This window comes from Pseudomonas jilinensis, assembly GCF_003586265.1.
In the GTDB taxonomy this organism is placed as follows: Bacteria; Pseudomonadota; Gammaproteobacteria; order Pseudomonadales; family Pseudomonadaceae; genus Halopseudomonas; species Halopseudomonas phragmitis.
In genome coordinates this window covers 227,728-332,161 of sequence record NZ_QJSA01000003.1, presented here as the reverse complement: position 1 = coordinate 332,161, position 104,434 = coordinate 227,728, and the positions used below count along the sequence as shown (strand labels likewise).

79 protein-coding genes, 2 tRNA genes and 2 pseudogenes (1 of these 83 cut by a window edge) are annotated in these 104,434 nt (G+C 59.0%); 41 read left to right on the top strand and 42 right to left on the bottom strand.

Features of this window, described 5'->3' with window-relative positions:
- Positions 1 to 476: 476 nt before the first annotated feature.
- Positions 477 to 1,814: a tyrosine-type recombinase/integrase gene (locus C2846_RS04990; RefSeq protein WP_119700843.1), complete on the bottom strand. Its 1,338-nt coding sequence runs from the start codon at positions 1,812 to 1,814 to the stop codon at positions 477 to 479.
- A gap of 429 nt (positions 1,815 to 2,243) precedes the next feature.
- Between C2846_RS04990 and hsdR the strand changes: the two genes are divergently transcribed.
- The 9 genes from hsdR to C2846_RS04945 all read left to right on the top strand — a co-directional run bounded on the left by hsdR (position 2,244) and on the right by C2846_RS04945 (position 12,995).
- Positions 2,244 to 5,720, top strand: a complete 3,477-nt coding sequence (hsdR, locus tag C2846_RS04985; RefSeq protein ID WP_119700842.1) for a type I restriction-modification system endonuclease — start codon at positions 2,244 to 2,246, stop codon at positions 5,718 to 5,720.
- Positions 5,721 to 5,797: 77 nt separating this feature from the next.
- On the top strand, positions 5,798 to 6,442 hold the full coding sequence (locus C2846_RS04980) for a hypothetical protein (protein ID WP_119700841.1): 645 nt from the start codon (positions 5,798 to 5,800) through the stop codon (positions 6,440 to 6,442).
- Positions 6,439 to 7,143 (top strand): hypothetical protein, encoded by a 705-nt coding sequence (locus tag C2846_RS04975; protein WP_119700840.1) that lies wholly within the window; start codon positions 6,439 to 6,441, stop codon positions 7,141 to 7,143. Before C2846_RS04980 ends, C2846_RS04975 begins: the two co-directional genes overlap by 4 nt.
- The gene (locus C2846_RS04970) at positions 7,144 to 7,827 is read left to right on the top strand and encodes a protein phosphatase 2C domain-containing protein (RefSeq protein WP_119700839.1); all 684 of its coding nucleotides are present in this window, start codon (positions 7,144 to 7,146) and stop codon (positions 7,825 to 7,827) included.
- 22 nt (positions 7,828 to 7,849) lie between these two features.
- Positions 7,850 to 9,418, top strand: coding sequence for a class I SAM-dependent DNA methyltransferase (locus C2846_RS04965; protein WP_119700838.1), 1,569 nt, complete (start codon positions 7,850 to 7,852; stop codon positions 9,416 to 9,418).
- Positions 9,419 to 9,459: 41 nt separating this feature from the next.
- On the top strand, positions 9,460 to 10,734 hold the full coding sequence (locus C2846_RS04960) for a restriction endonuclease subunit S (protein ID WP_205890100.1): 1,275 nt from the start codon (positions 9,460 to 9,462) through the stop codon (positions 10,732 to 10,734).
- Positions 10,735 to 10,833: 99 nt separating this feature from the next.
- Positions 10,834 to 11,670: an HNH endonuclease gene (locus tag C2846_RS04955; RefSeq protein ID WP_119700836.1), complete on the top strand. Its 837-nt coding sequence runs from the start codon at positions 10,834 to 10,836 to the stop codon at positions 11,668 to 11,670.
- A gap of 12 nt (positions 11,671 to 11,682) precedes the next feature.
- A complete protein-coding gene (locus C2846_RS04950) occupies positions 11,683 to 12,594 on the top strand; it encodes a restriction endonuclease (protein ID WP_119700835.1) in 912 nt (303 codons plus the stop codon).
- 152 nt (positions 12,595 to 12,746) lie between these two features.
- Entirely contained in the window at positions 12,747 to 12,995 is a 249-nt protein-coding gene (locus tag C2846_RS04945) for a DUF3800 domain-containing protein (RefSeq protein WP_165443768.1), read from the top strand.
- A gap of 380 nt (positions 12,996 to 13,375) precedes the next feature.
- Here C2846_RS04945 and C2846_RS04940 read toward each other — a convergent pair whose 3' ends face one another.
- On the bottom strand, positions 13,376 to 15,373 hold the full coding sequence (locus tag C2846_RS04940; RefSeq protein WP_119700834.1) for a peptidase U32 family protein: 1,998 nt from the start codon (positions 15,371 to 15,373) through the stop codon (positions 13,376 to 13,378).
- Between the two features lie 91 nt (positions 15,374 to 15,464).
- Positions 15,465 to 16,265, bottom strand: coding sequence for a histidinol-phosphatase (gene hisN, locus C2846_RS04935; protein WP_119700853.1), 801 nt, complete (start codon positions 16,263 to 16,265; stop codon positions 15,465 to 15,467).
- Positions 16,266 to 16,501: 236 nt separating this feature from the next.
- Between hisN and C2846_RS04930 the strand changes: the two genes are divergently transcribed.
- Positions 16,502 to 17,062, top strand: coding sequence for a lipid-binding SYLF domain-containing protein (locus C2846_RS04930; protein WP_119700833.1), 561 nt, complete (start codon positions 16,502 to 16,504; stop codon positions 17,060 to 17,062).
- 34 nt (positions 17,063 to 17,096) lie between these two features.
- On the opposite strand, the gene C2846_RS04925 is transcribed toward C2846_RS04930, so the two are convergent.
- Entirely contained in the window at positions 17,097 to 17,939 is an 843-nt protein-coding gene (locus tag C2846_RS04925) for an acyl-CoA thioesterase family protein (RefSeq protein WP_119700832.1), read from the bottom strand.
- 143 nt (positions 17,940 to 18,082) lie between these two features.
- Positions 18,083 to 18,961: a carboxylate/amino acid/amine transporter gene (locus C2846_RS04920; RefSeq protein WP_119700831.1), complete on the bottom strand. Its 879-nt coding sequence runs from the start codon at positions 18,959 to 18,961 to the stop codon at positions 18,083 to 18,085.
- Positions 18,962 to 19,091: 130 nt separating this feature from the next.
- Here C2846_RS04920 and C2846_RS04915 point away from each other — a divergent pair.
- Positions 19,092 to 19,167 (top strand) — tRNA-Thr (locus C2846_RS04915).
- Between the two features lie 2 nt (positions 19,168 to 19,169).
- Here C2846_RS04915 and C2846_RS19050 read toward each other — a convergent pair.
- Together C2846_RS19050 and C2846_RS19045 are read right to left on the bottom strand one after the other, a co-directional pair.
- The gene (locus tag C2846_RS19050; protein ID WP_420849003.1) at positions 19,170 to 19,877 is read right to left on the bottom strand and encodes a methyl-accepting chemotaxis protein; all 708 of its coding nucleotides are present in this window, start codon (positions 19,875 to 19,877) and stop codon (positions 19,170 to 19,172) included.
- Positions 19,878 to 20,297: 420 nt separating this feature from the next.
- Positions 20,298 to 20,780, bottom strand: a pseudogene (locus C2846_RS19045) (MCP four helix bundle domain-containing protein); the annotation flags it as partial.
- A gap of 295 nt (positions 20,781 to 21,075) precedes the next feature.
- On the opposite strand from C2846_RS19045, the gene C2846_RS04905 reads away from it, so the two are divergent.
- Positions 21,076 to 22,254, top strand: coding sequence for an acyl-CoA dehydrogenase family protein (locus C2846_RS04905; protein WP_119700830.1), 1,179 nt, complete (start codon positions 21,076 to 21,078; stop codon positions 22,252 to 22,254).
- A 20-nt stretch (positions 22,255 to 22,274) separates the two neighbouring features.
- On the top strand, positions 22,275 to 23,417 hold the full coding sequence (locus C2846_RS04900; protein WP_119700829.1) for an acyl-CoA dehydrogenase family protein: 1,143 nt from the start codon (positions 22,275 to 22,277) through the stop codon (positions 23,415 to 23,417).
- Positions 23,418 to 23,476: 59 nt separating this feature from the next.
- Here the strand turns inward: C2846_RS04900 and C2846_RS04895 are convergent, their stop codons facing one another.
- Positions 23,477 to 24,253: an outer membrane protein OmpK gene (locus C2846_RS04895; RefSeq protein WP_119700828.1), complete on the bottom strand. Its 777-nt coding sequence runs from the start codon at positions 24,251 to 24,253 to the stop codon at positions 23,477 to 23,479.
- Between the two features lie 174 nt (positions 24,254 to 24,427).
- Between C2846_RS04895 and C2846_RS04890 the strand changes: the two genes are divergently transcribed.
- The 3 genes and pseudogenes from C2846_RS04890 to C2846_RS04880 form a co-directional block, all read left to right on the top strand.
- Positions 24,428 to 24,784, top strand: coding sequence for a CidA/LrgA family protein (locus C2846_RS04890; RefSeq protein WP_080049307.1), 357 nt, complete (start codon positions 24,428 to 24,430; stop codon positions 24,782 to 24,784).
- Positions 24,781 to 25,503 carry an LrgB family protein gene (locus tag C2846_RS04885; protein ID WP_080049308.1) on the top strand — a complete coding sequence of 241 codons (723 nt, stop codon included), beginning with the start codon at positions 24,781 to 24,783 and terminating at the stop codon, positions 25,501 to 25,503. The genes C2846_RS04890 and C2846_RS04885 overlap by 4 nt, the downstream gene beginning before the upstream one ends.
- Positions 25,504 to 25,726: 223 nt before the next feature.
- Positions 25,727 to 26,081, top strand: a pseudogene (locus tag C2846_RS04880) (cytochrome ubiquinol oxidase subunit I); the annotation flags it as partial.
- A gap of 6 nt (positions 26,082 to 26,087) precedes the next feature.
- Here C2846_RS04880 and C2846_RS04875 read toward each other — a convergent pair.
- Positions 26,088 to 29,372 (bottom strand): carboxyl transferase domain-containing protein, encoded by a 3,285-nt coding sequence (locus tag C2846_RS04875; RefSeq protein WP_119700827.1) that lies wholly within the window; start codon positions 29,370 to 29,372, stop codon positions 26,088 to 26,090.
- On the bottom strand, positions 29,372 to 31,063 hold the full coding sequence (locus C2846_RS04870) for an AMP-binding protein (RefSeq protein WP_119700826.1): 1,692 nt from the start codon (positions 31,061 to 31,063) through the stop codon (positions 29,372 to 29,374). The genes C2846_RS04875 and C2846_RS04870 overlap by 1 nt, the downstream gene beginning before the upstream one ends.
- A gap of 169 nt (positions 31,064 to 31,232) precedes the next feature.
- On the opposite strand from C2846_RS04870, the gene C2846_RS04865 reads away from it, so the two are divergent.
- On the top strand, positions 31,233 to 32,150 hold the full coding sequence (locus C2846_RS04865; protein WP_119700825.1) for a LysR family transcriptional regulator: 918 nt from the start codon (positions 31,233 to 31,235) through the stop codon (positions 32,148 to 32,150).
- Here the strand turns inward: C2846_RS04865 and C2846_RS04860 are convergent.
- Positions 32,147 to 34,549, bottom strand: a complete 2,403-nt coding sequence (locus C2846_RS04860; protein ID WP_080049312.1) for a penicillin-binding protein 1A — start codon at positions 34,547 to 34,549, stop codon at positions 32,147 to 32,149. The two genes, C2846_RS04865 and C2846_RS04860, sit on opposite strands and share 4 nt — an antisense overlap.
- Positions 34,550 to 34,735: 186 nt before the next feature.
- Between C2846_RS04860 and C2846_RS04855 the strand changes: the two genes are divergently transcribed.
- The 12 genes from C2846_RS04855 (at position 34,736) to C2846_RS04800 (ending at position 51,236) form a co-directional block, all read left to right on the top strand.
- On the top strand, positions 34,736 to 35,800 hold the full coding sequence (locus C2846_RS04855) for a pilus assembly protein PilM (protein WP_080049313.1): 1,065 nt from the start codon (positions 34,736 to 34,738) through the stop codon (positions 35,798 to 35,800).
- Entirely contained in the window at positions 35,800 to 36,378 is a 579-nt protein-coding gene (locus C2846_RS04850; RefSeq protein WP_095624739.1) for a PilN domain-containing protein, read from the top strand. The genes C2846_RS04855 and C2846_RS04850 overlap by 1 nt, the downstream gene beginning before the upstream one ends.
- Positions 36,375 to 37,004 (top strand): type IV pilus inner membrane component PilO, encoded by a 630-nt coding sequence (locus C2846_RS04845; protein ID WP_119700824.1) that lies wholly within the window; start codon positions 36,375 to 36,377, stop codon positions 37,002 to 37,004. Before C2846_RS04850 ends, C2846_RS04845 begins: the two co-directional genes overlap by 4 nt.
- A 2-nt stretch (positions 37,005 to 37,006) precedes the next feature.
- Positions 37,007 to 37,531, top strand: a complete 525-nt coding sequence (locus C2846_RS04840; RefSeq protein ID WP_080051647.1) for a pilus assembly protein PilP — start codon at positions 37,007 to 37,009, stop codon at positions 37,529 to 37,531.
- Between the two features lie 59 nt (positions 37,532 to 37,590).
- Positions 37,591 to 39,717, top strand: a complete 2,127-nt coding sequence (locus C2846_RS04835) for a type IV pilus secretin PilQ (RefSeq protein ID WP_119700851.1) — start codon at positions 37,591 to 37,593, stop codon at positions 39,715 to 39,717.
- Positions 39,718 to 39,722: 5 nt separating this feature from the next.
- The gene (aroK, locus tag C2846_RS04830; RefSeq protein ID WP_119700823.1) at positions 39,723 to 40,241 is read left to right on the top strand and encodes a shikimate kinase AroK; all 519 of its coding nucleotides are present in this window, start codon (positions 39,723 to 39,725) and stop codon (positions 40,239 to 40,241) included.
- Between the two features lie 81 nt (positions 40,242 to 40,322).
- Positions 40,323 to 41,402, top strand: coding sequence for a 3-dehydroquinate synthase (aroB, locus tag C2846_RS04825; protein ID WP_119700822.1), 1,080 nt, complete (start codon positions 40,323 to 40,325; stop codon positions 41,400 to 41,402).
- A 17-nt stretch (positions 41,403 to 41,419) separates the two neighbouring features.
- Positions 41,420 to 42,874, top strand: a complete 1,455-nt coding sequence (locus C2846_RS04820) for an AAA family ATPase (protein ID WP_165443766.1) — start codon at positions 41,420 to 41,422, stop codon at positions 42,872 to 42,874.
- Positions 42,875 to 43,128: 254 nt separating this feature from the next.
- Positions 43,129 to 47,577 carry a glutamate synthase large subunit gene (gene gltB, locus C2846_RS04815; protein ID WP_119700821.1) on the top strand — a complete coding sequence of 1,483 codons (4,449 nt, stop codon included), beginning with the start codon at positions 43,129 to 43,131 and terminating at the stop codon, positions 47,575 to 47,577.
- A gap of 91 nt (positions 47,578 to 47,668) precedes the next feature.
- Entirely contained in the window at positions 47,669 to 49,087 is a 1,419-nt protein-coding gene (locus tag C2846_RS04810; protein WP_080049320.1) for an FAD-dependent oxidoreductase, read from the top strand.
- Positions 49,088 to 49,351: 264 nt separating this feature from the next.
- Positions 49,352 to 50,434, top strand: a complete 1,083-nt coding sequence (hemE, locus tag C2846_RS04805; protein ID WP_119700820.1) for a uroporphyrinogen decarboxylase — start codon at positions 49,352 to 49,354, stop codon at positions 50,432 to 50,434.
- 31 nt (positions 50,435 to 50,465) lie between these two features.
- A complete protein-coding gene (locus C2846_RS04800) occupies positions 50,466 to 51,236 on the top strand; it encodes a ParA family protein (protein ID WP_095624746.1) in 771 nt (256 codons plus the stop codon).
- Positions 51,237 to 51,242: 6 nt separating this feature from the next.
- Here C2846_RS04800 and C2846_RS04795 read toward each other — a convergent pair whose 3' ends face one another.
- Positions 51,243 to 52,076, bottom strand: a complete 834-nt coding sequence (locus C2846_RS04795) for a universal stress protein (RefSeq protein WP_165443765.1) — start codon at positions 52,074 to 52,076, stop codon at positions 51,243 to 51,245.
- A gap of 141 nt (positions 52,077 to 52,217) precedes the next feature.
- Here C2846_RS04795 and C2846_RS04790 point away from each other — a divergent pair, with 141 nt between their 5' ends.
- A complete protein-coding gene (locus tag C2846_RS04790) occupies positions 52,218 to 53,495 on the top strand; it encodes a bifunctional O-acetylhomoserine aminocarboxypropyltransferase/cysteine synthase (RefSeq protein ID WP_080049324.1) in 1,278 nt (425 codons plus the stop codon).
- A 24-nt stretch (positions 53,496 to 53,519) separates the two neighbouring features.
- On the opposite strand, the gene C2846_RS04785 is transcribed toward C2846_RS04790, so the two are convergent.
- Positions 53,520 to 55,316: an SLC13 family permease gene (locus C2846_RS04785; protein ID WP_080049325.1), complete on the bottom strand. Its 1,797-nt coding sequence runs from the start codon at positions 55,314 to 55,316 to the stop codon at positions 53,520 to 53,522.
- Between the two features lie 359 nt (positions 55,317 to 55,675).
- On the opposite strand from C2846_RS04785, the gene C2846_RS04775 reads away from it, so the two are divergent.
- Both C2846_RS04775 and C2846_RS04770 read left to right on the top strand, forming a co-directional pair.
- Entirely contained in the window at positions 55,676 to 57,466 is a 1,791-nt protein-coding gene (locus tag C2846_RS04775) for an acyl-CoA dehydrogenase C-terminal domain-containing protein (protein ID WP_119700819.1), read from the top strand.
- Between the two features lie 253 nt (positions 57,467 to 57,719).
- A complete protein-coding gene (locus C2846_RS04770; protein ID WP_080049328.1) occupies positions 57,720 to 59,507 on the top strand; it encodes an acyl-CoA dehydrogenase C-terminal domain-containing protein in 1,788 nt (595 codons plus the stop codon).
- Positions 59,508 to 59,759: 252 nt separating this feature from the next.
- Here C2846_RS04770 and C2846_RS04765 read toward each other — a convergent pair whose 3' ends face one another.
- Entirely contained in the window at positions 59,760 to 60,548 is a 789-nt protein-coding gene (locus C2846_RS04765; RefSeq protein ID WP_095624748.1) for a 2-keto-4-pentenoate hydratase, read from the bottom strand.
- On the bottom strand, positions 60,545 to 61,453 hold the full coding sequence (locus C2846_RS04760; protein WP_119700818.1) for a TauD/TfdA dioxygenase family protein: 909 nt from the start codon (positions 61,451 to 61,453) through the stop codon (positions 60,545 to 60,547). Before C2846_RS04760 ends, C2846_RS04765 begins: the two co-directional genes overlap by 4 nt.
- A 111-nt stretch (positions 61,454 to 61,564) precedes the next feature.
- Between C2846_RS04760 and C2846_RS04755 the strand changes: the two genes are divergently transcribed.
- From C2846_RS04755 to ilvA, 5 genes are all read left to right on the top strand, one after another.
- Positions 61,565 to 62,614: an AraC family transcriptional regulator gene (locus C2846_RS04755; RefSeq protein WP_119700817.1), complete on the top strand. Its 1,050-nt coding sequence runs from the start codon at positions 61,565 to 61,567 to the stop codon at positions 62,612 to 62,614.
- Entirely contained in the window at positions 62,607 to 63,260 is a 654-nt protein-coding gene (locus tag C2846_RS04750) for an ABC transporter ATP-binding protein (RefSeq protein ID WP_119700816.1), read from the top strand. The genes C2846_RS04755 and C2846_RS04750 overlap by 8 nt, the downstream gene beginning before the upstream one ends.
- Positions 63,260 to 65,731, top strand: a complete 2,472-nt coding sequence (locus tag C2846_RS04745; protein ID WP_119700815.1) for an ABC transporter permease — start codon at positions 63,260 to 63,262, stop codon at positions 65,729 to 65,731. The genes C2846_RS04750 and C2846_RS04745 overlap by 1 nt, the downstream gene beginning before the upstream one ends.
- A complete protein-coding gene (locus C2846_RS04740; RefSeq protein ID WP_080049334.1) occupies positions 65,724 to 66,806 on the top strand; it encodes a lipocalin-like domain-containing protein in 1,083 nt (360 codons plus the stop codon). Before C2846_RS04745 ends, C2846_RS04740 begins: the two co-directional genes overlap by 8 nt.
- A gap of 179 nt (positions 66,807 to 66,985) precedes the next feature.
- Positions 66,986 to 68,071 carry a threonine ammonia-lyase, biosynthetic gene (gene ilvA, locus C2846_RS04735; protein ID WP_095624754.1) on the top strand — a complete coding sequence of 362 codons (1,086 nt, stop codon included), beginning with the start codon at positions 66,986 to 66,988 and terminating at the stop codon, positions 68,069 to 68,071.
- Here the strand turns inward: ilvA and C2846_RS04730 are convergent.
- The 17 genes from C2846_RS04730 to C2846_RS04645 form a co-directional block, all read right to left on the bottom strand.
- The gene (locus C2846_RS04730) at positions 68,058 to 68,903 is read right to left on the bottom strand and encodes a CvfB family protein (RefSeq protein WP_080049336.1); all 846 of its coding nucleotides are present in this window, start codon (positions 68,901 to 68,903) and stop codon (positions 68,058 to 68,060) included. The two genes, ilvA and C2846_RS04730, sit on opposite strands and share 14 nt — an antisense overlap.
- Before the next feature lie 598 nt (positions 68,904 to 69,501).
- Entirely contained in the window at positions 69,502 to 72,609 is a 3,108-nt protein-coding gene (locus tag C2846_RS04715) for a type III restriction-modification system endonuclease (protein WP_119700814.1), read from the bottom strand.
- 72 nt (positions 72,610 to 72,681) lie between these two features.
- Entirely contained in the window at positions 72,682 to 73,734 is a 1,053-nt protein-coding gene (locus tag C2846_RS04710) for a virulence RhuM family protein (protein WP_119700813.1), read from the bottom strand.
- Complete coding sequence (locus C2846_RS04705; RefSeq protein WP_119700812.1) at positions 73,731 to 75,596, bottom strand: site-specific DNA-methyltransferase; 1,866 nt, start codon at positions 75,594 to 75,596, stop codon at positions 73,731 to 73,733. The genes C2846_RS04710 and C2846_RS04705 overlap by 4 nt, the downstream gene beginning before the upstream one ends.
- A 42-nt stretch (positions 75,597 to 75,638) precedes the next feature.
- Complete coding sequence (locus C2846_RS04700) at positions 75,639 to 77,990, bottom strand: S8 family peptidase (RefSeq protein WP_119700811.1); 2,352 nt, start codon at positions 77,988 to 77,990, stop codon at positions 75,639 to 75,641.
- Positions 77,991 to 77,996: 6 nt separating this feature from the next.
- Entirely contained in the window at positions 77,997 to 78,992 is a 996-nt protein-coding gene (locus C2846_RS04695; RefSeq protein ID WP_044629534.1) for an AAA family ATPase, read from the bottom strand.
- Between the two features lie 46 nt (positions 78,993 to 79,038).
- Complete coding sequence (locus C2846_RS04690; protein ID WP_119700810.1) at positions 79,039 to 79,704, bottom strand: DUF4391 domain-containing protein; 666 nt, start codon at positions 79,702 to 79,704, stop codon at positions 79,039 to 79,041.
- Entirely contained in the window at positions 79,701 to 82,973 is a 3,273-nt protein-coding gene (locus C2846_RS04685) for a helicase-related protein (protein ID WP_119700809.1), read from the bottom strand. Before C2846_RS04685 ends, C2846_RS04690 begins: the two co-directional genes overlap by 4 nt.
- Before the next feature lie 54 nt (positions 82,974 to 83,027).
- Entirely contained in the window at positions 83,028 to 83,471 is a 444-nt protein-coding gene (locus C2846_RS04680) for a PIN domain-containing protein (RefSeq protein WP_119700808.1), read from the bottom strand.
- Positions 83,468 to 83,713: a FitA-like ribbon-helix-helix domain-containing protein gene (locus tag C2846_RS04675; protein WP_119700807.1), complete on the bottom strand. Its 246-nt coding sequence runs from the start codon at positions 83,711 to 83,713 to the stop codon at positions 83,468 to 83,470. The genes C2846_RS04680 and C2846_RS04675 overlap by 4 nt, the downstream gene beginning before the upstream one ends.
- Before the next feature lie 111 nt (positions 83,714 to 83,824).
- Entirely contained in the window at positions 83,825 to 83,980 is a 156-nt protein-coding gene (locus C2846_RS18610; protein WP_165443764.1) for a hypothetical protein, read from the bottom strand.
- Positions 83,981 to 83,994: 14 nt separating this feature from the next.
- Positions 83,995 to 85,374 (bottom strand): P-type conjugative transfer protein TrbL, encoded by a 1,380-nt coding sequence (trbL, locus tag C2846_RS04670; RefSeq protein WP_119700806.1) that lies wholly within the window; start codon positions 85,372 to 85,374, stop codon positions 83,995 to 83,997.
- A complete protein-coding gene (gene trbK, locus C2846_RS04665) occupies positions 85,374 to 85,637 on the bottom strand; it encodes an entry exclusion lipoprotein TrbK (RefSeq protein WP_119700805.1) in 264 nt (87 codons plus the stop codon). The genes trbL and trbK overlap by 1 nt, the downstream gene beginning before the upstream one ends.
- Before the next feature lie 15 nt (positions 85,638 to 85,652).
- Positions 85,653 to 86,441 carry a P-type conjugative transfer protein TrbJ gene (trbJ, locus tag C2846_RS04660; protein WP_119700804.1) on the bottom strand — a complete coding sequence of 263 codons (789 nt, stop codon included), beginning with the start codon at positions 86,439 to 86,441 and terminating at the stop codon, positions 85,653 to 85,655.
- A gap of 137 nt (positions 86,442 to 86,578) precedes the next feature.
- Positions 86,579 to 87,073: a conjugal transfer transcriptional regulator TraJ gene (gene traJ, locus C2846_RS04655; protein WP_476748393.1), complete on the bottom strand. Its 495-nt coding sequence runs from the start codon at positions 87,071 to 87,073 to the stop codon at positions 86,579 to 86,581.
- A 405-nt stretch (positions 87,074 to 87,478) separates the two neighbouring features.
- On the bottom strand, positions 87,479 to 87,895 hold the full coding sequence (locus tag C2846_RS04650; RefSeq protein ID WP_119700803.1) for a hypothetical protein: 417 nt from the start codon (positions 87,893 to 87,895) through the stop codon (positions 87,479 to 87,481).
- Between the two features lie 10 nt (positions 87,896 to 87,905).
- The gene (locus tag C2846_RS04645; RefSeq protein WP_106453187.1) at positions 87,906 to 88,118 is read right to left on the bottom strand and encodes a plasmid-related protein; all 213 of its coding nucleotides are present in this window, start codon (positions 88,116 to 88,118) and stop codon (positions 87,906 to 87,908) included.
- A gap of 81 nt (positions 88,119 to 88,199) precedes the next feature.
- Here C2846_RS04645 and C2846_RS04640 point away from each other — a divergent pair, with 81 nt between their 5' ends.
- Entirely contained in the window at positions 88,200 to 89,072 is an 873-nt protein-coding gene (locus tag C2846_RS04640) for a hypothetical protein (RefSeq protein ID WP_131038203.1), read from the top strand.
- 140 nt (positions 89,073 to 89,212) lie between these two features.
- Here C2846_RS04640 and C2846_RS04635 read toward each other — a convergent pair whose 3' ends face one another.
- From C2846_RS04635 to rpsU, 6 genes are all read right to left on the bottom strand, one after another.
- Positions 89,213 to 90,331, bottom strand: coding sequence for a site-specific integrase (locus tag C2846_RS04635; protein WP_165443763.1), 1,119 nt, complete (start codon positions 90,329 to 90,331; stop codon positions 89,213 to 89,215).
- Between the two features lie 71 nt (positions 90,332 to 90,402).
- Positions 90,403 to 90,479, bottom strand: a tRNA-Ile gene (locus C2846_RS04630).
- A gap of 163 nt (positions 90,480 to 90,642) precedes the next feature.
- Positions 90,643 to 93,636: a sensor domain-containing protein gene (locus C2846_RS04620; RefSeq protein WP_165443762.1), complete on the bottom strand. Its 2,994-nt coding sequence runs from the start codon at positions 93,634 to 93,636 to the stop codon at positions 90,643 to 90,645.
- A 103-nt stretch (positions 93,637 to 93,739) separates the two neighbouring features.
- On the bottom strand, positions 93,740 to 95,590 hold the full coding sequence (rpoD, locus tag C2846_RS04615) for an RNA polymerase sigma factor RpoD (RefSeq protein WP_119700799.1): 1,851 nt from the start codon (positions 95,588 to 95,590) through the stop codon (positions 93,740 to 93,742).
- An 87-nt stretch (positions 95,591 to 95,677) separates the two neighbouring features.
- A complete protein-coding gene (gene dnaG / locus C2846_RS04610; RefSeq protein WP_119700798.1) occupies positions 95,678 to 97,567 on the bottom strand; it encodes a DNA primase in 1,890 nt (629 codons plus the stop codon).
- A gap of 378 nt (positions 97,568 to 97,945) precedes the next feature.
- Positions 97,946 to 98,161, bottom strand: coding sequence for a 30S ribosomal protein S21 (gene rpsU / locus C2846_RS04605; protein ID WP_080049340.1), 216 nt, complete (start codon positions 98,159 to 98,161; stop codon positions 97,946 to 97,948).
- A gap of 211 nt (positions 98,162 to 98,372) precedes the next feature.
- On the opposite strand from rpsU, the gene tsaD reads away from it, so the two are divergent.
- Positions 98,373 to 99,404, top strand: a complete 1,032-nt coding sequence (gene tsaD / locus C2846_RS04600; RefSeq protein ID WP_119700849.1) for a tRNA (adenosine(37)-N6)-threonylcarbamoyltransferase complex transferase subunit TsaD — start codon at positions 98,373 to 98,375, stop codon at positions 99,402 to 99,404.
- On the opposite strand, the gene plsY is transcribed toward tsaD, so the two are convergent.
- The gene (gene plsY, locus C2846_RS04595) at positions 99,394 to 99,975 is read right to left on the bottom strand and encodes a glycerol-3-phosphate 1-O-acyltransferase PlsY (protein WP_119700797.1); all 582 of its coding nucleotides are present in this window, start codon (positions 99,973 to 99,975) and stop codon (positions 99,394 to 99,396) included. The genes tsaD and plsY overlap by 11 nt on opposite strands.
- Before the next feature lie 49 nt (positions 99,976 to 100,024).
- On the opposite strand from plsY, the gene folB reads away from it, so the two are divergent.
- On the top strand, positions 100,025 to 100,387 hold the full coding sequence (gene folB, locus C2846_RS04590; RefSeq protein ID WP_119700796.1) for a dihydroneopterin aldolase: 363 nt from the start codon (positions 100,025 to 100,027) through the stop codon (positions 100,385 to 100,387).
- Positions 100,384 to 100,932, top strand: coding sequence for a 2-amino-4-hydroxy-6-hydroxymethyldihydropteridine diphosphokinase (gene folK / locus C2846_RS04585; RefSeq protein ID WP_119700795.1), 549 nt, complete (start codon positions 100,384 to 100,386; stop codon positions 100,930 to 100,932). The genes folB and folK overlap by 4 nt, the downstream gene beginning before the upstream one ends.
- A 4-nt stretch (positions 100,933 to 100,936) precedes the next feature.
- Here the strand turns inward: folK and C2846_RS04580 are convergent, their stop codons facing one another.
- The 3 genes in view from C2846_RS04580 to C2846_RS04570 are tightly spaced (at most 35 nt apart) and all read right to left on the bottom strand, a layout consistent with a single transcriptional unit that may run on beyond the window.
- Positions 100,937 to 102,172: a multifunctional CCA addition/repair protein gene (locus C2846_RS04580; protein WP_095624758.1), complete on the bottom strand. Its 1,236-nt coding sequence runs from the start codon at positions 102,170 to 102,172 to the stop codon at positions 100,937 to 100,939.
- Positions 102,173 to 102,207: 35 nt separating this feature from the next.
- Positions 102,208 to 103,761 (bottom strand): SpoVR family protein, encoded by a 1,554-nt coding sequence (locus C2846_RS04575; protein WP_095624759.1) that lies wholly within the window; start codon positions 103,759 to 103,761, stop codon positions 102,208 to 102,210.
- Positions 103,758 to 104,434, bottom strand: the 3' portion of a protein-coding gene (locus C2846_RS04570; RefSeq protein ID WP_119700794.1) for a YeaH/YhbH family protein. 595 nt of this gene lie beyond the right edge of the window; the window shows 677 of its 1,272 coding nt (coding positions 596-1,272); the start codon falls outside the window, past its right edge; it ends in the stop codon at positions 103,758 to 103,760. Before C2846_RS04570 ends, C2846_RS04575 begins: the two co-directional genes overlap by 4 nt.

Sequence of the window (104,434 nt, the reverse complement as noted above, 5' to 3'; positions counted from 1 at the left end):
CCATGAAACCCGGGGCGATTCAAGTTGGCTATTTCTGCGCCGTAGCAGAAAGTTTGCATTACTCTGATATTTAAGGGTTTTTCCGTTGGGGGCATTGGCGGAAAACGATGGGTTGAATGTTAGGGGAGCTCTTGATGGAAATGGGGTGACGGAAAATTTTGTTTGATGATGAAAAACATAAAATTTTCAATAGGTTGAGGTTTTTCCGTTATGGGCCGTACAGGCAGATTCCTAAGCGTGGCGGAAAAAATTGAAATGTTAACGGAAAAAATGGTGGTGGTGACGGAAAAGCATAAATTAATCAGTAAGTTATGTTTTTCGTTGCCTGTAGGCTGATCATCCGCCAGGGGGTTGGTTTTAGAACCCGCGAGTGAGCGGTCGGCCTGGCTGCAGGGGGATTTTCGAGTGAAAAACACAGTTTTTTTGCCATCAGTTTGGGCGGGGTGTCCACTTTAGCGGGGGAAGTTCAGATAGACTTACTGGGTCTTGTTATCTAAGATTTTTGTGAGAATTTCTTCCCACTGCTGCATGGTTTTTATGCGCCTTGGTAGAGTAACAATGGGGTTGTTTCTGTAGTGGTCCTCTACGATGCCTCCAATGCCATGAGCCTGAATTTCGTCTGATTGCCTGTCATTAACACCGTATTTCGCCATTAATTGGGTGCATGTCCGGCGTAAGTCTCTGGCAGTGAATGGTGTTATTTTATTCCCATCCAGAAATGAATGATCTGAAGTCAGCCAGCGGTTGATCGCATTTTTAATGCTGGAAAGTGCGATGGGTCTGCCGTCGCTCACTGTGGTCCAAGGTCGTGCTTTGTTTCCGTTTAAACGATGGACAAAATTCAATATTTCCAGCGCCCTAGGAGTTAGCGGAACTGGGTGGTCTCTTTTAAAGAAGTGTCCGCCTTTCCCTTTGCTGTGGTGCAGGTGAAGTACCTTGTTTTCTAAGTCGTATGATTTCCATTCGCTTTCTATGATGTTTGAAATTCTCTGGCCGCCTGTCGCAATTACAAATTTCAAGAGCATGCTTATTACGGGTCCTACGCGGTTGGCTAGGTCTAGTGTGTGCCATAGCTGTTTTAGCTCCGGCTCGGAAAGTGCCCTCGTTATTTTTCTTTCAATGCGGTCTACTGTAATTGTTGCGGCAGGGTTGGCTTTTATTTCATAAATTTTTGCGCTAGATCTTCCGATTATATTTTCAGATTTTGCTCCATAGTTGAATGCTGCAGAGATAAATCGCCTGTAGCGCTCGGCCATAATTTTGGCGTTTCGCGCATGAATAGGTATGATGATTTCTTTTATATGCCAGGTTTCCACCTCCGCGGCATGTAAGTTTAAAATGTGCGGGTGGCTCTCTAGCATTAAATTATGTAATCTTCGCATCTCCTTTATTGAGCTTGGTTTTGACTTTGAGCTGCGCTCACTCATGTAGTCTTGAAGCAAGTCGCTCATCGTTCCTCTGGCTGCAAGGGCGTCTTTGATTTTCTTGGCTTCAATTTCGTTGTTTTTTTGCTGTTCTTTAGCTTTCTCGAAGTATACGGATAGGTCCCCGTGTTGTTGTCTTAGTCTAGCTAGATCAAACGCCTTTTCTCGAATTTCGTTGAGTGTGTAACCAAGGTCGCGCTGCTTTTCTCGATAGCTTCCAATGCTGATCCTTTTTCGCGCCCCACCAACACTGTAGCGGTAGAAGGCGAGTATCCTGCCGCTGGGTTTTCTGATGAACTGAATGGCTCCATTACCTTTTCCAGGAATGGAGTCGGTGAGTGCCTCGCCAACGGCAAGAGACTTAAGCTCTTCGGGCTTTGCAACTGCCATGGTTCGCCTCCTGAGTGGGGTACCGTTTGGGGTACCGTTTCCGGCGTAAAAAATGGAAATACACTGAAACCGAATGGAATAAATTGAAACGATAACCTATTGATATTAAATGACAAAATAGCTTTTTTGCTTTGTGATCACAAGCTCTGCAACGTGCTAAATTGTCCCTTGTAATCAGTAGGTCCCGGGTTCGACTCCTGGTGCCGGCACCATATAGATAAAGGCTTGCAGTGATGCAGGCCTTTTTCGTTTCTGGGCAGGGGTTACGTCGGGGGTTACATTACCGCGCGCACCAATGCATTGGCTGCATGTTCCTTCACGGCTAAACGGCCCTTCTGGGTACCCTCATCTCTCTGCGTCTGGCATCATGTGGCTAGTACGACGCCCATAGCGCCGAATCGCTGGAGGAAGGATTTCAAGGGATGAGCCATGACCGAGACCAGTAATTTCGCTTTTCTCAAGGAACATGATCCGGTTTTCCTTCAGTTGGCCACGGCCGCCGAGCGGGTATTTGCCAGCGACCCCAACACCACGCTGATCAAGTTGCGCCAGTTTGGCGAAGCCATGGCGCAGGATCTGGCGGTGCGCACCGGCATCCCGTTCGACGACACCATCTCGCAGTCCGATCTGCTCTATCGTCTGAGTCGGGAGATCCAGCTCGACGCCAATATCCGCAACCTGTTCCACACCCTGCGCATCGAAGGCAACAAGGCTACCCACGGTTTCCATACCCAGCACCGCGAGGCCATCGATGGCTTGCGCGTGGCCCGTGGTCTGGCCATCTGGTACCACCAGTCGTTCGGTGCCAACGTCAGCAACTTCAAGCCGGGCGCCTTCATCACACCTGCCGACCCCAGTGCTCCCTTGCGCGAATTGCAGGAGCAGATTGAGCGGCTGCGCGCCGAGCTGGGTGATAGTCGTCAGCAGTTGGAAACCAACCAGCAATTGGCCGCTCTGCTGAGTCGCGAAAAGGACGAGTACGCCACCCTGGCAGGGCAGATGGATGAAGAGGCGCGCACCTACGAGCAAATAGCCCTCGAACATGAGGCAGAGCTGGCCAGAAACCGCGCCGAGTTCGAGGCCCGCCTGCAAGCCCTGCAGGCGCAACTGCAAAACCAGCCGCAGGCAGCGCAGCAGGTCATGCGCAAGACCCAGCAGGCCACCAGCCAGTTCGATCTTAACGAAGACCTGACGCGCATCCTGATTGACCAGCAGCTGAACGACGCCGGCTGGGAGGCCGACTCGCTTGATCTGGCCTACGCCAAGGGCACCCGGCCGGAAAAGGGCAGGAACAAGGCAATTGCCGAGTGGCCCACCAGCAAAGCGGGGCAGGACGCCGACTATGTGCTGTTCAGTGGCCTGACACCGCTGGCGATTGTTGAAGCCAAGCGCAAGCGGGTGAACATCGCCGGGCGTATTCCCCAGGCCGAGCGTTATGCCCGTCAGCTGATGATCAAGGGTGGCCTGCAGCCCGCCTGGGAGCTCTCCGGGCTGTCGGCAGGCTGGCCGGATGGGCAGGGCGGGACCTTCAATGTGCCGTTCGCCTTTGCCTGTAATGGCCGGCCCTATATCAAGCAGCTGGCCGAACAGTCCGGCATCTGGTTTCGCGACCTGCGCAGCCCGGCCAACCTGCAGCGTCCGCTACAGGATTTCTATACGCCGCAGGGCCTGCTGGATCAGCTGCGGCGTAACCGTGAGGCCGCCGAGAGCCTATTGCAGGAAGAAGGCTTCGGTTACCTGCGGCTGCGTGATTATCAAGTGAATGCCATTCAGGCGGTGGAGCAGGCGCTGGCCGCCAACCGCAGGCAATGCCTGCTGGCCATGGCCACCGGCACCGGCAAGACCCGCACCATCATCGGCCTGATGTACCGCCTGCTGAAGTCGGAACGCTTCAGGCGCATCCTGTTTCTGGTGGATCGCAGCGCCCTCGGGCAACAGGCCATCGAAGCCTTCCACGAAGCCCCCCTGGAACAGAATCAGTCGCTGGCGCAGATCTACGACATCAAGGAGCTGGGCGACATGGCCGCCGAGGCCGAAACCCGCATCCAAGTGGCAACGGTCCAGGCCATGGTAAGGCGCATCTTCCAGTCGGATAGTCCGCCACCGATTGACGCCTTTGACTGCGTGATCGTCGACGAGGCCCACCGCGGCTACACCCTGGATCAGGAGATGACCGAAGGCGAGCTGGCCGTGCGCGATTACAGCCAGTACCTGTCGCAATACCGCCGGGTGCTGGACTACTTCGACGCCTGTCGCATCGGTCTGACCGCCACCCCGGCCAAGCACACCAGCGAAATCTTTGGTGCGCCAGTATTCACCTACAGCTACCGCGAGGCGGTCGCCGACGACTGGCTGATCGATCATGAACCGCCAGTCCGTTACCAGACCCTGCTCAGCCAGAACGGCATTCACTTCGGCAAGGGTGAAAGCGTCAGCGTCATCAATACCGCCACCGGTGAAGTGGATGTCGCCGAGCTGGAGGATGAACTGGACTTCGAGATCGAATCCTTCAATCGCCGGGTCATCACGCCGGGCTTCGACAAGGTGATCTGTGAGCAACTGGCGCAGGAGCTGGACCCCCTTGGCGAAGAAAAGACCATGATCTTCTGCGTCAATCAGGCCCATGCCGAGCGGGTCAAGAACCTGCTCGACGAGGCGTTCAAGGACCTGCATGGCGAGCAGTACAACCAGGCGGCGGTGCAGATCATTACCGGCCAGAGCGACAAGGTCGAACAACTTATCCGCCAGTACAAGAACGAGCGCTTCCCCAGTATCGCCATCACCGTTGACCTGCTGACCACCGGCATCGACGTGCCGCGCATCTGCCATCTGGTATTTATGCGCCGGGTGCGTTCACGCATTCTCTATGAACAGATGAAGGGCCGCGCCACCCGGCGCTGTGACGAGATCGGCAAGACCGTGTTCCGCATCTATGACCCGGTGGATCTGTACGCCAGCCTGGAAGCCGTCGACACCATGAAGCCGCTGGTCAAGGACCCTGATATCAGCATTGAGCAGCTGGTCGACGAACTGAACAATCCGGCCAGTCTGGAGGCCCCCGGCAGCCTGCCTGACAGCAGTCATGCCGACGATGTGCTGGCCCAGCTCAGCCAGCGCATCATGCGCATTCTGCGCAAGGCCAGGCACAAGGCCGAAACCAACGAAAAGCTCCGCCAGCGTCTCGACGAGCTGGAAGATAGTTGGGGTGTAGCGCCTGACAGGCTGCACCAGCATCTGCATCAGCTGGGACCGCAGCAGGCCGCACACTTTGTGCAGCAGCATGCCCAGTTGCTTACCCAACTGGCGGAGGTCAGGTGGATGCTTGGTTCCGAGCTCTATCCGGTGATCTCGAATCACACTGACGAGTTGGTGGTCAGAGAGCAGAGTTATGGGGCCAACCAAAAGCCCGCTGACTACCTGGAGAGCTTCAACGACTTCATCAGAAACCAGCTGAACCAGTCGGTGGCTCTTGGTGTGGTGGTCAACCGGCCGCAGGATCTGACTCGGCAACAGCTGCGCGAGGTCCGCCTGCTGCTTGACCAGCATGGCTTTACCGAAGTCAATCTGCAGAGCGCCTGGCGCGACCAGACCAACCAGGAAATTGCCGCCAGCATTGTCGGCTTTATCCGCCGTGCCGCCCTTGGGGAGGCATTGCTGCCCTTCGAGCAGCGCGTGGCCAACGCCATGCAAGGCATCTACGCGATGCAGCCATGGACACCGGTACAGCGCAAATGGCTGGAGCGGCTGGCCAAGCAGCTGGTGCACGAAGTGGTGATCGATCAGCAGCAGATCGGCGAAGCCTTCAGGAACGACGGCGGCAGCAAGCAGCTGGACAAGCGGCTGGGCGGTAACCTGGCCGTGGTGCTGGAAAGCCTGAATGAAACACTCTGGGGCGCAGCTATTTAAATGATTGACAGAAATTGTATGCATGCGCTTAACTGTCCTCAGTCCTTGGACTGTGGACGGTTGCTGCCTGGATTGAAATGAAGAGTCAAGATGTTCTGCTGTTGGTTAAATTGATTTGTCTGGAGCAGCAAGAGCGCCAGCTGGTGCTGCGTGCGGGCGAAACGGCGGCGCTGAGCAAGCTTAGCGAAGCACCTTTATCCGACGAATGGCAGGGTTGGGAGGATGACGTTGAGCAGGACCCACCAGTGCACCACGAAAGTTACTCGGTTCGTGCTCTGGAGGCGTCGCTGGGCATCAGCAAAAGCGAAATCGCCTCTGCTCTGAAACGCTGCCAGAACGTCGGCCTGTTGCGCATCGATCCAAATACCAGGCTCCCCCGGGTAAACAGTAGCGCGCTGCTGGGCTTTATCGAACATGGCTTGAAATACGTCTTTCCTGCCAGGCCTGCAGAAATAGTCAGAGGTATTCCCACAGGTTTCTCCGCGCCGGTGTTGCAGGGGAAGTTGCTGACCGGCGGCGACTTGATACTGGTGTGGCCGGATGCCTACGGCAAGCGCAAGGGCCAGTCTGTAACCCCGCTATTCAGGACCGTGCCGGGTGCGGTGAAAAAAGATCCGCGGCTTTACGAATACCTGGCGTTAATTGATGCCATTCGTATCGGCAATGCCAGAGAAGCCAGCCTTGCCAGTGAGATGCTGCGCGAAAAGGTGCTGCCGGCATGAGTCAGAGCCACAACATCCAGATGCTCGAAGTGGTCGCAGAGGCGCTCGGGAAAGAGCTTTGCCAGGAGATCGCATTCGTCGGCGGTTGCACCACAGCCCTGCTGCTGACGGATGAATTCAGCCGTGAAGAAGTGCGTTATACCGACGATGTCGATTTGGTTGTTCACCTCGCAGGCTATGCCCAATGGCAAAGGCTGGTCGAACAGCTCAGGCAGAAAGGCTTCAGACAATCGCCGCAGGACGAAGTCATATGCCGCATGCGTCTCGGTGAGTTGAAGGTTGACTTTATGCCCGAGGATACCGAAACCGCCAATCTGCTCGGTTGCAACAATCGCTGGTTCAAGGACGGCCTGGCCACTGCGCAGTGGCACCAGTTGCCCAGTGGTAGCCGTATTCGTCTGTTTACCCCACCTTACTTTCTCGGCAGCAAACTGGAAGCTTACCGGGGTCGCGGCGCGCAGAATCCATTGGGCAGCCAGGATCTTGAGGATATTCTCAACCTGGTTGACGGTCGCGAAGAATTGCTGGAGGAGGTCGACGCGGCAGCCCCTGAGCTACGCGCCTATCTGGCAGAGAAGTTTGCTGAGCTGCTGATCAATAACGACTTCGCGTATTTGGTGCAGGGCGCTGCTCACGGCGTGCGCGAACGTGAACAGATCATCTGGCAGCGTCTGCGCCATATTGCTCAGGTAGCCGCCTGAATGCCTGCCACCCTGCGCTGGCATACCCAGGCCGGCACCCTCACGGAAGACAATCGCGACACCTGCGCCCATATAGAGCTGCCTGATGCCGGTCTTTACCTGATTGCAGACGGCAGCAGTGCTCACCCGGGTAGTGGTGAATTGGCCGCTGCGCTGCTGGCAGCACTTGTTGAGGGGTTCAGTCATTTGCCGGCGACAGACCTGAGCCCGCAACAGCTGGCTGAGGCGCTGCGGCAGCTAATCGGCAACAGCCAACAAGCCCTTCGTCATACCCACCCACAGGCGGCCTGTAGTTACCTGGCCCTGTGCCTGCACGGCGATGCCGCATTCAGTCTTCATGAAGGGGACTGCTGCCTGGGGCTGATTGAAGCGGATAGCACAATCAGCTGGCTGAGTTCTGTGCACTGCAGAGCCAACTGGCAAGGCAATCTCGCGCATTCGCAACTTGCGCAAATGCCATTGCGGCACAGTCTGACCCGTTGCTTTACCCCCAGACGCGAAAGCGACCCTGAAATCCAGCATTGGCGGCCAGGCGCAAACCGGCATTGGTTGCTGGCAACTGACGGCTTTTGGGCCGGTCTCAACGAGTCACAGCAGCAGGGTTTTCTGCGCGATGGCAGCCTGCCCGCTGCACCCACCGATGACGACATCGGCTGCCTGTGCATCACTCCGCCACTTAATTGATGAGCCAATCTAGAGAAACAACATGACCAATTCCGACATCGTTCAAAAACTCTGGGGCCTGTGCGACGTTCTGCGCGATGACGGCATCAATTACAGCGACTACGTCACCGAGCTGGTGCTGCTGCTGTTCATCAAGATGGAATACGAACAGGTACAGAACAACGACGCCTTCGGTCACAAGCTCCCTGCCGGTGCGCGCTGGCCGGATCTGACCGGCAAGTCTGGGCTTGTTCTGCTCAACCACTACCGGCAAATGCTGCTGGATCTGGGCAAGAGCACAGATCCGTTGATCGCCGCGATCTACGCCGATGCCCAGACCCGACTGAAGGAGCCGCGTCACCTTGAGCAGCTGATCAAAAGCCTGGATGGCATCGACTGGTTCAGCGCCCGGCAGGATGGCCTGGGCGATCTCTACGAAGGTCTGCTGGAAAAGAACGCCAGCGAAACCAAATCCGGTGCCGGCCAGTACTTCACCCCGCGCCCGCTGATTGACAGCATTATTCGTGTGATCAAGCCGCAGCCCGGTGAAACCATCCAGGACCCGGCAGCAGGGACAGCCGGCTTTCTGATTGCCGCCGATGCCTATATCAAGAACAACACCGACGACCTGTACGACCTCGACGCCAAGGCCCAGGCCTTCCAGCGCAACCGCGCTTTTGTCGGTATCGAACTGGTGCCCGGCACCCGCCGGCTGGCGCTGATGAACTGCCTGCTGCACGGCATGGAAGGTGACGAGGAGGGCGTGGTGCACATGGGCAACGCCCTCGGCCAGACCGGCGCCAGCCTGCCGAAGGTCGATGTGATCCTTTCCAATCCGCCGTTCGGCACCGCCAAGGGCGGCGGCGGGCCAACCCGTGACGACCTCACCTACAAGACCAGCAACAAGCAGTTGGCCTTTCTGCAGCATATCTACCGTGGCCTCAAACCCGGCGGCCGCGCCGCCGTGGTGCTGCCGGACAACGTGCTGTTCGAGGCCGGCGTCGGTACCGAGGTGCGCCGCGACCTGATGGACAAGTGCAACCTGCACACCATCCTGCGCCTGCCCACCGGCATCTTCTACGCCCAGGGCGTTAAGACCAACGTGCTGTTCTTCCAGAAGGGCAGCCCGGATGACCCGCGTCAGGAACAGGGCTGTACCCGGCGTGTGTGGATCTATGACCTGCGCAGCAATATGCCCAGCTTCGGCAAGCGCACGCCCTTCGGCATGCAACACCTGAAACCCTTCGAGGACGCCTACGGCAACGACCCCAACGGCAACAGCCCGCGTGCCGAGAATGTCGAGGCTATAGGTGAGCTGAGCCGCTTCCGCGTATTTACCCGCGAGCAGATCCGCGAGCGTGGCGACTCGCTGGATATCAGCTGGCTGAAGGACGACAGCAGCCTGGATGCGGCCGACCTGCCCGCCCCGGAAGTGCTCGCCGGCGAAGCCATGGCCGAACTGACCGAAGCCCTGCATGAACTGGAAGAGCTGATGAAGGCGCTGGGCGCTGGCGATGAGGTGGCAGCGCAGAAGCAGCTGATGGCGGAGGTAATGGGGTTAGAGCAGCCGGCAGAGCAGAGTGACGAGCTGCAGGCGGGAGAGCGGGAATGAGTGGGTTGCCGAGTGGGTGGAGTCCAGCACGCCTGGGTGATGTGCTTACACTGATCAACGGGCGTGCCTACAAGAAGCACGAAATGCTTGATGCGGGTGTGCCCATTTTGCGGATCCAGAATCTCAATGGCGGGAACAACTGGTTCTACTCGGATCTTGATCTGCAAGACGACAAGTATGCGAAGAAGGGGGATCTGCTGTATGCGTGGTCGGCCACCTTCGGTCCATACTGGTGTCGATGGGATAAGGTCATCTTCCATTACCACATCTGGAATGTGGAGCCTGCTCCCGGTGTCAGTAAGAAATTTGCGTACTACGAACTTCTGAGGATTACGCAGGATATTCGTGCGGCTGCTCATGGTGTGGCAATGCCGCACATGACCAAAGAGGGTATGGAGGGCTGGGAGATAATCCTCCCCCCACTCGCCGAACAAACCCGGATCGCCGCCAAGCTCGATGAACTGCTGGCCCAGGTCGACACCCTCAAAGCCCGCATCGACGGCATTCCCGCACTGCTCAAACGCTTCCGCCAATCCGTCCTCGCCGCCGCCGTTTCCGGGCGGTTGACGGAGGAGTGGAGGGAGTTCACGACTACTGAAAGCAAAGCCAATACAGCCCAACTTGGTGAGCTGATTACGGAAATGCGGAATGGGCTCTCAGCCAAGCCAAACGAGGACGGCAAAGGGCTTCCAATTCTCCGCATCAGCTCTGTTCGGGCTGGCTCTGTAGATCAGGCCGACATCCGCTTCCTTGAGTGTAATGCGGCCGACAAGGAGCGTTATGCACTGAGAGTTGGAGACCTTCTGTTCACTCGTTACAACGGAAGTCTTGAACTGGTCGGGGTTTGTGGCCTGGTAAGACAGTTAACACATGTTGCTCTTGTATATCCAGACAAGCTCATTCGCGTCCGATGTAAAACGGATGTCGTGTTGCCGGAGTACTTGGAAATTTTTTTCGCGGAAACTTCCGCGCGGCAGAGGGTTATGGACCTTGTGAAGTCAACCTCAGGGCAAAAAGGGATTTCCGGGCAAGATCTAAAGGCGCTCTGTGTCACTTATCCCAGTCTGTCTGAACAAACCGAAATCGTCCGCCGCGTAGAACAACTCTTCGCCTTCGCCGACCAACTGGAAGTCAGGGTTGTTGCCGCCAAAAGCCGTATCGACCACCTGACCCAAAGCATCCTCGCCAAGGCCTTCCGTGGCGAACTGGTGCCCCAGGACCCCAACGACGAACCCGCCAGCGTGCTGCTGGAACGCATCAAGGCCCAACGCGCCGCAGCACCCAAGGCCAGACGCGGGAGAAAGGCGTCTGTATGAGTGATGCCGGGGAAGCAGCAGGCGTTCACAGGACGAGCCAACAGGGAGGGCGCACATGATGATTGGCCGAACACTGCAGTACATGCGCGGTGAATCCAGATGAGCGTCAGACTGCCGCTGGCGCCGGGCAAACGCTACCAGCCGGTCAGACGCTGCATTTATTGCGGCCAGCAGGGCGATGCCCTTACCACGGAACACATCGTGCCCAGAGGCCTTCACGGCAATCTGTTACTGCCTGAGGCCAGCTGCAAGGCCTGCGAGAAAATCACCTCGAGTTTTGAACACCGGGTGCTCCGGGGTTTTATGGAGCAGGGTCGCCGGGCCATGGGCATCAGCTCACGGCACAAACAACATAAAAAGTCCGCAACCCTGCCAGTTACTTTTATCGGTGCGGATGACAGCACCTGGACGAAAGACCTTCCGGTGGCTGACGGTCTGCATGTTCTCCACTTGCCTGTATTTATCCGGCCTCTCTGCCTTGGTGGTATCTCCCGCGACGGTAATCCTGAGTCCTTGGAGGTCAGGCCTGTGTCGGAAACAATTCATATCGGGTTTTTTGAAAAAATTATTCTAGAAAATGGAGCCGTCGGGGTTACGTTTGCGCACCGGATTGACCTGTGGCCCTTTGCCCGGCTGTTGGCAAAAATCGCCCATGCGTATTACATCGCTGAAAAAGGCTGGTTTGCCCCCGAAGAAAGCCCAGTGCTGCCGCTGATCATGGGGCGCAGTCGCCTTGCAAAGCAGTGGCTTGGCTGCCTTGATGGTGCTCACGAGCAGCTAAGGCTTCCAGGAAGCAAGGCGCTTCATCTGCTCGACATCGTGGAGTTAACTGATGGGGATGGCACTATATGCACCATTGTCAGGATCAAGCTGCTATCAACCGATGCCGGGCCAACCTATGCGGTTGCTGTCAGGATCAGACAAGACTCAGCCTAAGAGAGCAAACACATGGCAATTCCGGATTTTCAAAGCCTCATGCGCCCGGTACTGGCGGCGGTGGCTGATGGCATGCCGCTGGCGCTTGCGGTGCTGCGTAAACAGGTCGCCAGCAGCTTCCCGTTAAGCGAGGCCGAGTTGCAGGAACGTCTTGCCTCCGGCAAGCAGACCGTTATCAACAATCGCATTGGCTGGGCGCGTACCTACCTGAACAAGGCCGGCCTGCTGTGCATTCCGGCCAAGGGCATGGTGCAGATCACCGCGCGCGGCCTGGAAACGCTGCGCACCGGGCCGGAGCGCATTACTGTGAGCTGGCTCAAGCGTTATCCGGAATTCGCCGACTTCCATATGTCACGCCCGACAGACACCGCATCGCCGAGCGAACAGATTGAACCTGCCGAAGAATCCACACCCGACGAGCAATTGGCCGCCGCGCATCAGGCCCTGATGCTGTCGCTGGCCGATGAGCTGCTGGCGCAGGTACGGGCGGCTTCACCAAGCTTCTTCGAACAACTGGTGGTCGATCTGATGCTCGCCATGGGCTATGGCGGTTCGCGCAAGGAGGCCGGCCGCGCCACCCAGCAGACCAGTGATGGCGGTATCGATGGCATCATCAAGGAAGATAAGTTGGGGCTGGGCGTGATCTATCTGCAGGCCAAGCGCTGGAGCAACATGGTGCATCGCCCGGAGATCGACAAGTTCATTGGTGCCCTGACCCGCCAGCGTGCGCGTAAGGGCGTGTTCATCACCACCTCGGACTTCTCCGCCGGCGCCCGCGATGCGGCGCTGGGTCTGGACATCAAGGTGGTGCTGATCGACGGCAGCAAGTTGGCCCGGCTGATGGTGGAAAACAACCTGGGTTGCACTGTGAAGCATGTGTACGAGGTGCGTGAGCTTGATAGTGACTACTTCAACGAAGCCTGATTGGCTTTGTTGCCAGACTTGGGAGCAGGGTGTACAGCCGCAGCTTATGAAGGCAAAGCTGATATCGATTCAGTTCGCCTTGTTTTGACCCCCAGTAAGTGCTGTTGCCGGTCAGTAGAGCTGTCAGGCGGATCTGCGACGGCGCAAATCGATTGTCTAGACAGCTGCCATTTGACGTGCTCTTCGCAGACAAACGTGCCATGTCATCAGGGTTGCAACTGGCAGATCTGGTCGCCCGCCCGATAGGTCTTAGCGTGCTGAAACCCGAGCAGACCAACAAGGCGTTTACGGTTTTGAAGAAGAAGTTCAATTGCGATGGCGGGCGGGATTGCGTGGGATCAGGTTATGAAGGCATGGGGCTGAAAATTTACCCTCCCGTAGAAAGCGAAAAGCCCCGATGAAACTCACCGAGGCTATAGCGCCGACCGGGCACCCCCAATCCACTTGTCGAGAAGTATAGGCCAGGGCTGTATACCTTCACAACCACCGCTAGGCCATCACAACTGAAGCCCTGTTTGGTCTCACGCATTATGTAGTGCCTGGTGCCTGGCGGGGAGTACGAGGTACCGCTTACGGTCATGAATGAAAAGTCTCGCCTGGCAGCCGTGGCCGATGGCATGCCGCTGGCATTAGGGGCACTGCGTGAACAGGTCGCCAGCAGGCAAGCAAGAGACCAAGGCACAGCAGGTCGCAAATACGTTGAATGCTTCCGGTCGTTTCACAGCTGGGATCAAACAGATTACAGCCGAGATTGTTAAATTTCCTGGATGATCCGCTTCGCTCAGCGCCCCCGCCGAATCGTCTTCTTCAACTCTTCCGGGGTAATCGATCCGACAATATTCACCCCACTGCCTGGCAACGGCTGGCGCAGGATGTTGCCCTTGATCTTGCCGATCACGTGCATCTCGCAGGGTTTGCAGTCGAACTTCAGAGTCAGTTCTTCGTTGTCGTGCACCAGCTTCATCGGCTTGGCGTTGCTGCGCACGCCGATCACACCCTTGGCCTGTTTCGGGCACAGGTTGAAGGAGAAGCGCAGGCAGTGTTTGGTGATCATCACCGGCACCTCGCCCAGCTCCTCGTGGGCCTCGAAGGCGGCATCGATCAGCTCGACCCCGAAGCGCTGATAGAAGGCCCGGGCTTTATGGTTGTAAACGTTGGCCAGAAAGCTCAGGTGCGATTCCGGGTAGACCGGTGGCGGTTCGCTCACGGCTTTGCGACCACCTCGCGGGTGGGCGCTCAGGCGGGCGGAGTCCAGTTGCTCGATCACCGCGCGACGCTGTGCCTTGAGGCGCGACAGCGGCACGAAGGGCAATTCTGCCAGCGCCAGCTCGATACCCTCACAGTGGTACAGGGTGTTGCCCAGCTGGGTCAGCAAATCCTCGATCTGGCTGCGCGCGCGCTCGGCGTTCTGCGCTGCTTCAAAGGGACCTTCCAGTGTCTGGCTGACCGTCACTCCGTCTTCGCTATGAGCGCTCAGCTGCAGGGCATTGGCATCGCCGCCGAGTACCCAGTGCAGGCCGACACGGCGTTCGGCTGAGGGTTTCAACAGTGCCTGCTGCCAGTTGTGGTCCAAGTTGCGGCTCAGGGTCTGACCCGGGCGGGCACGGCGCAGCGCCTCGGGCAGCTCGTTGGGTTCGATGCGGTAGTGCCAGCGCGGCTGGCCGTCCTCGTCCTGGTGCTGGCTGAGCAGTTCGGCGATATTGGCGCGAAAGCCGACCACCTCGCGCTTGACCAGCACATTGAGACCATCGCCGTTGTTCAGCGGCTCCTGGCTGCTGACCAGCAGATCGGTCTTGCGTACCTGTTGCAGCTCGCCGACCGGCAGACCGGTGAAGGTCGGGGTGTCGAAGGCGCCGATATCGAGTTTGCGCGCATTGACGAAATAATCGGTGCTGCCGCGGTGGAAGGTCTTGTCCGGGTCGGGGATGAAGAAGTGCTGACTGCGGCCACTGGAGGCGCGGGCCAGATGCGGGCGCTCGGCCAACACCGCATCCAGTTGCTGGCGGTACCAGGCGGTGATGTTCTTCACATAGCCGACATCCTTGTAGCGGCCCTCGATCTTGAACGAGCGGATGCCGGCATCCACCAGCGCGCCGAGGTTGGCGGTCTGGTTGTTGTCCTTCATCGACAGCAGGTGCTTTTCATAGGCGATAACGCCGCCGTGTTCGTCGGTCAGGGTGTAGGGCAGGCGGCAGGCCTGCGAGCAGTCGCCGCGGTTGGCGCTGCGCCCGGTTTGCGCGTGGGAAATGTTGCACTGGCCGGAAAAGGCCACGCACAGCGCACCGTGGACGAAGAACTCCAGCGGCGTGTCTACTGCTTCATGAATTGCGCGGATCTGCTGCAGGCTCAGCTCGCGCGCCAGCACCAGCTGGGAAAAGCCGGCCTGACCAAGAAAGCGGGCCTTCTCCAGGCTGCGGATATCGCACTGGGTACTGGCGTGGATCTCGATCGGCGGGATGTCCAGTTCCATCACCCCCATGTCCTGCACGATCAGTGCATCGACCCCGGCATCGTACAACTGGTGAATCAGCTGGCGCGCTGGCTCCAGCTCATCGTCATGCAGGATGGTGTTGAGGGTGACGAACACCCGCGCATGGTACTGATGGGCAAAGGGCACCAGCGCGGCAATGTCGGCAACGCTGTTGGCGGCGTTGTGCCGCGCACCAAAGCCGGGCCCACCGATATATACCGCATCGGCGCCATGCAAAATGGCCTCGCGGGCAATCTCGGCATCACGCGCCGGGCTGAGCAGTTCGATATGGTGGGCAGGCAGGGACATGGCAATAACCGTAGGCTGGCAAAGCGCGCATTGTAGCGCCGCCCGGGCGTCCCTGCACCCGTACGGCGCCAGGCGGCGCGGGGTTGGGTTATTAAATGTTGGGGTTGAATACGCGCAACTGCTCCAGCACCTGCGCATGCAGGGCTGGATCGCCACAGGCAATCACCCGGCCACCGTGTTGGGCATCGCCGCCCTCCCAGGTGGTTATGCGCCCGCCAGCGCCCTCAACGATTGGAATCAGAGCTTGCACATCATAGGGTTGCAGGCTGGCTTCCATGACCACGTCAACCAGGCCGGCAGCCAGCATGCAGTAGGCGTAGCAGTCGCCGCCAAAGCGCAGCAACTGGACCTGATCGGCAATGTGCTGGAAGGCCTGATGCTCGGCGGCGCTGGTGAACATGTCCGGCGTGGTGCACATCAGCCGGGCCTGGGCCAGTGACGGGCAGGTGCGGGTGTGTAGCGGTTGGCCATTGAGCCAGGCGGCCTGGCCATCGCCGCTGAAGCGCTCGCCGGTATGTGGCTGGTTCATGATGCCCAGGCGCGGACGCTGGCCGTCGTTGAGGGCGATCAGGGTGCCCCACAGTGGCAGGCCGGTAATGAATGCGCGGGTGCCGTCGATCGGGTCGAGTACCCAGGTCAGAGGGGAACTGCCCCGGAATGACTCCTCCTCTTCACCCAGGATCCCGTGCTCGGGATAGTGTTGTTGGATCAACTCGCGCATGGCCCGCTCAGCAGCCTGATCGGCGACGGTAACCGGGTCATAGAGACCGGCCCCCTTGTCGGTTACCGCCAGCGGGGCGCGAAAGTGGGGTTTGATCGCCAGAGCTGCAGCGTCGGCCAGTTGGCCGGCAAAGTCGAGATAGGTCTGAAGTTGTGAATTGTTGAGGGCCATGGGCTGGTTCCGCTGCTGACTGTTGGGGCCTGAATGCATGAGTGTGCTCAAGCGTTGTAGGTGAATGGTCGGTGATTCGCGCAGCGCTGACAATCGGTTCGGGTCTTAATCACGGCTGAGCGGTTGTTGAGCAGCGATTGACTATACTCGTCAGGTCGCAAGGGATGGCCCAGGTTTTCGGGCTCGTTGGCCTGGAGCCACCTCGAGTCTTTCATACGGACATAGAGGTAATCACAATGACGCATGTACTTCGTTTTCATCTGCTTACTGCCCTGGCGTTGACGCTCATACTCTCCAGTGCCTTGTTCAATCGGGCGCTTGCCGCTGACGCCGAGACTCTGGCGCGAGACTCACGGCAGGCCCTGCAATCGCTGTATCAGTCCAATCCTGTCGCTGAAACCCTGTCACGTAGCGCCAAGGCGGTGCTGGTATTCCCCAATATCGTCAAGGCGGGCCTGGTGTTCGGCGGCAGTTATGGCGAGGGCACCCTGTTCAAGGGTGGTGAGGTGGCGGGTTACTACAACTCGGTCAGCGGCTCCTGGGGCTGGCAGGCCGGGGCGCAGTCTTATGGCTATGCGGTTTTTCTGATGACCGATAATGCGGTGAACTACCTGAGCGAATCCCGGGGCTGGGAAGTGGGTGTCGGGCCGACGGTAGTGATGGTTGATGAGGGCGTAGCCCGGCAGTTGTCGACTACCACCCTGCAGGATGATGCCTACGCCTTCATCTTCGATCAGCAGGGGCTGATGGCCGGGCTAAGTCTTGAGGGCAGCAAGATTTCGCCTATCCGCCGATGAGCTGGAGCCGGCGCGTGGTCCGCGCCGGCGCTGGCTAGACGCGCAGAGCTTCCAGTTGTTCTCGCACCGCTGGCGGCAGTGCAATGGGGCGGTTGTTGGCCGGATCAATCAGCACCATGACGCTATTGGCGGCAGCCTGGACCTGGTCCTTGTGCAGGGCACAACCGGTAAAGCAGAACGAGCTGTTGCCAATACGGTTGATGCCGGCCGCCAGTTCCACTGCATGCCAACCGGGCTGGTAGTTGTCGAAGCAGATATCGGTGGAGGCGACCAGTACGCCCAGACCCTGCAGGTCGAGGCTGCGAATGGCGCCAAAGCGGGCCTGCTCCATATAGCGGGCCAGAGCCGCTTCGCTGCGCTGACTATCGGCATCGAGATCGGCATAACGTGGGGTGATTTGCTGACGTACCGCGAAGTTGTGCGCGTGCGCCAACTGCTGGCGGAAGCTGTCGTCGGGTAATGCCGCAACCTCGCCGCTGACGGCTGGCAACAGACCGGTGCGAATATAGTCGGGCAGTTCTACCCATTGCCCCTGGGCCAGTGCGCCCATGACACAGTCCTGTACGCCGACCCGCTGACCATTCTGGAACAGTTCACTACGGACCCGGTATTGCTCGGCATCGCAGCTCAGAACACTGACCTCGGCCTGCACGTCACTGCCATACCAGGTCACTTGCTGGTAATTGGTGACGCTACGCAACGGGCGCAGGCGGACCTGGTCGGAGAACCAGGCATCGGGCCCGAACAGTTCCAGATGGGCGCGCAGGCGTGCTTCCTGATGGAAGTGGTAAAGCCGGGTGTTGTTGACGTGGCGCCAGGTGTCCAGGTCGGTGTAACGCGGAGAAAGAGTGCATTGGAACAGAAAATCTTGGGACATGATGGCGGGCAATCCTGGGCTGCTTGTACGTTGTTCTGGCTACAGCATGGCGTTCTGAGCGGCAGGCTGCAACCGCTGCGGCGCAACTATGAACTAGATGGATAGGTTGTCATTTCTAGAGCCAGATAAGGCCGTCAGTATGGTCAGGTTCTTTTGCCGGAGAGTGAGCTCCAGGCCGGCCAGCGGGCGTTGACCCAGAGTGATAAGGCGATTATCGCGCCGCCAATGGCCAGACGCAGCAGGTCGGCGTCACGGTTCCAGATCAGCAGATTGACCAGTAGCCCGGCCGGTACCAGGGCGTTGTTCATGATACCCAGAGTGCCGGCATCGACCTGAGTGGCACCACGGTTCCAGAAGAAGAACCCGAGCCCGGAGGCGACCAGCCCCAACCAGGCCAGCACGCCCCAGTGCAGGCCGCTGCTGGGCAGTTTGTCCGGGTTGCCAAGTAGCAGCCAGGCGGGCAACACCACCAGCAACGCGCCGATGAAGAAAAAGCCGAAACCTTGCCACTGCTGGCGCACATCGATCCGGTAGTGGCGAATCAGATGGGCATAGCCGACCTGCCCGGCAGCAAAGGTCAGGTTGGCCAGTTGCAGAATCACAAAGCCGGTGATGAAACTGTCGCTGATGCCGTCATAGCGGATGATTCCGGCACCGAGCACTGCGATCAGCGTGGCTACCAGCGGGCCGCTGCTGAAGCGGCGGCGCAGGGCATTGTCGACCAGCGCCACATACAGCGGGGTGAAGATAGTGAACAGCAGCACTTCCGGCACGCTGATGTAATTGAATGACAGATACAGGCCGATATAGGTAACCCCGAACTGCAGGGCGCCAACCAGCAGTACACCGGCCATCAGTCCGAGCGGCAGTTGCCGTGGCCGCAGTAATGGTAGAAACAGCAGACTGGCGAGCATGACACGGGTAAGTACGGCAAAGTAGCTGTCGACCTGGCCCGCGAGGTACTCGCCGATCAAGCTGAACGACAGGGCCCATAGCAGGGTAACGGCAATCAGGCTGGGCATGGCAGTTGTCAGTAAAGCAGGGGCGCGCAGTATATCGCTGAGTTTGGTAGGCTCACCAGTTGTGCTTGCATGAGCCCTGTAAGTGCATTACTAAAATATCGTCAGTCCAGTGGCGTTTTTTGTTAGCCTAGCCGGAGTAGCTCAGCTGGTAGAGCACGTCATTCGTAATGATGGGGTCGCAGGTTCAACTCCTGTCTCCGGCACCAACCTAAGCCCAGCGGAAAAACTTCACCTGAGCTCGCAGTCGTTCGGCCAATTCGGCCAGTTCCCGGCTCGAGGCGGTCACCTGATCGGAGCCGGCTGAGGTTTCCACTGTGGCATTGTGGATGCGGGTGATGTTCTGGTTGACCTCTTCAGCCACAACGCTTTGCTGCTCGGCGGCACTGGCGATCTGTGCGTTCATATCATTGATGGCACCGACTTCCTGGCGGATACGTGTCAGCGCGGCTTCGGCTTCATGTACCTGCTGCACAGTATCCTGCGCCAGTTCACGGCTGGTCTGCATCACCTCAACGGCATTTGCAGCGCCATCCTGTAGGGTGGTAATCATCTGCTGGATCTCGCGCGTCGAGGCCTGGGTGCGGTTGGCCAGCGAGCGCACCTCGTCGGCCACTACGGCAAATCCACGGCCATGCTCACCGGCGCGTGCCGCTTCGATGGCGGCATTCAATGCCAGCAGGTTCGTCTGCTCGGCGATAGCGTTGATCACCTCGATAATGGTTTCAATGCTTGCACTGTCGCGCGACAGTTGTTGCACTGTGTCGGCAGCGGTTTCTAGGGTGTTGGCCAGACTCTGCACCGCGCTGGCCGTGCGGCTGACGCGCAGATTTCCGGTTTCAACTTCGGCATCAGCGTTGCGCGTGGCGGCGGCGGCCTGACTGGCATAGCCGGCAACTTCACTGACGGTGGCGGCCATCTGGTTCACCGCCGTGGCCATCTGTTCAGCTTCGCTGGACTGCAGGCGGATCTGACGATTGTTGTTGCTGGCGGTTTCGCGCAACTGAGCCGATGACTCCCGCAGCTCACCAGCCACGTTGCTGACATCGCGCAGAGTCTGTGCTAGTCGCTGCACGGTATCGCCGACCGCGGCCATCACGCTGTCAGGGTGGCGGGTATGAATGGCCTGCTCTAATTCACCTTCGGCCAGGCGCTGGATGACGGCTGCGACTTCGTGCGGCTCCGCGCCCAGGGTTGAGCGCAGGTGGCGGATCAATACTAGTGAGACCACAAGGCTGACCAGCACTGCCAGCGAGCTGATCACTAGCATCAGTGTGGCAAAACCGCCCGCAGTGGCACGCACGCGGGCCACATCCGCGCTTATCAGCGCTTCCTGGTGATCAATAAAGGCATTGATGAGTTGCAGCCAGGTGCTATAGGCCGGTGAGACCTGCTTCAGCAGCATCTGGCGGGCGGCGTCGCCGCGCAGTTTGACGAGCTGGTCCGAGTAGTCCAGTGCCCGTTGCTCGATATGTTCGATGTCGCTTAGTAGACGCCGCTCCTGTTCGCTGCTAGGGGTGTTGGCAAACACAGTTTGCATGCCGTGGCGAGCCTCATCGTAGAACTTTTGCAAGCGCTCGATATCCCGCAGGAAGCCTGCTTGCTGACCTGCATCCTCGCTCAGCACTAAATCGCGCAGGGCAATTGCGCGGTCGTGCACGCTGCCGCGAAAGTTGATCGCCATGCGCTGTTTGATGGTGGCGCCTTCACCAACATCAGTCAGGGTGCGGTCGATCATGCCAACGCGTTGAATGCCGATCAGGGTGGTGAGGATCAGCAGTGAGAGCAGCAGGCCGAAACCCAGGCCCAGGCGCTGGGCCATGGAAAGTTGCGAGAACATGTAGGAATCCTTGCGGTACGGGGTGCGCAGGGGTGTGCGCTAGAATATTATACAAAAGTTGTACGATGTTTGACTCTTGTACAACTTATTGGTCGCAAAGTAAAGCTTGCTATCAAGCTGATGCCTTGGTTGCCGGCCTGTCTCTGTATGGTTTACATGGGGTTTTCATTGGTCAGACTGATGGGCTGCCATTCCGTGAATCAAGTTCGTGCTACGCTGCTTGTACAAGCGTTACCGTCTGTCCAGTATTTTTATTTTCAACGTAGGAGTTCCTGCTGTGACCGATCTGGATGTATTTCGTCAGCAAACCCGCGCCTGGCTGGAGGACAACTGCCCGCAGAGTATGCGTGCCCCGGTAACCAGCGATGCCGACGCCTGTTGGGGCGGGCGCAACTTCCAGTTTCAGAGTGAGGACCAGAAGCTCTGGCTCGAACGCATGGCCGCGCGTGGCTGGACCGCGCCTGACTGGCCGCGCGAGTATGGTGGCGGCGGGTTGAGCCGGGCCGAGACCAAGGTTCTGCAGGAAGAAATGGCCCGCATCAAGGCACGCGCGCCGCTGTCCAGTTTTGGCGTGTGGATGATTGGCCCGGCGATCCTCAAGTTCGGTTCCGAGGCGCTCAAGCGTCAGCATCTGCCGCCAATCATCCGTGGCGAGATCCGTTGGTGCCAGGGCTACAGTGAGCCGGGTGCCGGCTCCGATCTGGCCGGGCTGCAGACCCGTGCCGAGGATCACGGTGATCACTTCATCGTCAACGGCCAGAAGATCTGGACCTCCTACGCCGACAAGGCTGACTGGATGTTCTGCCTGGTGCGCACTAATACCGAGGCCAAGAAGCAGTTGGGCATCAGTCTGGTGCTGTTCGACATGACCACTCCTGGTGTCAGCACCCGGCCAATCAAGCTGATCTCCGGCAGCTCGCCGTTCTGTGAAACCTTTCTCGATAACGTGCGGGTGGACAAGGATCAGGTGGTTGGCGAGATCAACGCCGGCTGGACTATCGCCAAATACCTGCTGACCCATGAGCGCGAAATGATCGGCGGCATGGGTCGTACCGCCGCCGGGCAGAAGACCCTGCCGCAGGTCGCTGTCGAGGCTATTGGGCTGGAGGACGGCAAGCTGGCCGACGGTTATCTGCGCAGTGAAATCAGTCGTTGGGACATCGACGCCGCGACCTTTGCCCTGACCAGTGAGCGTGTGCTTGATGAGGCCAAGGCCGGGCAGGGCGTGGGTGCTGCCTCGGCGATGCTCAAGTACTACGGCACCGAACTGAACAAGCGTCGCCAGGAACTGAACATTGCCCTGCATGGTAGTCAGGCCATGGTCTGGGAAGGTGAGGCCAGTAATGAGGGTGCCATGCCGCGCACCTGGCTACGCTCCAAGGGCAACTCGATCGAGGGCGGCACTTCGGAAATCCAGCTCAACGTTATCGCCCGCAACATTCTCGGGCTGCAATGAACCGAATCGAGGAAATGTGCATGAGCGCTCTGGTACTCAATGAAGAACAAGCAATGCTCAAGGATGCTGCCAAGGGCTTTCTGGCGGAACAGGCGCCGGTCAGCCAGTTGCGCGCCCTGCGTGATACGCGCGACGAAACGGGGTTTTCCCGTGAGTTGTGGCAGCAGATGGTGGAGATGGGCTTCAGCGGCACCTTGGTGCCTGAAGCTTTCGGTGGTGCGCAGTTCGGCCATGTCGGCATGGGTCAGATCAGTCAGCAGTGCGGGCATAACCTGAGCGCTGCGCCACTGTTGTCGAGTGCGGTACTTGGCGTCAGCAGCCTGCTGCTGGGCGGCTCCCAGGCGCAGCAGGCTGAGCTGCTGCCTGCGATTGTCGAGGGCCGACTGCTGACCGCGCTGGCGATTGATGAAAGCCCGCGCCACGCGCCCTGGCGGGTCGCTACCCGGCTCAGTCGCGACGGCGAGGGCTACCGTCTGAATGGGCGCAAGCTGTGTGTGGTTGACGGCCATGTTGCCGACTGGCTGATTGTGTCGGCGCGCAGCAGTGGTGAAGAGTCCGCCCGCGAGGGTATCAGTCTGTTGCTGGTCGAACGTGCGGCGCCGGGTGTCAGTGTCGAGCGCACCATCATGGCCGATTCACGCAATGCCGCGCTGGTCTGCTTCGATAATGTCGCCCTGCCGGCCGAGGCGCTGCTGGGTATCGAGGGGGAAGCCGCTGCGGTGCTGGAGTGGGTGCTGGATGTTGGCAACGCGCAACTGGCTGCCGAACTGCTCGGGATAGCCGAAGAAGTGTTCAGTCGCAGTGTGGCCTATTTGCAGGAGCGCAAGCAGTTTGGCGTTACGCTGGGCTCGTTCCAGGCCTTGCAGCATCGCTGCGCGCATCTGTTCAGCGAGATCGAACTGGTCAAATCGGCGGTGCTCAAGGCTTTGCAGGCGCTGGATGCGTCGGACCCTGAGGCGCCGCAGTGGGTCAGTCTGGCTAAGGCCAAGGCCTGCGAGGTGGCCGAACTGGCGACCAACGAGGGAGTGCAGTTGCACGGCGGCATGGGTATGACCGATGAGTTCGATATCGGCCTGTTCATCAAGCGTGCGCGCCTGGTCCAACAACTGTTCGGTGACTACCGTTACCACGCCAACCGGTTTGCCAGCCTGCGCGGTTACTGAGTTGTACAGATGCGACAAGGCCGGGCAATGCCCGGCCTTGTCGTGTCAGTACCGATGACTCAGAAGTGCACCTTGACGATCAGGTTGGTCGCGCTCTGGTCGGTCTTGAAGGCGCTGCTGTCCTTAATGCCGTACTTGTTCTTCCAGTAGTCGTATTCGATACCCACGTACAACTGCTTCTCGGCCCAGTTCATGGCCTTGCCGAGGTCGTACTTGATCTGCGGGTTGAACTTGAAGTTGGCGTGGTAGCCACTGCGACTGTCGTTGTCGACCACCCAGTCGATGAAGCCATCAATCAGAATGTCGGAACGCCCGGCTGGCACGGTGTAGGCCCACACCGGCGTGATCTGCCAGACACCACGACCACCGTCCGGAGTATCGGCGCGGCGGTAATAGGTGTTGAGCTGAAAGTAATCGAAGCCGGGGATGTCGAGGTCAAAGCCAGGACCGAGCAGGTAGTTGTGCAGATCGCCACGGCCGAACTCGTAGGTGGCGGCCAGCAGCACGTCCTTGATTGGGCCAACGCTGAGATCCTGGCCACTGAGCTTGCCGAACGACAGGCGTGGTGAGAACTCGCCGTAGTAGCTGCTGTTGTCACCCCGGGCGTTTTTGTCGCCGTTGTAATGGATGCTGTCGATGAAAAAGAACAGGTCACCGAAATTCCAGCCGCTGGCATGCTCGAAGGTGACGGTTTGCTGGGTCTTGGGGTCGACCTGGAAATCCGTTCCGTACAGATAGGTCAGGCTGTTGTTCTGCCATTGCAGAGGGTAGGCCAGGGCACTGGCGCTGGTCAGCAGAGCGCAGGCGCCCAGGGCGGCGGTGACGAAACGTGGCATGTGATACTGCTCCGGTATGCATTCTTTGGGGGGTTGGCGGTGGCGCGGTTTGGCGCCCGGCGCGCATGGTAAAAGCAAAACGCCAGATTGCACAGGGTCTGATGCGATACCACTAGGCACGAGGAGGTTCAGTGTTTAACCTTTCGGGGTGTCTAGCTTGCCGGATTCTGACTAATGCTGCTTCGCGGACTGACCTGGCTGATCCTGTTTCAGCTTTTGGGTACGGGGCTGAATGCCCTGTTTTTGCCTTTTTTGCCCGGCCCGATCATCGGGATGGCGCTGCTGGTGGTGTATCTCTGCGTGCGCGGTGGAGTCAGCGATTCACTGGATCTGGCTGCCAGCGGCTTGCTCAAGTACCTGCCGCTGATTCTGGTGCCGCCGGCAGTCGGGGTCATGGCCTATGGCGCCGAGATCGCTGCTGATGCCTGGGCGATTGCGATAACGCTGGGGCTGTCTTTCATCCTTAGTCTGCCGCTGTGCGGCTGGCTGATGCAGCGGCTGATCCAGCGTCAGCAGCGGGGGCGTTCATGAGCGGTTCATGGCAACTGGCCTGGCAGGCGGTAGTCGGGCACCCGCTGTTCTGGCTCGGGGTGACCCTGGGGGCCTATCAATTGGGGCTGGCATTGTATGAGAAGAGCCGGCTGGCGATCTTCCATCCAGTGCTGGTGTCGGTGCCGATCGTAGTTGCGGTGCTGTGGAGTCTGGACGTGGATTTTGCCGGTTACCGCGCAGCGGTAATGCCGCTGCTGATTCTGCTTGGTCCGGCCACGGTGGCCTTGGCGATTCCTCTGTATCTGAATCTGCGGCGCATCCGCCAGTTCTTCTGGCCGGTGCTCCTGACCCTGGCCTTCGGTGGGCTGTTCGCCACCGTCAGCACCTTGTTGATCGCCTGGCTGCTGGGGGCCGACAACATGATCCTCATGACCTTGGCGCCTAAGTCGGTAACCTCGCCGATTGCCATGCTGGTGGCCGAGCAGATTGGTGGTGTAGCGGCGTTGGCGGCGGTCTTTGTAATGTTCACCGGGGTGCTGGGGGCGGTGTTTGGCCCCTGGCTGTTGCAAGTCTGCGGCATTAGCCATCCGGCCGCGCGGGGCATGGCGCTGGGAATGATCGCCCATGCGGTAGGGACTTCACGTGCACTGGAGGAGGGCGAGGAAACCGGTGCCTTCTCGGCCCTGGCCATGAGCCTGATGGGGATGGCCACTGCGTTGTTGCTGCCGCTCGGGGTGGCGTTGTGGGCTATGCTCTGAGGGTTGTCCCGGAGCGTGCTTGAACGGCGCTGATGGGGTGCAATGCCATGGATCTGGGGACTCCGGAGGATTGGAAGCGGCGAATTTGATTTGCGTCAATTTGCCATATACCGCTTAGGGTGGCTTGGTGGGACACTTTTTATGCTGTCCCCACCGTCTCTTTCACCGGAGTAAGCAGATTGGTATTGTTGAACTCTTGCGCCTGCAATTCGCCTTTACGGCGATGGTGCACTTGCTGTTCGTTCCTTTGACCCTGGGGCTGGCTTTCATTCTGGCGATTATGGAGTCGGTCTATGTGATGCCAGCAAGACCCTTTATCGCGACATGACCAAATTCTGGGGCAAGCTGTTCGTTATCAACTTTGCCCGGGGGCACCACCGGCCTGGCGATGGAGTTTCCAGTTCGGCATCAACTGGTCGTACTGCTCGCACTATGTTGGCGATATCTTCGGTGCGCCGCTGGCGATTGAAGCGCTAATCGTGTTCTTTCTCGAATCCACTCTGTTCGGCCTGTTCTTCTTTGGCTGGGACCGCATGAGCAAGGTCAAGCACCTGGCGGTCACCTGGCTGATGGTGCTGGATCTGTCACCAGGTGTCGATGAACGGCCGCAGGCCACGCTCGAGTGACTCCGGCGGTGCCGAGCTGAGTCCGCGCAGGAGCCAGTCGCGGGTCTCCAAGGGGTCGATCACCGCGTCAATCTCAAGGAAGCTGGCCATGCTCAGCCCCTTGCCGCGCTGATACAGCTCGGCGACCAGTTTATCGAACAGTGCTTGCTGTTCGGCGGGATTCTCAAGCGCCGCCAGCTCCTTGGCATAACCCAGGCGCACTGCACCCTCAAGGCCCATGGCACCAAACTCGCTGCTCGGCCAGCCGATGGTGAACATCGGCGCATGGAAACTGCCAGCGGCCATGGCCTGAGCGCCAAGGCCGTAGCCCTTGCGCAGTACCACGGTGAAGAACGGAATCGTCAGGCTGGCGGCGGTGACGAACATCCGCGAGACATGGCGCACCGTGGCCTGTTGTTCGGCGTCCGGGCCGACCATGAAGCCGGGGGTGTCGCACAGCGAAACCATCGGCAGGCCATGGGCCTGACACAACTGCATGAAGCGTGCGGCCTTGTCGCCGGCCACCGCATCGATGGCGCCGCCCAGATGCATGGGGTTATTGGCGATCAGGCCGAAGGCCTTGCCGTTGATGCGGATCAGCGCGGTGATCAGGCCGGGGGCGAACTGCCGGCGCAGTTCCAGCACCGAGCCGGTATCGGCCAGGGTTTCGATCACCTCACGGATGTTGTAGACGCGCAGGCGGTTCTCCGGAATCAGGTGACGCAGCAAGCGCTGGTCGGCACACCCGCCGCCGGGCAGGTCGCCCTGGAAGTAACTCAGGTACTGCTTGGCCACCCGGGTAGCTTCGGCTTCATCCTTGACCAGTACGTCTATCACCCCGTTGGGGCTCTGCATACTGGTCGGGCCAACCTGTTCCGGTGTAAAGCGGCCCAGCCCGCCACCTTCGATCATCGCCGGGCCGGCCATGCCGATGGTCGCGTTCTCGGTGGCGATGATCACGTCACAGCAGCCGAGCAGCGCGGCGTTACCGGCAAAGCAGCGTCCGGAGACCACGCCAACCAGCGGCACCTGACCGCTGAGCCGGGCCATGCGCATAAAGGTGGTGCAGTCGAGTCCCGCTACGCCAACCTTGTCGATGTCGCCGGGGCGTCCGCCGCCGCCTTCGGTAAAGAACACCAAGGGCAGGCGCCATTGCTCGGCCAGCTCAAGCATGCGGTCGGTTTTCTTGTGGTTGGTCACGCCCTGGGTGCCGGCGAATACCGTGTAGTCGTAACTCATGGCCATGCAACGGGCCTTTTCCGCGCCAAACTGCGCGGCATTGACCGTGCCGATGCCGGCAATCAGACCGTCGGCCGGGCTCAGCTTGAGCAATTCCTCGTGTGTGCGGCGGGTGCGTTGGGCGGCCAGGGCAAAGCCGCCGTATTCCATAAAACTGCCATCATCCAGCAGATCAGCCAGGTTTTCGCGGGCGGTGCGCTGGCCGGTCTTGCGCCGTTTGGCCACCGCATCTGGGCGACGGGTATCGGTCAGCTCGGCCTGACGCTCGAGCACCTCGCGCAGGTCGGCACGGATATGTTCCAGATCAATACTTTCCTCGGTCACTATACCTTCGGCGCTGACCTCGGCGGGCTCGAGAAACAGCAGGGGGCTGCCTTCGAACAGGTTGTCGCCGGGTGCGACTGCCAACGCCCGAACAATACCGCTTTGGCTGGCCTTGACCACGAACTCCATCTTCATCGCTTCCATTACCGCGACCTGCTGGCCAGCGGCGACGGCGTCGCCGACCTGCACATCCAGGCTGACCAGTACGCCCTGTACCGGGGTGTTCAGTGGTTCAGTGCCGGCCGGGGCATCGATATCGGTTTGGCGCTGGGTCTGGCTGGTTGACTGGCCCTTGGCATACAAATGCGGATGAGCCTGACTGCCTGCGCCGACCAAGCTTGCCGCTTCGGCTTCGATAAAGCCGGTGCTGACCTGATTGGCCTGCACTGCCGGATGCTGCAGCAGGTTCTGCAGAAAATGCAGGTTGCTGGCCACACCTTCCAGACGGAATTCGCACAGAGCGCGGTAGGCGCGCTTGAGCACCTGCTGGTAGTCGGCTGCGGCCTGCACGATCAGCTTGGCCAGCAGCGAGTCAAAGCTGGGGCTGGTGGTATAGCCGCTGTAGCCGTAGCCATCGACGCGGATACCAGCACCGCTCGGCGGTTCATAGGCGCTTAGGGTGCCACCGGCTGGACGGGCGCTGCCGTCGCTGGCCATGCTTTCCAGATTGATCCGCAACTGCACGGCGTAGCCGCGCGGTGCGGGTATCCGGTCCTGGGTCAGCCCCAGTTCGGCCAGTGTTGCGCCAGCGGCCAGGCGCAGCTGAATCTGCGCCAGATCCAGTCCGGTGACCGCTTCGGTGACCGTGTGCTCGACCTGGATACGCGGGTTGGCTTCCATGAAGACGAAGTCGCCGCTGTCTTCATCAAGCAGGAATTCGACGGTACACAGGCCGCGATAGCCGACCGCGCCAGTGAGGGTCAGCGCGGCCTGCAACAGCTGTTCGCGGATCGCTGGGTCCAGCCCCGGTGCCGGGGCGATTTCCAGCAGCTTCTGGTTGCGTCGTTGCAGGGTGCAGTCGCGCTCCCAGACATGCGCGACCTCGCGGCCATCGCCAATGATCTGCACTTCGATATGTCGGGCGCGGCGGATCAGTCGTTCGATATACAGCTCGCCACTGCCAAAGGCAGCCGTGGCCTCGGATTGGCAGCGGGCGTAGGCCTCGTCCAGTTCGGCCGGTTCAAGCACCGCGCGCATGCCTCGGCCACCACCACCGGCCAGTGCCTTGAGCATCACCGCAGCGCCGGGCCCCAATTGCTGCATAAAGGCGCGGGCCTGCTCCAGCGAGGTTGGTTCATTGGTGCCCTGCACCAGTGGGATACCCAGCTCCAGTGCCAGAGCGCGGGCGCTGGCCTTGTCACCAAAACGTTTGAGCACCTCGGCGCTGGGGCCAACAAAGCGGATACCGGCACTGTCGCACTGGGCGGCGAAGGCGGCGTTTTCACTGAGAAAACCGTAACCGGGGTGGATAGTGTCGCAGCCCTGCTCACGGGCGATGGCGATCAATTGCTCGCCATCCAGGTAGGCACTGGCCCCCCGGCCCCTGAGGGCGATGGCCTGATCGGCCTTGTGCCGGTGCAACGAGGCGGCATCGTCCTCGGCATACACGGCGATGCTGGGGATATCCAACTCGGCGGCGGCGCGGGCCAGGCGGATGGCAATTTCGCCGCGGTTGGCGATCAGCAGTTTGGTGATGGGCATCAGAGCCAGTCCTTGAGTTCGTTTTTCTTGACCTTGCCGGTCGCGGTCATTGGCAGTGACTCGACCAAACGGATTTCCGGGATCTTGTAAACGGCCATGGCCTGTTTGCACCAGTTCATTAGGCTCTCGGCATCCAGCCCGCTACCGGGCTTGGCCACCACAAAGGCCACGGGTACTTCGCCTTTTTTATCATCCGGGCGACCGATCACCGCCGAAGCCAGCAGTTGCGGATGCTGGCCAAGCATGGCTTCCAGCTCACTGGGGAAGACGCTCATCCCGTTGACCTTGAGCATTTCCTTGCGTCGACCCAGGTAGCGGATAAAGCCCTGTTCGGTAATCACGCCGCTGTCGCCGGTATGCAGCCAGCCATCCTTGAGCGCTTCAGCGCTGGCCTCGGGCTTGTTCCAGTAACCTTTGAGCAGTGAGGGACTGCGCAGGCACAGTTCGCCTTCCTCGCCCAGCGGCAGTAGTTCGCCGGTTTCGAAACTGCAGACCTTGAACTCGGTGCCCGGTACCGGAAGGCCGACGAAGGTGGGCGCGGATTTAAGGTCGAAGTCGTCGTCCTGCAGGCCGGCGGTGAAGGTGTCGCAGGTATGGGTTTCGGTCATGCCGAAGCTGGTTTCAAACAAGGTGCAGCCGGTCAGCTGGTGCCAGCGGCGGCGGTATTCCGGAGTCAGTTTCTTGATAAAGGACACGCAACTGGTGACGCTCAGCGAGCTGAAATCGAATGTCTGTACCTGCGGGTGATCCAGTACCTCGGCGGCGCTGTCGACCAACAGGCCGGTATGATTGACCCGGTAATGCTGAATCGCGCTCATGAACGCCAGAGCGTCCCAACGCGCCAGCAGCACCAGCGTGGTACCGCCGAATACCGGGAACAGCAGCCCGGCGTTTTCGCCGGCGATCCAGAATTCGGGCATGAAATTCAGGCTGACGCGCTGACTGTCCAGTCCCAGTGCCGCGGGCAGGAAGCTGGCGCAGGTATAGAGCATGTCGCCGTGGGTGTGGATGCAACCCTTGGGCAGGCCGGTGGTGCCGCCGGTGTAGTTGAGTGCGGCGACATCATCCAGAGCTGGTGTCGGCCAATCGCGACGTGGTTTTGTGACGGCCAGTGCCGGCAGCAGGTCGATGCTGTCGCTCACTTCCAGCTTGGGCGCACGCAGCAGGTCCGGCACCGGAATCGGTGGCTCGGCTGGGCACAGTTCGGACAGACTGGTGCTGATTACAAGGCGCAGATCGGTGCCTTCGCGGGCCTGGCGCACCACCGGCAGCAGTTGGTCGAAGCAGACGATCACGCTGGCACCGCAGTCCTTGAGCTGGTAGCCCAGTTCCATCGGCATGGCCATCGGGCTGACCGGGGCGTGAATGGCACCGGCCTTGAGTATGCCGTAGAACACAATGTGGAACTGCGGGCAGTTGGGCATGAATACCGCGACCCGTTCACCGGGCTGAATACCCTGGGCGTGCAGCAGAGTAGCGAAACGGTCGGATTGCTCGTCCAGCTCGGCATAACTCAGACTGTAGCCATAGAACTGCACCGCCGGCTTGTCCGGACTGGTGCGCCCCCAGTGCCGTAGGTATTCGGTCAGCGGCTGGCGCCCCAGCGGGTATTCAGGTTCGCGCGCATGGCCGTTAGGCCAGGCCTGCTGTTGCAGGTGCGCGAGTTGTTCCAGATACGCCTGTTCGTTCATGCCGGGATCCCTCTGCTGTTGTTATATGGTGTGTACCCTGGTGCAAGAGTAGGCAGGCTGGCGTAGCACTGAAAGCGATGATTATTCATTCGGAATCATGAATGTGCTTCATGATTTGGCTGAGGCCAGCTAGATTCATGGCTAGGTTCACCAATTGCCGAGTTTTCCCATGAATGAAAAGAATGCCGGGCCATCATTGGGGCGGATGGACCTCAATCTGTTCCGTACCTTCGAGGTGATCTATCGCGAGCGCAGTTTGACCCGGGCGGCGGCGGTCCTGCATGTCAGTCAGTCGGCAGTCAGTCATGCCCTGGCCCGGTTGCGCGAGCAGTTCGCTGACCCGTTGTTCGTGCGGCAAGGGCGGGGTGTCGTGCCGACGACGCTGGCAACACGGCTGGCGCCGGGCATCCTCGACAGCTTGGAGCGCCTGCAGCAAAGTGTCGGACGATTGCAGCAGTTCGACCCGGCCCGTGATCAGCGTATCTTTACCCTGAACCTGCCCGAGCAACTGGAGCCCGTGTTGTTGCCCAGTCTGCTGGTACATCTGCGCAAAGTGGCGCCGTATTGTCGGGTGCGTACTGCCGGGGTGCGCTGGAGTGAACTGGCTTTGGAACTGGCGGCTGGACGGGTCGATCTGGCGGTGCAGATTGCCCGGCCTACCGATGCCTTTCTGCGTCAGACCAAGCTGCTGGAAGAGCCGCTGTGTGTGGTGGCGGCGCCGGGTTTTTCGGGCGAGCTGAGTGCTGAGCGCTATCTGGCGGCGGAACACATTGCGGTGGCATCCTGGCGACGAGGGTTGAGCTTCGAGGATTTGGCGCTAGGGCATCTGGGGTTGGTACGCCAGGTGGTCCAGCGCTGCCAGAACTATCAGGCCGCCTGTCTGGTGGTCGCCCAAAGCGATCTGCTACTGACTATGTCGCGCCGGCACGCCGAGCTGGTTGGTCGGCCATTGGGCAACCAACTGCTGACATTGCCTTTGCCGTTGCCTTCGATTGGCCTGAATCTGTACTGGCATGAGCACGCCGAGCATGATCCGGCCAACCTTTGGCTGCGCCAGCAGGTCAGCCGGATTGCCGGTAGGCCCTAGAAAAGCTCCAGGGGCGCCATGCTGTCACTGACCGGATAGGCACCGCTATCCAGCTCGTCCCAAGGTGGCGGAGCGTCCTCTTCCTTGAACACTTCCAGAAATGCGCCATTGCTGCCCGGTCGGGCGGCTCGGCCAGTCAGCGGATCGATACGCACGCTGAGCACGCCTTGAGGAACTGGTTGGCTGTGTTCCGGCTTGCCGTCCAGTGCTGCCGCCATGAAGCGCATCCAGATCGGCAAGGCCGCAGTGCCACCGAATTCACGACGGCCAAGAGTGGACGGCTGGTCAAACCCGACCCAGACCGCTGAAGCGTAATCGCCGTTGTAGCCGGCAAACCAGGCGTCTTTCTGCTCGTTGGTGGTGCCGGTCTTGCCGGCCAGATCTGGTCGTTGCAAGGCGCGGGCGCGAGCGGCCGTACCGCGGGTGATCACGTCCTTGAGCATGCTGGTCAACAGGTAAGTAGTACGCGGGTCTACGGTCTGCTCGGCCAGCAACACAGTGTTCGGTTCTTCGACCAGAGCCAGGGGGGCGCTGGTGTAGCGTTGAATCCGCTCAAGATGAGCGGCCAGCGCCTCGGGAGTCACTACAGGCTTGGCAAAGTCGATGATCTGGCCGTGGCGATCCTCGATCCGCTCGATCAACCAGGGGTCGACCTTGTAGCCGCCATTGGCGATGACCGCATAACCTTGGGCGATCTGCAGCGGGGTCAGCTCCGGTGTACCAAGTGAGGCCGACAGATTGCGCGGCAGATCGGAGCGGGGGAAGCCGAAACGCTCAATGTAGGTCAGCGACTCATCGACGCCGATTTCCTGCATCAGGCGGATGGATACCAGGTTACGCGAGCGGTACAGCGCTTCACGCAAACGGATTGGGCCGAGGAAATCGCCCCCGGAGTTCTGTGGTCGCCAGACCGAGTTCATATAATCGTCGACGAACACCAGAGGGGCGTCATTGACGATAGTGGCCGGGGTGTAGCCATGATCCAGGGCGGCGCTGTAGAGGAACGGCTTGAAGCTGGAGCCGGGTTGGCGCCGGGCCTGGGTTGCGCGGTTGTAGTTACTTTGCAGGAACGAAAAGCCGCCGACCAGAGCCTGAATGCTGCCGTCTTGCGGTGACACCACCACCAATGCCGCTTGGGCGCTGGGTACCTGGCTCAGCCGATAGCCGCCATCTTCGTTGGCGATAACACGTATCACGTCGCCGGGTTTTAGTACGTCGGCAGGGCGGCGTGGGGTGGGGCCCATGCTGTTGGCGTTGAGATAGGGACGGGCCCAGCGCATGGCTTCCCAGGCAATGGTGCCGGTATTGCCATTGCGCAGGCGGATCTCGACCTGTTCTTCGTCAACCTGGGTCACCAAGGCTGGCAGCAGGCCGCCCAGCGCTCGATAGGGTGCCAGAATGGTCTGCCAGTTGGCTGGGTCTGCATCCGGGTGGCGGTCTTCCGGGCCGCGGTAGCCATGGCGTTGATCGTATTCGATCAAGCCTTCACGCAGGGCACGATTGGCATAGCTCTGCAGTTCGCTGGAAACGCTGGTGTAGACGTGGAAACCGTCGGTATAGGCTCGCTCGCCGTAGCGCTCAATCATTTCCAGGCGAGCCATCTCGGCAACGTAGGGTGCTTCCATTTCCGGGTTGGCGCCATGATTGCGCGCCCGAATCGGGCTAGTGACCGCTTCCTGATAGGCGACCTGATCAATGTGTCCGAGATTGAGCATGCGCTGCAAAATCCAGTCGCGGCGAATCTTGGCGCGCTCGGGGTTGATCAGTGGGTTGAAGCGTGACGGAGCCTTGGGCAGGCCGGCGATCATGGCCAGGTCAGCCAGCGGCAATTCATTGATGGATTTGCCGTAATAGACTTGGGCGGCAGCTTCTACCCCGTAGGCGCGGTTGCCCAGATAGATCTTGTTGATATAAAGCTCGAAGATTTCCTGCTTGCTGAGATTGCGTTCGATTTGCAGTGCCAACAGGATTTCATTGAGTTTACGGGAGAATACCCGCTCGCTGGTGAGGAAGTAGTTCTTCGCCACCTGCATGGTAATAGTGCTGCCACCAGTCTGAATCTGGCCGCTTTGAGCCAGTTCGGTGGCGGCGCGCAGCAGGCCTTTGGGATCGACGCCATGGTGGTTGAGGAAGTTGTCGTCCTCTGCGGCCAGCAGGGCGTTGATGAAATCGCTGGGGACCTGGTCGAAGTTGACCGGGAAACGACGCATCTCGCCGAATTCGGCTATCAATTTGTGATCTGTGCTATATATCCGCAAAGGAGTTTGCAATTCGAGCTCGCGGAGTGTTTCAACATCGGGAAGTGCGGGGCTAAGATACAGAGCTACCCCGCTCAGTCCCAGGATTGGGGCACTCAGCAAGGCGATCAGGGACCAGAATAAAAATTTCAGAAAGCGCATAAGAGGAATATTAAATTCCCTGATAGATGAAATGGTTAGCAATCGGGCTGGATGAGAACGGGTTAACAGTCTGCATTATAAGCGCATTTTTTTTGTTTACGCCATTTGCGCTTGTTAAAGGACTGTTATTTAATGTAGTAAAACATAAACCGTCCGTAAGTGTCGGATGCTGATAGGAAATTGGCTGTGCTAGGGCTCCTAAAAAAGAAAGCAAATACGCTGCTGGGCATAGACATCAGTTCCACAACCGTGAAGCTGTTGGAGCTCAGTCGTTCAGGTAACCGCTACAAGGTCGAGGCCTACGCGGTTGAGCCACTCCCTCCAGGGGCGGTGGTGGAGAAGAATATTGTTGAGCTGGATGGGGTGGGGCAGGCGCTGGAAAAGGTCCTGGCACGCTCGAAAAGTCCACTCAAGCAGGCGGCTGTGGCTGTCGCCGGCTCCGCCGTGATCACCAAGTCCATCGAGCTTGATGGCGGCCTTACTCCCGAAGAGATGGAAGAGCAGATCAAGCTCGAGGCCGACCAGTACATTCCTTATCCGCTGGATGAAGTGGCGATTGACTTCGAAGTTCAGGGGCCGGCGCCACGCAACCCCGATCGGGTTGAAGTGTTGCTGGCAGCCTGCCGACGGGAAAATGTCGATATTCGCGAGGCTGCGCTGGCACTGGGCGGGATGGCTGCCAAGGTGGTCGAGGTCGAAGCTTATGCTATGGAACGAGCCTGCGAGCTGGTCATCGACCAACTGGAGGGTGACCGGGATGATCTGACCATCGCAGTGATCGATATCGGCGCCACCATGATGACCCTCAGTGTTCTCAACAAGGGTCGCATCATATACACCCGCGAGCAGTTGTTCGGCGGCAAGCAACTTACCGACGAAATCCAGCGTCGCTATGGATTGTCGCTGGAAGAAGCCGGGTTGGCGAAAAAGCAGGGCGGACTACCTGACGACTATGAGAGCGAGGTTTTAGGTCCGTTCAAGGACGCTGTCGTGCAGCAGGTCTCTCGTTCGCTGCAGTTCTTCTTTGCCGGCGGTCAGTACAACGACGTCGACTATATCCTGCTGGCTGGCGGCACCGCCTCGATTCCCGGGCTCGATCAACTGATTCAGCAGAAGATCGGCACCACAACGCTGGTGGCTAACCCCTTTGCAAACATGACCCTCTCGAACAAGGTCAATGCCGTTGCCCTGAGCAATGATGCGCCTGCCTTGATGATTGCATGCGGTCTGGCGATGAGGAGTTTCGACTGATGGCGCGCATCAACCTGTTACCTTGGCGTGAAGAACTCAGGGAAGAACGCAAGAAGGAATTTCTTACCGTACTGGCGCTGATTGTGCTGTTTGCCGGTGCGCTGGTGTTCCTGGCCGACCGGCACTTCAACAGCCAGATTTCTCACCAGAATGCCCGCAACGAATTGCTGCGCCAGGAAATTCGTCTGCTTGAGGCGCGGATCCGCGAGATCGATCAGCTTCAGGCTCGGCGTACGCAATTGCTGGAGCGGATGAAAGTCATTCAGGACCTGCAGGGCAATCGACCGATCATCGTGCGTGTGTTTGATGAACTGACCCGCTCATTGCCGGACGGCGTTTACTTCACCTCGCTGGAGATGAAGGGCAGCACTATCAGCGTCAAGGGTGGGGCTGAATCCAATAGCCGGGTTTCCAACCTGATGCGCCAGATGGATGCCTCGGATTGGCTGGCTGCGCCGAACCTCACTGCGGTCCGGGCCGTTACTCAGGGTGCACTGGACCAGGCTAACGTGTTTGAGCTGTCGGTGCGGCAAACCGAACCTGCTACCAGTAGTGAAGAGGGAGGGCAGCCGCAATGAGTCTGGCCCAATCCATTGAAAGTTTGAAAAAGGTCGATATCAACGACCTTGACTTCAACAATATCGGTTCCTGGCCGGGAGCACTCAAAGTCATCGTCGGGGTCCTGCTGTTGGTGGTGTTGCTGTTCTTGGGCTACCACTTCCACCTTAAGGACTTGCAGGCCAGCCTTGAGCGGGCTGAAGCCCAGGAAACCACCTTGCGTCGGGATTTTGCCGACAAATCGTTCCGGGCCGCCAACTTGGAAGCCTATAAAGAGCAGCTCGAGGAGATCGAGGAGCGCTTCGGCGCGCTGCTCAAACAGTTGCCAAGCGATACCGAAGTGCCGGGCCTACTCGAAGATATCACCCAGATGGGGTTGAACAGCGGCCTGGAGTTTGAATCCATCACCCTGCAGCCGGAAGTCACCACGCAGTTCTATATCGAACTGCCGATTCGAATCGTGGTTCAGGGCAGCTATCACGATTTGGCGACCTTCGTCAGCAGTGTGGCGGGTCTGCCGCGGATCGTAACGCTGCACGATTTCACGATTGCGCCCTTGTCTGCCGGCAATCCAGATTTGCTGAAAATGGACATTCTGGCCAAGACCTATCGCTATAACGAAGCAGCCGAAGGGGGGCAGCAATGATCGTGCGCAAGCGTTTGTTCAGTGCGTTGCTGTTGACGCCGTTGCTGCTCAGTGGTTGCGGTAAGGGCGAGTTTTCCGATTTGCAAGCATTCATGGATGAGACCCGAGCCCGGCCGGCCGGCAGTATCGAGCCGCTGCCCAGGTTCAAACCGTACGAAGCTTTCACCTACAGCGCCTCTTCGCTGCGCAGCCCGTTCCAGCCTCCGATCAGGATTGATCTGAGTCAGCGCGAGCGTGGGTCCCAGGGGGTCAAACCGGATGAAAACCGGGTTCGCCAGTTCCTGGAAGGATTCAATATCGAAGGCTTCGAGATGGTCGGCACGCTGAGCAATCAGGGGGGGATGCAGGCGCTGATTCGTGGCGCCGGCAGTGTGCACCGGGTCAGAATTGGCGATTACCTTGGGCGTAACCATGGGCGGGTCGTCAGCATCGATGAAGGCCGTGTGGACGTGCTTGAAATAGTTCCGGACGGTGAAGGTGGTTGGTTGGAGCGGCCGCGAACCCTCAGCTTGGCTGGGCGCGGATAAATCAACCAGGGAGAGAGAACAACATGAACTGCCAACAGTCACGCGTGGATCGCAATACAATGCCTCTAACCAGGAAGTTTTCCCTCGCTGCAGTCCTAGCGCTGCTCAGTCCCCTGGCCTTGGCGGCCAACCTGCAGAACCTGGATGTTGCCGCATTGCCGGGTGATCGGGTCGAACTCAAACTGTCATTTGACGAGCCGCTGAGCGATGCTCCGCGTGGCTACACCATCGACCAGCCAGCCCGGATCGCTCTGGATCTGCCTGGAGTAAAAAACCAACTAGGGCAGCGCAGCCGGGAGCTCGGGCTGGGCAATGCTCGCAGCGTCAACGTAGTTGAGGCCAATGATCGCACCCGCCTGATCATCAATCTGACCAATCTGGTGCCGTACAACACTCGGATCGATGGCAACCACCTTTATGTGCTGGTCGGTGCGCAAAGTGCGCCAGGCTACAGTGCTGCTCCGGCCTCGACCGCCTCGGCTTCGGCCGCCAGTCCCAGTTGGCGTGACGCCGGCCAGCCGGCGGTCAGTGCTCCGGCTGCCGGTGGTCGGGCGATCACCAGTCTGGACTTTCAGCGTGGTGAGCAGGGCGAAGGTAATGTGATCATTGATCTGTCCGACGCCTCGATCCGGGTTGATGTTCAGGAGCAGGGCGGCCGGGTTCGTCTGAACTTCCCTGATACCCGCCTGCCTGACCCGCTGCGTGTTCGTCTGGATGTTAAGGACTTCGCAACGCCGGTGAATTTCATCAACGCCAGCAGCACCAGCTCCGGGGCCAGTATCAGCATTGAGCCGAGCGGCTACTACGAGCACCTGACCTATCAGGCCGACAATCGTCTGATCGTCAGCTTCAAGCCCCTGACTCGGGCCGAAGCCGATCAGCGCCGCGCCGATGCCTTTACCTACACCGGTGAAAAACTGTCGCTGAACTTCCAGGATATCGAAGTGCGCTCGGTGCTGCAGTTGATTGCCGATTTCACCGACCTCAATCTGGTGGCCAGTGACACCGTACAGGGCAGCATTACCCTGCGCCTGCAGAATGTGCCCTGGGATCAGGCTCTGGATCTGGTACTCAAGACCAAGGGGCTGGATCAGCGCCGAATTGGCAACGTGCTGCTGGTCGCGCCGGCAGATGAAATCGCCGCCCGTGAGCGTCAGGAACTGGAGTCTCAGCGCCAGATCGCGGAACTGGCTCCGCTGCGTCGTGAGCTGATTCAGGTCAACTATGCCAAGGCGGCCGATATCGCCAAGCTGTTCGCCTCGGTTACGGCTAATGACAGTGGTCAGCAGCGTGGTTCGATCACGGTGGATGACCGTACCAACAGCATCATTGCAATGGAAACCCAGGACAAGTTGGACGAGTTGCGCCGTATCGTTACCCAATTGGACATTCCGGTACGCCAGGTCATGATCGAGGCGCGGATTGTTGAGGCCAATGTCGGTTTCGACAAGGCGCTCGGGGTGCGCTGGGGTGGTAACGTCTGGATGGGTGACCGCTTCACAGTATTTGGCAAGGACGGCGAAAGCGGTGTGGATGATGACGAAGATGCTTCGACTGCACGATTCCAAGGGCGGCGGACGCTGCCTGTTAACACCCCGTTCGTCGATCTGGGTGTGCTGAACTCCACTTCCGGTATCGGTATCGGCTTCCTGACCAATAACGCGATCCTCGATCTGCAGTTGTCGGCGATGGAAAGTACCGGTAACGGTGAGGTCATTTCCCAGCCCAAGGTGGTAACCTCGGACAAGGAAACCGCCAAGATCCTCAAGGGTTCCGAAATTCCCTATCAGGAAGCCAGCTCCAGCGGTGCCACTACTACCGCCTTCGCTGAAGCCGTACTGTCGCTGGAGGTGACTCCGCAGATCACTCCCGACAATCAGGTAATCATGGACGTGGTGGTTACCAAGGACGAGCCGGACTTCACCAATACCGTTAATGGTGTTCCGACCATCCGCAAGAATGAGGTCAATGCCAAGATCCTGGTGGCCGATGGCGAAACCATCGTGATCGGCGGAGTATTTGCCAGTGAGACCCAGCGTGGTCAGGAGAAGGTACCGTTCCTGGGCGATCTGCCTGTGTTGGGCAGAATGTTCCGCCGCGACATTTCGATCGACAACAAGACCGAACTGTTGATCTTCCTGACACCGCGTATTATCAATAACGGGGCTATCTCACTTGCCAGGTAAGTTAATTGCGTAACGTGTTTCTGGTAGGCCCGATGGGAGCAGGGAAAAGCACCATCGGGCGTTTGCTTGCCAAAGAACTCAAATATCCCTTCAAGGATTCTGACCGGGAAATCGAGGCGCGCACCGGGGCAGACATTCCCTGGATTTTCGACGTGGAAGGCGAAGAGGGGTTTCGCCAGCGTGAAGAAGCCATGATTGCCGAACTGGTGTGCGAGCAGGGAATTGTGCTGGCCACCGGTGGCGGTGTGGTAATGCGTGAATCCAATCGTCGGGCCTTGGCCGAGCATGGTCTGGTGGTTTATCTGCGGACCAGTGTCGAGCAACAGTTGCAGCGTACCGCCAAGGATCGCCAGCGCCCGTTGTTGCAGACTGCTGACCCTGAGAAGGTGCTGCGCGAACTAATGGCCAGGCGCGATCCGCTGTATCGCGAGATCGCTGGGCTGACCATCGATACCGACCAGCGTGGCCCCAAGGCAGTGGTCAATACCATCGTTGCCCGACTGCTGGACGAGCAGGACGCGTGAGTTGGGGCGATCTGGTGCCTGGCTCGTGCGCTGGAACCGGGGACTGATGTATCCTTTCCGCAACTTTCCGGGAGAGGCTCCATGCACCGATTGACCGTAGATCTCGCTGACCGCAGTTATCCCATCTCGATTGGTAAGGGCTTGCTTGACCAGCTCGAGCAGTTTGCCCCCTATATCGCCGGGCGTCAGGTTTGCATCGTTACTGACGATACCGTGGCCCCACTGTATCTGGAGCGGTTGACCCGCACTCTGGACGGTTATCAGGTGTTGCCGGTGGTTCTGCCGACCGGCGAGGCTTACAAAAACTGGGCAACCCTGCAGCAGATTTTCGATGCCCTGCTGGCGGCCAGGCATGATCGGCGCACTACCCTGATCGCCTTGGGCGGCGGGGTGATTGGTGACATGACAGGGTTTGCCGCGGCCTGCTATCAGCGCGGGGTCGACTTCATTCAGGTGCCGACTACGCTGTTGTCGCAGGTTGACTCCTCCGTGGGAGGCAAGACAGGCATCAACCACCCGGCCGGCAAGAACATGATCGGTGCCTTCTATCAGCCCAAGGCGGTAGTGATCGATACCGATAGCCTGTCCACCTTGCCACAGCGTGAAGTCAGTGCCGGTCTGGCGGAAATCATCAAATACGGTCTGATCCGCGACATCGAATTCCTGGCCTGGCTTGAGGCGCACATGGTGGCACTGCGTGGGCTTGAGTCTGAGGCAATCACCCAGGCGATTGCCCGTTCCTGCGAGATCAAGGCTGAGGTGGTAGCTGCCGATGAGCGCGAAGGTGGTTTGCGCGCGATCCTCAATCTGGGCCACACCTTCGGCCATGCGATTGAGGCGCATCAGGGCTATGGGCAGTGGTTGCATGGAGAGGCAGTAGGCGCCGGTATGGTCATGGCGCTTGAGCTTTCCCGACGCCAGGGCTGGATCGATGCGGCTGACTTCCAGCGCGCAGTGACTCTGATTGCCGCTGCCGGCCTGCCGGTTCAGGCTCCCGCGCAAATGGCGGCGGAGGATTTTAGCCGGCTGATGGCGGTCGACAAGAAAGTTCTGGACGGCCAGTTGCGCCTGGTGTTGCTGCAGCGCCTGGGCGAGGCGGTGATAACCGCCGATTATGACAAGGATGCGCTGCTGGCGACGCTGTCAGCCGGCGCGAAATGACGGAGACCGAGGCGCACATGTCAGCTCTGACGGGTGTAGAAAGTTATCTCGAGCATTACCAGCTCAGCCATGATCCCTTTGCCGCCCGCACGCCGGGCTTCAAATTTTTTACCCCCAAGCGCAAGGAAGTGCTGGCCGAGTTACACCACCTGGCTCGTTATGCCAGCAACCTGTTGGTCATCACAGGGCCGCATGGTAGCGGCAAGACTTTGTTGCGCCAGGCGTTGGTCGCCAGTTGCAACAAGGATACGGTGCAGTGCGTGGTGATGTCTGCCCGTGAGCACTCGGGTGAGGCTCAGGTGCTGGCAAGCCTCTGCCAGGCCGCCGAGGCCGGATCGCAGGATATCCAGGCCTTGCTGGCCAGAGCGGAACAGTTGCATCAGGTCGGGATTCAGCTGTATCTGGTGGTCGATGATGCCGAGAAGCTTGACCAGCAAGCATTGCAGTTGCTGGCCGACCTGAGCCAGGTTGCCGGCAAGGCGGCGCCCCGGGTGTTTCTGTTCGCTGAGCCGGCGTTCGAAGAAGCGCTGGCCCGACTGGATACCGATGGAGAGCCGGACTGGGTGCGCCGCATCGAGTTGCTGCCCTATGAACTGGACGATACCCGGGATTATCTGGCACAGCGTCTGGAGGCAGCCGGTCAGGGTATAGAGCTGCTTGATGATAGGCAGGTCCTTTGGATCCATGAACATAGTGGCGGCTGGCCTGGAGCGATCAATCAGGCTGGGCGCCAGGCGATGATGGCGGCGATGGGCGATGAATTGGAGGTGCCGAGGGCGGCGCGCAAGGGGCTGGTGTTGCCGCTACGCTCACTGGTGGCCCTGGTGCTGGTAGGTTTGGGTGTGATGTTCGCCTGGTTCATGGGCGACCGGCCGCAGGAGCCTTCCCGTACCGTATTGCAGTTGCCTGACCCCGTGGTTGAGGTGGAGGCGCGCCCGACCCCGTCTCCGCAGCCAGCCCTGGTTGCGCCGGTGGAAATAGATCCCGTGGCCGAGCCGCTTGCGTCTGCACCTGAACCTGCGCCTGCACCTGTAGTGGCCGAGCCAGAGATTGCGCCGCCTGCTGAACCGGTTGCGGAGCCTGAGCCGATTGCAGCGCCGACCCCGGCGCCCCCGCCAGTGACCACTGCGTCTGCTCCTGCCGCCGCACCAGTACCGTCTTCTGAGACTGCTGTTGGTGGCGCGCATACTGCTGCCTGGTATCGTCAGCGCCAGGGCAGTGAGTATGTGCTGCAGTTGCTGGGTACGCGCTCACGTCAGGCAGCGCTGGATTTCGTTGCGGCCCAGCGTGGTGTCAGTGATCTGGGCTACTTCGAGACGCGTCACGAAGGGCAGCCCTGGTTCGTGGTAACCCAGGGGGTCTATCCAGGACGCCAGCAGGCCCAGCAGGCAGTTAATGGCTTGCCGGAGGCTGTGCGCCGACAAAACCCCTGGCCCAGGAGTATTGCCAGCATTCAGCAATCGTTGCAGTAATCACTTCGGCCGGGGCCTGTCTCACAGGCCCCGGCCAGACCCTTGAAGGGTCGAAATAACGACCAGCCACCGAAAAAGCTTTCCTATTTACGACATTTGGATATGCTTTTGCGGCAGAAAGTGCCGAAAAAAAATTGTGGCGGTACCTGCCCCTGTGTAAAATGACTGCCCTTTTGTCCCGCGCCTGACCAGTTTTTTTTCTGTTCTGGTTTATGCAAGCGCTTGAAATTAATAGATTTTCTGAGAGTGTGCCTATGAAAGCAGGTTTGTATCAGCCTGATCAGTTCAAGGATAACTGTGGCTTTGGCCTGATAGCCCACATGGAAGGCCAGCCCAGTCATCACTTGCTGCAGACGGCTATTGAAGCCCTGACATGCATGACGCACCGCGGTGGCATCAATGCCGACGGCAAGACCGGTGACGGTTGTGGTCTGCTGATTCAGAAACCTGACCAGTTCCTGCGCGCCGTAGCCCAGGAGACCCTGGGTGTGGCACTGCCCGAGCAATATGCGGTGGGCATGATCTTCATGGGCGCGGATGATGCTAGTACGCAAGCCGCGCACCAGGCGTTCGAGGTCGCGTTGGCTGATCAAGGCCTCAGCCTGTTGGGGTGGCGCCCGGTGCCGGTGGACGAGAACGTCCTTGGCCCGCTGGCTCTGAGCTGCATGCCGCGTATCGAGCAGCTGTTCATCTCTGGTGAAGGTCTGGACGAGCAGCAACTCGGCATCAAGCTGTTCTATGCCCGGCGCAAGGCTGAAATCGCCATGCAGGGCGATGACAACTTCTATGTCTGCAGCCTGTCGCACAAGGTCATTTCCTATAAAGGTCTGATGATGCCGGCAGATCTGGCCAGCTTCTTCCCCGACCTGGCCGATGCTCGCATGGAAACCGCGATCAGCGTGTTCCATCAGCGCTTCTCGACCAACACCCTGCCGAAGTGGCCGCTGGCTCAGCCGTTCCGCCTGCTGGCGCACAATGGCGAGATCAACACCATCACGGCCAACCGCAACTGGGCCCATGCCCGGCGCAACAAGTTCTGCAACGAACTGCTGCCGGACCTGGATCAACTGGCTCCGCTGGTCAACGTTACCGGGTCCGACTCCTCCAGCATGGACAACATGCTTGAGCTGCTGATCACTGGCGGCATGGACCTGTTCCGCGCCATCCGCATGGTAGTGCCGCCGGCCTGGCAGAACGTCGAGACCATGGACGCCGACTTGCGCGCGTTCTACGAATTCAACTCCATGCATATGGAGGCCTGGGACGGCCCGGCCGGTATCGTATTGACCGAAGGTCGCTACGCCGTCTGTCTGCTCGACCGCAATGGCCTGCGCCCGGCACGTTACGTGGTGACCAAGAATGGCTACATCACTCTGGCTTCGGAAATCGGTGTCTGGGATTACCAGCCCGAGGACGTGATCAGCAAGGGCCGGGTTGGCCCGGGCCAGATCCTGGCAGTCGATACCCAGACTGGCGAAGTGCTGCACACTGACGAGGTGGCCAACCGTCTGAAGTCGCGTCACCCATACCGCAAGTGGCTGAAGGAGAATGCTCTGCGCATCCAGGCTACCTTGGATGACCGCGACCATGGTTCGGACTTCCTCGACGACGCGCGTCTGCAGCAATACATGAAGATGTTCCAGGTCACCTTCGAAGAACGTGATCAGGTCCTGCGTCCGCTTGGCGAGAATGGTCAGGAAGCAGTTGGTTCTATGGGTGACGACACGCCGATGGCGGTGTTGTCTGGCCGTGTACGTTCGGTCTACGACTACTTTCGCCAGCAGTTCGCTCAGGTTACCAACCCGGCGATCGACCCGCTGCGTGAATCCATTGTCATGTCGCTGGAGACCTGCCTGGGTGCCGAGCGCAATGTGTTCGAAGAGACCGCCGATCACGCCAACCGGGCGATTCTCAGCTCGCCGGTGATCTCGCCGGCCAAGTGGCGCACTATCCTTACCCTGCAGCGCCCCGGCTTCGCCCACCAGATCATTGCCCTGAACCGCCCTGAAGGTCAGTCGCTGGACGAGGCGGTACGCGCCATCGCCGCCGAGGCCGAAGCGGCTGTGCGTGAAGGCAAAACCCTGCTGGTGCTCAGCGACCGGGCCATTGAGCCGGGCAAGCTGCCGGTGCATGCGGCGCTGGCTGTCGGCGCGGTACACCACCACCTGGTCGACAAGGGCCTGCGCTGCGACGCCAACATCCTGGTTGAAACTGCCACTGCCCGTGACCCGCATCACTACGCCGTGTTGCTGGGCTTTGGCGCCACGGCGGTCTACCCCTACCTGGCCTATGAAGTGCTGGGTGACCTGATCCGTACCGGCGAAGTCATCGGCGACCTGTACGAGGTGTTCAAGAGCTATCGCAAGGGCATCTCCAAGGGTCTGATGAAGATTCTCTCGAAGATGGGGATCTCGACCATTGCCTCTTACCGCGGGGCGCAGTTGTTCGAGGCTGTGGGTCTGGCCGATGAAGTGGTCGACACCTGCTTCAAAGGAGTTGCCAGCCGCATCCAGGGTGCCCGCTTCTGCGATCTGCAGGACGAGCAGAGCCTGCTCGCCCGTGAAGCTTGGAATCCGCGTAAGCCGATTCAGCAGGGTGGCCTGCTCAAGTTCGTATTCGGTGGCGAATACCATGCCTACAACCCGGACGTCGTGCGTGCGTTGCAGGACGCCGTTCAGGGCGACAGCTATGACAAGTATCAGGAATATGCCGCGCTGGTTAACAGCCGCCCGGTAGCCGCGCTGCGCGACCTGCTCAAGCTGCGCGACGATCAGCAGTCGATTGCGCTGGATGAGGTCGAGCCGTTGGAGTCGATCTTCAAGCGCTTCGACTCGGCCGGCATCTCGCTGGGTGCACTGTCGCCGGAGGCCCACGAGGCCATTGCCGAGGCGATGAACCGCCTGGGTGCGCGCTCCAACTCCGGTGAGGGCGGTGAAGATCCGGCCCGCTATGGCACCGAGCGCACTTCGAAGATCAAGCAGATCGCGTCCGGCCGTTTTGGCGTCACCCCGGAATACCTGGTCAATGCTGAGGTGCTGCAGATCAAGGTCGCCCAGGGCGCCAAGCCCGGTGAGGGCGGCCAGCTGCCGGGTGGCAAGGTCAATGAACTGATCGCCCGCCTGCGTTACTCGGTGCCCGGCGTCACCCTGATTTCGCCGCCGCCGCACCATGACATCTACTCAATCGAAGATCTGGCTCAGCTGATCTTCGATCTCAAGCAGGTCAACCCGCAGGCCCTGGTCTCGGTCAAGCTGGTCTCCGAGCCCGGTGTCGGCACTATCGCCGCCGGGGTCGCCAAGGCCTATGCCGACCTGATCACCATCTCCGGTTACGACGGTGGTACTGGCGCCTCGCCGCTGACCTCGATCCGCTATGCTGGCTCACCCTGGGAGCTGGGCCTGTCTGAAGCTCACCAGACCCTGCGCGGCAACGACCTGCGCGGCAAGGTCCGGGTACAGACCGACGGTGGTTTGAAAACTGGCCTGGACGTGATCAAGGCAGCGATTCTCGGCGCCGAGAGCTTCGGCTTCGGTACCGCTCCGATGATCGCCTTGGGCTGCAAGTACCTGCGCATTTGTCACCTGAACAACTGTGCGACCGGTGTTGCCACCCAGAACAAGCATCTGCGTGACAACCACTACATCGGTACTGTGGAAATGGTGATGAACTTCTTCACCTATGTCGCCATGGAAACCCGTGAGTGGCTGGCCAAGCTGGGCGTACGTAGCCTGCAGGACCTGATCGGGCGTACCGATCTGCTGGAAATCCTGCCCGGCAACACGGGCAAACAGCAGAATCTGGACCTGCGTCCGCTGCTCGGCAGCGATCTGGTGCCGGCCGACAAGCCGCAGTACTGCGAATCGCTGCGCAACCCGCCGTTCGACAAGGGCGAAACCGCCGAGAAGATGGTCGCCATGGCCCGCGCTGCTATCGACGGACGTACCGGTGGCGAGTACCAACTGACGCTGACCAACTGCGACCGTTCGATCGGCGCCCGGGTCTCCGGCGAGATTGCCAAGGTTCATGGCAACCAGGGTATGGTCAGCGCACCTATCACCTTCCGCATGACCGGTACCGCTGGTCAGAGCTTCGGGGTGTGGAACGCCGGTGGTCTGCAGATGTATCTGGAAGGCGATGCCAACGACTACGTCGGCAAAGGGATGACCGGCGGCAAGCTGGTCATCGTCCCGCCCAAGGGTAGTCCGTTCCGCTCCGAGGAAACCTCGATCATCGGCAACACCTGTCTGTACGGCGCGACCGGCGGCAAGCTGTTCGCCGCGGGTGTGGCTGGCGAACGTTTCGCCGTGCGCAACTCCGGCGCCCATGCGGTGATCGAAGGTGCCGGCGACCACTGCTGTGAATACATGACTGGCGGTATGGTCTGTGTGCTTGGCAGTACCGGCTACAACTTCGGTGCCGGTATGACCGGTGGTTTCGCCTATGTGCTGGATCGCGACAACAGCTTCTTCGACAAGCTCAACCACGAACTGGTCGAACTGCACCGGATCAGCAACGAAGCGATGGAGGCCTATCGCAGCCATCTGACTCAGGTGCTGACCGAGTATGTCGCCGAAACCGGCAGCGCCTGGGGCGCGGAAGTATTGGATAACCTGGATGACTACATTCGCCGGTTCTGGTTGGTCAAGCCCAAGGCAGCAAGCCTGCGTGCGCTGCTGACCAGCACTCGCGCCAATCCGCAATAAGACGAGCGTCCAGCGGCGGGCCTGCGGGCCCGCCAGCCACCGTGATTGACCTGCCATCCGCTGCGGCGGGTGGCTGCAAAGAGGTTTAGATATGGCTGACCGTTTGAGCAACGACTTCCAGTTCATTGAAGTGGGTCGCAAGGATCCGAAGAAGCGCCCACTGCGTGCGCGCAAGACCCAGTTCGTGGAAATCCATGAGCAGTTCAAGCCGGAAGAGGCCTCCGACCAGGCTCACCGCTGCCTGGAGTGTGGCAACCCGTACTGTGAATGGAAGTGCCCGGTGCACAACTTCATTCCCAACTGGCTGAAGCTGGTGTCCGAGGGCAACATCCTCGAAGCCGCCGAGCTGTCGCATCAGACCAATACCCTGCCGGAAGTCTGTGGCCGGGTCTGCCCGCAGGATCGCCTGTGCGAAGGTGCCTGTACTCTCAATGACGGCTTTGGTGCCGTGACCATTGGCTCGGTCGAGAAGTACATCACCGACACCGCCTTTGCCATGGGCTGGCGTCCGGACATGTCGCAGGTGGTCAAGACTGACAAGCGCGTGGCCATCATTGGTGCCGGTCCGGCTGGGCTGGGCTGTGCCGATGTGCTGGTGCGTGCCGGGGTCTCGCCGGTAGTGTTTGACCGCAACCCGGAAATCGGTGGCCTGCTGACCTTTGGCATCCCCGAGTTCAAGCTGGAAAAGCAGGTCATGTCGCGCCGCCGTGAAGTGTTCGAAGGCATGGGCATCGAGTTTCGTCTGAACACCGAAGTCGGCAAGGACGTGACCATGGATCAGCTGCTTGAGCAGTTTGATGCGGTATTCATGGGTATGGGCACCTACACCTACATGAAGGGTGGCTTCCCTGGCGAGGATCTGCCGGGTGTTTACGATGCGCTGGATTTTCTGATTGCCAACGTCAACCGCAACCTCGGCTTCGAGAAGTCGGCGGATGATTTCATCGACATGCAGGGCAAGAAGGTCGTAGTGCTGGGTGGTGGTGATACCGCGATGGACTGCAACCGGACCTCGATCCGTCAGGGCGCCAAGGCGGTTACCTGTGCCTACCGGCGTGACGAAGAGAACATGCCGGGCTCGCGCAAGGAAGTGAAGAATGCCAAGGACGAGGGCGTCAAGTTCCTGTTCAACCGCCAGCCGATCGCCATCGTTGGTGAAGACAAGGTGGAAGGCGTCAAGGTAGTGGAAACCCGCCTTGGTGAGCCGGATGCCCGTGGCCGTCGCAGCCCGGAGCCGATTCCCGGTTCCGAGGAAGTGTTGCCGGCCGATGCGGTTATCATTGCCTTCGGTTTCCGTCCCAGCCCGGCGCCCTGGTTCGAGCAGTTCCAGATCGAGACCGACAGCCAGGGCCGCGTTGTAGCCCCGGAGCAGGCCCGCTACAAGTTCCAGACCAGCAACCCGAAGGTGTTTGCCGGTGGCGATATGGTGCGCGGTTCCGATCTGGTGGTAACGGCGATCTGGGAAGGCCGCCAGGCCGCCGAGGGGATTCTCGAATACCTCGAGCTCTGATCGCTGAGCGATCCTGGAAGGGCGCCTGATGGCGCCCTTTTTGTTTGTTTGGGCGAGAGTTGCGTTGGGTGGTGGCGGGGCTTGGCCTGGTCGAGACACGCTACAAGCCTTCCCTGGGGCAGTACGGCTAGATGCACAAAGGCGCAGAATCGGATCCACAAAGCTCGCCAAGCCTGAGGCGTGGCAGTTCGCCGCACCAGGCCTGATCTTTGCAGTCAAATCCCGGTACAATGGCCGCTGATTCCGCAACTGGACACAGATCCCATGACCGAACTCAAGAATGATCGCTTTCTGCGCGCCCTGCAGCGCCAACCCGTGGACGTGACCCCGGTCTGGATGATGCGGCAGGCTGGACGCTATCTGCCCGAGTATCGTGCATCGCGCGCTCGTGCTGGCGACTTCATGGGGCTGTGCACCAATCCCGAGATGGCCTGCGAAGTCACCCTACAGCCGCTTGAGCGCTACCCGCTGGACGCTGCGATCCTGTTCTCCGACATTCTCACCATTCCCGACGCCATGGGCCTGGGGCTGTACTTCGAGACTGGCGAGGGTCCGCGCTTTCGCAAGCGTATCGACAGCGTCGCCGATATTGCCGCGCTGCCGATTCCCGACCCCGAAAAGGATCTGGGCTATGTGATGAATGCCGTGCGCACCATCCGCCGTGAACTCAATGGGCGGGTACCGCTGATCGGCTTTTCCGGCAGCCCCTGGACTCTGGCCACCTACATGGTCGAGGGTGGCTCGTCGAAGGATTTCCGTAAGACCAAGGCCATGCTCTACAACGAGCCGGAAGCCATGCACCAGTTGCTCGGCAAGCTGGCCGATGCGGTGACCAGTTACCTCAATGGTCAGATCCTGGCTGGCGCCCAGGCGGTACAGATCTTCGATACCTGGGGTGGCAATCTGTCGGCCGATGCCTACCAGAAGTTCTCGTTGGCCTATATGCGCAAGATCGTATCCGGACTGATTCGTGAGCACGATGGTCGCAAGGTGCCGGTGATTCTGTTTACCAAGAATGGCGGTCTGTGGCTGGAAAGTATTGCCGAGTCCGGCGCCGACGCGCTGGGCCTGGACTGGACCATGGATATCGGCGTGGCCCGTTCGCGGGTTGGTGCCAAGGTAGCCTTGCAGGGCAACATGGACCCGGCGGTGCTGTACGCCAGTCCGGATGCTATCCGCGCCGAAGTCGGGCGGATTCTGGCCAGTTACGGCAAGGGCAGTGGCCATGTTTTCAACCTCGGCCACGGGATTACTCCCGAGGTCGACCCAGCCCACGCCGGGGCCTTTATCGAGGCGGTACACGAATTGTCAGCGAAATATCATGATCCCTCTGCCATAGTGGTCTGAGGTTAGGCGCGGGTTGCAAGGAGAGACGGCTATGCGGCGAGTGGTATTCAATCAGAAGGGCGGGGTGGGCAAGTCGAGTATTGCCTGCAATCTGGCGGCCGTGAGTGCGGCGGCCGGCTACAAGACCCTGGTGGTCGATCTCGACCCGCAGGCCAATTCCAGTCATTACCTACTGGGTGATGGGCTGGCCAATGTGGATCATACCTTGGCCGATTTCTTTGCCGAGACTTTGTCAGCCAGCCTGTTCAGCAAGAAGGCTGAGCAGTTCGTCAGTGAAACGCCGTTCGAGAACCTCTGGTTGATGCCGGCCAGCGCCGAGCTGGCCGAGCTGCAGCACAAGCTGGAGTCACGCTACAAGATCCAGAAGCTGCGCAAGCTGCTCAAGGATCTCAAGGGCAGCTATGAGCGGATCTACATTGATACCGCTCCGGCTTTCAACTTCTACACCATTTCGGCTCTGATTGCGGCCGATCGTTGCCTGATTCCCTTCGACTGTGATGCCTTCTCGCGTCAGGCCCTGTATGGCCTGCTCCGCGAACTGGAGGACATTCGCGAGGAGCACAACGACGAGCTGGAAGTGGAAGGTATCGTGGTCAACCAGTTTCAGCCGCGGGCGACCCTGCCTCAGCAGATGATCGACGAACTGGTCGCCGAAGGGTTGCCGGTACTGCCGGTACATCTGCCCAGTTCCGTGCGTATGCGTGAATCACACCAGGCCAGCACGCCGCTGATCTTTCTCGATGGGCGGCACAAGCTGACCCAGCAATTTATCAATTTGCACGATCATCTGGAAAGCCGCTGAGTCTACTCAGCGGGCCACCAGCACATCGCAGGGCGGTTGGCGCAGCAGCTCCACCGCCAGGCTTCCAAGCAACGCGTCGCCAAGGCCGCTACGGCTATGCCCGCCCAGAGCGATAAAGTCTGGTTGCAGCAACGCGACCGCTTTCTGCAAGGTGTCCAGAACCCCACCTGACTCGATCAGCAGCTCGACCTGGGGCCGGGCAATACCCAGCATATCCAGGGTGCTCATCTCATCTTCAAGCAGATAGCTCAGGGTTTCGCGCTGCTCTTCGTGGAAGCGGTCCCGGGCGGCCTGGCCGGCCAGCCGCAGGCCGAGCGGAGGTTGGCAGATATGCAGGGCGTGCAGTTGGCCACCCTGCAGTAGCTTGGCGGCGGCCCTGAGCGCGGCACTGGCGCAGGCGGAAAAGTCTAGCGCCATCAGTGCCTGACGATAGTCACCGCTTTCTCGGGCAACCAGCAGTACCGGTGCGGCGGCCAAGCGACTGACCCGCTCCAGGTTGGTGCCGATAAACAGTTCAGGCTGGGTCTGGTGGTGCTGGCCCATGACGATCAGTTGCGCGTCCTGCTCGGCGGCGACCCGCAGAATCGTATCGGTGATCCGCCCGGGCAGAACCTGCAGTTCAATCTGTAATGGCTGGCCGGCCTGACACAGAGTGACCTGCGCGCCCAGCAAGTCGCGCGCCTGCTGGCACAGTTGGTCACGGGCCATCAGCGGCAACTGATCGTCGACCGTGTGCAGAACCGTGAGCGGTACCTGTAGCCGCTGAGCCAGTTGGCAGGCCCGCTTGAGGGCGAGCTCGGCATTGGCACTGAGGTCGCTGGCAATCAGAATTGGTGACATCACTGTCCTCCTGAGCGGATAAATTTGCCTCACTATGCGCCGCTTTTGCGGCAGGAATATTGATACAGGGCAAGTGCATGGTGTCAGTCTGCGTGGCATGCTGGACTACACACCCAGCAACCAGTGAAAGGAAGCCTAACAATGAAGCTTGAAACTCTGGCGATTCATGCCGGTTACAGCCCTGACCCCACCACCAAGGCGGTCGCCGTCCCTATTTTTCAGACCACTTCCTATGCCTTCGACAACACCCAGCATGGCGCAGATCTGTTCGATCTCAAGGTTCCGGGCAATATTTATTCGCGGATCATGAACCCGACCAACGACGTACTGGAACAACGCATCACCGCGCTGGAGGGGGGCGTTGGCGCATTGGCGGTAGCTTCCGGGATGGCGGCAATCACCTATGCGATTCAGACGCTGGCCGAGGTGGGCGACAATATCGTCTCAGTAGCCAAGCTTTATGGCGGTACCTACAACCTGTTTGCCCATACCTTGCCGCGGCAGGGCATAGAAGTGCGTTTTGCCGCTCATAATGATATTGCCGCCCTGGAAAGCCTGATCGATGAGCGGACCAAGGCGGTGTTCTGCGAGTCGATCGGCAACCCGGCGGGCAACATTATCGATCTGCAGGCGCTGGCCGATGCCGCCCACCGCCATGGCGTGCCGCTGATCGTCGACAACACCGTAGCCTCACCGGTGCTGTGCCGGCCGTTCGAGCATGGCGCCGATATTGTGGTGCACTCGTTGACCAAATACATTGGCGGCCACGGCACCAGCATCGGCGGGATTGTGGTTGATGGCGGTAAATTTCCCTGGGCGACCAATGCCGAGCGTTTCCCGCTGCTCAATACCCCGGATCCGTCCTACCACGGGGTGACCTATACCGAGGCATTTGGGCCGGCAGCCTTTATTGGCCGCTGCCGGGTGGTACCACTGCGCAACATGGGCGCGGCGCTGTCACCGTTCAACGCTTTTTTGATTCTGCAGGGCTTGGAAACCCTGGCGCTGCGCATGGAGCGTCATTGTCAGAACGCCCAGCGGGTGGCCGAATTTCTCAAGGGGCATCCGCAGGTCAGTTGGGTGCAGTACGCCGGGTTGCCGGATCATCCTGAACATGCGCTGGCGCAGCGCTATCTGGGCGGAACGCCGGCCTCCATCTTGTCGTTCGGTATCAAGGGGGGGCAGGAGGCCGGTGCACGGTTTATCGATGCGCTGCAACTGATCGTGCGGCTGGTGAATATCGGTGATGCCAAGTCACTGGCCTGCCACCCGGCCACCACCACTCACCGTCAGCTCAATGACGAAGAGTTGAAAAAGGCCGGGGTCAGTCGCGATATGGTGCGGTTGTCGATCGGGATTGAGCATATCGACGATATTCTCGCTGATCTTGAACAGGCGCTAGGCGCGGCCCAAAGCTGAGTCTGAGCCCATTGTTCCCGGCTATCAGGCCGGGAACAGAGGCCAGATCAGTGGGATTACCAGGGTGGCGGTGGCCCACATGATCAGGTTGAGCGGTACGCCGATGCGCAGGAAGTCGCTGAAGCGGTAGCCACCGGCACTGTAGACGAAGGTGTTGGTCTGATAGCCGATCGGGGTGGCGAAGCTGGCGCTGGCGGCAAACATTACCGCGACCACGAACGGACGGGGATCGGCGCCCAGTTGCTGGGCCACGCCGATGGCGATGGGCGTCAGCAGTACCGCCACCGCATTGTTGCTGACCAGTTCGGTCAACACCGAAGTCAGCAGGTAGATGAACGACAGCATGAACAGCGGCCCAAGCAGCGGCGACAGGCCCATGACCTGGCCAACGATACCGTCGACCAGGCCAACCTTGTTCATCGCGATACTGAACGCCAGCATGCCGAAGATGATGGTCAGGATCCGCCAGTCGATCGACTTGTAGGCATCCTCGGTGTCCAGACAGCCGGTGGCCACCACCACGGCGGCGGCGATCATCGCCAGGCCTTCGATGGGCATCACCTTGAGCGCTGCCAGCAGCATCACCGCAACAATCGCGGCAATCGCAATCGGTGCCTTGTCGCGCCGATAGGCGCGTTCCTGCACGGTGTTGAGGCTGATCAGCTCGCCATTGTCGGCGAATTTCTTGATTTGCGCCGGGGTGCCTTCGACCAGCATCACATCGCCGAACTGCAGCTGAAAATCGTCGAGGTTGTCCTCGATGTTTTCGTTGTGGCGGTGGATCGCCAGTACGTGGATGCCATAGCGGGCAGTCAGGTTGAGGTCTCGCATTGGCCGGTGGCTATAGCGTGAGTTGCGCCCGACAATCGCTTCGGCCAGGATCACATCGCGGGTCGAAATGGTCTCGAAATCGGCGATCTGCTCACGGTTGAAGGCCAGCACGCCGCTCTGACGCAACTCGACGAAGTTGCGCATGTTGGCGTGCAGCACCAGCCGGTCGCCGGCGCTGAGCACCGTAGTATTGACCGGAGTGGTCAGTTCTTCATCGCCACGGAAAATCTTCAGCACCTGAATGCCGCTGTTGCCGTTGAGGCTGGCGTCGGCGATGGTCTTGCCGATTACCGACGAATCATGCGGCACCAGCAGTTCGGTCATGAATGGCCGGCTCTGGTCCGGGCGCAACTGCTTGGACAGGCTCTCGCGAGCCGGCAGCAGGCGCTGGCCGACCAGCAGGATAAAGGTTATGCCGATCACCGCCATGATCAGCCCCGGTAGGGTGATTTCAAACATGCCGAACGGCTCCAGGCCGTTGGCCCTTGCCACGCCATCAACCAGAATGTTGGTCGAGGTGCCGATCATGGTCATAGTGCCGCCGAGAATGGTGGCGTAGGACAACGGGATCAGCATCTTCGACGGCTTGGTGCCGACCTGGGTGGCCAGGGCAATGGCCACCGGGGTCAGAATGGCGACCACCGGAGTGTTGTTGATGAAGGTCGACAGCAGCCCGGCGGTTAGCATCAGGCTGAACAGGGTGCGCCAGGGGCTGCCGCCACCCATCCGTGACAACCAGTTGCCGAGTGACTCGACACAGCCGGTGCGTTCCAGTGCTGCTGACAGGATGAACAGACAGGCAATGGTGATCGGTGCGCTGTTGGACAACACGCCAAGGACCTCGGCCGGGGTCAGCAGCTGACTGACCAGCAGCACCGCCACGGCAATGCCGACTACCACGTCGGGGCTGAACTTCTCCCGGGCGAAGGCGTAGAACACCCAGCCCAGCAGGGCGGCGACGCCGATCATTGGCAAGGAGTCCCAGCTCATTGGCAACCTGAATCTCGTGTGAGGTATCGGCCCCGGACAAAGGAGCCAGCAATGGGCGCCAGATTAAACAGGCCGCTTAGTCTTGTCCAAGTCCAAAAACTGATTTTTATATGCTTTATTGGAATATATAAGCATTGGTTACATTTCGCCCCGTGTTCGCGGGCCCGGCTGCATCGGCCATACCCTATAGTCAAGATAAGGATTGTCGGTCATGGCGCCTGCCTTATGGGCTTGTATCAGGGCTTTTAATCGGGAGTCTTGGCGCTTGACCCTGCCGGATGCCTGGTCGTAGTGTTCAAACGCTTGTATGAATCTAGGGTGGCGGGTATGGTCCGCGCCGCCTGTTGGGAGACCTGAAAATGCCTGAATATAAAGCCCCTTTGCGTGACATGCGCTTCGTCATGGACGAAGTGTTCGACTTTGCTGCCGGTTATGAAGCCTTTGGTCTGGACGAGGTGTCGCCGGATCTGGTTGGTGCGATTCTTGAGGAAGGCGCCAAGTTTGCTGGTGAAGTGCTGGCGCCCCTGAATCGGACTGGCGATGAGGAAGGTTGTCACATCGACAATGGCGTGGTGACTACGCCCAAGGGCTTCAAGGAAGCCTATCAGCAGTACGTCGACAACGGCTGGGGTTCGATGACCGGGCCGACCGAGTATGGCGGCCAGGGCCTGCCGGCTTCACTGGGTCTGGTGATTAACGAGATGGTCGCCTCGGCCAACTATGCCTGGAGCATGTATCCGGGTCTGTCGCATGGCTGCGCCGCGGCGATTCGCGCGCATGGTACTCAGGAGCAGAAAGACCTGTACCTGAGCAAGCTGACCCCCGGCACCTGGACCGGCACCATGTGCCTGACCGAGCCGCACTGCGGTACCGACCTGGGGTTGATCAAGACCCGCGCGGTCCCCCAGGCCGATGGCTCTTACAAGATCACCGGTACCAAAATCTTCATTTCCTGTGGCGAGCATGATATGGCCGAGAACATCGTCCATCTGGTACTGGCCAAGTTGCCAGACGCGCCAGCCGGGACCAAAGGCATCTCGCTGTTCATCGTGCCCAAGTTCCTGCCCGACGCCAATGGCGAGAGCGGTGAGCGCAACAGCCTGGTCTGTGGTTCGATCGAGCACAAGATGGGGATCAAGGCGTCGGCGACCTGCGTGATGAACTTCGACGATGCCACCGGTTTCCTGATCGGCGACATCAACAAGGGCCTGAACTGCATGTTCACCATGATGAACCATGCGCGTCTGGGTACCGGTATGCAGGGTCTGTGTCATGGTGAAGCGTCCTATCAGAGCGCTGTCACCTATGCCAAGGATCGTCTGCAGATGCGTTCGCTGTCTGGTCCGGCTGCGCCGGAGAAGCCCGCTGACCCGATCATCGTACACCCCGATGTACGGCGCATGCTGCTAACCATGAAGGCCTTCAACGAAGGCAATCGGGCGCTGGCTTATTACACCGCACAGTTGCTGGACAAGGCTCACTATTCCAAGGACGAGGCTGAACGTGCCGATGCCGAAAGCCAGTTGGCGTTCCTGACGCCGATCTGCAAGGCGTTCATGACCGAGACCGGCCTGGAAGCCACCATCCTCGGCCAGCAGGTGTTCGGCGGGCATGGCTACATTCGCGAATGGGGTCAGGAGCAGCAGGTGCGTGATTGCCGCATTGCCGGCATCTATGAAGGCACCAACGGTATCCAGGCGCTGGACCTGCTGGGTCGCAAGGTGCTCGGCAGTCAGGGCAAGCTGCTGATGGCCTTCACCAAACAGGTGCACAAGTTCTGTCAGGCCAATGAAGGTCACGCCACGCTGGGCGGTTACGTCAAACAGCTCAACGGGCTGAATGCCCAATGGGGTGAACTGACCACCAAGATCGGCATGAAGGCCATGCAGAATCGCGAAGAAGTCGGTGCGGCTTCGATGGACTTCCTGATGTTCTCAGGTTACGTTACCCTGGCGTTCTTCTGGCTGAAGATGGCTGTGGCGGCTCAGCAGCAACTGGATGCCGGCAGCACCGAAGCGGCCTTCTATGAAGCCAAGCTGGTGACCCAGGAGTTCTACTTCAAGCGTCTGCTGCCGCGCGCATCGGCCCATAAAGAGGCTCTGGAGGCCGGTGCCGATTCGCTGATGAAGCTGAGCGCCGAGCAGTTCTAAGCCCAGGCGCATAATCTGCGCGCAAGCTCATGCGGTAATGCACAACCCCGGGCCTTGGTTCGGGGTTGTGCGTTTCTGGCACAGAGCTGCTCAGGATATAGCTGTGATGGATTTTGAGACAGAAGCGATTTTTATATGACCAGAAAAAGCAAAAAAGTCATATAGGGACGCTATCGGTCCTTTTGTTTGCGCGATACAATCGCCGGATGCTCCCGGTATGGTCCGGGCACGTTTTTGCAAGAGGAGTCGTCCCATGGCTGAATACAAAGCCCCCCTGCGTGATATCCGTTTCGTTCTCAATGAAGTTTTCGAAGCCGACCAGTTGTGGCAGAACCTGGCGGGTCTGAACGGAGCCATCGACGCGGAAACCGCCGATGCCATGCTGGAGGAAGCCGGCAAGATCACCTCGCAAACCATTGCGCCGCTGAACCGTAATGGCGACGAAGAGGGCGCCAAGTGGGATAACGGTGTGGTGACTACCCCGACCGGTTTCAAGGATGCCTACCAGACCTATGCCGAGGGTGGCTGGGTCGGCCTCTCGGGCAACCCTGAATTTGGTGGCTTGGGTATGCCCAAGACCCTGGGTGTGCAGGTGGAGGAAATGCTCTACGGCGCCAACAACAGTTTTGCCCTGTACGTTGCCCTGACTGCCGGCAGCACCCTGGCGCTGGATGCCCACGGTAGCGAAGAGCTTAAGCAGACCTATCTGCCCAACATGTATGCCGGCACCTGGGCCGGAACCATGTGTCTGACCGAACCGCATGCTGGTACCGATCTGGGCATCATTCGGACCAAGGCAGTGCCTGAAGCCGATGGCAGCTATTCGGTGACCGGTACCAAGATCTTCATCACCGGCGGTGAGCATGATCTGACCGAGAACATCATTCACCTGGTGCTGGCCAAGCTGCCCGACGCGCCGGCCGGCCCCAAGGGCATCTCGCTGTTCCTGGTACCCAAGTTCCTGGTCAATGCCGACGGCAGCCTGGGTGAGCGCAATAGCGTCTCCTGTGGCTCGATCGAGCACAAGATGGGGATCAAGGCATCGGCTACCTGTGTGATGAACTTCGACGGTGCCAAGGGCTTCTTGATCGGTGAGCTGAACAAAGGCCTGAACGCCATGTTCACCATGATGAACTACGAGCGCCTGTCGATCGGTATTCAGGGCATCGGCTGCTCTGAGGCTTCCTATCAGAGCGCCGTGGCCTACGCCCGCGAGCGGATCCAGAGTCGTGCGCCAACGGGTGCGCAGCAGCCCGACAAGGCGGCCGACCCGATCATCGTGCATCCGGACGTGCGTCGCATGCTGCTGACCATCAAGGCCATGACCGAGGGTAGCCGGGCGTTCTCGACCTATGTCGGCTCGCAGCTGGACATCAGCAAGTTCTCCGACGATGCTGCGGCCAAGAAAAAGGCCGAGGATCTGGTCGCGTTGCTGACCCCGGTAGCCAAGGCCTTCTTCACCGACGTTGGCCTGGAAAACTGCGTGCATGGCCAGCAGGTATTCGGCGGCCACGGTTACATCCGCGAGTGGGGTCAGGAGCAACTGGTGCGCGATGTGCGCATTGCCCAGATCTATGAGGGTACCAACGGCATTCAGGCTCTTGACCTGATGGGTCGCAAGACCGTGGCCAACGACGGAGCCTTCTTCAAGCAGTTTGCCGATGAGATCAAGGGCTTTATCGCCGACAACGGCGACCAGGCGCTGGCTGAATTCGTCCAGCCGCTGGCCGCGGCGCTGGCCAATCTGGAAGAGCTGACCGCTCAGGTCATCGACCGCAGCAAGACCAATCCGAATGAGGTCGGTGCGGCCTCGGTCGAGTACCTGCATGTGTTCGGTTACACCGCCTATGCCTACATGTGGGCGAAAATGGCCAAGGTGGCCCTGGCCAAGCTGGATCAGGACGGTGATGGCTTCTATCAGGCCAAACTCAGCACCGGGCGGTTCTTCGTCAAGCGTCTGTTGCCGCGCATCCAGTCGCTGAGCGCGGCGGTACGTTCCGGTAGCGAGCCGCTGTTCGAGCTTAGCGCCGAGCAGTTCTGAACCGGTGCCAGGCCTGCCGGTATGGCCGGCAGGCCATGTAAGCCATGGCTTACATGCACTGATGGTAATGGACTATGGGCACTGCCTGCCGCTCTGCGTAACATCATGTAACGCAAGGAGCCAGCAGGAAGCAGCCCAAACAACATGGATTAAGGACAGTGCCCGGGGGGCACACCATTAGGGATGATCAGGACCCGTTCTGCAAAGCCTCGCTTCGGCGAGGTTTTTTCTTTTCTGCCTCGCCGCCCTGGCTCAGGCGAACCTGCATTCCAGTACTCCCAGCTCGCCCATGTCTACCCGCACCTGATCGCCGGCCTCCACCGCCTGCATGGGCGCTAGCGCTCCGGACAGCACGATTTCCCCCGCCCTGATCGGGGTACCCTGACGCGCCAGCTCACGGGCCAGCCACAGGCAGGCATTGAGCGGGTTGCCCATGCATTGGCTGGCGTGCCCTGATAGCGGCGTCAGGTCATTGCGCTGTAATTGCACCTCCAGGGTGCTCAGGTCCACATCGCGTGGGGCTAAGGGCCGAGAGCCGAGCACGAACAGTCCTGAAGACAGGTTGTCCGCCAGCGCGTCGAACAGGTTGCGAGGCCAGCCTGTCAATGCCGAGTCACAGATTTCCAGCGCCGGTGCCACGCCGCCCAGGGCGTCGAGCAGGTCGGCTACTTGCAGGTCCGGGCCGTCCAGGGTTTCGGCAAACATAAACGCCACCTCTGCCTCCACCCTGGGCGCCATCAGCCGGGGCGTGGGGACTGACTCATCCTCGCAGCATTGCCAGTCATGCGCCAGAACGCCATACAGTGGGTGATTGAGCCCCATGGCCTGTTGCGCTCGAGGGTCGGTGAGGCCAAGCTTGTAGCCGATCAACTCCAGCCCGGCACTACATTGCAGTGCAGTCAAAGCCCGCTGGGTAGCATAGGCCTGCTCCAGACTGGTGATACCGAAGCGCTCGGCAACCGGCGCACAGGCCGCCAGCTGCTGACGGGCCTGGAACAGCTCCTGAGCTGCGGCTTGTGGGTCGAAAGCGGGCGTGTTCATGCGGCGGATCCGCCGACCGGCTTGTCGCCGACCACCGTAGTGCGAAACATTTCCCGGCGCTTGCCGAAATAGTCCGAGACCGGTTGATGCCAGGTGCAGCGGTTGTCCCAGATGGCCAGTGTGCCGGGCGTCCAGCGCATACGGCAGGTAAAGGCCGGGGCGGTGGCGACCGAAAACAGGTAGTCGAGGATCGGTCGCGACTCCTCGGCCTTCATGCCTTCGATACCCAGGGTGTAGGCCGGGTTGGCGAACAGCACATTGCGACCGGTTTCCGGGTGGCGGGTAATCAGCGGGTGGCTGCGCACGTCATGGTCAACGTTCTCGCCATAGACAATCTTCATGCTTTCCAGCCCGGCATTGTGCTTGGCGTTAGGACCATAGCCGAACTCGGGGGTGTGGATGCCGCGCAAGCCATGCAACATGTTCTGCATGGCCGGCGACAGCCATTCGTAGGCCAGGTACATGTTGGTATAGAGGGTATCGCCGCCGACGTCAGGCACATCGTGGCCGTACAGCAAGGTAAAGGCCGGCGGGCGTTCCTGAAAGGTCCAGTCGGTGTGCCAGGCGCCACCAAAGACGATCGGGGTGCTTTCGTCGGCCTCTTTACGCACATGCACCACATGCGGGTGATCGGCCATGGGTTTGACGTAGGGTTCGCTGCCGAACTCGCCGAAGCGCAGCGTCACCGCCTCCAGCTGGGCGACGGACAGATTCTGATCGCGGATGAACAGCACCAGATGATCCATCAGCGCCTGACGCAGTTCTGTCTGACCTGCGTCAGACAGGTTGTTGAGGTCGATGTCATAGACATCGGCGCCCATCGAGCCAGCTACAGGATATATCTTGAAGTGCTGGTAGCTGCGGGCCTGGTTGTTGCTGGCGCTGGTGTAGAAGAATTCGGGCATTATGGTTACCTCTTGTTATGAATCAGAGCCTGGTCAGCATGCTACAGGCCCTATACTTCGGCCATGACTTCTACTGCCATCGCATGACAGATACTGCCAGATGGAGGGCTTATGGACTGGCGACAGCGACGTGACAGCACCAATGTCAGTTACCTGCTGGAGGTTGCCGGGCAGCTCGGCGTGGCTGCCGATGAGTGTCTTGCCAACACCGGCCTGAGCCTGGAGAAACTGGCCGCGGGTGAGGGTTTCGAGTTGTGGCAGGAGCTGGCCGTGGTGCGCAATCTGGTGGTGCGCTGGCCGCACCCGGGTACTGGGCTGCGGGTCGGCAAGTGCTACCACCTGACCAGCCTGGGGTTGTTGGGTTATACCATGCTGGCCAGTCGTACTCTGTGGGAAGCGATTCAGGTCAGTGAGCGCTTTCGCCCGTTGTCGCTGTCGATCTGCCCGGTAAGCCTGCAGCCGCATGAGCAGGGGCTGTGGATGTGTCTGGATGACAGCGTTCTGCCTGAGGATGCCCGTTGCCTGGTGGTTGAACGCGGGTTGGCGGCCTGGAAGCGGGTATTCTCCGAGTTGCTGCAACGGCCATTCATACCGCTGCAGGTTTCCCTGGCGCTGACCTCGGTCGGCTCAGCGGCGGATTACAGTGCCCATTTCGGTTGCCCGGTCCTGTTGCGGCAGCCACGCAATGCCATGTTGATCGCGCGCAGCGATCTGGATAGCGCTTTGCCCCTGGCCAATGCCCAGACCCAGCAAACCTGTGCCAGCCTGTGCCAGCGCCTGTGTGATGATCTGGGGGATGTCCAGGGCGTGCTGGCGCGACAGGTGTTGCAACGGTTGATGAGTCATTCCGGACGCCATTGCCGGGCGGCCGAAGTGGCGGGGTGGCTGGGGCTTTCCGAGCGAACCCTGCATCGTCGTCTGGCGGAGGAGGGCTATCCGTTTCGCGGGCTCGACGAGCGGGTGCGGCGTAATCTGGCCGAGCGTCTGCTGGGCGACAGTGCCTTGGGGCTGGAAAGTATTGCGCAGCAGCTTGGCTATGCCGAGGCGGCGAGTTTTTCCCGGGCATTCAAGCGCTGGACCGGGCGCTCGCCGGATCAGTGGCGGCGCCAGCGTTTACGCGCTGGCGAGCCCTTGACGCTGTTGGGAAAGACCTATGCTTGAGCTGTTACAGGTCAGCAAGGGCTACGCCAGTCCACAGGGCAGCATCCGCGTGCTGGAACAGGTCGACCTGCAATTGGCGGCGGGTAGCAGCTTGGCCCTGACCGGTGAATCGGGCTGTGGCAAAAGCACATTGCTGCATCTGGTAGCCGGCCTGGACCTTCCTGATGGCGGCGATATTCGCCTGGATGGCCAGAGTCTCACTCGCCTGGGCGAAGCCGGGCGGGCTGCCTGGCGGCGTCAGCGTGTGGCGCTGGTGTTTCAGCAGTTCAATCTGATCCCGTCCTTGCCGGTGGCAGACAACCTGGCGTTCCAGGCCCGTCTGGCCGGGCGTCTGGAACGTCCCTGGCTGGACTATCTGACCCGGCAACTGGGTCTTGAAAGTTTGCTCGGGCGTTATCCCGAACAGCTCTCCGGAGGCCAGCAACAGCGGGTGGCTGTTGGCCGGGCGCTGGCGGTCCGGCCACAGTTGCTGCTGGCCGACGAGCCAACCGGCAACCTGGATGAGCAAACGGCTGAAGAGGTCATGGCCTTGCTGCTGAAACTGGTGGCGGACAGTGGTTGCAGTCTGTTGATGGTAACGCATAGCCAGCACCTGGCCGCGCGTCTGGATCGGCAGGTGCGGTTGTCGGCCGGGCAATTGCACTGATGCTGGGGCGGCTCGGCTGGACCTGGCTGACCTTGCTCAGTCATTGGCGCCGGCATCCGTTGCAGGCGTTGTGTCTGCTGGTTGGCCTGTGGCTGGCGACGGCGCTGTGGAGCGGGGTTCAGGCGCTCAATGCCCAGGCGCGTGACAGCTATGAACGCGCGGCCCAGCTGTTTGGTGACGGTCAGCAAGCGGTATTGATCAATCCGGCGGGACAGATGCTGGCCGAAGCGGATTATATTGACCTGCGTCTGGCCGGCTGGCCGGTGTCCCCGCTACTGCGTGGCAGTCTGCGGTTCGAGGGCCCCGATGGCCCGCGACGTCTGCAAGTGCTGGGGATTGAGCCCTTGAGCCTGCCGGCCGGAGGGCTGTTGGGGCGCCAGCTCAACTCGGCGTCCGACTTGAGCGATTTCATGTATGCGCCGGGACGTACCTGGCTGGCGGCCGATACCCTGGCCGAGCTGGGCTGGCAGCCGGGCCAGCAGCCGCAGGCTGAACATGGCGCGCGCTTGCCAGGCCTGCAGGTTCGGGATGAACTGCCGCCGGGCACCTTGGTGGTCGATATCGGCCAGGCCCAGGTCCTGCTGGAGCGGCCCGGACAACTGAGCCAACTGCTGGTTGAGCAAGGCTTTGCCGCAGACCGGCCAGCCTTGCCGGCCGGTATTGAGCTGGTCTGGGATCAACGCGAAGAGGCTGACCTCGAGCGCCTGAGTGACAGTTTCCACATGAACCTGAGCGCTCTCGGACTCTTGGCCTTTCTGGTCGGGCTCTTCATTGTCCATGCCGCTGCTGGTCTGGCGCTGGAGCAGCGCCGGGGGCTACTGCAGACCCTGCGAGCCTGCGGTGTGTCGCTGAGTCAGCTCAGTACGGCGTTGATCCTGGAGCTGTTGGTGCTGGCGCTGTTGGCAGGGCTGTTGGGACTGGTCAGCGGTTATCTGATCGCCAGCCTGCTGGTGGGCGATGTTGCCGCCAGCCTGCGGGGCCTGTATGGCGCTCAGGTGGCCGGGCAACTGCGGCTTGAGCCTGGCTGGTGGTGGACCGGGCTGGGTATGGCGGTGCTGGGCTGCGCTCTGGCTGGTGCTGCCAGCGTGCTGCGCGCCCTGCGCCTGCCGGTTCTGGCCTGGGCTCGGCCTCAAGCCTGGCGCGAGGCGCAGGGGCGAACCCTGCGACGATTGTCTCTGGCAGCAGTGGCGCTGCTGGGCGCGGCGTTGCTGTTGGTGTGGCGTGGTGACAGCCTGGTGGCTGGGTTCATGTTGCTGGGCTGTCTGCTGCTGGGCGTGGCCTGGCTGTTGCCATTATGGCTGGCGCTGTTGCTGCGGCTTGGCCAGCGCCTGGCCAAACAGCCGGTTTGGCAATGGTTCTGGGCCGACAGCCAGCAGCAGTTGGGTGGTTTGAGTCTGGCACTGATGGCTCTGCTGCTGGCGTTGGCGGCCAATATCGGGGTGGGCAGCATGACCGAAGGGTTTCGCAAGACCTTTGTCGGCTGGCTGGATCAGCGTCTGGCCGCGGATATCTATGTGCGTCCGGATGGCGCCGCAGAGGCTGCGCAGCTGAGTCGCTGGTTACAGGCCAGACCTGAGGTTGTTGGGCTGCTGCCGAGCTGGCAGCAGGAGCTGCGCGTCGGTGGCTGGCCAACGGAGGCCAGTGGCGTGATCGATCATCCCCTATACGCCGAGTCCTGGCCGCTGCGTGACAGCCTGGCCCAGGCCTGGCCACGCCTGCATGCGGGCGAAGGGGTCATGGTCAGTGAACAGCTGGCGCAGCGGCTGGGACTGACGCTGGGCAGCAATCTGGAGCTACTGACGCCAGCCGGGGTGCAGGCTTTCGTGGTCCTGGGACGCTATGCTGACTATGGAAATCCGCGTGGACAGGTGCTGATGGCGGCTGAGCGCTTTCGCGAGCTATGGCCGCAGCGCGAACTCACCAGCATTGGTGTTCTGACCCGGGAGGGGGCCGCCGCGCAACTGGTCGAGGCCCTGCGTCATGAGTTCGATCTGCCGGGTAACCGGGTGATCGACCAGGCCACACTGAAAGATTACTCGCGTCAGGTGTTCGAGCAAACCTTCGCCGCCACGGCGGCGCTCAACAGCCTGACCCTGGGCGTGGCGGTGATTGCCCTGTTGTGCAGCCTGTTGAGCCTGGCCGACAGCCGCCTGGGGCAATTGGCTCCGCTCTGGGCCATGGGCCTGACGCCAGCGGGGCTGGCCCGGCTGAGTCTGATCCAGATGCTGGCGCTGGCGGGCCTGACCTGTCTGCTGGCGATTCCGCTGGGGCTGGCGTTGGCCTGGGTGCTGGTCGAGGTGGTCAATGTCCAGGCTTTTGGCTGGCGCCTGCCCTGGCACTGGTTCCCCGGGCAGTGGCTGGTGCTGACGGCACTGGCGCTGCTGGCGGTACTGCTGGCCAGCCTGGGCCCGGTATGGCGGCTCAGCCGTCAGGGGCCGATGGACATGTTGAGGCGCTTGGCGCATGACTAAAGCTTATCTGTGTCTGCTAATGATAGCGCTGCTGCTCAGCGGCTGTGAGCCAGCGCGCGAGACGCCGGGTGAAGGCTTTGCCGGGCTTGGCCGTGAACAGCAGGGCTATGCTCCGGTGGTGCCGGGGCGGGTACTGAGCTTCCCGGCCGACCATGCGGCCCACCCCGAGTTTCGTATCGAATGGTGGTATGTCACCGCCAATCTCAAGGATCAGCAGGGACGTGACTGGGGCGCGCAGTGGACTCTGTTTCGGCAGGCGCTACAGCCGCACACCGAGACGTCGCCAACCGCCGGCTGGGGTCAGCCGCAGGTCTGGCTCGGGCATGCGGCACTGACTCAGGCGCAGGGTCATCGCCATGCCGAACGTCTGGCCCGAGGGGGCGTCGGTCAGGCTGGGGTGGAGTTGAATCCCTATCGCGCCTGGATTGATCACTGGCAACTGAGCGGTCAGGCCAATGCCATGCTCAGCCCGCTTTGGGTGCAGGCACAGGGCGAGAACTTTGGTTATCGGCTGGAACTGCACAGTGACCGGCCGGTGGTATTGCAGGGCGAGCAGGGATACAGCCGCAAGTCCGACAGCGATCAGGCCTCCTATTACTACAGCCAGCCGTTCTATCAGGTCAGGGGCGAGATCGAGTGGGATGGCGAGCGGCTGGCGGTCACGGGGCAGGGCTGGCTTGATCGGGAGTGGAGTAGCCAACCGCTGGCAGAAGATCAACAGGGTTGGGACTGGTTTTCTCTGCATCTGGATAGCGGCGATAAGCTGATGCTGTTCCGGCTGCGCAGCGAGCAACGCGGACATTACCTGTCCGGCACCTGGATCAGCGCCACGGGGCAGACCTGGCCGCTGGCACCTGAGGCGGTCGAGATCGAGCCGCTCAATCAGACCTCAGTGGCCGGGCGTCAGCTACCGACCCGCTGGCACCTGCGAGTAGCCGCGCGGGATTTCGAGGTTACGACCGAGGCCCTGAATCCACAGGCCTGGATGGGCACCGGCATTCCCTACTGGGAAGGGCCGATTCGAGTGTCCGGCAGTCATGCCGGGGTTGGTTATCTGGAAATGACCGGTTATTGAGGCTTGACGCTGTGCCGGCCGGCGGCGTAGATTGAGGCCATGTCAGCGCTCAACGTGTTTTTCGCCCGAATGATTATTACCGCCATTCCGATATTGGCGGGCTGACACGCGTCCATCCCAACCCGCCCTCGAGGCGGGTTTTTCATGACTGCTCCGAGGGTTAAAAGCCAGGAGGCAGCATGAATACCCGTTTATCCCCCGAGCCTGAAACCTGCCGGGACCCGCAACCCGATAGCCGCAGCGGATTGGGTGGCGCCATTCGCCCCGGACTGGCGCCCGGTCTGCTGCGCGATTATGTCGCCCGCATTCTGTCGGCCCCGGTGTACGAGGTGGCGCATGAGACGCCGCTGCAGCAAGCCGCGCAGCTTTCTTCCCGGCTGGGCAACCGGATACTGCTCAAGCGTGAAGATCTGCAGCCGGTATTTTCCTTCAAGATCCGTGGCGCCTACGCCAAGCTGGCCAGTCTGGATGCTCAGGCCCGCGCCGCCGGGGTTATCTGCGCTTCGGCCGGTAATCATGCCCAAGGCCTGGCATTGGCAGCCCGGCACCTGCAGGTCAAGGCGCTGATTGTCATGCCCGCCAATACCCCACAGATCAAGGTCCAAGGGGTACGCCAGCAGGGCGCCCAGGTTTTGTTGCAGGGCGATAGCTTCACCCAAGCGTTGGAGTACGCCCAGCTACTGGCCCGGCTACAGGGTTACAGCTTTATTGCGCCCTACGACGACCCCGAGGTGATCGCCGGGCAGGGCACGGTGGCTGTCGAGTTGCTGCGTCAGCAGGCCGAACTGGACGCGGTGTTCGTGCCGGTCGGCGGCGGTGGTTTGATTGCCGGGGTGGCGGCTTATTTGAAGTATCTCAACCCGGCAATCCGGGTGGTTGGGGTTGAGGCCGAAGGCTCAGCTTGTCTGAAAGCGGCTCTGGATAGCGGTAAACGAGTGGTTTTGCCGAGTGTGGATGGTTTTGCCGATGGAGTGGCTGTGGCTCAGGTCGGGGTGCATAACTGGGCTCTGTGTCGTCATCTGGTCGATGAGGTCATCAGCGTCGGCAACGATGAAATCTGTGCAGCCATTCGCCAGGTCTACGAGGACACCCGGGCGATCACCGAACCTTCGGGTGCCCTGGCCGTGGCCGGGTTGCAGCGTTATGTAGCCCGCAGCGGGTGCCGGGATCGGACCCTGGTGGCAATTACCTCGGGCGCCAATATCAATTTCGCCAGCCTGCGCCATGTGATCGAGCGCACTGAGCAGATGCTCAGTGTGGCCTGATGCGCTCGATCCGGTCCGGATGGATGATGATCTGGCCCTGCTTGAGCAGGCCGCCAATGGCTTTCTTGAAATTGCCCTTGCTGACCCCGAACAGCGCGGCAATGTCTTCGGCCGGGCTTTTGTCGCTGAGCATCAGCACGCCCTGATGGGCATCGAGCTGCTCCAGAATCCGGCTTTGCAAGGTCTCGGCCGCGTCGCGTCCCAGTGGCTGCAGGCTCAGGCTGATCTTGCCGTCGGGCCGCAGCTCGCGGATATAGCCCTGCTCGCGCATGCCACTGCGAACGAACTTGAACAGTTCATTTTTGTGCAGCAGGCCCCAATGCTGGCCATTGATGATGGCTTTGTGGCCCAGGTCGGTGCGTTCGGCAATCAGCAGGTCAACCGCCTGCCCGGGCTGATAGCGCGCCGGGGTTTTGTCCAGGTAGCGGTCCAGCTTGCTGGTCGCGGTAATGCGCCGGGTGTGCTTGTCCAGATACAGGTAGACCAGACAATACTGACCCACTTCCAGCGGACGCCGGGTTTCCGAGTGGGGCAGCAGCACATCCTTGGGCAAGCCCCAGTCGAGAAACACCCCGGTACGGTTGATGTCGGTGACCTTAAGGCTGGCAAATTCACTGACCAGAGCCTTGGGCTTGCGGGTAGTGGCGATCAGCCGGTCTTCACTGTCCAGATAGATGAACACGTTGAGCCAGTCATCGACCTCGGCCGGCTCGTCCTTGGGGATCTCGCGTTTGGGCAGCAGAATTTCACCATCCGGCCCGCCGTCCAGGTAAAGCCCGAAGTCGGTGTATTTGGTGATTTGCAGGGTGTTGAAGCGGCCCAGGGCTGCCATAGGGGATTCTCGCAGGAATGGGGGAAGCTTGAGGAGTAGTGTATCGGAGAACGTAAGAAATGGTGGGCCCACCAGGACTTGAACCTGGGACCAAGCGATTATGAGTTTGCACGCAACGCTGCAAGCCCAGCAAAATCAGGGGTAATCTACCGTAAGCCAGAAAAGCTAAAAGTATTTACGTGACAGTAGGTTAGCGTAATTTTGCGAAGATGGCCAGAACGGGTGAGTGTACTGCTACTGTACCGATTTCAGCTGCTTTTCAGTACAGTCAGCCGCGCTTCGCTGGTGGCCATTTGAGTAGTCAAGGATTCCTTGACTACTGGTTTGGAGCGTGGGGCCGGTGGACCTCCGCAGCAGCTCATTTTAGCCGGGCCCATAGCTGCAGGTGAGACTGTGGAGTATGTGATGACGACGAAAAAGCGTAATAGTCGAATTTTGAGCGAGATGCACGAGAGAGTGCGTGGGCTTCATGGTGCCGGTCTGATCAGCAAGCGGCGCAGGGACGAGTTCGAGGTGCTGTACAATGTAGCCAGATGCCGCCATCGTCGATATCAACTGTCAAGTATTACTTGACAGTTGATATCCAGCCTCCTGCAGCTTACGCGTGTGCTTTTTGCCCGACCACATCCATCAACTTGGCGTAGTCCGTCACCACGTCGTATTTCACCTTGTCTTCGGTCACCTGCTGGCTGATCTCGTCGAAGAACTTGCGGGCGCAATCGATCTTCTTCTGCTCAATCTCGCGCAGCTTCATGGATGACATGCTGCCTTTGGTCTCGGCAACGAAGTAAATGTGCTTGACACTGCCGGCACGGAAAGAGATGGCCCAGTCGGGGTTGTAGTCGCCCACCGGCGTTGGGATCAGGAAGCCTCTCGGCAGCTTGGCATAGACCACCACCTCGCTGCTGGTATCAAGTTCTGCGACGAAGCGCCGTTCGATCTCAGAATCGGTGATGGCGTAGTCGTAGATGTGGTTCTTGAGCTTTTGCGTGGCCCGGGAGAAGTCTTGTCCAGTTTGGTTGGCGGTGAAGATATCCACATCGTAACGCTCGTCCACTTCATCGTAGGCCAAACGCTCGATGACCATCGCGGCCTTCTGTTCGGTGATCAACCGGGATGCCTCGGCGATGAAGTGTTCAGGGTTTTGCCGGAACTGCTGGAATACAGCGGGTTGTATACCTTGCAGTATCCTGGCTGCTGTCTGGCGGGTCAGCTGGGCGTTTTCGGCTACCTTGCCGAGCAGGTCATAGCGGACCCGTGAATGGATTGAATCGCCGTATTCCGTGGTGGTTTCCTCGACCTTGAAGCCATCACCCTTCTTCAGCTGCTCATCTGTCAGGTCATCCTGCTGGATGCCTTTTTGCACGGTGTATTGAAGCGGGGTGACGCGCAGGCTCTTGTCCAGGGCTGCGATGCACTTGCGGACCAGTTCATCCGAGTCAAATTCGACACGGTACACCGCTTTGCGATTGATCCTTTGCCATAACGCCTGGAACTCCTTCTTGTCAAAGTTGGCGTTGAGGGGGTTGGTTTTCGGCTTGCGGCCATCCTCGATTTTAGGCAACTGGGCGTTGCTGAATACGCTGTCGATCAGCGCGAAGACCTGATCAGCATAGGGCTTCAGCTCTTCCGGCAAATCAGCCAAAGTGCCTTGCTCTTTTGCCTCGTGGTAAGTCGGCGCTATTTGGTCGGTTTCATCGGTGTAGTCGTTCTTCACCAGGTAGCGGTATATCTGCTTGGCCATAGTGGGGGTCACGTCCACCGGCCCTTGCTCTGTCGTCAGCTGCTTGCCGGTGAAATAGGCCTCTGTTGCCTGGCGCGGCCGAGCACTCAGAGTGTCACTGATCTCTTGCTGTAAACCGGCGACAAAATCCTTGTAGCTCTCACTGGCAATCACGGTCAGTACGTTGATGGTGTGAACCACGGCAGGGTTATCCATGCGGTCACCGTGCTGGTCCACCGACAAGCGTAACCCGCGCCCGACTTCCTGGCGTCGTGAGATGGTGTTGTCGCTGTGTTTGAGCATGCACATAACAAAGACGTTGGGATTATCCCAGCCTTCGCGCAGGGCCGAGTGGGAGAAAATAAACCGCGTCGGCTCCTGGAAGGACAGCAACCGCTCCTTATCCTTCAGAATCAGGTCGTAGGCATCCACATCATCAGAATCAACTGAGCGTGCCCCGACAGCCGGATCTTTCAGGCGGTTGGTCTTCTTGTCTATAGAGAAGTAGCCATTGTGCGTAGCTGCCGGATCGATACCCTCAAGGTACTGCCGATAGGCTTCATTATCGATCGCCAGCTCAGACAGATATTCGTCCTTTAGCAGCTGATACTCCTCTTCGAAGATACGGGCATACTCGCCCTGCTCATCCGGCTGGTCATAGTCGCGGTACTTGGCCACCTCGTCGATAAAGAACAGCGACAGCACCTTGATGCCCTGAGCAAACAGCTGCTTTTCCCGATCCAGGTGGGCCTTGATGGTTTCACGAATCTGGATGCGCCGGATGTCTCGCTCGGACACATCGCCGTTGGCTTCACCGGCCTTCAATACCAAGCCATTGGTAAACTCTAAGGTGTCGGTAGTGGCGTCGATCTGGCTGATAGTGAAGCCGCCACGGTACTGATCAAGCTCGCCGGACTCGGCAAACAGGTCATCGCGAAACTGCAGGCGGCGCAGCTGACGCTTGATCTCACCCGACTTGAGCTTCACTTCCAACTCGATACGAGCAACTGGCGCTTTTCTGGAGATATCGATGCCTTCCAGATACAGGTAGGCGTTGGTGCCCGCCAGGCCTCGGGTCTGGATGCCACGCACGGCGATCTTTTTGACCAGTTTCTGGTTGTAGGCATCCAGCGCATCCAGGCGGTGAATACGGTTGTGCTGGGTTCGGTGTGTGGCCGAATAACGCAGGATCATCAGCGGCTTGAACTGCGGCAAAGCTTCCATGGTGGCTTTGCCTTCCATCTTCTGCGGTTCATCCAGAATCAGGATGGGCCGGTTGGCGGCGATCACATCGATCGGCTTGCGCGACTGAAAATCGTCCAGCTCATCGTAGATACGTCGGTTGTCTGCGCCTCGGGCGTTGAAAGCCTGGATATTCATCACCATCACATTGATGCCGGCATCCGACGAGAAGCTCTCCAACTCATGCAATCGCTTGGAGTTGTAGATGAAGAATCGCGCCTTCTTGCCATAGCTCTCGGTGAAGTGCTCAGCGGTGATCTGCAGGGATTTGTACACCCCTTCGCGGATGGCGATGGACGGTACCATGATGATGAACTTGCTCCAGCCATAGCGCTTGTTCATCTCGAATATCGTCTTGATGTAGCAGTAGGTCTTGCCGGTGCCGGTCTCCATTTCCACGTCCAGGTGGATGCGCGTAGCCGCCAGCGCATCCTTCTTGTAAGCCGCCTTGACGGGCACCCGGTTACCCTTGTTGTCGTAGGTCGTGAACTCGGTCAGCGACGTTGCAACCGGCAGGTTCTGGCGGCGTTGGACCGTCTGGATGTTCTCCAACACCTGTGCTTCGCTTAGGGCAATGTCGGCATTCCTGAAGCCATCCTCGTCAAAGGCGCTGGCTTGGGAGTGCTGACCCGGGTCGATCCGGTAGGTCAAACCGTCGAGCAGGGGCTGACCGGCAAAGCAGTCGACCACGGACTCCACGGCGTGGGTCTGGTAGGCCTGGGTTTTAAACTTCAGCTTCATGGCATTCTCTTTCTGCATTCTTTCTGCAAGGCTTTCTGCACGTCGTCATGCAGAAAGAACTGAGGGCGGCGCTCAACGCTGCCCGCCCTTGTCGCCCTTACGTGTGGGTGACTTCAGTTGCTTCAGCTTCTTTTCTGCCTCGACGAAGTGCTTTTCCACCTCTGAAGGCTGCTGCAGCCTTTGCTCGCGGAATTTCTCGAACTCCTGATGCGCCTTGTTCACCGCTTGCTGGTTACTGATGCTACCTGCATGGGTCAGCAGCTCACGCCCTGTCATGGTCAGGAATTGATCCAGTCGCTGCTGCCAGTCGGCCATCGTCATGGGCTGGCGGTTGAGCGCTTGCACCTCAGCCAATTCCAGGTAGGCATTGACGATGCGGTTCAGGATATTGAGCTCTTCTTCATTCAGGTAATTCTTGGCAACCTCGATATCACGCTTCAGCAGATTCTTGCCCGGAAAGTTGGTGACACCCATGTTGGGTGAACTGGCATCTGCGCGCTGGAAAATCAGTTCAGAGGCCGTATGCCCATGAGCCGCCCAGTGCATCTTGTTCTGCACCTGTTTGAAGAACAGCTGGGTTTGCTCCGCCTTGGGGTCGTAGTCCGTGCTGGTGGCGTAGATATCCAATACCTTGCGCCAGAACACCTTTTCAGAGCTGCGGATATCGCGGATACGCGCCAGCAGCTCTTCAAAATAGCGGTCGTTCTGCGGCTCCTTGAGGCGCTCATCATCCATGACAAAGCCTTTGATGATGTATTCCTTGAGGCGCTCGGTAGCCCAGATCCGGAAGCGGGTAGCGATGGCACTTTTGACCCGGTAGCCAACGGCAATGATCATGTCCAGATTGTAGAAATCCCGCTGACGGCTGACCTCGCGGCTACCCTCGAGCTGAACTGACAAGAATTTCTTGTGAGTTGCCTCCCGCTCCAGCTCGCCCTCAGCGTAGACGTTCTGAATATGGCCGCTGATATTCTGCTGGGTGGTCTGGAACAGATCAGCCAGCTGATTCTGGGTCAGCCACAGGGTTTCATCCTGTAAGCGGACCTCAAGCCGCAACCGGCCTTCCGCCGCCTCATACAGCAGGACATCCCCTGTGCTACCGGGCTGATCAGCACCTTGGTTCATAGCGCACGGACCTCGGTGCTGGGCGACAGCTGACGGAAGATCTGCTCAACGTTGATCTTCACCGCATCAGAGACAAAGCCATTGTCGCGGAACACCACGCGCAGCGGTTCATGCCTGGCCAACTCCTTGACCAGCTCTTCGGTAATGCCAGTGTCGAAGCACGCGACCAGGGCATTATCATCAACGAAGAACACTGTTTTACCTTGAAGGGTTTCGCGGCGAATCGGCAGAGTCAGATCCACACCCCAGTCCACCAGCACCTGGAACAATAGGTCTTCCGGCGTTCGGTCGGGTTTGACGTTGTCCACAGCTTCCAACAAGTCACCCTGGGACAGCTCATCAGGACGGTAGTAGATGTCCTTCATGTTTGAGGTGTCGACTTTGAGCACGCGAAAGCCCACATCGCGGTTCCAGTCGGGGTGGCAATCTCCTTCGAGGATTTTTTTGCCGGCACGGCGGATGCGTTCTTTACTAATTTCGCTGATCTTTTCGTATCCAGCTTTGAAGCCTTCCGACGCCGTATCGCACAACTCCGGCAGTTGAATCATTATGAATTTCAGATTTTTCCCTTCCTCTGAATTTATCTTAAATGTCGAGTGAGCGGTCGTCGCTGATCCAGCAAAAAAGTCCAAGACTATATCATTCTTCGTTGCACCTGAAAGGCGCAAAAGATGCTCCAACAGTTTTGTTGGTTTCGGTGTATCAAATGGCTGTTTGTCATTGAATAATGACTTTATTTCATTGGCGGCATCTCTTGTGCTTCCGACCTCCTTTGCTAGGAGTAGAGTTTCTGGCGTTCTTCCTTCTAGCGTATTTAGATAAATTTTTCTGATGATTCTAGACTCATCCTTTGAAAATATTATTTCGCCGGTAGATATTTTCTCTTCGAGTGTTTCTTTGCTCCAGCGCCACCCTTTCTCCGGCGCAGGTATTGCTTTTCCAGATGGAGTGGTGATGCTGTAAATAAGGTTTGGTCTATATAGAGCGTTCCTTACATCCCCGGGTCGCCATGGGCCATTCGGGTCATTGTCTGGATTGGAATAGTTTTTATTGTGCTCGTCGGTTCTCGGTAAGTTTGAGATGGCGTATGAATCGCTTTTTGCATAACAAAATATATAGTTATGATGGACCGAGAATTTTCCTGAGTATCCCTTTGGCTGGACGCTATGCTGCCAGACTATGGTTCCTCTGTGATTCTGATGGCCAAAAATCTCATCACAAACTTTTTTCAGGTTTTCCTGCTCGTTATCATCAATGCTGATGAATATAACCCCATCATCTCGAAGTAAGTTCTTTGCTAGCTTTAGTCTGGGGTAAATCATTGAAAGCCAGTTCGAATGAAACCTACCATTGGACTCCGTGTTGGCTATTAACCGGTTAAGAGATTTATCTTTTTGGCTTGATCTTTGTAGGAAGTCTTCTGCGCTCTCTGAAAAGTCATCCTTATATATGAAGTCATTGCCAGTATTGTAAGGTGGGTCTATGTAAATAAGCTTTACCTTGCCAAGATAAGTCTCCATCAGTAGTTTCAATGCATCTAGGTTGTCACCCTCGACAAACAAGTTCCTGGTCGTTTCAAACTCCAGGCTTTCGCTTGGCTCGGGACGAAGCGCTTTAGCAATAGGAGCGTTAGCGAGAGCTAAGGCCTCCCGCTTCCCCGGCCAATCCAACCGGTATCGTTCTTGCGGGCCTTCAACGATCGAATCACTCAGTTCCTGCCGTAACTGATCGAAATCCACCGCCAGGCGTATTTTCCTCGTCGCCTCATCCCTAGCTTCGGTCACGCAGCCGGGGAACAGTTCACGAATTTTGGCAATATTGTCCTGACTCAGATCAGGACTGTGCATTTTGAGTTTGTCCACGGAAATATACCTCTTGAATTCTTTTCTCAGGTTCTGATATGGCTATACGCGAATACGTACCGGTACCCTGGCATCCAAGCGAGCCTTGATTTGTGTATAAAGTTGCGCGGATAAATTCTGCTTATCGCGGAGACTTACCAGAAGTGAGTAACTTTCTTCGCTATCACATAGACTTTCGCCCCATGGAAAATCATTGCGAGTGACTACAACAAACAGTTTTTTATTGCGTAATGCGGAGTTGGAATTGAATTGAAAAAATTTCCAGGAATCAGCTTGGACTGTTCCCTTGCTTCGGGCAGTCTGCCCAATAGTCGCCCCGGCTAGTTCCTTGATGCTTTGATAGTCATCCTTCTTCGTTGCCTTATTAAACATAGTAGTGACATGCTCAAGGTCCCGCGCTGCAACCAATTTAAAATCAATGCGTGTGGCGCGATACTTTATTCGTGTTGAGCGAACAGGCGGCGCGTAGGCCAATGCGACCGCAATTTCCCGAAGACGCTTCTTTCCGCCGCTGGTGAAGTCAGGCGGCACCGGGATTTCATAAAAATGGTGCCGCTTGTTTTCGATCCTGCTCTCCGTAATGAGGGTGACAGCATTTTCACTGGACCGCTTCAGCGCAGTTTCATCCACCTCACCATAGCCACAAACCCGGCTAAGCGCTTTGTTCTTTTCAAAGAGGTGCTGACTGGCCTGTGGTATAGCTGCGTTCAGGCAGAGTTGCGCGCGGATGAAATTGGCTGTGGCATCCGGGTGTTCGTGGAGTATGGTTGCTGCCAGATGAGCCACCTGGGGAGCTGCCATGCTGGTCCCAGCATCCACCTGAAAAGGTCTTCCATCAGCAAACTGCAGGCCTGTGGATACAACCCCAAGGCCAGTTAGGCCGTCCAGTAATGCGTAGTTAGCTCGCGCGTGTATCGCCCAGTTTCCGCCGTGTGCTACCAATTCTGGTTTGATAGCACCATCTACTGAGTGGCCATTGCGAGTAAAAGGGGATGGCTGGCCCGCTTGCGCAATTGGTATTTCCGCCGGGTCGAGTGGATAACGTTGACTGTTATAAGTTTGAGTATGTCTAACCAAGCTACCTACGGTAAGCGCGTTCAATGCAGGGGCTGGTTCAATAACCCGCCAACTTTCATTTAGCAGATATTCTGGGTATTGGTCGCGCCATTCCAGGCCATCTGGTGAGCCTTCACCAATCCGATGATTTCCCGATGATACGACAAACAGCACCCCAAGCTCACGAGAAAGGGTGTCCAACGTGACCGAAAGTCCTTTCAGGTGCCCTCCAAAGTAAGGCTTGTTGGAATCACCAAATGACAAGTTGAACACCTTGCAACCATGCTCGGTAACGAAGTGTCGAACGGCTTCTTCTATGTGGTTTTCTACAAAGCCTGTGGTGTTCTCATTGCTTCTGTCGAGAATCCGACCACTGTACAGGCGTAAGGTCGGTGTAAAGGCTCCCGCACGAAGATGCTTTTCAAAATCACCATAGAGCGCCAAGCCCGCAACGTGGGTGCCGTGCCCATTCTCGTCGTGCGGGCCTTCGCCCGGTAGAAAGCTTGCTGTGTTGGCTACGGCTGCTTTCAATAAAGGGTGACCATCGGCAATGCCGCTATCTAGCACTACAACACCCGGCGCTTGGGCTGGCGGTGCCTGCACTTCTGGGAATTGCTGAATATCTTGGAACACTATCGAGCGCTCCAGCGCAAAGCTTGGCAGTAGGTCGATTGATCGAATATCGCGATGGTGGAGCAATGACTCAGCCTGAGCGGCTGTACAGCGTAAACGGTAAAGAGTCAGCTCAGGTTTTTTGACCTGGTCAAGCTTCTCAATCCTTTGTTCTGATAACCAGCTATCAAACTTATCCCAGGCTTGTTGTCTGGCATCAGGCCTATCTTCTAGAGGCCAGATTTCGACGTCCAAAAGAAAGTCTTCATCATCAGGAAAACCGTGCTGCTTCAGTGCCCAACTTTTACGATCTTCCGGGCTCCAACCATCCACACTTTGTAATGCGTAAATGACTTCTTTATTGGTGACATATCCCCCGGATGCCATGCTGGCAAGACGAGCTTCAAACTGTGCCATCGCCGCATTGGTAGCGAAGCCTATGATGACGGTTTCGTCTTCCTGGCTGACAACTTCTATTTCCGTGGAAATTTTTCTTAGGTCGTCAGGGTTAAACCCTTTCTGAACTGTGAACCGAAAGAGTTTACGTTCATCAAAACCACCGATATCTTCGCTAGCTTCTCTCGTTGCATTAGCTAGCTTTCCGAGTAGCCCTCTTCCATGAGAAGGTACATCGTCCGGTGGAGCGGTGCGCGGGTTCCCCCCAGGACGCTTTTCGTTAACTGGTGCTTCTCGTTGAATGTTCAGATGCGGAAAGGTTTCTTCCATGACGACTTAGTTTCCTTGCATGCGAGCTCTGCGAGCATCTTCGCGACGAATAGCCGATTGAAGGTGCCTTTCGCTGAGAAATTCTTTACCTGTTAGCACCATGTCTTTTGCTGCCCGACGTAACACACGTTCCACATCAGCATGGCTCATGCCCTTGAAAAGACTCGTTATGCGTGCATCGTCAATATCGAACTCACGACGCAACCCGCGGAGCTTGATGGACAATAATCGACGTAACTGCTCCAGATTTGGAGACTCGAAGACCAGCACTTCGTCAAAGCGGCGCCAGATTGCCGTATCAAGGATGCGCTCATGGTTAGTCGCCGCGACCAGAATGCTCTTTCCCTCGTAGGCATCTAGCATCTGTAGGAAGGCATTGACGACACGCTTCAGCTCACCATGCTCAGCAGTATCTGCGCGCTCTTTAGCCAACGCATCGAACTCATCGAACAAAACAACCATCGGTGTAATGGCAATGAAGTCAAAAACCTGACGCAAATTTGAGGCGGTTTCACCCAACAGCGAAGACACCACGCTATCAATGCGCACGATTGCTAGAGGTAGTCCCAGTTCGCTGGCCAGAACCTCTGCTGTCAGCGTCTTTCCACAGCCAGGCGGGCCGCAGAACAGTAATCGGTCAGCTGGGTGCAAGCCATAGCTATGCAGGGCTTCAGCTCGATGATGCTCTTGCAATAGCTCGTTTAGCAAAGAAGCGTTTTCATCCGACAACACGACATCTTCGATGCGTCGGACGGGTTCACTGATCTGCAAAAGCGGGATATTGCGTTCTTTATCTTTTGGGACGCGATCACTTAAGAACGTATTAGCCGCTCCGGTGGCATTGCGACGACCATAAAGAATTCTTTCAAGGTCGTTGGCCAGAAGATGATGCTTTCTTGCACGCTCTTCTTGGATCAGTTGTTCAGAAGCCCGTTTGAAGGCTTCGAGATTGCCCTCTGTGCCTGATTTTACAAGCTGCCGGAGAAGTTTGCCGGTGGCCATAGTTGCTCCCCTACAGGGTAATTTCGAAAATAGTCAACAAACTCGTTTATTTTAGCCTTTCAAGCTCAGCTTTCATTCGCCGCAATTCTGCATTCATTTCAACCTTGCGATTAAACTGCTTCTCACGCTTCAACCGAGCTGCGACCTTGTCTATTTCCCGTTGCCTAGCCCGAAGCTGCTCTACGCGCCCCACCGCGTCAGCTAAAGACTCCTCTGACCGTGCAGGTATGGGCATCATGTGAAGCAACAGTTGTTCGTAAAGCCCGTTCATATCCAGTGCCACCGGCAAGGACTGACGTGGAGTGTCGCGCGGACACCAGTTTGTCTCAAGGTAATTACCCACTATCGAAATGTCCGCATCACTTTTGGGGTTCTGCGCGGGTCGCTTATAGGCTGCAACCAGTTTTATACGTCCACCCTGTACCAGCTCAAAGATCAGCGGAAAAGGAATGGCGCGGTCGATGGCTTTGAGCACCTCCTGGTCCAGACTGGCACCCCTGAGGTTGAGGCGAAACACTTGGATCTCTGTCACCGCAGGCGTGGCTGGCAGATTGACCGTTTCCGGGGCCAGTTTGTAGGCCCAGTTGATCTGCTCTACCTGCAGGACAAAGCGTTCCTTGAGGGCGGCACTGACGGCAGCATGCTCGTATATCTTGCTCTTGGGCACCACCCGGCCAAAGGCCGCCTGTTTTGGCCAGGCATAGAGGGTCATGCTGTGTTGCCCTCAATAACCAGAAACGCGATCAGCTCAAAATCATCCAGTCCCTGTATCGTGGCGGTCAGGGCAGTGGTGCGACCGCCACCAAACAGACTGTCGATGTCCTTTTCTTCCTTCACCTCGATCATGCTGCGAATGGCCTGGCTGAGCAGGTCGGAGTAGGGCTGCATATTGCGCCCATCCTGAGTCCGCTCATTGAACAGCTGGCACAGGGCGCGGATGGGTTCATCCTTGCCTTTGCAACTACTGCGGATCAGGTCGAGTAGACGTTTGACCTCGGTATGGTCGGCAATCACTTCACCGTCGTTCCCGATATACACCAGGTAATAGGGGTGCAGACGGTTCTGCTGGTTGACGTTGACGCTGTCGTGGATGTTTTTCAGGGCGAAAATAACGCCAGGCAGTAGGCCGACGTCTGGTTGCGCTGGAACGATGGCGTGCATGCCGAAAGGCACGTTATCCAGCTCGCCGTTGGCTTTCACATAGTTCAGCAGATCCATACGGAAGTCGTTCAGACCCAGGTCGGTAATCGAGATGCCGGCCTTGACGTCTTCCAGCTCGATGACTTCATCCTGCAGACGTTTGAGCTGCTCCTTGCGGTAGGCAATGTCACTGGATTTGGCAGTGAGCACGTTGTCATCACCGGTGGCAGTGACATCGGCGATTACCATGCGGTTTTCTACCCGCTCCTTGAGGTTGATGTATTCATCCAGGCTGATATCCGGCCAGTAGTTGACCAGCTGGATTTGCTGATTGGGCGACCCGATACGGTCGATACGTCCGAAGCGCTGAATGATGCGCACCGGATTCCAGTGAATATCGTAGTTGATCAGGTAATCGCAATCCTGCAGGTTCTGGCCTTCAGAAATGCAGTCGGTGCCAATCAGAATATCCAGCTCGCCTAGCTCATCGGGCAAGACAATGGCCTTTTCCTTGGAGCGCGGCGAGAACAGGGTCAACAGACTCTGAAAGTCGTAGCCTTTGCGCAACGTCGACTTGGGTGCGTCAGATCCTGTCACCTTGCCGACATGCAGTCCGCGCTTCAAGGCCATCGGGGCAAGGTTGTCATACAAGTAATTGGCGGTATCGGCAAAGGCAGTGAAGATCAGCACCTTGCGGTTGCCGGGGTTCAGCGGCTGGTCGATCTTGTCGTTGATCAGTTTGATCAGGTGTTGCAGCTTGCTGTCATCCGCTGGGGCCACCTGGCGCATGGACTCCAACAGGTTGTCGATCAAGGCCAGGTCTGCTGCGAGGTCGTGACGCCAGGAAGGCAGGTCCATATCCGCCAGGCTGATCTGGACTTTTTTGCCTACGCTAAATTCATCCAGGCCCGAGAAACTTTCATCGTCGCCGTCAAAGGCGTCGATATCATCCAGATAGTCACCCACTTGACCGGCTTTGCCGCTGGACTCGAAGGCATCGATTGCTTCCAGCGTGCGGGTAATGTTGCCGCTGAGCGATGCCAATGTCAGGCGGAAGGCGGCCACGGAGCTTTCCAGACGTTTGAGCAGGTTGGTGGTCATCAGGGCCTGCAGGCTGCGCTCACGGTCGGCCTGGCGCAGCTTGCCTTTGCCACCTTCTACCTGGGTATCGTACAGCTCTTCGTACTTGCGCAACCGGCTGGGCAGGATGTAACTGATGGGGGCGTAGACTGAGAGCTTGAGCACCGATAACTGGCTGAAAATCTCGTTGAGGTCGGCCACATCCTGACGTTCAGTAATCGGGCAGTGGAACGACAGCGGCTTGCGGCGCTCGGGGAAGTGACCAATGTCTGTGGTGTCGTAAAAGGTCTGGATATGCTTGCGCGAGCGGGCAATGGTGACCGAGTCCAGCAGCTCGAAGAAGTCGAAGTCCAGGGCTTTGAGGATGGACGCCGCGGTGCGCTGCTCCGGGGGCAAGTCCGACCAGGCGTTGAAAGCCTTCTGTGCCCGGCGGAAAATCTCTTCCACACTGGTGTTGGTTTTCAGATGCTTGCCCAGGGCATCGGACTCACCCTCATAGGCCAGCGCCAACTGGTTGCGTAGATCGATAAAGCGGTTATTGACCGGCGTGGCAGACAGCATCAGCACCTTGGTTTTCACCCCGGCGCGGATAACCTTGTTCATCAGCTTCTGGTAACGGGTTTCACGGTCCTTGTAGACGTCGTTGTTGCGGAAGTTGTGGGACTCGTCGATTACCACCAGGTCATAGTTGCCCCAATTGACCCGGTTCAAGGGCATGCCAAAGGACTCGCCTGAGGTGCGGGACAGATCCGTGTGGCAGAGCACGTCATAGTTGAAGCGGTCTTTGGCGAAAATATTGGTGGTCAGGTTGCTGTTGTAGTTGCGCCAGTTATCCGCCAGCTTCTTCGGGCATAGCACCAGGACCGTTTTGTTGCGCAGCTCGTAATACTTGACCACGGCCAGGGCAGTGAAGGTTTTGCCGAGGCCTACGCTATCGGCCAGGATGCAGCCGTTATAGGTTTCCAGCTTGTTGATGATGCCGGTGGCGGCGTCCTTCTGGTAGTTGAACAGCTTGTTCCACACCAGGGTATCACGGTAGCCAGTCAGATCATTCGGCAGCACGTCTTCGTCAACATCTTCCAAAAAGTCCCGGAAGATGTTGTAGAGCATGATGAAGTAGATGCGCTCGGGGGAGTTCTCCTGGTAGACCGACTCGATGTGGTCGCAAATTGCAGCGGTAACGTCCTCTACCTTCTCGGGATCGTTCCAGATCTGGTCGAACAGCTGCAGGTACATCTGCGCGTGGGCAGGCTCGTCCATGCGATTGACGAAGTTCGAGACCGCATTGCCTTGCTGGTAGCCAAGATCTACGGCAGTAAAGCCATTGACCGGCATATAGGCAGTCGCTTGCACACGTCCTGCAACATGCACAAAGGGCTGCATCGGGGCTTTGGTCTTGTTAGAGCGGAACCTGGCTTTTTGACGTATCCATTGCGCGCATTCACGGGCGACCGCCCGCTGGGTAAGCTTGTTGCGGAGCTGGATCTCAAACTCGGTGCCATACAGCCCGCTTTCGCGCTGGGACTTCGGGATGAAGAACTCCCGGCGCTCTTTTTTCAAGCGGTCCGTGACTTCGTTGGGTACGAAGGTGGGGGCGGTGAAGATGAACTGCAGGCTCTCCACCCCAGTCAGCTCTTTTTTCAGCGCTTCGAAGGCATAGATGGAGAAGCAGGAGGCTGCGATCTTCAGCCTGGCACCTGGGGTGATGGTCGCCTTGAGGTCGTCGCCCAGGAGGCGGTTGATGTTGTCGATCATTTCCATGAAGTGCACCTGTCCCCAACTGCTGCCGCTTTGCCTCGGCTGGTTATTGTTTGTTCAGCTCTTGGCCGTTCCCGTTTTGACCGCCATCAAAGGGCTGACACTTTTAACCCCAAGCGCCTTGAATGAATCAATATGCAGCGACGCAACAACCAGGCCATGGGTAACCGCAACGGCGGCTACAAAGGCGTCGCCCTCTCTCAATGGAGTGCCGTGCTGGACAGCCTTGGCCACTAAGGCCCTGAAAGCGCCGATGCAGGACTGATCAAAGGGTAAGATCCTGCCGATGAAGAGTGGTGGCAGGCGCTGTTCGAGGTCTTTCAGCCCTTTGTTACGACGATCCTTGTCCTCAATCAGCGCCATGCCCAGCTGCAGTTCAGCCATGGTGGTTGCGGAGATATACAGCGTTTCCAGAGGCTGATCATCGATCCACTCGACGACCCGTGCTGCCGGCGTGTCGCGCAGCAACTCGCTGATGATGCTGATATCAAGCAGAATCATTCAGTACCTGCCGAGCGCCCGGCGTGAGCCGACCCGAAGGATGCCAGCTCTTTATCGGTCAGCTTGGTCTGCTTGCCTATGTCGGCCAGCAGAGAGCCCAGCTTGATGCGCCCCTCGGGCGCTACAGCAGCCTCCAGGATCTCGCGCACCTCGGCCTCCATGCTGTGCCCATGCAGAGCTGCACGGACGCGCAGAGCGCGGTGTACTTCGTCGGATAAGTTACGAACCGTCAGCATGGCCATAGCCAGCAGTCTCCAGTGCCTTCAATGCAGTCACTGTATGATACTGCATGCGTCATGGCAAATTCGGTGGGGTGTCTCCCGCCTTTCTGTCCATATGGCCCTGATCGTTTATCAGGGCGCTTCCTCGGCTTCAGGTTCGAACAGTTCCAAGCTGTTCGTGGTGGATACGTGGGGTGGGGGAGTAAATTCCTGCTCCAGCTGCATTTCCGCCTCTATCTCTTCGGTGATGAAGAACGGCTCGTTCTCCGTGTTATCCGGTAACTCCATTGCTGCTCCCCATGTTATGTATCGTGACGGTGATTATGTGAGCTGCTGTTGCCGCCAGCCAAGCTGTCGCCCTCGAACGACGGAGTGCTTGCACGTAGCGACGATGCCAGGCGACCGCCTGCTGTATCCGCAACGCGGTCTTTGATCTTCTCAGCGGCCGCAGCGCCGATGCCCTTGGCCAAGTTGCCTGCCGTGCCGGCCGCCAGGCTAACGGCCCGTTTTGCGCCGCTCTCCGAATTGCCACCAAACCCGGCGGCTTGGGCGAACGGGCTGCTGCCGGCATTGCCGTCACCGCCGGCGTTGGTTCCATGGCCGCCAGCACTACTGTTCGACATTCCTCCCATGCTGGGCATGTCGCTCCCGCTCGACATCAAGGCTTGTGCCTTATCGAACGCTGCCTTGATGGCTGAACCGCCACCCGCCAGGTTTGCAGCACCACCCATGACGGCAGAACCTGCCACGCTTGCTGCGCCCGCTGCCATTCCAGCCGCCCCCATAACGGCACCTACCGCAGCTCCAGTACCGAAGTTGCCGATGCCGCCGGCAGATCCGATACCGGAACCTGTGATGATCCCACCAACCATTGGCGGCACTCGGTTAACCAGCAACAGCAATGCCATGCAGAACACCAGCATGACGCCCAGCTCTTCGAAGTTGAGCACGTTCTGGTTCATCCTGGCGTAGAAGGTCGACAGCATGTCGTTACCAATACCGACCAGTAGCACCATGGTCATGATCTGCACGGCCACACCAAGAACGGTCTTGTAGTAATTGATCGCCATGTCCGAGGTCCAACGCGATCCGCCGAATCCCAGGAAGAAGATGCCGGCATAGGCCAGTAGCCAGGCTGCGATCAGCATCAGCAGCATGTTGATGGCGACCAGGGCCAGAAGCAGCATGATTGCGGCACTCAATACAGCGCCCACCAGACTATCGACGGGTGACCAGGCCGACAGGTTATTGATGGCCTGCTTCCAGATCATAAAGCCCACATCGACAATGCCTGACGGGGTGATTGAGGACACGCCGGCCGCCTGCTCACCGATTCTGGCCAATGACTGGATGATCGAGTTGGCAAACGCCGGCCCATTGACCAGCAGCCACCAGAAGAAGCCAGTGAAGATGATGAAACGGACCAACTCAGCGAAGAACTCCCCAATGTCCGCTTTGCGTAAGGCCATCATCCCGAACGTCCAGACCATCGAGATCACCACTAGCGTCCAGAACAGCCACGATGCAGCATCGATAATGACGTGCTGCCAACTGGCTGCTCGGGTGGAGAAGCCAGTTACCACCTGATCGAGCATTCCCTGGTTGGTCAGGTCAGCTTTGGCTAGGCCAGAATGTAGCAACAGGACGGTGCCGCCCAAGACAGTTTTGGTTAGCGTTTTCATCAGTTGCTCTCCTGTTCTTGCGGCGCGGTCAACTCCAGCCAATTAAGCGGCTGTTCTGTGGGGGCAATGCCGTCGCCTGCTGGCCGGCGCGAGCACAACCCGGCAAATGTCTCCCGAGTTGCCTTGTCTTCGATCTTCATGATTTCTGCCATCTGGCAGTTGGCATCGTTGACCTCTGGCATGGTCGGGGCGGGTGGGGTGTTGTCGCAGCCAGTGATGGCGAGAAGGAAGCCTGCCAGCATCGAAATAGTGAATTTGTTCATGGGTGCTTCTCCTTGTCAGCGGGCCAGTTCGAGCCAGTTCTTGGGACTGTTGGTCGGCGCTATCCGCGATTCGGTGGAAGCGGCATGGGCAGCCTGTTGCTTCGCATCGAGGTCGGCCTCGGCTTGCATCCGCGTTGCGATAACCTGGTGTTGCGCAAGCAACATGGCGCGCATCTGCAAGAGCTGATTGGACTGCTGGCTGGCAAGCTGGTTGGCATAGCCGAGGGCCTGCATTTGTCCGTCCGCACCCTGCGCGCTGTGCTGGAGACGTTCGAGTGTGCGGGCGTCTGATTGCAGCGCATCCTGCTGCTGTTTCAGGGTATGGAACAGGTCATCATTGGCGCGCTTCTGGCTTTCGCTCGCCAGGCGGCGGTTCTCGTTCATGGCTGCCCATTCGGCCTCTGTGCAACCGCCGGTGGCGTTAAAGCACGGCGAACCACGGTAGTAGGCCACATCCTGGAACTTGCCGAGATACGCATCCAGGCTGCCGAGCTGGGTCTGGTAGTAATCCAGGGTGTTCATTGCCGAACGCAGGTTGTCCATCGTGCGGGTAGCCTGGTCCCAGATATACGCGGCCGGAGCCATCGTGTTCTGGAGCTGGTTTTCATACTGCTGGAGCTGGGTTTGATACTGCTCGATTTGCTTGAGCGTTTGCGCCACCGACTCCATGGCAGTCATAACGTTTTGCGTCAGGTTGCCCCCGTCAATGACTGGAATCCCGGCCTGAGCCGGTAGCGAGCCGCCGCCGATGGCGAGCGAGATCAGAAACGCGGTTTTAGCCGCTAAAATTTTGCGAGTGCTCATGGTCGATAACCTTTGCTGAAAGTGGCTAGCGTCATCGAGTAGCCGCGCCACGGAGCTATTCGGTAATTGACCAGGGCGACACCGGGGCCCGGCCGTTTTTTGCTTGAATCACGGTGTCATTTTTTTAGCGGCTAAAATCACTGATCAGCCTGAGGCCGAACAACGGTCCTCATTACCAGGGTCATCTGGTCCTGGGTGGCCTCGATCCTTGCCAGGAGGCGGTGGATCGTTTCCGGACTGAAAGCTGCGGTTCTCACATCGTCGGTTAGCCACAGCTTGAGCAGCCCTCCCAGACGACCGAGGTCACCATTGATGCGGGCAAGCTCTCGCACCCGCTGGTAATCCGTGACGCCCTTGATTTGGTAGCCCTGACCCACCTCCCGCAAATAACGGGCAACGCTCATTCCGGCCTGCTTGGCCTGCTGTTCGATATGGATTTTCTCTTCAGGCAGTACCGGAACCCGAAGATGGTGTCGGCGTTTGCGGCTCGTCTCTTTCATCATTGCCTGTCTCTCTTTAACCCTTTCGGCGGCAGCCGATGCCTCGCAGAGCAGGATGAGCGTTGAACACCCTTGGGTGTGAATAAGATCCGGTGAAGATAGATAACCGGCTTGACGGTTAGCTAACTTCACACATCCTGCCCTGTGCTCAGCATCCAATCTTTCACATACACGCCAGGCAATTCATCGCTATTTCATTGCGGCTGGATCGCAACTCCAGTTGCCTCATGCAAATAAGCGATAAAAAAGCGGTGTAGTTGCGTTTAACAGCACTGCAATAGCGATTCGACAGCGAGGTAACAGCGATCTTGCAGCGATCTTTATTTTCTGTTGATTTTGAGATGCGTCGTATGCGCGCAATCGTTAGTTTAGTTTCAGCTCCAGGTGAGTGCGACATATCGAAGGGCGTTCCATTTCGAAGCAGGTAAAACGATCTTGTTTTATCTTCACCACGTATTTCGAATGAGGGGCCATCACTTCCTCCTGGCGTTCACGTCACGGCGCAGGCCGTTTTATTAATCTGAGTCTTTACTAATCTCAGTTCTTTTTATCCTTTTTATTTATTAGCGTCGGGTTTTCCGAATACGGATTATCCGTAGTTGGATTTACCGTAGTTGGAAAATCCGAACGTGGTGAATCATGATCCCGGTACTCGGGCTGGTCTGACACGAGCCAGGTCGTGTGACTGAACTTGCCTCGTTCTCCACGCTCTCGCTTGATTCGCAGATAGCCTGCTTGTTGCAGCTCCTGGAGCCCTGTGCGCGTCGCGTCTCGCCCCGACTTTTTCTGCTTGGATAGGTGGGACAGGCGTAGCCGGAAGTTGTCCGGCAGTGACAGCACGAACACCAGGATTCCCAGCGCTTTCCAGGACAAATTGGGGTCCCGAATAAGCTCATTGGGTAGCGTGGTGAAATTCGACCGGACTTTGCGTCGAACAATGACAGTATCATCCACATCATTGCCCTCATGCCTCGTCGATGAGTTCGGCAACATCACTTGCACGGAAATAAACGCGCCGGCCTACTTTGCGTTTGGCAGCGTTCCATTTCTGCGCAAACTCGGTTTGACTTCGCAACGCTATGCGGAGACCATCTGGACTACGCTTAAGTAACTCTGAAAGTTCTGTCAGTGACAGCAGTGGCCCATAACGGTCAAGAAGTTGTTCTTCGGTGGTCATCGGTTGGCTCCTTGTGAATACGCCCAACAAGTTCAATGTTCGCAGGGCTTCGGTAACCACCATTAGAAGGAAGTCATGATCATGAATACAGGCGCGGAAATGCCGAATATCACGCAAAAGAAAGAAAAATCGAATCGCTCCCGTGGAAGGCCAGCCAGGCATGAAAGCGAACGCATGAAAACGATCGCCTGGTATCACTTCTTGGCAGGGGAAAGAGCGCCCGCTGAAATGTGTGACTGGATGCCTTTTGAGGATATTGACCAGGCAACCATATATCGCTATCGACGGGGAGATATTTCTCCGAGAGCGGATATACTCTGCGCAAATTGTGAGGTTTTTCAGGCTGCCCGCACTGTTTTCGAAGTCGGCCCGCTGATGGTGCCCTTGTGGGATGCTTTGTGGGGAAGCATAACGCCCCACGATTTCCGGATGGCTGATTGTTTGATGCCAGGGGGCGAATGGCCTGAAGGTGGATTGAGTCAGTTTTTCTTCGAGGATGTGATCTTGGCCAGGGTCTTTGCGTTTCAGACCAAGTGTCTTCGGGGCAGACCAGACTCTGTCGTTGCTGAGCTGGAGTGTTTTGTCACTGCAATTCGGGTGGTTCGTGCCTGGGATGTGCTTGGGCAGATAAAATCAACTGCTTTGCGGATCTTGCTTGAAGGCCTCATGTCGATGCCAGGCACCCGGGAAATACTTTCTCGTCACGGGTTGGTCACGCCGCTCAAGGATTGGATTTCTGAGTATTTCGGCAGCGGATCGGCAGCACCTGCGAATACGGTTTATTGGGCACCCTGGATGACAGACCAAAATGAATTGTTGAAGCAGCAGTTGTGCGCAGAACAGCAACGCATGGTGGTGGCGAAGAGTTTACGCGCACAGCTGTTTCAAGGTGACGCCGCAGAGCCCGACGATTTTTCGGTAGCCGGTGTAGGTGACGATAGCACCTGGCATTGATATCCGCAGGGTGGCTGGATTTTAGCGGCTAAATTCGAGGGCATCGGCCAAGGTCATGTATGTAGTATGTTGTACGCTACTACAACATACTACATACATAGCGCAGCGCTCTGCGCTTATCTGGCTGTAATGATGATCGGTCAGTTTGGCTTTTTGGCGTCTTGTTGCTTGCCTGCTCTGCGCGTCGAGATGGCATCCAGCTCATCTACCAGGTCCTCCGCTCGCAGATGGGTGTAGCGCCGCAGCATCTGCATGGACTTGTGGCCGCTGATTGCCGCTACCTGTTGGTCGCTCAGACCGCCTTCGACAAAACGGCTGACCGCTTCATGGCGAAGGTCGTGGAATCGTAGGTCTTTCAGCCCGACACTTTCCTTGGTGTTCAACCAGACCTTGTTGAAATTGTAGGGCCGACGCTGACCATCTTTTCCAGGCTCCCCGAAGAAGATCAGATCGGTATCAATGGGTCGAACTGGGTTGGCCAGGGCCTGACGGAATATGTCTACGGCGGCACTGGTCAGGGGAACGGTGCGGGGCAGGGTGTTCTTGGTCTCCAGAAGGCGCACGATGCGCCGTTTCAGATCGACCTGGCTCCGGTGAAGGGTGGTGATCTCCGACGAACGCATGCCTGTTTCCAGGGCGATACGAACAATCCAGCCGAGCATTGGGTTGCTGTGGGCATCGACTGCCTGCATCAGTCGTGTTTCTTCGTCCAGGCTAAGACGCCGTTCGCGACCGGGTGGCGGTGAGGGGCGGCGGATGTTCTGTACTGGGTTGCTTGGCAGGCCAATACCCCATTCCTTGATCGCGGTGCTGAACATGTGGCCCAGCAGCGCCAGATCGAGGCGGACTGTGTTCGGGGAGCGGGGCTTGGGGGTGGGTCTTCCCTTGGCGTCCTTTCTATCCAGCCCCGCCAGTCGGTCATCACGATACTTGGCGATGATCTCAGGGGTGAGGGCGGCCAGGGAGTACTTGCCGAGGTGCTGGATCAACGGCTTGGAATGCCGGGCGTCGCTGGCTGCAGAAGATGGCCGCTTGGTGGGCGAGACTTCTGCCAGGTAGCGCTTGAGGGCATCGGCGACTGTCATCCGCTCGGACGGAGCGCGTTGGATGTAAACGCCGCGTACCATCTCGTCTTCTGTTCGACGTGACCAGTCTTCAGCATCCCGTTTGGTACGAAAGGTCTTGGTTGCTGTTGGAAAGCCGACTTTGCGGATGACGGCTTTCCAGGTGCCGGAGGGTGTCTTTACCAGTGTCGCCATAGGAGCCTCGGTACAGTTCCAGTGTTTCTGACTGTACCGAAATTGTACCTTTGGGACAATTTGGCGGTAGATGGTGGGCCCAGCAGGACTTGAACCTGCGACCTACCGATTATGAGTCGGCTGCTCTAACCAACTGAGCTATAGGCCCTTTTTCTGATTTTACCTTCGCAAGCCAAGGCTTCGAAGGTGGTAATTCTAACGCTTCCTTCGGACCTCGACCAAGCGATTATGAGTCGCCTGCTCTGACCAACTGAGCTATAGGCCCTATATATCAAACTGGGCCGGATTATACGGTGTGGATGGGCGACTGACTAGGCGCTGTGACGTAGGAAGCTTTTGGCGAACTGGCTGGCGGGTAGTGGTCGGCTGACCAGGTAGCCCTGAACCACATCGCAACCCTGCTGCTCCAGCAGGGTTTTCTGTTCCTGGCGTTCGACGCCTTCGGCGACGACGCTCATACCCAGGTTGTGAGCCAGGACAATGATCGACTGGGTGATAGCTGCGTCCTGAGCCCCGGGTAACCCGGAGACGAAACTGCGGTCGATCTTCAGGGTGTCCAGCGGCAGCTCCTTGAGATAGGCCATAGACGAATAACCGGTGCCGAAATCGTCGATCGACAGATGTATGCCCAACTGGCGGAACTGCTGCAGCAGGGTGACCGATTCACGCTGGTGGTCCATGACGAAGTCTTCGGTGATTTCCAGCTCCAGATAGCATGGCGGAATCTGATAGCGCTCCAGTACCTGCTCGATGTTTTTCAGCAGGTGTTTGTCCCGCAGTTGCGCGCCGGAAATGTTGACCGCCAGGCGCATCGGGGCAAAGCCCTGGTGTAGCCAGGCGCCAAGCTGTGCGCAGGCGCTGTCGAGAATATAGCGGCCCAGTTCGACAATCAGACCGGTTTCCTCGGCCAGGGCGATGAACTGTTCTGGGCCGACCAGGCCACGCTGAGGGTGTTCCCAGCGCACCAAGGCTTCGACCCCGTCGAGCTGGCCGTTCTTGAGGTTGAGCTTGGGCTGGTAGACCAGGGTAAATTCGTCGCGCTCAAGGGCGTGGCGCAGTTCGTTCTCCAGCGCCATGCGCTGGTGGGCATCGGCGGTCAGTTCGCTGGTGTAAAAGGCGTAGCGATTGCGGCCCAGGTTTTTGGCTCGATACATTGCGGCATCGGCATGCTTGATCAGACTGTTGACGTCGTTGCCGTCGCGGGGAAACAGGCTTATGCCAATGCTGGCGCTGACGAAGAACTCATGGTCTTCGGCGATGAAGGCGTTGCGAAAAACCGCCAGCAACTTGTCGGCGATACTACCGGCGTCCTGTTCCTGATGCAGGTGGGGGAGCAGGACGATGAACTCGTCGCCGCCGTGGCGGGCGACTGTATCAATTTCGCGCAGGACCGAGCACAGGCGCTCGCTGACCGATTTGAGCAGGATGTCGCCGATATGGTGGCCAAGGCTGTCATTGATCTGCTTGAACCGGTCCAGATCTACGAACAGCAGGGCGCCGGGGTGAGTATCCAGGCCGCGGGCCTGCGCTGCCAGTGCTTCACGCAGGCGGGCCTCGAACAACGTGCGGTTGGGTAGTCCGGTCAACGGGTCGTGGTGGGCCTGGTGATCGAGCCGGGCCTGGGTGTGCTTGAGCGGGGTAATGTCGCTGAACACCATCACCACCTGGCTGAGTTGGCCTTCGTCGTTGAGCACCTGGCTGACATTGGCCCAGCTGGCATAGAGTTCACCATTCTTACGTTGGCTCCAGGCTTCGCCCTGCCAGTGTCCGTGACTGTTGAGTGCCTGCTCGATCTGCTCAGGCAGGTCGGGGTCTTCGGCCTGTTTGGCCAGCAATAAGGCCGGCTGGCCGACCACTTCGGCTGCGCTATAGCCGGTAATGTGGCTGAACGCGCTGTTGACTGCCAGTACGGTGCCTTCGGCATCGGTTATCATGACCCCTTCAGTGGTGTTTTCAAACACGGTCGCCGCCTGGCGCAGGGAGGCTTCCATGCTCAGACGTTCGCTGACGTCCCGGGCGATGGTCAGTACGCAGGGCTGGTCCTCAATGGTGACGGCCTCGCAGGACAGTTCGACCTGACGGATTTCGCCATTGGCGATAACGATATCGGTCCGCATGTCACGGACCCTACCTCGCCGCACCAGTTCGTCGAGCATGCGTTGTCGATCACTCTTGTTACGCCAGAGTCCCAGCTCCAGGGTAGAGTGTTGCACGGCCTGATCACGCTGATAGCCGGTGATAGCGGTAAACCCATCGTTGATGTCGAGCAGCAGGCCATCGCTGAGGCGGGAGATCAGCAGGCCGTCGGGTGAGGCGTGAAACGCGCGGGAGAACTTTTGCTCGGAGAGCCTGAGCTGCTCCTGGACGGTCTTGAGTTCGGAGATATCGCGAATCACCACCACCAGAGTCGGGTGGTTGTTGAGGCTGACCTTGCGCGCGGAGAGCAGAGCGGTAAAGGGCACGCCGCGCCGTGGCCGAAAGCGGACTTCCAGGTTGCTTTCCTTCTGGGTGTTAAGCCGGGCCAGCATGGCCGGGCCGATACCTTCTTCATACCAGATGCCGAGTTCGGTGGAGGTTTTGCCCAAGGCTTCGTCGCTGCGAATACCAAGCAGATGCTCGAACGTACGGTTGACGGCGAGCAGTTTGCCGGTCGCGGCGTCGGCCAGCACGATGATGTCGGGGCAATTGTGAAATACCGAGGCGAAGCGATGCTCGGACAGACGTAAGGCGTGCTCGGTGCGTTTCTGTTCGTGAATGTCGATCAGCAGGCCACACAGGCCGATGACGTGCTGTTGGTCGTCGCGCTGGCAACTCACCAGATTGCGTAACCAGAGGGCGTTGCCGTGCTGATCAAGCATGCGAAAGTCATAGCTGTGATCCTGGCCGCTGGCGAGTTCCTGGTGCATGTAGTCCAGTACCCACTGGCGATCGCCAGGATGCAGATGGGTTTGCCAGAACCCCTTGAGCAGCCACTGGTCGGTCGGGTAACCCAGCATGGACTCGGCATGAGCTGAGACGTAGGTGAACTGCAGATCGGGCAGATTCATCTCCCAAGTAATCGCGTGCAGCTTGTCTATCAGTTGCCGGTAGTGCTGGTTCTGCTGACGTAGCAGTTCCTGAGCTTTCAGGCTGGATGGCGAGGGTTTGGGTTTACGGTGGTGGAGCAGCAGCGCACCCAGTAACAGGGCGCTGACTGGAATCAACAACAGGAGTGAGAGCGGGAGTTGGGCAGCAGTCATAGGCTGGCAGGCGGTGCATGCCAGGGCGAGAAAGGCAATCAAGCCTGTGCGGGCCACTACAGTCATTCTAGCGACGACCCTCTTCCTTGTTGGTGACGAAGCGATGTCCCTTGAGTGTAGCGTCTTGAACGTGAAAACGCCCGGCATGCCGGGCGTTTCTAGGAGGGGCTTACTCGTCGAGGAAGCTGCGCAAGTGGTCACTGCGGGTCGGGTGACGCAGCTTGCGCAGGGCCTTGGCTTCGATCTGACGGATCCGCTCGCGGGTTACATCGAACTGCTTGCCGACCTCTTCGAGGGTGTGGTCGGTATTCATGTCGATGCCGAAGCGCATGCGCAGCACCTTGGCTTCGCGGGCAGTGAGGCCGGCGAGTACTTCGCGGGTGGCTTCCTTGAGACTTTCCACCGTCGCCGAGTCGATTGGTGATTCCATGGTCGAGTCTTCGATGAAATCGCCCAGGTGCGAGTCTTCGTCGTCACCAATCGGGGTTTCCATCGAGATCGGCTCCTTGGCGATCTTCAGGACCTTGCGGATCTTGTCCTCGGGCATGTCCATGCGTTCGCCCAGCTCTTCCGGGGTCGGTTCACGACCCATTTCCTGCAACATCTGGCGGGAAATCCGGTTGAGCTTGTTGATCGTCTCGATCATGTGCACCGGAATCCGGATGGTGCGTGCCTGGTCGGCGATCGAGCGGGTGATCGCCTGACGAATCCACCAGGTGGCGTAGGTCGAGAACTTGTAGCCGCGGCGATATTCGAACTTGTCGACCGCTTTCATCAGGCCGATGTTGCCTTCCTGGATCAGGTCGAGGAACTGTAAGCCGCGGTTGGTGTACTTCTTGGCGATCGAGATAACCAGACGCAGGTTGGCCTCAACCATTTCCTTCTTGGCCCGGCGCGCCCGTGCCTCACCGATCGACATGCGTCGATTGATGTCCTTGACCTCGGAGATGGTCAGTTCGGCATCCTGTTCCAGTGAGGCCAGTTTTTGCTGGGCCTTGATGATCTCAGGCTTGAGTGCCTGCAGAGCTTCGGCGTAGCGCGGGGCTTCGGCCAGCAGACTGTCGACCCAGCCTTCGTTGACTTCGTTACCGGGGAAGCTGCGCAGGAAGTCGGCGCGCGGCATGCGTGCATCGCGCACGCACAGCTGCATGATGGCGCGCTCCTGGGCACGAATCTGGTCCTGGGAGTCACGCACCCGGTTGACCAGCGCTTCGTACTGCTTGGGCACCAGCTTGATCGGCATGAACAGCAGTGCCAATGCTTCCAGCTCGGCGGTCGCCTGGTCGCTGCCACGGCCGTGCTTTTTCAGTGCCAGCTTGGCTTTTTCCAACTGCTCGGCCACTGCGGTGAAACGCAGGCGAGCCTCTTCCGGGTCCGGGCCGCCGTCACCTTCGTCATCGGAACTGTCGTCGCCGTCCTCGTCCTCATCGTCGTCGTCATTACTGTCGTCGTCTTTGAGATTCTCGGTCGGGATGTCGTCGTTGTCACTGGCGGACAGGCCGTCGTCGTCCGGGTCGATATAGCCGCTGAAAATATCCGACAGGCGGCCACCTTCCTCGGTGATCCGCTGGTAATCGGCAAGAATGCCGTCAACAGTACCCGGGAACATGGAGATCGCGGCCATGACTTCGCGAATGCCTTCCTCGATGCGTTTGGCGATTTCAATTTCGCCTTCACGAGTCAGCAGTTCGACGGTGCCCATTTCACGCATATACATGCGCACCGGGTCGGTAGTCCGGCCAATATCGCTTTCCACCGCAGCCAGCGCGGCAGCGGCCTCTTCGGCGGCGGCTTCGTCGGCGTCGTTATCGGCGAGCAACAGAGCATCGGCATCCGGGGCTGTCTCGAAGACAGTGATGCCCATGTCGTTGATCATGCGAATAATGTCTTCAACCTGTTCCGGATCGGAGATATCCTCCGGAAGATGGTCGTTGACTTCCGCATAGGTCAAAAAGCCCTGCTCGCGACCGCGGGCGATGAGCTCCTTGAGACGGGATTGCTGTTGCGCTTTTCCGGACATAACAACCCTTGTGGATGCCTTGGTGTGCAAAAAAGTAAGCTGCGGATTATAGCCTGAAATCAGGCTGTCGCGCCAGTTGGCGCGTGTTTAGTTGTTGCTGACGGGGGTCTGGCGCCGGCTCAGAAGCTCGCGTAGCAACTGCTTTTCCTCGGTGGTGAGCGGCGTATGGGACGATTTTTCCAACAGGCGTTCGATACGGCGATCAGTTTGTCGTGCCATCAATGTATTTATAGTGTCGAAAAACTGTTGTTCAAGGTTTGCCCCGGGATTATTTAGTAACCATTCGCGTTCGGCCAGCTGGTTGAGCTGGTCACCGAGTGCAGTGCCGTGCCAGCGAGCCAGAAGCTGGATGGTTGTCTGTTGCGGATTTTTTTGCAGGGCATCGATCAGGGCGACCAGCAGTTGGGCCTGATCGTCGTCATCGTCGGCGAACTGATTGGCCTCATTGACCAGACCGGCCAGGTGCGGGTGATGCAGCAGAGTTCGGGCGGCGCTGATCAGGGGGTTGTCCACACCGGCGCGCTGGCGCTTGTCCTGGCGGGGGCGAGCCGCTTTTCTGACTGGCTCTTCCGGCAGGTGGTCAGCCCAGTCCGGATTGGGTTCGTAGTTGGGCAAATATTCATAGTCGTAGCCATAATCCGGCGAGCTGTCCTGGGTGGGGGCGGATTGCGGCGCTGTTGTCGGCAGGCTATCCAGGTCCATGCCGGTCAGGCGTTCAAGTGACTGGCGCAGCAAGCGGCGCAGCAGGCTGCCGGGAACCTGTTCGATCAATGGCAGGGCCAGGCTGGCTAGATGGGCTTTGCCTTCCAGGCTGTCTGGGCTGGCTTCTTCGCTCAGGTGGCGAAACAGGTAGTCGGTCAGCGCCACTGCCTGTGAGCTCAAGCGGGTACGGAAGGCATCCTGGCCTTCTTCGCGGACCAGGCTGTCTGGGTCCTGGCCTTCGGGCAAAAACAGAAAACGCACATGGCGTCCATCTTCGAGGGTCGGCAGGCAGGCCAGCAGGGCACGCCAGGCGGCCTGGCGTCCAGCGTTATCGCCGTCGAAGCAGAATACCACGCTGTTGACCACCCGGAACAGGCGGCGCAGATGCTCTTCGCTGGTGGCGGTGCCGAGAGTGGCAACGGCGTTGCCGATCCCGTGCTGGGCCAGGGCGATCACGTCCATGTAGCCTTCGACCACCAGGATATCGTCCAGTTGCCGGTGCTGGCGTTTCGCCTCGAACAGGCCGTAGAGTTCGCGGCCTTTGTGGAAGACCGGGGTTTCTGGTGAGTTCAGGTACTTGGGCTTGTCGTCGCCCAGTACCCGGCCGCCGAAGCCGATTACCCGCCCGCGGCTGTCGCGGATGGGGAAAGTGATACGGTCGCGGAAACGGTCGTAACGCTTGCCGCTGTCGGGGTTTTCTACCAGTAGCCCGGCTTCGATCAGAGCCTTCTGTTCGGTGCTGTCGCGGCTCAGATGATTCATCAGGTTGTCCCAGCCGGGAGGCGCGAAACCGATATCGTAGAGCTTGGCAATCTGGCCGGTCAGGCCGCGACCCTTGAGGTAGTTGACTGCCCGCTGGCGCTGGGGGTGATGCCGTAGTTGCTGGCGGTAAAAGGCTGCAGCCTGCTCGAGCAAAGCATATAACGGGCTGTCTTGGCGCGGTTGGCGCTTACTGCCGCGCTGATCCGTGCGCTCCTCGCGGGGCACGTCCACCCCGACCTGGCGGGCCAGTTCCTCGACAGCCTGGGGGAAGTCCAGGCGTTCGTAATCCATCAGGAAGCTGATGGCGTTGCCGCCAGCGCCGCAGCCGAAGCAGTAATAGAACTGTTTGTCCGGGCTGACGCTGAAGGAGGGCGACTTTTCGTTGTGGAACGGGCAGAGCGCGGAGTAGTTTTTGCCGGTTTTCTTCAGTTTCAGGCGTGAGCCAACGACTTCGACGATGTCGGAGCGTCCGAGCAGGTCGTCAATGAAGCCTTGTGGGATCAGCCCGGACATGAAGGCACCTTGAAAGAGTAGGGTACGCTTATCATAGCGTCGATTAAGGAACCTCTGAAAACTAGCTGCGTTGGCAATACTGCGTTAAAAACAGCCTCGATCGCGAGCCCGGTCAAAATGCTCATTTACACCACGTAAACTCCGCTTTTTCGGCTATTTTTGCGGGGCCGCCATCGGTATTGTCTTGCCTGCCTCGCCTACGTTTTCAGAGGTTCCTTAAGGTAGCCGGCTCTATCGCTGGATAAGGCTGGCTGCAAACGACGCAAACGCAAAAATCCAGCCTTGTTCCGCTTTTGCGGAGGCCGGACTCATGCGTTTTTGGGTTTGTCGCTCCGTCCGCGCTGGCTTAACCAGTGGGTGCGGACAGATGGACTAAACTCAGTACAGGCGCTCGCGGCGACGCTGTTCGCGTTGCAGCTTCTTGGCGTGACGCTTTACAGCGGCAGCAGCCTTGCGCTTGCGCTCGGTAGTAGGCTTCTCGTAGAACTCGCGGCGACGGACTTCGGCCAGAACGCCAGCTTTTTCACAGGAGCGCTTGAAGCGGCGCAGGGCCACGTCGAAGGGTTCGTTCTCTTTAACTTTGACGGCAGGCATTTCGTACCTTTCTCAAAACTGTGCTGTGAGTCATTGCCGCCGACCTGAGTCCGCGACACATTGCATTTCAAGGGGAGCGGATGTTACCGCCTTCATCAGATAAATGCAAAGCATAAATTGCTGAAAAACTGGCCTGTGGGCCGGTGGGTGATTATGATGCGCGGCATGTGACGCGGTAATGACTGCGTATTGTAAGGTGAGAATGGCGATTATGCGTGTATTGGGTATCGAAACCTCCTGCGATGAAACCGGCGTGGCGCTGTATGACAGTGAGCGTGGCCTGCTGGCCGATGCGTTGTTCAGTCAGATCGACCTGCACCGCATCTATGGCGGTGTGGTGCCCGAGCTGGCCTCGCGCGATCATGTCAAACGCCTGATCCCGCTGCTGCGTGAGGTGTTTGCGGCGGCGGGTGTCACTGAGGGTGAGGTGGATGGTGTGGCTTATACCGCCGGGCCGGGGCTGGTGGGTGCGCTGCTGGTTGGCGGTGCCTGTGCCAAGGCCATGGCGTTTGCCTGGGGCGTGCCGGCCTTGGGCGTACACCATATGGAAGGCCACCTGTTGGCGCCGATGCTCGAAGAGCAGCCGCCGGAATTCCCGTTTGTCGCTTTGCTGGTGTCTGGCGGCCACACCCAGTTGGTGCGGGTTGACGGTATTGGCCGCTACCAGTTGCTGGGCGAGTCGCTGGACGATGCCGCTGGCGAGGCCTTTGACAAAACCGCCAAGCTGATGGGCTTGCCGTATCCGGGCGGCCCGGAGATTGCCCGACTGGCCCAGGCCGGCACCCCGGGGCGCTTTGTATTTCCCCGCCCAATGACTGACCGCCCGGGGCTGGATTTCAGCTTCAGTGGTTTGAAAACTGCGGTACTCAATACCTGGCAGCAGTGCCAGGCGGCAGGTGATGCCAGTGAGCAAACGCGCAGTGACATTGCCCGGGCTTTTGAGCTGGCGGTGGTCGAGACCCTGACCATCAAGTGTCGTCGGGCGCTCAAGGCTACCGGGCTAAAGCGCCTGGTCATTGCCGGAGGGGTCAGTGCCAACCGTGAGCTGCGTCACTCGCTGGGCAAGATGGCGACTGGTCTGAAAGGTGAGCTGTTTTATGCGCGCCCGGCCTTTTGTACCGACAATGGCGCGATGATCGCCTATGCCGGCTGTCAGCGCCTGTTGGCTGGGCAGCAGGATCAGGCTGGAATTCAGGCGCGGGCGCGGTGGCCGATGGAGGAACTGGCGCCACTCAACGCCTGAAGTGATTTTCTACGCCGCGAAGCAGGCGGCGCATGTTGAGTTGGTGGCGCAGCAGGATCAGCAGGCTCATCAGGCCCAGCGGCATGAACAGTTCTGGGGTCATCCAAGCCAGCCATGGCAGCAGCGCCAGACAGGCGCAAATTGAGGCCAGCGAAGCGATCCGCCGCCAGGCGAAGATCAGCAGCCAGAAGCACAGGCAGAATACCGCACTGGGCCAGGATACGACTAACAGCACGCCGGCGGCGGTGGCGACGCCTTTGCCACCTCGCCAGCGATGGAATACCGGCAGCATGTGGCCGACAACCGCGGCCAGCCCCAGCCAGGCCGCCAGAATGCTGTCCAGGCCCGCCAGGTGGCCTAGCCCGGCTGCCAGGGCACCCTTGCCCAGATCGCCGAATAGCGTGGCCAGAGCCAGGGGTTTGCGCCCCAGGCGCAGCATGTTGCTGGCGCCGGGATTGCCGGAACCCAGGCTGCGCGGGTCGGGTAGCTGGCGCAGACGGCTGAGCAGCACGGCAAATGAAATCGAGCCGAGCAGATAAGCGCCGACTAGCAGTAGAATGAAAAAGGTCATGAGGTGACCCTAGCCGAAAAGGCGATTGTAATCGACTGTGGAGAGAAGAGTGGACCTGGTATTCATCAATGGGCTGGAAGTCGAAGCTGTGATCGGCGTCTATGACTGGGAGCGCGAGATTCGCCAGCCGCTGGTGATTGACCTTGAGCTGGGCTGGGACATCCGTCGGGCGGCAGCCGAAGACAATCTGCAGGCAACGCTGGACTATGCGGCCATCAGCCAGCGCGTGCTGGACTGGGTCGGCGCAAGTCAGTTCCTGCTGGTCGAGGCATTGGCTGAGGAGCTGGCGCATCTGATTCAGGCCGAGTTCGCAGTGCCTTGGCTGCGAGTGCGGGTGACCAAGCCAGGTGCAGTGGCCGCTGCCCGAGGGGGCGTGGGGGTGCAGATCGAGCGGGGAGTGCGCCCGGCATGATCGAGGTATTTCTCGGCCTGGGTAGCAATACCGAGCGCGATGACCATCTGCGCCGTGGGCTGGATGCACTGGAGCAGTTGCTGGGGCCGCTGGATCTGTCGCCGGTTTTTGAAAGCGAGGCGGTCGGGGTATTGGGTCGGCGTTTTTACAACATGGTGGTAGGCGCCTACACGCACTTGCCGCTGGCGGATCTGAATGCTGCGCTGAAGGCCATCGAGGCCGCCTGCGGGCGCCGGGAGCAGGCGTCTCCCGGGCGCATTACCCTGGATATCGATATTTTGACCTATGGCCAGTTGTGCGGCGTGCATGACGGTATGCGCCTGCCGCGGGCGGAAACCGCCCGCAATGCCTTTGTGCTGTGGCCGCTGGCCTTGCTTGCGCCACACGCCCGGCTTCCGGGTGACGGGCGCAGTTATCTTGAATTATGGACCTCCTGGCAGGGTGATCAGGCCCTGTGGCCGGTGGCCTTCGACTGGCGCGGTCGCGCGTTGAGCGCGCCTGAGCTGGTTGCTGAGCATCAGGCCCGGGCGGTATCGGCCAAGTAAGGCCCTAGCGGGCCTTGGTGTAATTGCTCAGTGCGTCTAGACGCTGACGTTCCAATGCCTTTCCCAGTTCCGCACCCTGTAAACCCTGCTCTAGCAAGGGCTGAATACTGACCTCGCGAGCGAGTCGGGCTGCTTGGCGCAGATAGTCGGCCTGCGGATAGGGCTGCTGTTCAAGGCCAAGGCGCCCGCGGGCGTCGGCTTCACAGGCGCCGAGAAACAGCTCGAAGCGCTCCGGCCTGCGATAGATGTCGAAGGCCTTGAACAGCTTGAGCAATGTCTGTGGGCGCAACTCCAGAGCCCTGTGGCAATGGGTGTGATATTCGCAGGTCAGCAGGGCCAGTTCCTGGCACTCGCGCGGTACCTTGAAGCGCTGATTGACCGCCTTGACCGCTTTCAGTCCCTTGGTTTCATGGCCGTGGTGTTTGGGCCAGTGTTCGCTGGAGGTCAGGCCCTTGCCCAGGTCGTGCAGCAGACAGGCCCAACGGGCCGGCAGTGGCAAGTTCAGTTGGGCAGTCTGGGCCAGTACCAGCAGCAGGTGCTCGCCGGTATCGATCTCCGGGTGATGGGGGGCTGGCTGCGGTACGCCAAACAGTGCATCAACCTCGGGCAACAATTGTGCCAACGCGCCGCATTCACGCAATACCCAGATGAAGACTTCCGGGCGTGGTTCCATCAGTGCCCGGCTGATTTCCTTCCAGACCCGCTCGGCGGTCAGCGCCTGCAATTCGCCGGAGTCGGCCAGTTCGGCCATCAGCGCCAGAGTTTCGGGCGCTACCACGAAGCCCTGGCTGGCATAGCGGGCGGCAAAGCGTGCGACCCGCAGCACCCGTAGTGGGTCTTCGACAAATGCCGGAGACACATGACGCAGGATCCGGGCCTGCAGGTCCCGCTGGCCGCCGTAGGGGTCAATCAGGCCGCCCTCGGCGTCCATAGCCATGGCATTGACTGTCAGGTCACGGCGCAGCAGATCCTGCTCCAGGGTGACGTCCGGGCTGGTGTGAAAGGTAAAGCCGCCATAGCCGACCCCGCTTTTGCGCTCGGTCCGAGCCAGTGCGTACTCTTCGCCGCTCTTGGGGTGCAGGAATACCGGAAAGTCCTGGCCCACCGGGGTGTAACCCTCACTGCGCAGTTGCTCAGGGGTGGCGCCGACCACCACCCAGTCGCGTTCGCTGACGGGCAGGCCAAGAAGTTGGTCGCGGACGGCGCCGCCGACCAGATAGGTAGTGTAGGAACTGGGCATGAGGCTCAGGTTGTAAGATTCAAGCCTGTAGCTTATCAGACCGGCGGTATGCTGAGGTCGAACTTGGGTATCTTCTCGTCGTCGGCCCCTGGCTTGGGTGGCATGTGCATAGCCTGCACCAGCTTGTCGCCCTCCATGCTTTCCAGATGAACGTCAAAGCCCCATAACCTATGCAGATGGCGAAGCATTTCCTGGGTGGTTTCGCCCAGTGGTTTGCCGTCGTGACGTTGATGACGCAGGGTCAGCGAGCGGTCGCCACGGCGGTCAACCCGCCAGACCTGAATATTGGGCTCGCGGTTGCCCAGGTTGTACTGGGCGGCGAGCAGTTGGCGAATGGTGCGGTAGCCGCTATCGTCGTGGATAGCGGCAATTTCCAGGTGGTCGTCATGTTCGTCATCGACCACGGCAAACAGTTTCAGGTCACGGATGACCTTAGGCGACAGGAACTGCAGGATGAAGCTTTCGTCCTTGAAGGTGCGCATGGCGAATTTCAGGGTTTCCAGCCAGTCGCTGCCGGCAATGTCGGGGAACCAGCGGCGATCTTCCTCGGTCGGGTTTTCGCAGATGCGGCGGATGTCCTGCATCATTGCAAACCCCAGTGCATAGGGATTGATGCCGCTGTACCAGGGGCTGTCGAACGGCGGCTGGTAGATAACGCTGGTATGCGATTGAAGAAACTCCATCATGAAGCCATCGGTGACCCGGCCTTCGTCGTACAGATGATTGAGCAGGGTGTAATGCCAGAACGTCGCCCAGCCCTCGTTCATGACCTGGGTCTGGCGCTGCGGGTAGAAGTACTGCGCGACCTTGCGCACGATGCGTACTACTTCGCGTTGCCAGGGCTCCAGCAACGGGGCGTTCTTTTCGATGAAGTACAGCAGGTTTTCCTGCGGCTCGGCCGGGTAACGCGGCTCCGGCTTGTCTTTTTCGCGCCGCTCGTCGCTGATCGGAATGGTGCGCCACAGGTCGTTGACCTGCCGCTGCAGGTGCTCTTCACGCTCGTGCTGGCGCTGGCGTTCCTCTTCGGCGGAGATTGGATAGGGACGCTTGTAGCGGTCGACCCCATAGTTCATCAGCGCATGGCAGGAATCCAGCAGGTCTTCGACGGCGTCGATGCCATGACGTTCTTCGCATTCGCTGATGTACTGCTTGGCAAACACCAGGTAATCGATGATCGCGCTGGCGTCGGTCCAGGTGCGGAACAGGTAGTTGCCCTTGAAGAACGAGTTGTGCCCGTAGCAGGCGTGGGCGATGACCAGCGCCTGCATGGTCATGGTGTTCTCTTCCATCAGATAGGCGATGCAGGGATCGGAGTTGATCACGATCTCATAGGCCAGGCCCATCTGGCCGCGCTTGTAGTTTTTCTCGGTGTGCAGGAAGTGCTTGCCGTAGGACCAGTGGTGGTAGCCCAGAGGCATGCCCACCGAAGCGTAGGCGTCCATCATCTGCTCGGCGGTGATGACTTCGATCTGGTTCGGATAGGTATCCAGACCATAGACGTCGTGGGCTATGCGGCCGATTTCGCGATCATAGTCACGGATCAGGTCGAAGCTCCATTCCGAGCCGGTGGAGATCAAATGCCGGGTCATGTGACCATCCTCTTCTGGAACAGCTTGCGAAAGACCGGATAGATGTCTCCGGCATCGACTATCTGCTGTTGGGCAAAACTGTCGGCGAAACGTTCCGAGACCTGCTCATACTCGTACCACAGGGCTTGGTGCTCGCGTGGGGTGATTTCCACATAGCAGTAGTACTGCATGGCCGGCATGATCCTGTTCAGCAGCAGATCACGGCAGATGGGGGAGTCGTCATTCCAGTTGTCGCCGTCCGAGGCCTGGGCGCAATACAGGTTCCATTCGCTCGGGGAGTAGCGCTCCTCGATGATCTGTTGCATCAATCGCAGGGCGCTGGAGACGATGGTGCCGCCAGTTTCACGGGAGTAAAAGAACTCTTCTTCATCGACTTCCTTGGCGCTGGTGTGGTGGCGGATGAACACCACTTCGATACGCTCGTAATTACGCCGCAGGAACATGTACAGCAGGATGTAAAAACGTTTGGCCAAGTCCTTGGTGGCCTGGGTCATGGAGCCGGAGACATCCATCAGGCAGAACATCACCGCCTTGGAGCTGGGCGTCGGCTGCTTGGTGATCAGGTTGTAGCGCAGGTCGAAGGTGTCGAGGAACGGGATGCGCTCGATCATGGCGCGAAGATGCAGGATTTCCTGTTCCAGGCGCTGAATGTCGGCCAGATTGTCAGGCTGGG

Bases quoted from the DNA above. Each gene is read 5' to 3' on its own strand.
- C2846_RS04990 (WP_119700843.1), bottom strand. From the start codon at position 1,814: ATGGCAGTTGCAAAGCCCGAAGAGCTTAAGTCTCTTGCCGTTGGCGAG.
- hsdR (WP_119700842.1), top strand. From the start codon at position 2,244: ATGACCGAGACCAGTAATTTCGCTTTTCTCAAGGAACATGATCCGGTT.
- C2846_RS04980 (WP_119700841.1), top strand. From the start codon at position 5,798: ATGAAGAGTCAAGATGTTCTGCTGTTGGTTAAATTGATTTGTCTGGAG.
- C2846_RS04975 (WP_119700840.1), top strand. From the start codon at position 6,439: ATGAGTCAGAGCCACAACATCCAGATGCTCGAAGTGGTCGCAGAGGCG.
- C2846_RS04970 (WP_119700839.1), top strand. From the start codon at position 7,144: ATGCCTGCCACCCTGCGCTGGCATACCCAGGCCGGCACCCTCACGGAA.
- C2846_RS04965 (WP_119700838.1), top strand. From the start codon at position 7,850: ATGACCAATTCCGACATCGTTCAAAAACTCTGGGGCCTGTGCGACGTT.
- C2846_RS04955 (WP_119700836.1), top strand. From the start codon at position 10,834: ATGAGCGTCAGACTGCCGCTGGCGCCGGGCAAACGCTACCAGCCGGTC.
- C2846_RS04950 (WP_119700835.1), top strand. From the start codon at position 11,683: ATGGCAATTCCGGATTTTCAAAGCCTCATGCGCCCGGTACTGGCGGCG.
- C2846_RS04940 (WP_119700834.1), bottom strand. From the start codon at position 15,373: ATGTCCCTGCCTGCCCACCATATCGAACTGCTCAGCCCGGCGCGTGAT.
- hisN (WP_119700853.1), bottom strand. From the start codon at position 16,265: ATGGCCCTCAACAATTCACAACTTCAGACCTATCTCGACTTTGCCGGC.
- C2846_RS04930 (WP_119700833.1), top strand. From the start codon at position 16,502: ATGACGCATGTACTTCGTTTTCATCTGCTTACTGCCCTGGCGTTGACG.
- C2846_RS04925 (WP_119700832.1), bottom strand. From the start codon at position 17,939: ATGTCCCAAGATTTTCTGTTCCAATGCACTCTTTCTCCGCGTTACACC.
- C2846_RS04920 (WP_119700831.1), bottom strand. From the start codon at position 18,961: ATGCCCAGCCTGATTGCCGTTACCCTGCTATGGGCCCTGTCGTTCAGC.
- C2846_RS19050 (WP_420849003.1), bottom strand. From the start codon at position 19,877: ATGGCCGCCACCGTCAGTGAAGTTGCCGGCTATGCCAGTCAGGCCGCC.
- C2846_RS04900 (WP_119700829.1), top strand. From the start codon at position 22,275: ATGAGCGCTCTGGTACTCAATGAAGAACAAGCAATGCTCAAGGATGCT.
- C2846_RS04895 (WP_119700828.1), bottom strand. From the start codon at position 24,253: ATGCCACGTTTCGTCACCGCCGCCCTGGGCGCCTGCGCTCTGCTGACC.
- C2846_RS04890 (WP_080049307.1), top strand. From the start codon at position 24,428: ATGCTGCTTCGCGGACTGACCTGGCTGATCCTGTTTCAGCTTTTGGGT.
- C2846_RS04885 (WP_080049308.1), top strand. From the start codon at position 24,781: ATGAGCGGTTCATGGCAACTGGCCTGGCAGGCGGTAGTCGGGCACCCG.
- C2846_RS04875 (WP_119700827.1), bottom strand. From the start codon at position 29,372: ATGCCCATCACCAAACTGCTGATCGCCAACCGCGGCGAAATTGCCATC.
- C2846_RS04870 (WP_119700826.1), bottom strand. From the start codon at position 31,063: ATGAACGAACAGGCGTATCTGGAACAACTCGCGCACCTGCAACAGCAG.
- C2846_RS04865 (WP_119700825.1), top strand. From the start codon at position 31,233: ATGAATGAAAAGAATGCCGGGCCATCATTGGGGCGGATGGACCTCAAT.
- C2846_RS04860 (WP_080049312.1), bottom strand. From the start codon at position 34,549: ATGCGCTTTCTGAAATTTTTATTCTGGTCCCTGATCGCCTTGCTGAGT.
- C2846_RS04850 (WP_095624739.1), top strand. From the start codon at position 35,800: ATGGCGCGCATCAACCTGTTACCTTGGCGTGAAGAACTCAGGGAAGAA.
- C2846_RS04845 (WP_119700824.1), top strand. From the start codon at position 36,375: ATGAGTCTGGCCCAATCCATTGAAAGTTTGAAAAAGGTCGATATCAAC.
- C2846_RS04835 (WP_119700851.1), top strand. From the start codon at position 37,591: ATGCCTCTAACCAGGAAGTTTTCCCTCGCTGCAGTCCTAGCGCTGCTC.
- aroB (WP_119700822.1), top strand. From the start codon at position 40,323: ATGCACCGATTGACCGTAGATCTCGCTGACCGCAGTTATCCCATCTCG.
- C2846_RS04820 (WP_165443766.1), top strand. From the start codon at position 41,420: ATGTCAGCTCTGACGGGTGTAGAAAGTTATCTCGAGCATTACCAGCTC.
- gltB (WP_119700821.1), top strand. From the start codon at position 43,129: ATGAAAGCAGGTTTGTATCAGCCTGATCAGTTCAAGGATAACTGTGGC.
- C2846_RS04810 (WP_080049320.1), top strand. From the start codon at position 47,669: ATGGCTGACCGTTTGAGCAACGACTTCCAGTTCATTGAAGTGGGTCGC.
- hemE (WP_119700820.1), top strand. From the start codon at position 49,352: ATGACCGAACTCAAGAATGATCGCTTTCTGCGCGCCCTGCAGCGCCAA.
- C2846_RS04800 (WP_095624746.1), top strand. From the start codon at position 50,466: ATGCGGCGAGTGGTATTCAATCAGAAGGGCGGGGTGGGCAAGTCGAGT.
- C2846_RS04795 (WP_165443765.1), bottom strand. From the start codon at position 52,076: ATGTCACCAATTCTGATTGCCAGCGACCTCAGTGCCAATGCCGAGCTC.
- C2846_RS04790 (WP_080049324.1), top strand. From the start codon at position 52,218: ATGAAGCTTGAAACTCTGGCGATTCATGCCGGTTACAGCCCTGACCCC.
- C2846_RS04785 (WP_080049325.1), bottom strand. From the start codon at position 55,316: ATGAGCTGGGACTCCTTGCCAATGATCGGCGTCGCCGCCCTGCTGGGC.
- C2846_RS04775 (WP_119700819.1), top strand. From the start codon at position 55,676: ATGCCTGAATATAAAGCCCCTTTGCGTGACATGCGCTTCGTCATGGAC.
- C2846_RS04770 (WP_080049328.1), top strand. From the start codon at position 57,720: ATGGCTGAATACAAAGCCCCCCTGCGTGATATCCGTTTCGTTCTCAAT.
- C2846_RS04765 (WP_095624748.1), bottom strand. From the start codon at position 60,548: ATGAACACGCCCGCTTTCGACCCACAAGCCGCAGCTCAGGAGCTGTTC.
- C2846_RS04760 (WP_119700818.1), bottom strand. From the start codon at position 61,453: ATGCCCGAATTCTTCTACACCAGCGCCAGCAACAACCAGGCCCGCAGC.
- C2846_RS04755 (WP_119700817.1), top strand. From the start codon at position 61,565: ATGGACTGGCGACAGCGACGTGACAGCACCAATGTCAGTTACCTGCTG.
- C2846_RS04750 (WP_119700816.1), top strand. From the start codon at position 62,607: ATGCTTGAGCTGTTACAGGTCAGCAAGGGCTACGCCAGTCCACAGGGC.
- C2846_RS04745 (WP_119700815.1), top strand. From the start codon at position 63,260: ATGCTGGGGCGGCTCGGCTGGACCTGGCTGACCTTGCTCAGTCATTGG.
- C2846_RS04740 (WP_080049334.1), top strand. From the start codon at position 65,724: ATGACTAAAGCTTATCTGTGTCTGCTAATGATAGCGCTGCTGCTCAGC.
- ilvA (WP_095624754.1), top strand. From the start codon at position 66,986: ATGAATACCCGTTTATCCCCCGAGCCTGAAACCTGCCGGGACCCGCAA.
- C2846_RS04730 (WP_080049336.1), bottom strand. From the start codon at position 68,903: ATGGCAGCCCTGGGCCGCTTCAACACCCTGCAAATCACCAAATACACC.
- C2846_RS04715 (WP_119700814.1), bottom strand. From the start codon at position 72,609: ATGAAGCTGAAGTTTAAAACCCAGGCCTACCAGACCCACGCCGTGGAG.
- C2846_RS04710 (WP_119700813.1), bottom strand. From the start codon at position 73,734: ATGAACCAAGGTGCTGATCAGCCCGGTAGCACAGGGGATGTCCTGCTG.
- C2846_RS04700 (WP_119700811.1), bottom strand. From the start codon at position 77,990: ATGGAAGAAACCTTTCCGCATCTGAACATTCAACGAGAAGCACCAGTT.
- C2846_RS04695 (WP_044629534.1), bottom strand. From the start codon at position 78,992: ATGGCCACCGGCAAACTTCTCCGGCAGCTTGTAAAATCAGGCACAGAG.
- C2846_RS04690 (WP_119700810.1), bottom strand. From the start codon at position 79,704: ATGACCCTCTATGCCTGGCCAAAACAGGCGGCCTTTGGCCGGGTGGTG.
- C2846_RS04685 (WP_119700809.1), bottom strand. From the start codon at position 82,973: ATGGAAATGATCGACAACATCAACCGCCTCCTGGGCGACGACCTCAAG.
- C2846_RS04680 (WP_119700808.1), bottom strand. From the start codon at position 83,471: ATGATTCTGCTTGATATCAGCATCATCAGCGAGTTGCTGCGCGACACG.
- C2846_RS04675 (WP_119700807.1), bottom strand. From the start codon at position 83,713: ATGGCCATGCTGACGGTTCGTAACTTATCCGACGAAGTACACCGCGCT.
- C2846_RS18610 (WP_165443764.1), bottom strand. From the start codon at position 83,980: ATGGAGTTACCGGATAACACGGAGAACGAGCCGTTCTTCATCACCGAA.
- trbL (WP_119700806.1), bottom strand. From the start codon at position 85,374: ATGAAAACGCTAACCAAAACTGTCTTGGGCGGCACCGTCCTGTTGCTA.
- trbK (WP_119700805.1), bottom strand. From the start codon at position 85,637: ATGAACAAATTCACTATTTCGATGCTGGCAGGCTTCCTTCTCGCCATC.
- trbJ (WP_119700804.1), bottom strand. From the start codon at position 86,441: ATGAGCACTCGCAAAATTTTAGCGGCTAAAACCGCGTTTCTGATCTCG.
- C2846_RS04645 (WP_106453187.1), bottom strand. From the start codon at position 88,118: ATGACCACCGAAGAACAACTTCTTGACCGTTATGGGCCACTGCTGTCA.
- C2846_RS04640 (WP_131038203.1), top strand. From the start codon at position 88,200: ATGAATACAGGCGCGGAAATGCCGAATATCACGCAAAAGAAAGAAAAA.
- C2846_RS04635 (WP_165443763.1), bottom strand. From the start codon at position 90,331: ATGGCGACACTGGTAAAGACACCCTCCGGCACCTGGAAAGCCGTCATC.
- C2846_RS04620 (WP_165443762.1), bottom strand. From the start codon at position 93,636: ATGACTGTAGTGGCCCGCACAGGCTTGATTGCCTTTCTCGCCCTGGCA.
- rpoD (WP_119700799.1), bottom strand. From the start codon at position 95,590: ATGTCCGGAAAAGCGCAACAGCAATCCCGTCTCAAGGAGCTCATCGCC.
- dnaG (WP_119700798.1), bottom strand. From the start codon at position 97,567: ATGTCCGGGCTGATCCCACAAGGCTTCATTGACGACCTGCTCGGACGC.
- rpsU (WP_080049340.1), bottom strand. From the start codon at position 98,161: ATGCCTGCCGTCAAAGTTAAAGAGAACGAACCCTTCGACGTGGCCCTG.
- tsaD (WP_119700849.1), top strand. From the start codon at position 98,373: ATGCGTGTATTGGGTATCGAAACCTCCTGCGATGAAACCGGCGTGGCG.
- plsY (WP_119700797.1), bottom strand. From the start codon at position 99,975: ATGACCTTTTTCATTCTACTGCTAGTCGGCGCTTATCTGCTCGGCTCG.
- folK (WP_119700795.1), top strand. From the start codon at position 100,384: ATGATCGAGGTATTTCTCGGCCTGGGTAGCAATACCGAGCGCGATGAC.
- C2846_RS04580 (WP_095624758.1), bottom strand. From the start codon at position 102,172: ATGCCCAGTTCCTACACTACCTATCTGGTCGGCGGCGCCGTCCGCGAC.
- C2846_RS04575 (WP_095624759.1), bottom strand. From the start codon at position 103,761: ATGACCCGGCATTTGATCTCCACCGGCTCGGAATGGAGCTTCGACCTG.